At 41.0% G+C, this 115,343-nt stretch carries 106 protein-coding genes, 2 pseudogenes and 1 riboswitch (1 of these 109 running past the window's edge); of the genes and pseudogenes, 49 read left to right on the top strand and 59 right to left on the bottom strand.

Annotated features, from left to right (window positions below; translation table 11 throughout):
* A protein-coding gene (locus tag J500_RS09745) for a mechanosensitive ion channel family protein (RefSeq protein ID WP_004985815.1) crosses the window boundary here: on the top strand, positions 1-629 show its 3' portion. Its footprint begins 364 nt before the window's first position; 629 of the gene's 993 nt are visible here — the last part of the coding sequence; the start codon falls outside the window, past its left edge; the stop codon is at positions 627-629.
* Here the strand turns inward: J500_RS09745 and J500_RS09740 are convergent.
* The 5 genes from J500_RS09740 to prfB all read right to left on the bottom strand — a co-directional run bounded on the left by J500_RS09740 (position 606) and on the right by prfB (position 5,337).
* Positions 606-1,313: a 16S rRNA (uracil(1498)-N(3))-methyltransferase gene (locus J500_RS09740; RefSeq protein WP_034699361.1), complete on the bottom strand. Its 708-nt coding sequence runs from the start codon at positions 1,311-1,313 to the stop codon at positions 606-608. The two genes, J500_RS09745 and J500_RS09740, sit on opposite strands and share 24 nt — an antisense overlap.
* A complete protein-coding gene (locus J500_RS09735; protein ID WP_034699358.1) occupies positions 1,310-2,611 on the bottom strand; it encodes a 3-deoxy-D-manno-octulosonic acid transferase in 1,302 nt (433 codons plus the stop codon). Before J500_RS09735 ends, J500_RS09740 begins: the two co-directional genes overlap by 4 nt.
* A gap of 91 nt (positions 2,612-2,702) precedes the next feature.
* Positions 2,703-3,773, bottom strand: coding sequence for an alkene reductase (locus J500_RS09730; RefSeq protein ID WP_034699356.1), 1,071 nt, complete (start codon positions 3,771-3,773; stop codon positions 2,703-2,705).
* 30 nt (positions 3,774-3,803) lie between these two features.
* A complete protein-coding gene (locus tag J500_RS09725; RefSeq protein ID WP_004985826.1) occupies positions 3,804-4,103 on the bottom strand; it encodes an ArsR/SmtB family transcription factor in 300 nt (99 codons plus the stop codon).
* A gap of 138 nt (positions 4,104-4,241) precedes the next feature.
* Positions 4,242-5,337, bottom strand: a protein-coding gene (prfB, locus tag J500_RS09720; RefSeq protein ID WP_104795336.1) for a peptide chain release factor 2 whose coding sequence is annotated in 2 segments (ribosomal slippage) — positions 4,242-5,264 and positions 5,266-5,337 — 1,095 coding nt in all. Because the reading frame shifts where the segments join, the coding sequence is not laid out codon by codon here.
* A 456-nt stretch (positions 5,338-5,793) separates the two neighbouring features.
* Here prfB and J500_RS09715 point away from each other — a divergent pair.
* The 3 genes from J500_RS09715 (at position 5,794) to J500_RS09705 (ending at position 7,377) form a co-directional block, all read left to right on the top strand.
* Complete coding sequence (locus J500_RS09715; RefSeq protein WP_004985831.1) at positions 5,794-6,567, top strand: putative porin; 774 nt, start codon at positions 5,794-5,796, stop codon at positions 6,565-6,567.
* A 217-nt stretch (positions 6,568-6,784) separates the two neighbouring features.
* Entirely contained in the window at positions 6,785-7,162 is a 378-nt protein-coding gene (locus J500_RS09710) for a hypothetical protein (RefSeq protein WP_034699352.1), read from the top strand.
* Positions 7,159-7,377 carry a helix-turn-helix transcriptional regulator gene (locus tag J500_RS09705; RefSeq protein WP_004985834.1) on the top strand — a complete coding sequence of 73 codons (219 nt, stop codon included), beginning with the start codon at positions 7,159-7,161 and terminating at the stop codon, positions 7,375-7,377. The genes J500_RS09710 and J500_RS09705 overlap by 4 nt, the downstream gene beginning before the upstream one ends.
* 87 nt (positions 7,378-7,464) lie before the next feature.
* Here J500_RS09705 and recJ read toward each other — a convergent pair whose 3' ends face one another.
* The 11 genes from recJ to J500_RS09650 form a co-directional block, all read right to left on the bottom strand.
* On the bottom strand, positions 7,465-9,168 hold the full coding sequence (recJ, locus tag J500_RS09700; protein ID WP_034699349.1) for a single-stranded-DNA-specific exonuclease RecJ: 1,704 nt from the start codon (positions 9,166-9,168) through the stop codon (positions 7,465-7,467).
* On the bottom strand, positions 9,169-9,825 hold the full coding sequence (gene pdxH / locus J500_RS09695) for a pyridoxamine 5'-phosphate oxidase (RefSeq protein WP_004995552.1): 657 nt from the start codon (positions 9,823-9,825) through the stop codon (positions 9,169-9,171).
* A gap of 13 nt (positions 9,826-9,838) precedes the next feature.
* Positions 9,839-11,176, bottom strand: a complete 1,338-nt coding sequence (gene glmM, locus J500_RS09690; protein WP_004995553.1) for a phosphoglucosamine mutase — start codon at positions 11,174-11,176, stop codon at positions 9,839-9,841.
* Positions 11,177-11,296: 120 nt separating this feature from the next.
* Positions 11,297-12,763: an IMP dehydrogenase gene (gene guaB / locus J500_RS09685; RefSeq protein WP_004995554.1), complete on the bottom strand. Its 1,467-nt coding sequence runs from the start codon at positions 12,761-12,763 to the stop codon at positions 11,297-11,299.
* Positions 12,764-12,882: 119 nt separating this feature from the next.
* A complete protein-coding gene (locus J500_RS09680; RefSeq protein WP_004995557.1) occupies positions 12,883-13,899 on the bottom strand; it encodes an AI-2E family transporter in 1,017 nt (338 codons plus the stop codon).
* A 102-nt stretch (positions 13,900-14,001) separates the two neighbouring features.
* Positions 14,002-14,802: an MBL fold metallo-hydrolase gene (locus tag J500_RS09675; protein ID WP_004995559.1), complete on the bottom strand. Its 801-nt coding sequence runs from the start codon at positions 14,800-14,802 to the stop codon at positions 14,002-14,004.
* 149 nt (positions 14,803-14,951) lie between these two features.
* Positions 14,952-15,527 carry a TMEM165/GDT1 family protein gene (locus J500_RS09670; protein WP_004985854.1) on the bottom strand — a complete coding sequence of 192 codons (576 nt, stop codon included), beginning with the start codon at positions 15,525-15,527 and terminating at the stop codon, positions 14,952-14,954.
* A gap of 76 nt (positions 15,528-15,603) precedes the next feature.
* A riboswitch (yybP-ykoY riboswitch) is annotated at positions 15,604-15,727 on the bottom strand.
* Positions 15,728-15,831: 104 nt separating this feature from the next.
* On the bottom strand, positions 15,832-16,209 hold the full coding sequence (locus tag J500_RS09665) for a hypothetical protein (RefSeq protein WP_004985857.1): 378 nt from the start codon (positions 16,207-16,209) through the stop codon (positions 15,832-15,834).
* A gap of 236 nt (positions 16,210-16,445) precedes the next feature.
* Complete coding sequence (locus J500_RS09660) at positions 16,446-18,440, bottom strand: 2-oxo acid dehydrogenase subunit E2 (RefSeq protein WP_004995561.1); 1,995 nt, start codon at positions 18,438-18,440, stop codon at positions 16,446-16,448.
* 3 nt (positions 18,441-18,443) lie between these two features.
* The gene (gene aceE / locus J500_RS09655) at positions 18,444-21,158 is read right to left on the bottom strand and encodes a pyruvate dehydrogenase (acetyl-transferring), homodimeric type (protein WP_034699345.1); all 2,715 of its coding nucleotides are present in this window, start codon (positions 21,156-21,158) and stop codon (positions 18,444-18,446) included.
* A 245-nt stretch (positions 21,159-21,403) separates the two neighbouring features.
* Positions 21,404-22,099: a M23 family metallopeptidase gene (locus J500_RS09650; RefSeq protein ID WP_004985866.1), complete on the bottom strand. Its 696-nt coding sequence runs from the start codon at positions 22,097-22,099 to the stop codon at positions 21,404-21,406.
* Between the two features lie 110 nt (positions 22,100-22,209).
* On the opposite strand from J500_RS09650, the gene J500_RS09645 reads away from it, so the two are divergent.
* Complete coding sequence (locus tag J500_RS09645; protein WP_004985868.1) at positions 22,210-22,653, top strand: hypothetical protein; 444 nt, start codon at positions 22,210-22,212, stop codon at positions 22,651-22,653.
* Positions 22,654-22,750: 97 nt separating this feature from the next.
* On the opposite strand, the gene lpxC is transcribed toward J500_RS09645, so the two are convergent.
* From lpxC to gshB, 8 genes are all read right to left on the bottom strand, one after another.
* On the bottom strand, positions 22,751-23,653 hold the full coding sequence (lpxC, locus tag J500_RS09640; RefSeq protein ID WP_004995566.1) for a UDP-3-O-acyl-N-acetylglucosamine deacetylase: 903 nt from the start codon (positions 23,651-23,653) through the stop codon (positions 22,751-22,753).
* A gap of 109 nt (positions 23,654-23,762) precedes the next feature.
* Complete coding sequence (gene ftsZ, locus J500_RS09635) at positions 23,763-24,944, bottom strand: cell division protein FtsZ (protein WP_034699341.1); 1,182 nt, start codon at positions 24,942-24,944, stop codon at positions 23,763-23,765.
* 168 nt (positions 24,945-25,112) lie between these two features.
* Positions 25,113-26,375 (bottom strand): cell division protein FtsA, encoded by a 1,263-nt coding sequence (gene ftsA, locus J500_RS09630; protein ID WP_004985871.1) that lies wholly within the window; start codon positions 26,373-26,375, stop codon positions 25,113-25,115.
* Positions 26,376-26,439: 64 nt separating this feature from the next.
* A complete protein-coding gene (locus J500_RS09625) occupies positions 26,440-27,294 on the bottom strand; it encodes a cell division protein FtsQ/DivIB (RefSeq protein WP_034699338.1) in 855 nt (284 codons plus the stop codon).
* A gap of 3 nt (positions 27,295-27,297) precedes the next feature.
* Positions 27,298-28,227, bottom strand: a complete 930-nt coding sequence (locus J500_RS09620) for a D-alanine--D-alanine ligase (protein WP_004985873.1) — start codon at positions 28,225-28,227, stop codon at positions 27,298-27,300.
* A gap of 50 nt (positions 28,228-28,277) precedes the next feature.
* The gene (murC, locus tag J500_RS09615) at positions 28,278-29,726 is read right to left on the bottom strand and encodes a UDP-N-acetylmuramate--L-alanine ligase (protein ID WP_004985875.1); all 1,449 of its coding nucleotides are present in this window, start codon (positions 29,724-29,726) and stop codon (positions 28,278-28,280) included.
* Between the two features lie 13 nt (positions 29,727-29,739).
* Positions 29,740-30,837, bottom strand: coding sequence for an undecaprenyldiphospho-muramoylpentapeptide beta-N-acetylglucosaminyltransferase (gene murG, locus J500_RS09610; RefSeq protein ID WP_004985882.1), 1,098 nt, complete (start codon positions 30,835-30,837; stop codon positions 29,740-29,742).
* A gap of 247 nt (positions 30,838-31,084) precedes the next feature.
* Positions 31,085-32,023, bottom strand: coding sequence for a glutathione synthase (gene gshB, locus J500_RS09600; RefSeq protein WP_004985886.1), 939 nt, complete (start codon positions 32,021-32,023; stop codon positions 31,085-31,087).
* Between the two features lie 797 nt (positions 32,024-32,820).
* On the opposite strand from gshB, the gene J500_RS09595 reads away from it, so the two are divergent.
* Together J500_RS09595 and J500_RS09590 are read left to right on the top strand one after the other, a co-directional pair.
* Positions 32,821-33,036 carry a cold-shock protein gene (locus J500_RS09595; RefSeq protein WP_004985890.1) on the top strand — a complete coding sequence of 72 codons (216 nt, stop codon included), beginning with the start codon at positions 32,821-32,823 and terminating at the stop codon, positions 33,034-33,036.
* A 104-nt stretch (positions 33,037-33,140) separates the two neighbouring features.
* On the top strand, positions 33,141-33,374 hold the full coding sequence (locus J500_RS09590) for a hypothetical protein (protein WP_004985891.1): 234 nt from the start codon (positions 33,141-33,143) through the stop codon (positions 33,372-33,374).
* Between the two features lie 131 nt (positions 33,375-33,505).
* Here J500_RS09590 and pyrE read toward each other — a convergent pair whose 3' ends face one another.
* Positions 33,506-34,156, bottom strand: a complete 651-nt coding sequence (gene pyrE, locus J500_RS09585; RefSeq protein ID WP_004985893.1) for an orotate phosphoribosyltransferase — start codon at positions 34,154-34,156, stop codon at positions 33,506-33,508.
* 38 nt (positions 34,157-34,194) lie between these two features.
* Between pyrE and J500_RS09580 the strand changes: the two genes are divergently transcribed.
* Together J500_RS09580 and J500_RS09575 are read left to right on the top strand one after the other, a co-directional pair.
* Positions 34,195-35,016, top strand: a complete 822-nt coding sequence (locus J500_RS09580; RefSeq protein ID WP_004985895.1) for an exodeoxyribonuclease III — start codon at positions 34,195-34,197, stop codon at positions 35,014-35,016.
* Between the two features lie 465 nt (positions 35,017-35,481).
* Positions 35,482-35,835: an arsenate reductase gene (locus J500_RS09575; RefSeq protein WP_010588674.1), complete on the top strand. Its 354-nt coding sequence runs from the start codon at positions 35,482-35,484 to the stop codon at positions 35,833-35,835.
* A gap of 63 nt (positions 35,836-35,898) precedes the next feature.
* On the opposite strand, the gene J500_RS09570 is transcribed toward J500_RS09575, so the two are convergent.
* The gene (locus J500_RS09570) at positions 35,899-36,336 is read right to left on the bottom strand and encodes a DUF2147 domain-containing protein (protein WP_004985898.1); all 438 of its coding nucleotides are present in this window, start codon (positions 36,334-36,336) and stop codon (positions 35,899-35,901) included.
* Positions 36,337-36,492: 156 nt separating this feature from the next.
* Here J500_RS09570 and J500_RS09565 point away from each other — a divergent pair, with 156 nt between their 5' ends.
* Together J500_RS09565 and J500_RS09560 are read left to right on the top strand one after the other, a co-directional pair.
* Complete coding sequence (locus J500_RS09565; protein WP_026039892.1) at positions 36,493-37,404, top strand: alpha/beta hydrolase; 912 nt, start codon at positions 36,493-36,495, stop codon at positions 37,402-37,404.
* 303 nt (positions 37,405-37,707) lie between these two features.
* On the top strand, positions 37,708-38,880 hold the full coding sequence (locus J500_RS09560; protein ID WP_004985904.1) for a GGDEF domain-containing protein: 1,173 nt from the start codon (positions 37,708-37,710) through the stop codon (positions 38,878-38,880).
* Positions 38,881-38,883: 3 nt separating this feature from the next.
* Here the strand turns inward: J500_RS09560 and J500_RS09555 are convergent, their stop codons facing one another.
* The 5 genes from J500_RS09555 to J500_RS09535 all read right to left on the bottom strand — a co-directional run bounded on the left by J500_RS09555 (position 38,884) and on the right by J500_RS09535 (position 43,350).
* Positions 38,884-39,576, bottom strand: coding sequence for a glutathione S-transferase family protein (locus J500_RS09555; protein ID WP_004985907.1), 693 nt, complete (start codon positions 39,574-39,576; stop codon positions 38,884-38,886).
* Positions 39,576-41,459, bottom strand: coding sequence for a protein-disulfide reductase DsbD (dsbD, locus tag J500_RS09550; protein ID WP_004985910.1), 1,884 nt, complete (start codon positions 41,457-41,459; stop codon positions 39,576-39,578). Before dsbD ends, J500_RS09555 begins: the two co-directional genes overlap by 1 nt.
* 29 nt (positions 41,460-41,488) lie before the next feature.
* Complete coding sequence (locus J500_RS09545; protein ID WP_004985912.1) at positions 41,489-42,256, bottom strand: transporter; 768 nt, start codon at positions 42,254-42,256, stop codon at positions 41,489-41,491.
* A gap of 58 nt (positions 42,257-42,314) precedes the next feature.
* A complete protein-coding gene (locus tag J500_RS09540; protein WP_004985915.1) occupies positions 42,315-42,851 on the bottom strand; it encodes an ankyrin repeat domain-containing protein in 537 nt (178 codons plus the stop codon).
* 148 nt (positions 42,852-42,999) lie between these two features.
* Complete coding sequence (locus J500_RS09535; RefSeq protein WP_004985919.1) at positions 43,000-43,350, bottom strand: HPF/RaiA family ribosome-associated protein; 351 nt, start codon at positions 43,348-43,350, stop codon at positions 43,000-43,002.
* Between the two features lie 253 nt (positions 43,351-43,603).
* Here J500_RS09535 and puuE point away from each other — a divergent pair, with 253 nt between their 5' ends.
* From puuE to J500_RS09510, 5 genes are all read left to right on the top strand, one after another.
* Entirely contained in the window at positions 43,604-44,572 is a 969-nt protein-coding gene (gene puuE / locus J500_RS09530; RefSeq protein WP_004985921.1) for an allantoinase PuuE, read from the top strand.
* A 138-nt stretch (positions 44,573-44,710) separates the two neighbouring features.
* A complete protein-coding gene (uraD, locus tag J500_RS09525; RefSeq protein WP_171063245.1) occupies positions 44,711-45,214 on the top strand; it encodes a 2-oxo-4-hydroxy-4-carboxy-5-ureidoimidazoline decarboxylase in 504 nt (167 codons plus the stop codon).
* Entirely contained in the window at positions 45,211-45,534 is a 324-nt protein-coding gene (gene uraH, locus J500_RS09520; RefSeq protein WP_004985925.1) for a hydroxyisourate hydrolase, read from the top strand. The genes uraD and uraH overlap by 4 nt, the downstream gene beginning before the upstream one ends.
* Positions 45,535-45,863: 329 nt before the next feature.
* Positions 45,864-46,589, top strand: coding sequence for an outer membrane protein OmpK (locus J500_RS09515; RefSeq protein WP_004985927.1), 726 nt, complete (start codon positions 45,864-45,866; stop codon positions 46,587-46,589).
* Between the two features lie 126 nt (positions 46,590-46,715).
* Positions 46,716-47,225 (top strand): GNAT family N-acetyltransferase, encoded by a 510-nt coding sequence (locus J500_RS09510; protein WP_004985929.1) that lies wholly within the window; start codon positions 46,716-46,718, stop codon positions 47,223-47,225.
* Here J500_RS09510 and J500_RS09505 read toward each other — a convergent pair.
* Both J500_RS09505 and hpxO read right to left on the bottom strand, forming a co-directional pair.
* A complete protein-coding gene (locus tag J500_RS09505) occupies positions 47,207-47,731 on the bottom strand; it encodes a DUF1877 family protein (RefSeq protein ID WP_004985931.1) in 525 nt (174 codons plus the stop codon). The genes J500_RS09510 and J500_RS09505 overlap by 19 nt on opposite strands.
* 238 nt (positions 47,732-47,969) lie before the next feature.
* On the bottom strand, positions 47,970-49,127 hold the full coding sequence (gene hpxO / locus J500_RS09500) for an FAD-dependent urate hydroxylase HpxO (RefSeq protein WP_034699330.1): 1,158 nt from the start codon (positions 49,125-49,127) through the stop codon (positions 47,970-47,972).
* Positions 49,128-49,337: 210 nt separating this feature from the next.
* Here hpxO and alc point away from each other — a divergent pair, with 210 nt between their 5' ends.
* The 4 genes from alc to J500_RS09480 all read left to right on the top strand — a co-directional run bounded on the left by alc (position 49,338) and on the right by J500_RS09480 (position 52,460).
* On the top strand, positions 49,338-50,342 hold the full coding sequence (gene alc / locus J500_RS09495; RefSeq protein WP_004985937.1) for an allantoicase: 1,005 nt from the start codon (positions 49,338-49,340) through the stop codon (positions 50,340-50,342).
* A gap of 12 nt (positions 50,343-50,354) precedes the next feature.
* On the top strand, positions 50,355-50,858 hold the full coding sequence (locus tag J500_RS09490) for an ureidoglycolate lyase (protein WP_034699327.1): 504 nt from the start codon (positions 50,355-50,357) through the stop codon (positions 50,856-50,858).
* Positions 50,859-50,968: 110 nt separating this feature from the next.
* A complete protein-coding gene (locus J500_RS09485) occupies positions 50,969-51,706 on the top strand; it encodes a hypothetical protein (protein ID WP_004985939.1) in 738 nt (245 codons plus the stop codon).
* A 220-nt stretch (positions 51,707-51,926) separates the two neighbouring features.
* A complete protein-coding gene (locus tag J500_RS09480) occupies positions 51,927-52,460 on the top strand; it encodes a hypothetical protein (protein WP_004985942.1) in 534 nt (177 codons plus the stop codon).
* Between the two features lie 213 nt (positions 52,461-52,673).
* On the opposite strand, the gene J500_RS09475 is transcribed toward J500_RS09480, so the two are convergent.
* The 7 genes from J500_RS09475 to J500_RS09445 all read right to left on the bottom strand — a co-directional run bounded on the left by J500_RS09475 (position 52,674) and on the right by J500_RS09445 (position 64,202).
* Positions 52,674-53,138 (bottom strand): 3'-5' exoribonuclease, encoded by a 465-nt coding sequence (locus tag J500_RS09475; RefSeq protein WP_034699324.1) that lies wholly within the window; start codon positions 53,136-53,138, stop codon positions 52,674-52,676.
* A 211-nt stretch (positions 53,139-53,349) separates the two neighbouring features.
* A complete protein-coding gene (locus tag J500_RS09470; RefSeq protein ID WP_034699321.1) occupies positions 53,350-56,385 on the bottom strand; it encodes a type III restriction-modification system endonuclease in 3,036 nt (1,011 codons plus the stop codon).
* Positions 56,382-56,981 (bottom strand): DUF4276 family protein, encoded by a 600-nt coding sequence (locus J500_RS09465; protein WP_034699319.1) that lies wholly within the window; start codon positions 56,979-56,981, stop codon positions 56,382-56,384. The genes J500_RS09470 and J500_RS09465 overlap by 4 nt, the downstream gene beginning before the upstream one ends.
* The gene (locus J500_RS09460) at positions 56,975-58,081 is read right to left on the bottom strand and encodes an AAA family ATPase (protein WP_034699316.1); all 1,107 of its coding nucleotides are present in this window, start codon (positions 58,079-58,081) and stop codon (positions 56,975-56,977) included. Before J500_RS09460 ends, J500_RS09465 begins: the two co-directional genes overlap by 7 nt.
* 8 nt (positions 58,082-58,089) lie before the next feature.
* Entirely contained in the window at positions 58,090-60,156 is a 2,067-nt protein-coding gene (locus tag J500_RS09455) for a site-specific DNA-methyltransferase (RefSeq protein WP_125624870.1), read from the bottom strand.
* A gap of 15 nt (positions 60,157-60,171) precedes the next feature.
* Positions 60,172-60,966 carry a DUF4391 domain-containing protein gene (locus tag J500_RS09450; protein ID WP_034699310.1) on the bottom strand — a complete coding sequence of 265 codons (795 nt, stop codon included), beginning with the start codon at positions 60,964-60,966 and terminating at the stop codon, positions 60,172-60,174.
* Positions 60,963-64,202, bottom strand: coding sequence for a helicase-related protein (locus J500_RS09445; protein ID WP_034699307.1), 3,240 nt, complete (start codon positions 64,200-64,202; stop codon positions 60,963-60,965). The genes J500_RS09450 and J500_RS09445 overlap by 4 nt, the downstream gene beginning before the upstream one ends.
* A 495-nt stretch (positions 64,203-64,697) precedes the next feature.
* On the opposite strand from J500_RS09445, the gene J500_RS09440 reads away from it, so the two are divergent.
* The 4 genes from J500_RS09440 to J500_RS16930 all read left to right on the top strand — a co-directional run bounded on the left by J500_RS09440 (position 64,698) and on the right by J500_RS16930 (position 68,611).
* Entirely contained in the window at positions 64,698-65,771 is a 1,074-nt protein-coding gene (locus J500_RS09440) for an XRE family transcriptional regulator (protein ID WP_034699304.1), read from the top strand.
* A 200-nt stretch (positions 65,772-65,971) separates the two neighbouring features.
* Positions 65,972-66,754: a multiubiquitin domain-containing protein gene (locus tag J500_RS17115; protein WP_052024136.1), complete on the top strand. Its 783-nt coding sequence runs from the start codon at positions 65,972-65,974 to the stop codon at positions 66,752-66,754.
* An 11-nt stretch (positions 66,755-66,765) separates the two neighbouring features.
* Positions 66,766-68,166: a ThiF family adenylyltransferase gene (locus J500_RS09430; protein ID WP_034699303.1), complete on the top strand. Its 1,401-nt coding sequence runs from the start codon at positions 66,766-66,768 to the stop codon at positions 68,164-68,166.
* The gene (locus tag J500_RS16930; RefSeq protein WP_052024135.1) at positions 68,159-68,611 is read left to right on the top strand and encodes a DUF6527 family protein; all 453 of its coding nucleotides are present in this window, start codon (positions 68,159-68,161) and stop codon (positions 68,609-68,611) included. Before J500_RS09430 ends, J500_RS16930 begins: the two co-directional genes overlap by 8 nt.
* Positions 68,612-68,830: 219 nt before the next feature.
* On the opposite strand, the gene J500_RS09420 is transcribed toward J500_RS16930, so the two are convergent.
* The 7 genes from J500_RS09420 to J500_RS09390 all read right to left on the bottom strand — a co-directional run bounded on the left by J500_RS09420 (position 68,831) and on the right by J500_RS09390 (position 77,040).
* Positions 68,831-70,294 (bottom strand): TniQ family protein, encoded by a 1,464-nt coding sequence (locus tag J500_RS09420; protein WP_034699302.1) that lies wholly within the window; start codon positions 70,292-70,294, stop codon positions 68,831-68,833.
* A gap of 60 nt (positions 70,295-70,354) precedes the next feature.
* A complete protein-coding gene (locus J500_RS09415; protein ID WP_034699301.1) occupies positions 70,355-70,873 on the bottom strand; it encodes a hypothetical protein in 519 nt (172 codons plus the stop codon).
* A gap of 34 nt (positions 70,874-70,907) precedes the next feature.
* The gene (locus tag J500_RS09410; RefSeq protein WP_034699300.1) at positions 70,908-71,903 is read right to left on the bottom strand and encodes a TniB family NTP-binding protein; all 996 of its coding nucleotides are present in this window, start codon (positions 71,901-71,903) and stop codon (positions 70,908-70,910) included.
* The gene (locus J500_RS09405; RefSeq protein ID WP_034699299.1) at positions 71,903-73,819 is read right to left on the bottom strand and encodes a Mu transposase C-terminal domain-containing protein; all 1,917 of its coding nucleotides are present in this window, start codon (positions 73,817-73,819) and stop codon (positions 71,903-71,905) included. Before J500_RS09405 ends, J500_RS09410 begins: the two co-directional genes overlap by 1 nt.
* A complete protein-coding gene (locus tag J500_RS16925; RefSeq protein WP_052024134.1) occupies positions 73,809-74,444 on the bottom strand; it encodes a TnsA endonuclease N-terminal domain-containing protein in 636 nt (211 codons plus the stop codon). Before J500_RS16925 ends, J500_RS09405 begins: the two co-directional genes overlap by 11 nt.
* A 113-nt stretch (positions 74,445-74,557) precedes the next feature.
* On the bottom strand, positions 74,558-76,438 hold the full coding sequence (gene parE / locus J500_RS09395) for a DNA topoisomerase IV subunit B (RefSeq protein ID WP_004985945.1): 1,881 nt from the start codon (positions 76,436-76,438) through the stop codon (positions 74,558-74,560).
* 14 nt (positions 76,439-76,452) lie between these two features.
* Positions 76,453-77,040 (bottom strand): YqiA/YcfP family alpha/beta fold hydrolase, encoded by a 588-nt coding sequence (locus J500_RS09390; protein WP_004985955.1) that lies wholly within the window; start codon positions 77,038-77,040, stop codon positions 76,453-76,455.
* A 220-nt stretch (positions 77,041-77,260) separates the two neighbouring features.
* On the opposite strand from J500_RS09390, the gene J500_RS09385 reads away from it, so the two are divergent.
* Complete coding sequence (locus J500_RS09385; protein ID WP_004985957.1) at positions 77,261-78,610, top strand: alpha/beta fold hydrolase; 1,350 nt, start codon at positions 77,261-77,263, stop codon at positions 78,608-78,610.
* Between the two features lie 91 nt (positions 78,611-78,701).
* Here the strand turns inward: J500_RS09385 and J500_RS09380 are convergent, their stop codons facing one another.
* Both J500_RS09380 and gshA read right to left on the bottom strand, forming a co-directional pair.
* Complete coding sequence (locus J500_RS09380) at positions 78,702-79,223, bottom strand: disulfide bond formation protein B (protein ID WP_004985960.1); 522 nt, start codon at positions 79,221-79,223, stop codon at positions 78,702-78,704.
* 17 nt (positions 79,224-79,240) lie between these two features.
* Positions 79,241-80,818: a glutamate--cysteine ligase gene (gene gshA, locus J500_RS09375; RefSeq protein WP_034699298.1), complete on the bottom strand. Its 1,578-nt coding sequence runs from the start codon at positions 80,816-80,818 to the stop codon at positions 79,241-79,243.
* Positions 80,819-81,019: 201 nt separating this feature from the next.
* On the opposite strand from gshA, the gene J500_RS09370 reads away from it, so the two are divergent.
* From J500_RS09370 to J500_RS09350, 5 genes are all read left to right on the top strand, one after another.
* On the top strand, positions 81,020-81,559 hold the full coding sequence (locus J500_RS09370) for a DUF924 family protein (protein ID WP_004985964.1): 540 nt from the start codon (positions 81,020-81,022) through the stop codon (positions 81,557-81,559).
* A gap of 46 nt (positions 81,560-81,605) precedes the next feature.
* Entirely contained in the window at positions 81,606-82,187 is a 582-nt protein-coding gene (locus J500_RS09365) for a CC0125/CC1285 family lipoprotein (RefSeq protein WP_004985966.1), read from the top strand.
* A gap of 14 nt (positions 82,188-82,201) precedes the next feature.
* Positions 82,202-83,509, top strand: a complete 1,308-nt coding sequence (locus tag J500_RS09360; RefSeq protein ID WP_004985969.1) for a DUF445 domain-containing protein — start codon at positions 82,202-82,204, stop codon at positions 83,507-83,509.
* A 32-nt stretch (positions 83,510-83,541) separates the two neighbouring features.
* Positions 83,542-84,693, top strand: a complete 1,152-nt coding sequence (locus tag J500_RS09355; protein WP_004985971.1) for a methionine aminotransferase — start codon at positions 83,542-83,544, stop codon at positions 84,691-84,693.
* A 107-nt stretch (positions 84,694-84,800) separates the two neighbouring features.
* Entirely contained in the window at positions 84,801-86,168 is a 1,368-nt protein-coding gene (locus tag J500_RS09350; protein ID WP_004995622.1) for an MATE family efflux transporter, read from the top strand.
* Between the two features lie 50 nt (positions 86,169-86,218).
* Here the strand turns inward: J500_RS09350 and J500_RS09345 are convergent, their stop codons facing one another.
* A complete protein-coding gene (locus tag J500_RS09345) occupies positions 86,219-87,055 on the bottom strand; it encodes an SDR family NAD(P)-dependent oxidoreductase (protein ID WP_004985978.1) in 837 nt (278 codons plus the stop codon).
* A 195-nt stretch (positions 87,056-87,250) separates the two neighbouring features.
* Here J500_RS09345 and J500_RS09340 point away from each other — a divergent pair, with 195 nt between their 5' ends.
* The 5 genes from J500_RS09340 (at position 87,251) to J500_RS09320 (ending at position 91,672) form a co-directional block, all read left to right on the top strand.
* Positions 87,251-87,937: a TetR/AcrR family transcriptional regulator gene (locus J500_RS09340; protein WP_034699295.1), complete on the top strand. Its 687-nt coding sequence runs from the start codon at positions 87,251-87,253 to the stop codon at positions 87,935-87,937.
* 201 nt (positions 87,938-88,138) lie between these two features.
* A complete protein-coding gene (gene phoB, locus J500_RS09335) occupies positions 88,139-88,849 on the top strand; it encodes a phosphate regulon transcriptional regulator PhoB (RefSeq protein WP_004985981.1) in 711 nt (236 codons plus the stop codon).
* Positions 88,850-88,859: 10 nt separating this feature from the next.
* On the top strand, positions 88,860-90,218 hold the full coding sequence (gene phoR / locus J500_RS09330; protein ID WP_004985986.1) for a phosphate regulon sensor histidine kinase PhoR: 1,359 nt from the start codon (positions 88,860-88,862) through the stop codon (positions 90,216-90,218).
* A 153-nt stretch (positions 90,219-90,371) separates the two neighbouring features.
* Positions 90,372-90,806, top strand: a complete 435-nt coding sequence (locus J500_RS09325) for a GlcG/HbpS family heme-binding protein (RefSeq protein WP_034699293.1) — start codon at positions 90,372-90,374, stop codon at positions 90,804-90,806.
* 14 nt (positions 90,807-90,820) lie between these two features.
* Positions 90,821-91,672, top strand: coding sequence for an SDR family oxidoreductase (locus J500_RS09320; protein WP_034699291.1), 852 nt, complete (start codon positions 90,821-90,823; stop codon positions 91,670-91,672).
* A gap of 80 nt (positions 91,673-91,752) precedes the next feature.
* Here J500_RS09320 and J500_RS09315 read toward each other — a convergent pair whose 3' ends face one another.
* The 4 genes from J500_RS09315 to pncB form a co-directional block, all read right to left on the bottom strand.
* Positions 91,753-92,262, bottom strand: coding sequence for a GNAT family N-acetyltransferase (locus J500_RS09315; protein ID WP_034699288.1), 510 nt, complete (start codon positions 92,260-92,262; stop codon positions 91,753-91,755).
* A gap of 182 nt (positions 92,263-92,444) precedes the next feature.
* Positions 92,445-93,296: an archaetidylserine decarboxylase gene (gene asd, locus J500_RS09310; protein WP_034699285.1), complete on the bottom strand. Its 852-nt coding sequence runs from the start codon at positions 93,294-93,296 to the stop codon at positions 92,445-92,447.
* On the bottom strand, positions 93,293-94,141 hold the full coding sequence (locus J500_RS09305) for a sulfurtransferase (RefSeq protein ID WP_034699282.1): 849 nt from the start codon (positions 94,139-94,141) through the stop codon (positions 93,293-93,295). Before J500_RS09305 ends, asd begins: the two co-directional genes overlap by 4 nt.
* Before the next feature lie 105 nt (positions 94,142-94,246).
* On the bottom strand, positions 94,247-95,455 hold the full coding sequence (gene pncB, locus J500_RS09300) for a nicotinate phosphoribosyltransferase (protein WP_004985997.1): 1,209 nt from the start codon (positions 95,453-95,455) through the stop codon (positions 94,247-94,249).
* Positions 95,456-95,619: 164 nt separating this feature from the next.
* On the opposite strand from pncB, the gene dtd reads away from it, so the two are divergent.
* On the top strand, positions 95,620-96,060 hold the full coding sequence (gene dtd, locus J500_RS09295; protein ID WP_010588672.1) for a D-aminoacyl-tRNA deacylase: 441 nt from the start codon (positions 95,620-95,622) through the stop codon (positions 96,058-96,060).
* Positions 96,061-96,104: 44 nt separating this feature from the next.
* Here dtd and J500_RS09290 read toward each other — a convergent pair whose 3' ends face one another.
* The 3 genes from J500_RS09290 to serB form a co-directional block, all read right to left on the bottom strand.
* Positions 96,105-96,584 (bottom strand): hypothetical protein, encoded by a 480-nt coding sequence (locus J500_RS09290; protein ID WP_004986003.1) that lies wholly within the window; start codon positions 96,582-96,584, stop codon positions 96,105-96,107.
* 154 nt (positions 96,585-96,738) lie between these two features.
* Positions 96,739-97,074, bottom strand: coding sequence for a ciprofloxacin tolerance protein AciT (gene aciT, locus J500_RS09285; protein ID WP_004986004.1), 336 nt, complete (start codon positions 97,072-97,074; stop codon positions 96,739-96,741).
* Positions 97,075-97,499: 425 nt separating this feature from the next.
* Entirely contained in the window at positions 97,500-98,720 is a 1,221-nt protein-coding gene (serB, locus tag J500_RS09280; protein WP_004986013.1) for a phosphoserine phosphatase SerB, read from the bottom strand.
* A gap of 59 nt (positions 98,721-98,779) precedes the next feature.
* On the opposite strand from serB, the gene J500_RS09275 reads away from it, so the two are divergent.
* From J500_RS09275 to J500_RS09225, 11 genes are all read left to right on the top strand, one after another.
* Positions 98,780-100,090 carry a hypothetical protein gene (locus J500_RS09275; RefSeq protein ID WP_104794652.1) on the top strand — a complete coding sequence of 437 codons (1,311 nt, stop codon included), beginning with the start codon at positions 98,780-98,782 and terminating at the stop codon, positions 100,088-100,090.
* Between the two features lie 289 nt (positions 100,091-100,379).
* The gene (gene ribBA / locus J500_RS09270) at positions 100,380-101,501 is read left to right on the top strand and encodes a bifunctional 3,4-dihydroxy-2-butanone-4-phosphate synthase/GTP cyclohydrolase II (protein WP_004986032.1); all 1,122 of its coding nucleotides are present in this window, start codon (positions 100,380-100,382) and stop codon (positions 101,499-101,501) included.
* Between the two features lie 11 nt (positions 101,502-101,512).
* Positions 101,513-101,983, top strand: coding sequence for a 6,7-dimethyl-8-ribityllumazine synthase (gene ribE, locus J500_RS09265; RefSeq protein WP_004986034.1), 471 nt, complete (start codon positions 101,513-101,515; stop codon positions 101,981-101,983).
* Positions 101,984-101,986: 3 nt separating this feature from the next.
* Complete coding sequence (nusB, locus tag J500_RS09260) at positions 101,987-102,436, top strand: transcription antitermination factor NusB (RefSeq protein WP_004986036.1); 450 nt, start codon at positions 101,987-101,989, stop codon at positions 102,434-102,436.
* Positions 102,437-102,450: 14 nt separating this feature from the next.
* Positions 102,451-103,368 (top strand): thiamine-phosphate kinase, encoded by a 918-nt coding sequence (thiL, locus tag J500_RS09255; RefSeq protein ID WP_004986037.1) that lies wholly within the window; start codon positions 102,451-102,453, stop codon positions 103,366-103,368.
* Positions 103,346-103,870, top strand: a complete 525-nt coding sequence (locus J500_RS09250; protein WP_004986040.1) for a phosphatidylglycerophosphatase A — start codon at positions 103,346-103,348, stop codon at positions 103,868-103,870. The genes thiL and J500_RS09250 overlap by 23 nt, the downstream gene beginning before the upstream one ends.
* An 11-nt stretch (positions 103,871-103,881) precedes the next feature.
* The gene (glmU, locus tag J500_RS09245; protein ID WP_004986049.1) at positions 103,882-105,246 is read left to right on the top strand and encodes a bifunctional UDP-N-acetylglucosamine diphosphorylase/glucosamine-1-phosphate N-acetyltransferase GlmU; all 1,365 of its coding nucleotides are present in this window, start codon (positions 103,882-103,884) and stop codon (positions 105,244-105,246) included.
* A gap of 12 nt (positions 105,247-105,258) precedes the next feature.
* Complete coding sequence (gene glmS / locus J500_RS09240) at positions 105,259-107,097, top strand: glutamine--fructose-6-phosphate transaminase (isomerizing) (protein ID WP_004986052.1); 1,839 nt, start codon at positions 105,259-105,261, stop codon at positions 107,095-107,097.
* A gap of 157 nt (positions 107,098-107,254) precedes the next feature.
* On the top strand, positions 107,255-108,073 hold the full coding sequence (locus tag J500_RS09235; RefSeq protein ID WP_034699276.1) for a heteromeric transposase endonuclease subunit TnsA: 819 nt from the start codon (positions 107,255-107,257) through the stop codon (positions 108,071-108,073).
* A complete protein-coding gene (locus J500_RS09230) occupies positions 108,060-110,132 on the top strand; it encodes a DDE-type integrase/transposase/recombinase (RefSeq protein WP_034699273.1) in 2,073 nt (690 codons plus the stop codon). The genes J500_RS09235 and J500_RS09230 overlap by 14 nt, the downstream gene beginning before the upstream one ends.
* Positions 110,133-110,137: 5 nt before the next feature.
* A complete protein-coding gene (locus J500_RS09225; protein ID WP_034699270.1) occupies positions 110,138-111,796 on the top strand; it encodes an AAA family ATPase in 1,659 nt (552 codons plus the stop codon).
* A 553-nt stretch (positions 111,797-112,349) separates the two neighbouring features.
* Here J500_RS09225 and J500_RS09220 read toward each other — a convergent pair.
* Both J500_RS09220 and J500_RS09215 read right to left on the bottom strand, forming a co-directional pair.
* A complete protein-coding gene (locus tag J500_RS09220) occupies positions 112,350-114,305 on the bottom strand; it encodes an alkyl/aryl-sulfatase (RefSeq protein WP_000693745.1) in 1,956 nt (651 codons plus the stop codon).
* An 81-nt stretch (positions 114,306-114,386) separates the two neighbouring features.
* A pseudogene (locus tag J500_RS09215) lies at positions 114,387-114,647 on the bottom strand (integrase core domain-containing protein); the annotation flags it as partial.
* A 3-nt stretch (positions 114,648-114,650) separates the two neighbouring features.
* Between J500_RS09215 and J500_RS09210 the strand changes: the two are divergent.
* Positions 114,651-115,016: pseudogene (locus J500_RS09210) on the top strand (IS1-like element ISPa14 family transposase); the annotation flags it as partial.
* Between the two features lie 40 nt (positions 115,017-115,056).
* Positions 115,057-115,343, top strand: a 287-nt coding sequence (locus J500_RS09205; protein WP_034699267.1) for an IS5/IS1182 family transposase, incomplete at its 3' end; no start/stop codon positions are given.

Here is a 115,343-nt window from a genome sequence, read left to right as displayed (position 1 = left end):
CAAGTCAACTGGTCAGTGCGCTAGGGATTGGTTCGGTGGCGATTGGTTTCGCCTTTAAGGATATTTTCCAGAACTTATTATCGGGCGTTCTGATTTTATTGGGTGAACCATTTCGTATTGGCGACGATATTATTGTCAATGGTATGGAAGGAACCGTCGAAGATATTCAAATCCGTGCGACTTTTTTACGTTCGCCTGATGGCCGCCGTTTAGTCATTCCAAATGCAACGGTTTATACCAGCGCTATTACGGTGAATACTGCTTATCAACGTCGACGCTGCCAATTTGTGGTGGGTATTGGCTATGAAGATGATGAACAAAAAGCAAAATCGATTATTCTGGATATTCTGAATAATAACCGTAATGTCCTGAGTCAGCCTGCATTTAGTGTCAATGTCACCGCATTGGCCGATTTTTCAGTCAATCTTACCGTTCAATGGTGGGTAGACACGACAGAAACCGGGATTTCAGCTTCTATTAGCGAGATTCAGGCTGAAGTCAAACAGGCATTTAGTGCAAATGCTATCAATATTCCTTACCCGATTCAGGAACTTAAAGTCCATCAAAGTGCACCAGAATTACTCAATACAGCAACAACCGCAGAATCAAGCAAACAATCTTCCCAATAAATAGGAAATAGCGGTTTCTGTTCTTAAAATACGGTTGCCTAAGTGATACGCTTGGCAGCCGTTTTGGGTTAGTAAATCTACCTCATAAGGGATAAATCCCCCTTCTGGCCCAATGATGATGCTACAGGGATGATCAATTGCATAGGGCATGGCGGTTTCTGCATAAGGATGTGCCAAATAAGCAGGTCGATCTTTATCAATCATTTGCGGCAAAATATCTTCAACAAATGGCTTAAAACGTGGGTATAACTCAATTTCAGGAACAACTACATCTCCTGCCTGCTCCAAGCCTAAAGTCACATAATGATCCAGTTGTTTTAAAAAAGGCGTTTGCCAATAACTTTTATCCACACGATAACTGTGGATAAGTATCAACTTGTCCACACCCAATGTCACGCTGTCCATCACAATACGACGTAACACTTTGGGTCTGGGCAATGCCACAATTAAAGTCACGGGCAATTTGGCAGGCACTTTTTCTTGTTGAATCGGTTCAATCCAGATTTTATCGAAATCAATTTTTTTTATTTCAACGAGATAGCGTGTCTCATTGCGAATCCCAACTTTGAGCCGATCACCGACATTCAATTTTAAATGCTGAATAATATGCTGATATTGTCTGGACTGGTGAATGACCCACAATGTCTCTTTAACATCCTCGGGTTCCAATAACACAATATTCATGCATTCATCGCCTGCTGATCCAGATAGTGGTCGATTACAGCGATATGATGTCGTAATGACCCCTGATTCCGCGCTAACACTCGTTGTGCCTGAGCTGCCATATGTGTTGCAGCCTCTTGATCATATAAATAATGTCGAAACGCTGCCACTGCCGCCTGTGCATCGGGTGCAATGTCAATCGCCTGTTCAGCAACACATTCATCCACGATATTTTGAAAATTAAAATAATGCGGGCCAATCACGGTCGGCACATAAAGCGCCATCGGTTCCAAAATATTATGTCCGCCCCCCGGTTGATTGAGCGAGCCTCCGACAAAACAGACCTGACTTAAGGCATACCATAACCATAATTCACCCATACTATCTGCCAGATAAACTTGAGTGTCGGGTTGAACGTTCTGACCCGAACTACGCCGTTGAGTGTTTAGATTGAGTTTCTGGCATAACTGAAAGACTTCATCAAAACGCTCAGGATGACGCGGTACCACGATACATAACAAGGCAGGATTATTTTGTAAATCCTCTCGCAGTGCCTCAAGTAATAATTGTTCTTCTGGTGCATGGGTACTCGCCAAAGTCACAATCTGACGCTCAGCTAATTGCCATTGTTGTTGTATTTGTTCGGCTTGCTCAAGAAAATGGGGGGGTGCTGAAATATCGAATTTGATATTACCCACTATTAGCGCTTTTTGTGCGGCTAAACCCAATTCAATATAGCGCTGTTGGGTGGGTTGATCCTGTGCCAATAAAATATCTATTTTACTCAGCATCGCTCGGGTTAAACCCGCTACTCGGGCATAACCTTTAGCCGATTTTTCAGAAAGCCGAGCATTGAGTACCATCACTGCAATCTGATGTTGTCTGGCTTGATCGATTAGATTTGGCCATAATTCTGTTTCGACCAAGGCCAAAAAACGTGGCTGGTATTTTGCAAAAAACTGTTGCAGCAGATCAATTTGATCCACAGGCAAATATACCGCCTGAAATAGCTCCAGATAGGGTTCTTTTAAAAATAAAGATTTGGCGCGCGTCTGACCTGTTTTGGTGGTATTGGTCACCAGAACGGGATAACCTAATTTTAAATAATGTTCAATCAATGGCTGCGCGGCATTGGTTTCACCCACTGAAACTGCATGAAACCATAAGGCATGACGATTTTTAACACGCTGAAATGGCCCAAAACGCTCCAGACATTCCTGTTGATAGAGTGCATTTGTTTCAGCGCGCTGTTTGATCTTCCAGCGATAAAAAGGCTTGATACACGCCAATAAAAAGTTATACCAAAATGGAGTCGCCAAACAGTTTGATCTCAATTGATTTTACAGGGCTTGAATATAACAGAGCGACACACTTTTGTTAAAGTGCGTCGCTCTAAAGAAAATGGACTGTTTAAGCTTCGAGGGTATGCTCAGCTAAAGCAGGATAATCGGTATATCCCAATGCACCTTTGGCATAAATGGTTTCTGGATTTAACTCATTGAATGGCAGATTCTTTTCCAAACGAGTCAACAGGTCAGGATTAGCAATATAGGCTTTACCAAAAGAAACCGCATCTGCTTCGCCTGATGCCAAAAGCTGTTTGGCTGATTCAGGCGTTAGATTTTCATTGGCGATCCACGCCCCTGTAAATTGCTGACGCAATTGTGGACTGATACTGTCTTCGGCTTGATATTCTCTTGAGAAAACAAAGGCAATCTGGCGCTGACTCAGTTGTTGCATCACATAACCAAAGGTTTCTAGTGGATTGGCATCCCCCATGTCATGCGAATCTGCTCGCGGTGCAATATGCACGCCAACACGTCCTGCACCCCAAACCTCAATAAATGCATCGACCACTTGTAACAATAAGCGCGCGCGATTTTCAAGGCTACCGCCATATTCATCATCACGATGGTTTGTGGTACTTTGCAAGAATTGGTCAATCAAATAACCATTTGCCGCATGCAACTCCACTCCATCAAAACCAGCAACTTTGGCTAACTCCGCGGCATGTTTATATTGCGCGACAATCTCCTGAATCTCTTCAATCGATAATGCACGCGGTGTCACATATGGACGTTTTGGTCGTAATAAACTGACGTGTCCAGCTGGTTGAATGGCACTTGGTGCAACAGGTGTATCGCCATCCAAAAGATCTGGATGAGAAATACGTCCCACATGCCAAAGCTGTACCACCATTTTTGAGCCTTGTGCATGCACTGCCTCTATAATTGGCTGCCATGCCTTTGCCTGTTGCTCTGACCACAGCCCCGGTGTTTCTGCATAACCGACTGCTTTAGGGGCAATCACTGTCGCCTCAGTCAAGATCAGACCTGCATTGGCGCGCTGGGCATAGTATTCCTGCATCAATTGATTCGGAACACGAGTTTCACCACTTCGTGCGCGGGTTAAAGGAGCCATGACCAGACGATTTTTAATTTCAAAATCGCCAATTTTCAAGGGAGAGTTCAATTCAGCCATAATCGCCTCGGCTCACACTGTTTGCTTGAGTTACAGTGCTTGTTTTAAATGATCGAGATATTGCTGAATCAATGCTTCATTACGTGAAAAATAAGACCATTGACCATATTTTTCGACCTTAATCAATCCTGCCTGTTGCAATACAGACAAATGATTGGACATGGTAGATTGGGAGACATTGCCCAAACGTTCAATGTGACCCGCACAGACACCACGTTCAAAATTGCCACACTCTTCTACCGACAAATAATGGGCTGGCTGCTTTAACCATTGCAAAATTTGCCGGCGAGTCGGATTGGCTAAGGCTTTAAAAATCGCATCTACATCCATAAACCTTGCTCATGGGTTAAATGACAAAGCATTGTTCAACACCTGATCTCATTATATCGAATAATTTAGATATTAATATCTATTTTTATAGATATATTGTCATCGCATGTAAATTTGCTTTGCCAATTGACTTGTAACTTAGAGACCTTGTTTTAAACTGGCTTCAATAAATTTGTCCAGATCACCATCCAGTACAGCGCCAGTATTGGAGTTCTCAACCCCAGTTCTTAAGTCTTTAATACGTGAATCATCTAGTACATAAGAGCGGATTTGACTGCCCCAACCGATGTCAGATTTTGAGTCTTCCAGTGCCTGAGCGGCTTCATTACGCTTACTCATTTCCAGCTCATACAATTTGGCACGTAACTGTTTCCATGCATGATCACGGTTCGCATGTTGCGAGCGCTGATTTTGACATGCCACCACAATCCCTGTTGGCGCATGGGTTAAACGCACCGCAGAATCGGTTTTGTTAATGTGCTGACCACCCGCACCTGAAGCGCGGTAAGTATCGGTGCGCACATCGGATGGATTGATTTCGATCTCGATATTGTCATCAATTTCAGGTGATACAAACACTGCACTAAACGAAGTATGACGACGATTACCACTATCAAATGGTGATTTACGTACTAAGCGATGTACACCCGATTCGGTGCGTAACCAACCATAGGCATACTCACCCTCTACACGGATAGTCGCAGATTTAATGCCTGCCACATCACCATCTGACTCTTCCATCAATTCAGCTTTAAAGCCATGACGTTCAATCCAGCGCATATACATCCGTAACAGCATCGATGCCCAGTCTTGCGCTTCTGTGCCGCCAGACCCCGCCTGAATCTCGACATAACATGGATTTGGATCCATGGGGTTGCTAAACATCCGACGGAATTCTAGCTTGGCCAGTTCTTCTTCAGCGGTGGCAAGTTCAGCTTCTACATCCACCAGTAAGCTTTCATCATCGGCTTCAACCGCCAAATCCAGCATGGCTTTGGCATCTTCAAGTTGTTCAGCCAAACCATCCAGCACATTAATTATATTTTCAAGCTCGCCTTTTTCTTTGGCCATCGCTTGAGCGCGACTCTGGTCATTCCAGATCGCAGGATCTTCTAATTCACGCAGGACTTCTTCTAAACGTTCTTTTTTCAGATCGTAGTCAAAGATACCCCCGTAGTGTTTGACTACGATCAGTTAAATCTTTTAATTGGTTTAGATAAGGATTAATTTCCACGCGATTATGCTCACATCAAAAATAAATAGCGCATTATTTTAGCATAAAGTGTTTTTTAAGACATGATATGAAACATGATCACTGCGATGAAGACCTCAGACCGCACACTGAAAAAACTTAAAATAAGCTGAATAGCTTTCTGTATTCGGCTTCATTATTGCTATTTATTAAAGCATTTTACTCTCCATCATGATGTGCATCTGAAGATATTCACTCACAAAAATGCCTCTTTATTGAGCAAAATATTACAATACTCACAAAACTACGTATCTTTTAATAAAACAAAACATTCAATTATTTTATTTAATTACAATAACTTATATTTAAAAATTTACATTGCAATTACATTATTACACTACAGTTACTAAGCCAAGATTGACGCACCATAATTTTCCAATACACTCTAAGTTGTAACAAAAGATTTACTTTTTTAAAAACTTTGGAGGGGAGATTTCCATGAAAAAATTAGCAATTGCATCTGCTTTATTATCCACATTGGCCTTTGTAGGCACTGGTACTGCACATGCCTATCAGGCTGAAGTCGGCGGTTCTTATACCTATAATGACTGGGATGACTATGATGCAACTCATCAGTTTGGTTTAGATGGAACTTACTATTTCAACCCTGTACAAACCCGTAATTCACCACTTGCAGAAGCCGCGTTTCTTGACCGTGCTAGTAACGTGAGTGCCAACGTTAAATATGCAGACAACGATGGCGTAAAAGATACTAACTACGGTATTGGCGCTGAATACTATGTCCCAAATAGTGACTTCTATGTGAGTGGTCGTATTGGTCGTGAAGAATTTGAAGTCGATAACAGCCCAATTGATAGTAAAACAACTCTTTACGGCGCTGAAATAGGTTACCTACCAACACCAGGTTTATTACTTGCTTTAGGTGTAACAGGTTATGACCAGAAAGATGGCGATGATGGTGCTGACCCAACTATTCGTGCCAAATATGTCACTCAAGTCGGTCAACATGATGTAAACCTTGAGGCATACGGTGCATTTGGTGATCTTGATGAATATCGTGTTCGTGGTGATTACTATATCGATAAAACATTTAGCGTAGGTGCAGATTACTACAATAACGACTTAACAGATCGTGATGAGTGGGGTATTAACGCGAAGAAATTCCTCAATCAACAAGTCAGCGTTGAAGGTCGTATCGGTTTTGGTGACAACTACAACACTTATGGTGTTCGTGCTGCTTACCGTTTCTAATTGGAAACTTAAACATCAAAAAATCGCTCATTTTGAGCGATTTTTTTATTTTAAAATTTAATGAATATAACTTATTTATTTCAGTCAGCATTGTCCCCCATCTTTTATTTAATTTTTATTTTAGTAAACGTTTACACCTCCAAAATGTAAATAAAACTTTACATTTTTATAAATTACGAATACTCTTAATGTAAAGTAAACTTTACATAGGTATCCAATGAATAAATCTCGTGCTGTTCTGGAATTAGTTTTAGCCATTACATTTTATGTGGTGATCTTAATTATTTCATTAAAAGCACTTACTCATATTGAAAATCAATCGTTAAAAGTCTTGGTTTCTTTACTTCCCGTGCTTCCCGTTATACTGGTGATCTGGGTTATTATTCGTCAATTTATTCGTTTTGATGAATTACAGCGTAAAATTCAATTACAAGCACTCGCCATTAGTTTCCTCGGCACCGCATTCCTTACTTTTAGCTACGGCTTTTTGGAAAATATTGGATTTCCCAAACTGACCATGTTTATTGTCTGGCCTATGATGGGAACCTTTTGGTCAATAAGTACAATTATAGGTTCTTGGTATTACAATCGATGAGAAATAAGCTTCCTACACTACGCAAAAATCAAGGATTATCGCAAAATGATTTGGCTGTTTTGCTGGGTGTGTCTCGCCAAACGATTAATGCCATTGAAAAAGGCCGTTATGACCCGAGTCTGTCTCTGGCATTCAAATTATCAAGACAGTTTAAATTAACAATTGAGGAAATATTTCCTCAAGATGAAAACAGCTCAGATCACGCTATTGAATAAATAAGAACGCTTTCATTTCACATAAAAAGGGCAAAATAAAAGCAAGTTCGTTATTTAGCCTACTTTTATGTTGTTTTCTAAATTCAATTATTGTTCTAAATAAATAATCCGTAGCTGTAAGCTGACCGAACCATTAAATTGATTGCGCTCCAGTTCATACACCAGCCGCACACTTTCTTTCATTGGATTGAATTCAAATTTATCTTTTGCATTAAAGGCAATAGCATCCACTGTTGCACCATGATCCAAAGCCAGTTTAAGCTTCAAATGACTCTCTTTGAGCCAGCGATAATCAAGTACTCCAAACTCCCCTTCAAACTGAGGTAAGGGAAATTTATGTCCCCACGGTCCGAGCTGTTCGATCTGACTCAGTGTTTCCAGATCAAAAGCGTGATGCGGCAAATGACCATCTGTCCATAATGTGGCCTGAAATAATTCCTGATCCATATCCGCGAGCAAATCGGTGAAATGTTGTTTAAATGCCTCAAAATGATCTTTATGCAAAGTTAAACCCGCTGCCGCAGCATGACCACCAAAATGACTAATTAACTCTGGATGGCGCTCCGCCACACGTTCAATTGCATCACGGATATGAATACCATCAATAGAACGTGCCGACCCCTTAATATGCTGCCCATCTTCATCTGGCGCAAAGACAATACTCGGGCGGTGAAATTGTTCTTTTAAACGCCCCGCCACAATCCCGATCACCCCTTGATGCCAACTTTGTTCGAATAAGACTAAGGCAGAAGGAATGCTCTCTGTCTCCAGTTGGAGTTGCTCCAGAGAATCGATTGCCTGTTGCTTCATAGTGGTTTCAACTTGGCGGCGTTCAACATTGAGCTGATTCAGTTGTACTGCAATCTGATAAGCCTTGGCATAATCATCTGCCAATAAACATTCAATGCCGATATTCATGCTGTCCATGCGTCCAGCGGCATTGATGCGTGGGCCAAGCACAAAACCCAAATCCTGCGCTTTTAAACTGGCTGCATCGCGTTTCGCGATTTCTAGCAAAGCCAATATACCTAGACGACATTGCTGTTGCTGAATCCGCTTTAGACCTGCATCGACTAGAATTCGGTTGTTATAATCCAGACTCGCCACATCTGCATAGGTTCCGAGTGCCACCAAATCCAGATATTGGCTTATTTTAGAACTGCTTTTATTCAGCTTGCTGCGGTAAGTCGCCAAATTTGCCAGTAAATAAAAAGCCACACCGACCCCCGCCAATGCCTTACTTGGAAATTCACAGCCTAGTTGGTTGGGGTTGACCACGGCTTCAGCCTGTGGCGTAGCTTTGGTGGTTAGATGGTGGTCGGTGATAATGACCTGCATGCCTAATTCATGACAACGCTCAACACCTGCATGACTGGAAATCCCATTGTCTACCGTAATCAATAAATCTGGCTGAAAAGTGTGATCTGCCAACTCTGCAATGGCAGGCGTTAAGCCATAGCCATATTTAAAGCGGTCAGGCACGAGATATTCAACTTTTGCGCCCATATCACGCAGTACCAAGATCATTAATGCCGTACTGGTGGCACCATCTGCATCATAATCCCCGACAATCACGATCTTTTGTTGCTGATCAATCGCCTGATCAATCAATTGAATCGCTTTGTCCAGATCTTTCAACTGCGGCGCAAGCAAATGTTTGAGTTTTAAATCAAGTTCATCACTTGAATTGACCCCACGACGTGCCAAAATTTCAGCAATAAAAGTCGGCACACCCTGAAACTGTTCAGGACGTGTCAATAAAGGGCGTTGTTTAATTTGAAATCGGATCATTTAAGGCATTAAACGCTGTAACTTCCATGTACCATCCACTTTCGCATAACTGAGTCGGTCATGTAAACGGTTGGGTCGACCTTGCCAAAATTCATAATAATCAGGCTGTAGGCGATATCCCCCCCAAAACTCAGGTTTAGGTAACTCAGCTTTGTCACCCACCTGATCATGGAGCTGATTAAAACGCTGCACCAACACATCACGACTTTCAATGACACCACTTTGTGGCGTACTAATGTGTGCCGCAATCTGGCTATCACGTGGACGCTTATGATAGTAATCAATCGCTTCAAGTTCAGGGATTTTATTAACTCGACCACCAATCCGAATCTGTCGCTCCAGATCATGCCAATAAAACATCAGCTCGACATAAGGATTTTCAGCTAAATCCTGTCCTTTTTGGCTGTCATAGTTGGTATAAAAATCATAACCAGCTTCTGTTGCACCACGCAGCAACAGCGTCCGCACATGTGGGCGACCTTGAACATTACAAGTTGCCACCGACATAGCATACGGTTCATGAACTTTTGCTTCTAGTGCGTAATTAAACCACTGTAAAAATTGCTCATGAGGATTTGGACTGACTTGATTTTCATACAGCTCACCTTTTTCATAGCTGAGACGTAATTCACTCAGGTCTTTAATCAGGTCACTCATATGATTTCCCCTTTCATGCAGCAGTGGCGTGAAAACGCACAGCTTCAGCCAAATGATTGGCAAGCGCTGTCACTTCTTCTTGTTGATCACCTTCGACCATCACTCGAATGACAGGTTCTGTGCCTGACTTACGAATCAATAAGCGACCACGTCCTTTCAGTTGCGCTTCGGCTTTTTCAAACTCTGCCACCAAAGCAGGTACCGCATACGGATCGATCATTTGATCAAGACGAACATTGACCAAGACTTGTGGAAAGAGTTTAAAGTCAGCGACCAATTCATGTAGGGCTTTTTCCTGCTCAACCATCACGGTCAGCACTTGCAATGCCGCAATAATTGCATCGCCCGTAGTACTTTTATCTAAAGTTAAAATATGACCAGATGGTTCCCCACCAATCACCCAATTATTTTCCTCAAGCGCTTGCAGCACATAGCGATCACCCACTTTGGCACGAACGAATGGCACTTGCGCTGCTTCCAGCGCCAATTCCAGCGCCATATTGCTCATGACTGTTCCCACAATACCCGCAGGCTTGTTGTTGGCCTGAGTCGCCAAAATATACAAAATATGATCGCCATCGACCTGATGACCAAATTGATCCACCATAATCACGCGATCCGCATCGCCATCAAAAGCAATGCCAAGATCGGCTTGATGCTCTAGCACTGCTTTTTGTAACTGTTCTGGATGGGTCGAACCACAATGTTCATTGATATTTAGACCATTTGGTTCATTGTATAAGGCCACGACTTTGGCGCCCAATTCACGAAACACCGCTGGCCCGACGCTATAAGCCGCACCATTGGCACAATCCACCACAATTTTTAAATTACGCAAGTCAAAATGATAGGGAAAAGTCGATTTACAAAATTCGATATAACGTCCATTGGCATCTTTAACCCGAACGCTCTTACCCAGATTGGCGGTATTTTCGATCTGGATGTCATATTCTAATTCTTGATTGATTTGTTCCTGTAAATGATCAGGTAATTTTTTGCCTTCACTGGAAAAAAACTTAATACCATTATCATAGTAAGGATTATGCGATGCGGAAATCACAATCCCCGCGTGTGCGTGTAAAGCACGCGTTAAGTGAGCAATGGCAGGCGTTGGCAATGGCCCTAATAAGTGCACATACACCCCAGCCGCGTTCAGACCTGCCTGTAAAGCTGCTTCCAGAATATATCCTGACAGTCGTGTATCTTTGCCTAATACCACCAATGGTTTGGCTTTAGGATTGGTGCGTACCAGAACCTTACCTGCGGCAAATCCTAGTTTGAGTGCAAACTCAGGGGTAATCGGCATTTCTCCAAATTTTCCACGAATGCCATCTGTTCCAAAATAACTCATGTTCTACTCACTTATTATGGACTGCTCGATCACAGCCTTTGTTTCATCTGTTTACTTTACACCAAAACAAAAATGCCGTCAGTGAACTGACGGCATTTTCATGTGTAGCGATGGTGAAAATTAACCCACCCGATAATTCGGGGCTTCTTTGGTAATGGTCACATCATGTACATGTGACTCTTGCATCCCCGCAGAGGTAATTTTCACAAACTTGGTATTCTGACGCATCTCTTCAATATTGGCAGAACCTGTGTAGCCCATCGATGAACGTAAACCACCCATCATTTGATGCACAATCGCACTCATTGGGCCTTTATAAGGAACACGACCTTCGATGCCTTCTGGTACCAATTTTTCAACACCCGCTTTGGCATCCTGAAAATAACGGTCAGATGAACCTGTCGCGCCAGACATTGCACCTAATGAACCCATACCACGATACGCTTTATAGTAACGCCCTTGGAAAAATTCAACTTCGCCCGGTGCTTCTTCGGTCCCTGCCATGAGTGAACCAACCATAATCGTGCTGGCACCCGCCGCAATCGCTTTGGCCAAGTCACCTGAATAGCGAATACCGCCATCAGCAATCAATGGAATTTGTTCTTTCAGTGCTGAAGCGACATTATCAATCGCTGAAATCTGCGGAACACCGATACCCGCAACAATACGTGTGGTACAGATCGAACCTGGTCCAATCCCGACTTTTACTGCATCCGCACCTGCATCGAGCAACGCCAAAGCCGCATCACCTGTTGCGATATTGCCACCAATGACCTGAACTTGTGGGTAGTTTTGTTTCACCCAACGCACACGCTCAATCACGCCCGCAGAATGACCATGCGCAGTATCCACCACGATCACATCGGCACCTGCTTCAACTAGCGCTTCTACACGTGCTGGAGTTTCAGCACCTGTACCTACCGCAGCACCCACGCGTAAACGACCTAATTCATCTTTACATGCATTTGGATACAGTTCAGCTTTACGGAAGTCAGTCACCGTGATCAAGCCTTTCAAGGCATGGCTGTCATCCACCACCAATACTTTTTCAATACGATGCTTTTGTAGTAGCGCCTGAATATTTTCTTTAGATTCGCCCTCTTTCACCGTCACTAAACGGTCTTGGGGAGTCATGATATTGCTAACTGGCTGATTTAAGTTCGTTTCAAAACGTGTGTCACGCCCTGTCACAATCCCAACCACTTTGCCATCTTTGACCACAGGTACGCCACTAATATTATGGGCCTGTGTAATGGCAATCAGTTCACCTACTGTCGTTTCAGGGGTCACCGTAATCGGGTCTTTCACCATGCCTGCTTCAAACTTTTTGACACGACGTACTTCTGCTGCTTGCGCGGCAATATCCATATTTTTATGCAAAATACCAATACCACCGTTTTGAGCCATAGCAATCGCCATACGTGACTCAGTCACAGTATCCATTGCAGCCGAAACAAGAGGAATATTAAGTTGAATACCGCGGGTCAAACGTGTCTTTAAGGAGACATCTTTTGGAAGAACTGTAGAGTAGGCAGGGAGTAATAAGACATCATCGAAGGTCAACGCTTCTTGAACGATGGTCAGCATAACAATCTCACTGGTAGTTTCCGTGCGCTATTATAAACAAATTTGCCATTAAATTTCATTTTTTATTATGGGAAATTTTATGACATCTTTGTTTTGAGTTTAAATTGAATAAACTCGTGCTAAATGAGTCCCGCCTGTTTCATTTCATTTTTAAAATAAGAATAATAAATAGGAGCAACGATCAAACCAGCCAGACCAAAGACCGCCTGAAAAAATAACATTGCAATCAAGAGTTCCCATGCATTGGCATTGATGCGTTGGCCTATAATTTTGGCATTTAAAAAGTATTCAAGCTTATGGATCGATACCAAATAGATAAAGGCAATCGCGGCAGCCGTAAACGAAATACTAATGGCAGAGAGTATGACCAATGTATTTGAAATCAAATTTCCCACAACAGGAATCAGTCCAAAAATAAAGGTTAAAATCACCAATGTTTTGGCAAAAGGTAAATGCATGCCGAGTAATGGTAAAACCGCTAAAATAAATATACCTGCCAAAACAGTATTCACAATTGAAATTTTAATTTGAGCAAACACTACATTTTTAAAAGCAGTATAGAGTACGTTTAAACGTTGTAGACATTGGTGCTTAAAGCTAGGTACGTTTTCAGTGTCTTCAATGGGACTTAAAGAAACCAAAGCCCCTAAAATCATCCCAATAATCATGGTTACAAAAGCATGTAAGGCATCTGTGCCTGCATGTTGTAAGGTCTCCACATGATTTTTCAGCCACTCAAAGGCGTACTGCTTCATATCATCCAGACTTTCAGGAATATAACCTGAGAAATATTGACCAAACTCCTGTTGAAAGCGTTCAAGTAGAGTGTCCAGATTTCGGCTCATGGTGACCAGTCCACCGTCTTTCAGATCATGCACTACATACGCAATAGAACCAAAAACCAGAAATACCAAAATACTGATCACCACGATATTAAAAATGGCTACTGCAATAATTCGCCCATATTTGCCACTGGAAAACTTTTCAGCATACGGACTTAGTTTGGTGAGAAGCGCATAAACCAAGAAACCTGATAAAAAAGCCACCAATAGATGTAATGGAATCAGAATGAGTAATGCAACAGTCATAATGATATAGCTGGCGATCTGGCTTTGTCGCTCATTCAATAGTGTCATTCTGTTTTCCTTTATTATTGTAAAAAGTAAAATAACAATAAGATCGCTTAACCTTACTGCTATTTTAAAACAGAGTCACTATCAAAATCTGTTATGAATTGATCATTTAACAGGATATGCAAAATTGGTCTGATCCATAAGATCAATCCCACAGGGTAAGTCCTCTATCCAGTCCAAAAACGCATGAACCTGTGCCTTTCCAACAAATGCTGTTCCGTGTTGAGGCACGATCATTTCGACATCCATCTGACGAACCATATTGACCCATAAGCGAATGACGCGATTAGAACACATATAACGCTGATGAAAGCCTTTCATGTTTGGAATATGTTCAGCAAAATTTTCGATCGGTTTTGCAGCATCCTCCACCATCGAAGCCCCCATATCACCTGAAAATAGAATTTTCGAGATAGGATCATAAAACTGGAAGTTACCCACAGAATGTAAAAAATGTCCTGGCACCACCACAATATGACTATTTCCCAAAGGCAACACTTGCCCCTCATCAGGCAATTCAATCAGCCGATCTAGCCAGTGCCCTTTCATCCGTTCACTCATAAACGTTGAACTTAAATGCGGTAAAAATCGTGCCCAAAGTTTTGAAGCCACCACTTTGGCATTCGTATAGACCAGCCAACGAGGCATAGAGGTAATAATATCTGGATCCTGATGCGAGGCCATGACATAGTCCAGATTTTCCAGACGGGTATATTTATTCAGTTCCATGGTTAATGGCATATAGGTCAAATCGCCACCAGGATCCAAGACAGCGGCGCGTTGTTGATCAATAATCAAAAATTGATTTGCCTGTACCCCTTCACCTTTGACTAAGCTACTAAAGCGAATACACCGATGCCCATCACGATCAAATAACACTTGTGAAGTTGTATGTTCAAATGTCATACCCCAATTCCCCAATTAAGATAAATTTTAGTTTAATTCCATAATAAAACAATGGGATTCTAATTGCGATAAAATTATGACTTGTTTAGGACTGGGAATTAGGCATAAAAAAGCACCTGCGAACAGATGCTTGATCATTTATATTTGTTTTAAAAGAAATAATGCTGAACCAAGGTTGAAATACCGACGATCAGAAAAATCGCAGCACCAATTTTATGAATCAGCGAGATTGGCAAACGATCTGCCATTTTGTTGCCTATAAATACCGCTGGCGCATTGGCAATCATCATGCCAACGGTCGTACCCAGCATTACCCAAAATACGCTATCGAAACGGGCGGCTAAAGCGACTGTCGCAATTTGTGTTTTATCTCCAATTTCAGCTAGAAAAAATAAGATAAAGGTGGCGCCAAACACACCAAAACGTTGCCATTTATTAATACTATCGGTTTCATCATCCAGTTTATCTGGAATTAACATCCAGAGTGCCATTCCAATAAAACCAATCGCCAACACCCATACCATCACCGTTGGGTTTAAGACTGTAGTGAGCCATTGACCCAACACCGCAGATAAACCGTGGTTGATGGTCGTTGCCAACAATATTGCAATCAGAATAGGAACAGGTTTGCGGAACCGGGCAGCGAGTAAAAGCGCGAGAAGCTGGGTTTTGTCGCCCATTTCAGCAAGGGCAACAACAGAAGTCGAAATCAGGAATTCTTGCATATCTGTTCTCTGGCTAGCATATATACCTATGACCTATCGCCCCTGCTAGCCAAAAGTGCAGAACGATAAATCAAAGGTCTTGCCAACTAAAGAACGCGCAAACGTTCAAGCTATGATGACCATGTTCGGTGGAACAATTATGTTGATCATCACCCAATTACTTTGCGTAACTGGAGGCTACTCCCCAATGAAGTAGCCTTATCATATCAAATTAAGAAAATAATTCATATTATTTTGAATAGATTTTTAATACAGAACGAATCATCTCTTGAATACAAAATCAAATTTTTTGATCTGATTCGATCTATTTCTCCTCATCTCGCGATATAAATGGAGCAGGATTTGGACTAGGATGCTCTGGATGACGATCTTTTAAATTTTCCTCTAACTGCTCTGCATCAATTTTTTCCACAGCTTCACGTATCGCTTGATTGCCCTGACTGTCATCCTGACCAGTATCTGTTTGTTCACTTGATTGATTAGAATCTTGGTTTGATTTCATTTTTTTCTCCTGCTTAAACTCTTCATCTAATTCAGCACTATCGGTTAAACCTTCGAGTTGCTGTGATGAAAATTCATCATTTTCCAAAATATTGACATCCAGATCGTTGGCTTTAATCTTGTTGCTTTGCAAACGATCAGAATCTACTTCTAAATTTTTTTGATCATTCTGGTTTGTCATTACTTTACTCCTAGACTGTTTTAAAAGTATTTCTTTTAATTGCGTCACTTCTCATCATTTATGTTAGTGCATCCCTGTGTAATGTTTAGATCAATCCTGTATTAAACATACTAAAAAAATGTTTATTTACTGATCTCATGTAAACAAAAATCGAAAACCATATCGATCGTTCAAATAAGACCTAAACAAAAAAAACCTCGCCAAAGCGAGGTTTTTTTCAATCTTCAATACAGATTTTAAATCAACAGTGTGCGAATATCTTTGAGCAACTTGGTCAGCTTATGGGTAAAGCGCGCTGCATCAGCACCATTGATCACACGGTGATCATAAGACAACGATAATGGTAACATTAAGCGCGGATCGAAGTCCTTGCCATTCCATACAGGCTGCATGGTTGCAGGTGAAATACCCAAAATCGCGACTTGTGGCCAGTTCACCAATGGCGTAAATGCCGTTCCACCAATTGAACCTAAACTGGTAATGGTGAAGTTAGCGCCTTGTAAGTCTTTCGGCGATAATTTCTTATCGCGTGCTTTTTGACTAAGTTCACCTAATTCAACAGCTATTTGCTTAATCGATTTCTGATCTGGGTTACGCAGCACAGGTACCGTTAAACCATCAGGTGTCGCGACTGCAATCCCCATATGAATTTCATTGCGGAGCAAAACTGATTTTTGATCATCAGCCAAGTGTCCAGCAAAGTAAGGCTCTTCTTTCAGCAAATGCGCAACTGCTTTCGCAATAAAGGCTAAAATCGTCAGACTCACGCCTTGCTTTTTAAAGCCATCTTTTAACTCACCACGCCATGCTTCAAGCTCGGTAATATCTGCCAAGTCAAACTGAGTCACTTGCGGAATAAAATTATTGAGTGACAATTGCGGCACAGATACTTGTTGTAAACGCGTCATGGTTTTGATTTCACCGCCGCCAAAAGCAGTAAAATCTGGCAATGCTGGTAATCCAGAAGCAACAGGTGCCGCAGAAGTCGTTGCCGTTGGCACAGGAGCCGTCATACGTTGTTTCACATGGGCATAGATGTCTTCTTTCATCAAACGCCCATGCTCACCAGATGCTTTGACCTGTGCCAAAATTACACCCAGCTCACGTGCAAGCTTACGCACCGCAGGTCCTGCATAGACTTTAGCATTTTCAGCTTCTTGTGCCTGACTCAGCTTGCTTGCCGAATCAACTGCAGTAAGCTTTGGTTGTTCGGCAGGTTTTGTAACACTTTGGGTTTTGACTGAACTCGTTTGGGCAGCAGGTGCAGCAGCTTGCGCTTTGGCTTTAGGCGCTGATTTTGCTTCACCTTCAATCGTTGCCAGCGCAATGCCCTGTTTAACCTCTTGTCCAACACTGACATGAATCGCTTTGACCACACCCGCGATACTACTAGGCACTTCAACTGAAGCTTTATCAGATTCAACCACACACAAACTTTGTTGTGCGTCTACATGATCACCCACTTGTACTAAAATTTCAGATACCGTGGCTTTATCAACACCCAAATCAGGTACGCTAATTTCCTGTTCACCTGAGCTAACCATTTCATCTTCAACAGTTGTTGAAGTGGTCTCGGCAGGTTGTGCTACGGTATTTTCATTTGCCGTAGCTGTTTGTTCAGTTGTCTCTTCACTTGCAGCTTGTGTTTTCACTTTAAGTAAAAGCACACCTTCTTTAACACTGTCACCCTCTTTCACTGCAACACTTTCAACGGTTCCAGAAACAGGGCTTGGCACCTCAACCGATGCTTTGTCGGATTCAAGCAAAATCAGACTGTCATTTTCTGAAATTTCATCGCCCACTTTGACTAAGAGTTCCGCAACTGTGGCCTTTTCTACGCCAATATCTGGCACTTGCACCTCAACCACGGTGGTTGTTCCAGATGAAGTGGAAGCCATCGGTTGCGTTGCTACTTGCTCTGGGGTTTCAGATGTGGTCGATTTAGGAGCCGCCTCTGCTTGAACAGGTGCCTGTTCTTTAGATGCAGCTTCATTACTTTGACTGGTACCGCTTTCTAATTCAATGAGAGCAGTGCCTTCTGTTACCTCGTCACCCTGATTGACCAAAATACTTTTGACCACACCAGAAGCTGTGCTTGGAACTTCAACAGATGCCTTATCTGATTCAAGTAAAATCAGACTGTCATTTTCAGAAATCTGGTCGCCAACCTTGACTAAAATCTCGGCAACCGTTGCTTTTTCTACGCCAATATCAGGTGTTTTCACTTGCATGTCTTAGTTCCCCTCACCTGATTGTTCTTGGTAAGCTGCAACAGGCTGAACTTCAGGATGTGCCTGAGGTGCCCATGCGACAGGACGATCCGTTTCCAATTCAAAGCTTGAAATGGCATCTTTCACCAAACGGTTTTCAACTTCACCTTCATCTGCCAGTTTTTTCAATGTGGCAACCACGATGTGTGCTGCATCAACGCCAAAGTAACTACGCAAATTCCCCCGTGTATCTGAACGACCATAACCATCTGTACCCAAAGTCACATAAGGACGGTTATCTGGCAGATAAGCGCGAATTTGTTCGCTATAGGCGCGCATGTGATCAGTTGCTGATACCACAATACCATCTGTGCCACGCAACTGCTGAGACACCCAAGATTCTTTGGTGACTTCAGTCAGTGGATGCAAGCGGTTGTATTCATCACACGCCATACCATCACGAGCTAACTCGTTAAAGCTGGTGACGCTCCAGATATTGGAATGAATCTGATACTCTTCACGCAAGATCTTCGCTGCTTTAATCACTTCACGCAGAATCACACCCGAACCAAGGAGCTGCACGGTGGCCTTGTCATCTTTTTCAAACAAGTACATCCCACGCTTGATGCCTTCTTCAGCACCTACTGGCATTTCTGGATGTTCGTAGTTTTCATTCATGACTGTTAAGTAATAGAACACACGTTCCTGATTGACGTACATACGCTGTAAACCATCATGCACCACCACAGCCAACTCATAACCAAAGCAAGGATCATATGCTACGCAGTTGGGAATGGTACTGGCCAGAATGTGAGAATGACCATCCTGATGCTGTAAACCTTCGCCGTTCAAAGTTGTACGACCTGCTGTTGCACCGAGCAAGAAACCTTGTGCCTGTGCATCGCCTGCTGCCCAAGCAATATCACCAATACGCTGGAAACCAAACATCGAGTAGTACATATACATTGGGATCATTGGCAAGTTATTGGTTGAATAACTCGTACCCAACGCAGCCCATGCACTCATGGCACCCGCTTCATTGATCCCTTCTTGTAGCATATGGCCATCTTTTGCTTCACGATAGTTCATGAGCTGTTCATTGTCTTCAGGCGTATATTTCTGACCATGCGCAGCATAAATACCCAATTGACGGAACATGCCTTCCAGACCAAAAGTACGTGCTTCATCAGGTACAATTGGAACGACACGGTCTTTAATGGCCTTTTCTTTCAGCAACGCCGCAATTAAACGCACCATCACCATGGTGGTCGATTGTTCTTTACCGTTACTACCGCTGAGGACGCTATCGAAAATCGAAATATCAGGAATGGCTAACGCTTCACTCTCTTTACGACGTGCCGGCAGATAACCCCCTAATGCTTCACGACGCGCCTTCATATATTTAAGCTCTGGCGAGTTTTCTGCTGGACGGTATAGCGGTAATTCTTCAAGTTGCTCATTGGTAAATGGCAGATTGAAGCGATCACGTACATATTTGAGTGAATCAACGTGCATCTTTTTAATCTGATGGGTTTTATTCCCCGCTTCGATCTCATCCGACAAGCCATAACCTTTTACGGTTTTCGCCAAGATCACGGTTGGTTGACCTGTACTCTTCATGGCTTCAGCATAGGCTGCATAGACTTTATACGGGTCATGACCACCACGATTCAGATTATCAATATCTTCATCGCTTAAGTTTTTCACCAACTCTTCAGCTTCAGGATATTTACCAAAGAAGTGTGCCCGTGTATACGCTCCACCCTTGACCTGATAACGCTGATAATCACCATCAACCGCTTCTTCCATCACGGCTTTTAATGCACCTGATTTGTCATTGGCTAATAGCGGATCCCAATGACGACCCCAGACCACTTTAATCACACGCCAGCCCGCGCCACGGAATAAGGACTCTAATTCCTGAATGATTTTACCATTACCACGCACAGGACCATCTAGACGCTGTAAATTACAGTTCACCACCCAGATCAAGTTATCTAACTTTTCACGACCTGCCAGTGAAATGGCACCTGTACTTTCAGGCTCATCCATTTCACCATCACCGAGATACGCCCAGACTTTACGGTTTTCTTCTTTAATTAAGCCACGGTTCATCAGATATTTTTGAATATGGGCCTGATAAATCGACATGATCGGTCCCAGACCCATCGATACGGTTGGGAACTGCCAATAGTTAGGCATCAAATAGGGATGCGGATAGCTAGATAAACCATTGCCATTCACTTCACGGCGGAAGTTACTCAATTGTTCTTCAGTCAAACGACCTTCAAGAAAGGAACGGGCATAAATACCAGGTGCACAGTGACCTTGGTAATAAATCATGTCGCCGCCAAAACTATCACTATTGGCACGGAAAAAATGGTTAAAACCTACATCATACAAGGTGGCTGAAGATGCAAAACTGGCCAAATGGCCACCCAAATCGTCACCAGTTTTATTGGCGCGTAATACCATTGCCAATGCATTCCAGCGAATAAGCGCACGAATACGACGCTCCATATCCTGATCACCCGGCATCGCTGGTTGTTCTTCTACTGAAATGGTATTTAAGTAAGGAGTATTTAGGCGCTGAATAGGCACATGCTTCGCAATTGCGCGTTGATAGAGCTTTTCGAGTAAAAAAGCAGCACGTTCTGTACCCATATGCTGCAAAACGGAATCGAAAGCATCTTGCCATTCTTGGGTTTCTTGTGCGTCGGAATCACCATAAAACGCCATAACTCACCTTTTCCTTAGTCTACGGTTAGTCCATATTTTTATCATATTTGGGGTGGCGCAAGTTAGCCATGCCAGTGAATACAGATTGACAGCATTATTTAGATAATAAATAGTTATTGACTTTTCATTACTCAAAATAACAAAAAATCGCCAATATAGGCGATTTTTTATACACAATATTTTAAATCTGATGCTAACTTAAATAATAGAAATATTGCACGGAGTGAGCATGACCAATAAAGCAATTATGGAAGCAAGGCGAGGTAACTAGATGGATTTTTACGTTCTCCATCACGTACCACTTCAAAATGTAGATGAGGGCCTGTACAACGTCCAGTACAACCGACATTGGCAATATGCTCACCTGCTTGAACTTGATCACCTGCACGCACCATGATGCGTGATGCATGAGCGTAACGAGTCAAATAACCGTTCCCATGATTGACTTCAACGTATTGACCATAACCTGTGCCCCAACCTGCTTTGGTCACGATACCGGGACCTGTTGCATAAATAGGCGTACCACTTGGCGCAGCTAAATCAATACCAGAGTGTCCACGTGTAGTGCCCATCAACGTACGCATACCGTATTCAGATGAAATACGAGTCATCTCAGGTAATGGATGTTTGATTAGCCATGAAGAATAGGGATTGTTACTTGAAGCTGAGAATCTAGCTGAGTTACCAGTTTTCCCATATTTCTTTTCAAGAGATTCGTTATTTAATTCAACTGTTTTCTCGCGTAGCGTCACCGATACTTTGGCTGATGCTGGTAGATCAAGATCATCAGGATGAGTGTAAGAGCCTTGCGAAAGTGTACGAGACAATGCTTCTAAGCGGTCTGGTGCATCTTGGCTATTCAGTGTTTGATAATCTGCGAAAGCAACTGATGCAGCAGAAGCTGCCAGTGAAAAAGCAAGTAGTATACGTCTCGAATGCATAAAAACCTCTTGAACTGTTCTTAAAAAGTTTCTTGCGTGATCTCGTCCTTGATATCTATTGAAATGAACGTTTAAGATGACCGTAATCTGATGAGGAAAACTCAATCCCGATGACTGATCCTAAAAACGTGTTTCAACAAACAAGAAAACACATAAAAACAGGAAACCTAACGTTTCTTACAACGCAAGTCGCACAATGGCAAAGACTTACGAAACTTATTCAGCCCCTACTGCCGCAACCAGAAAAATGGCAGGTGGTCTGTTATCAGTATGGTGTTTTGACGATTACAGGCGAAAATCAGGCCATGATCAGTCAGCTCGGATATCTTCAAACACAATACATTTCTAAGCTCACTCAAATCGAAGGACTACAGGATTTACAGAAACTTCAGCTTCGTTTAAGAAATACATCTCAAAATCAGCATCAAAGTCATGTAACTGAAGTCACTTCTTTATCACCAGACACCCAAGAAATGTTACGAAGTGCTGCTGGATTAGTGAACGACCCTAAGCTTAGCCAAGCTTTGTTACGTTTGGCAAGCAATAAAAAGTAACAACCATTTCAAAATATAAAACTGTGCTTGATTAATATTGTGACACACTTAACACAATTCAAAGTTACAATATAACATACCCCACCAAGACAATGACTTAGCTCACACTTACATAAGAAATCGGGCAGTCTATTTCGTTATCAAATGTTACAATTTCGTAATTATCTGGATCACTTTGAACATTGCGTAATAATTGATTGTTGAGTGCATGACCTGATTTATAACCATCGAATTTGGCAACAATTTGATGTCCCATTAAATATAAATCACCAACTGCATCCAAAATTTTATGACGGACAAATTCATCTGAAAAACGCAAACCCTCTTCGTTCACGACACCCGTATCATCCACCCCAATCGCGTTATCCAGACTTGCACCTAACGCTAAATTATTGGCTTTTAGATAATCCAGATCTTTCATAAATCCGAAAGTACGCGCCTCACTAACTTCATAGACAAAGGTTTCAGTGGAAAAGTCGATGGTGGCAGATTGATATTCTTTGGCAAAGGCAGGATGATCAAAATCAATGGTAAAATTCAGTTGGAAGCCTTCGTGCGGACTAAATTTGGCACGTTTATCATCAATTAATGCTTCAACAGGCTTTAAAATTTTAATAAATTTTTTCGGTGCATTTTGCTCAACGAGTTCGCCTTGCATCAGCAGATAAATAAATGGGCCTGCGCTACCATCCATAATCGGAACTTCAGAAGCTGATACTTCAATGATTAGATTATCGATCCCCAAACCTGCGATTGCACTCATTACATGTTCAATGGTGCCCACCTTGATGTCATCCTGAACCAGATTAGAGCACATAAAAGCTTCCTGAATCAGCAAAGCATTGGCCTGAATATCCACAGGTGGATTTAAATCAATCCGACGAAACACGATTCCCCCATCAATAACATGCGGCAGAAAATTGATCATCACTTTTTGACCACTATGGAGACCAATTCCACTGGCTTTCACCACACGTTTGAGGGTACGTTGTTTCAACATGCTACTCTAACTTCAATTTAAAACCGCTATACGTTAGCACATTTAGCTATTGATAAAAAACAAAAAAGGCAGTGTAAATACACTGCCTCCTTTTAAATGTTTGATTTTATTACTTGCGCTGTTGATTTTTTAGATAGTCCTGAATGCTCATCGGAGATGAGCGTGGCGCTGCGCCCGCAGTAGTTGCTGCTGGCGCTTCAGTATTTTGACGTTTATTGATCGCAGGAACATCGTCTTCATCGGTTGGATGCGAACTTGGTACTTGGACGTGTCCAACACCTGAACGTTTTCTTGGCTGTTGTTCTGCATCAGATGCATTACGGGTTAAACCTGTTGCAATCACAGTGACACGAAGTTCATCACGTGCATCAGGATCAAATACTGTACCGTAGAAAATTTCACCTTCGTCCAGATCCACAATTTGATTGACGACATCGGTAATAATTTCAGTTTCACGTAAGGTAATATCATCACCACCTGTGATATTAATCAACACGCCTTTGGCATTAATAATATTGACATTATCCAGCAATGGACTACGGATTGCCTGTTCTGCTGCCTGACGGGCACGATCTTCACCACGACCCAAACCAGCACCCATCATGGCATAACCACGAGTACTCATGGCAGTTTTCAAATCCGCGAAGTCGAGGTTGATGTGACCACGATTCACAACCAAGTCGAAGATACTACGAACCGCATTTAATAACACATCATCTGCTTTTTTGTAGGCATCTTTCATTGAGATGTCGCCATACACACTCAGCAAACGCTGGTTTGGAATAATGATGAGTGAGTCAACATGAGACTCTAGTGCATCAATGCCTTTTTCAGCAGAACGTTGACGACGACGACCTTCAAAATTAAAAGGTGTAGTCACGACACCTACGGTTAGGATGCCCATCTCTTTAGCCACTTCAGCAACCACTGGCGCAGCACCTGTACCTGTACCACCGCCCATTCCCGCAGTCACAAACACCATGTCGGTGCCTTCAAGATGTTGGCGAATCACTTCACGGCTTTCTTCAGCCGCAATTTGACCCACTTCAGGATTGGCACCTGCACCCAAGCCACGGGTGCTTTGTTCACCTAACTGAATTTTAAACGGTGCATTCATGCTATCCAACGCTTGCTTATCTGTATTGGCACAGACAAACTTTACGCCCTTAATATCGGATTGCACCATGTGCTGTACGGCATTACCACCACCACCACCAACACCAAATACAGTGAAACGGGCTTGTCCGTTACTATCGCTTAGTTCATCTTCTATAAATTCAAATGATGCCATGACCTTTAAGGTTCCTAATTTCAATAAGTGGCAGTCACTTCAGCCCGTATACTGCCTTAATACTTCAAAAAACAATAGATTTTAGAATGCTGTGCAATACTTCCCTTGTCAAGTATGACAATTTTCTCTTACAACTTCCAAACAATATTCCCAATAAATATATACATCTTAAAAAATAGCTTTTAACTTGCTATTCAAAGTATTCCAGCCATTGACTACACGATCCACAAATGTGCGGTCATTGACTTCATCTGCTTCTTCAACTGCATCTTGCAATTCGCTTTGGCTAAAAAGCAAAAGTCCCGCTGCTGTTGCATACATTGAGCGGCGTAATGCGGCTTGATGTTGATCATCAGCATACACCTGTAAAGGTGGATTACCCAAATGTGCAGAAACACCAAGCATACGTCGTGCCAGACTCACCATGCCTTCGATTTGGCAGGCATCACCGGTCAGTACAACACCATGATATAAACCACTTAGCGCGCCTGTACGTTCAAGCTCTTCACGTATCTGGGTAAAAATCTCTTCATACCGTGCAATAATGATTTCAGCAAGCTCAATGCGACTAATGGTTTGCGGTCCATCAATGGCCTGTACCTGAATCATATGATCAGGTTTGACCACACTCAAATCGACGCAGCCATGTAAAATCTTGATTCGCTCGGCTTCTTCAGTCGTCGTTTGTAACACGGCAGCGATATCACGTGTGACATTTTCTCCACCGCGCTGTAATGTTCGCGCCAAAGCCAAACGACCATCCAGATAGACCGCAATATTGGTGGTTCCTGCTCCAATATCCAGCAAGCAGACGCCATATTCTTTTTCGTCTTTGAGTAAACTGGCTTCCGCAGTTGCCAAACTAGATACCACCATTTTTTCGACACCAATATTGGCGCCTTTCATGGCACGATCCAGATTTTGCATGGTACTAATCGGCATCATCATCAGTTGATAATGTCCCGTCATACTATGCGCTGACATATTAATCGGGTTTTGTACCCATTCAGGTTCATCATCCAGTTCAAAACCCAACGGCACGGCACTGGCCAGATAATAATCTGGCGTCACATGACTGGCTTTAGCCAATTCTAATGCGCGCACCACTTCATTGGTACTGATCGTATGGTCAGCTTTGGCAATGGGAGTGCGACCTGAGGCATAAAAACTCTGTAATTCTGTACTTGGAATCGATACCCATGCAGTATGTACACGACATTCCGCCATATTTTCTGCTTCGGCAACGGCATTTTTAATTGCAGCAATCACCTTATCCAAGCTAACAATTTTTCCTTTATTCATACCTCGGTTCGGCGCGTTTGCCATCCCGATGACCTGAATATTATCCGGTGCGTGAACTCTACCAATTAAAACTGAAACTTTATGTGTCCCAATATCAATCGCAACAATCGAGGGAACAGCTTCACTCATTACTCACTACCACTTGTTCGTTGTTTAGTATGGGCAAAAATGCCTGTTATTTTAAAACCACATATTATGGCTTCGTGGTTATTCCACCTGCAACATTTGTGTCATCATTGGTTACAACAAACTGACCATTGACAATTTTGGGTGGTATAGCGTTCTTCCATTGTAGTGATAATCCATTTCGGTATCGCAAATCAATGGCAGAGATTTTAGGCCATACGGGTTTTAGGTCAGTTTGCGCAAGATGACTCAGGCGCTGCAACTTACTCATGGTTTGATCCTGATCCACAATGACCCTTAAACCTGAATCAAACTGCATAAACCAAGTCATTCGTTCAGTTAAATATAACTCTTTTAACCTTAGATTGACCGGATGAAATAACTGGTTAATTTCGTTATAACGACGCATCATGGCTTTGGATTGACTGAGCGGACCATGCAACATCGGCAAATTTGGATGATTTTGTGGATCTGCTTCGCTAAACACATCCCCGCCATCACTCAACAATCGTCCAGTGCCCCAACGCGCAATCGCATGACGTGGCAATACACGGACTCGAATACTATTGGGCCAAGCACGTGATACAACCACACGATCTACCCATGAAATCTCAAGCGCTTTATCTCGGACTTGCTCAAGATCCGAAGTAAAGTAATTATCTTTAACAATAGGCTGAATGTGTTGAATGAGTTGTTGTTGTTCTGTTGTCGAGTGAGTACCGACGATACTTAATTCAGCAATTCGCGCATCGGTAATAACTTTATACAAGCCAAAGATACCTAAACCAAGCACCACAAATGCGACCAGCAACAATAACCACCCACCCGCATTGACTAACTTTTGCTTAGGCGAAGGCGGTTTTTCGTGGATGGAAGTAATGGCCGCACGACGACGGCTCATGGATGCTGGAAGTTGAGCCATAAGTTAGTGAGCCGTACCTTGAAGCGTTTGTTCTAAAATCGCAACACATAACTCATCAAACCCAACCCCCACCGCTTTGGCGGCTTTAGGCACCAATGAGTGACTGGTCATTCCCGGCACAGTATTAATTTCTAATAACCAGAAATTCCCTTGTTCATCCTGCATAGCATCGACACGTCCCCAACCACTTGCACCTACCGCCTGAAAGGCACGTAAGGTGAGTTGTTGCAGTTGCTTTTCGTCTGATTCGCTAAGGCCTGATGGAATACCATATTGCACATCATTGCGTTGGTATTTGGCATCGTAATCGTAAAATGCCACATCTTTTGGAGGTTCCAGACGAATCACAGGTAACGCCTCACCATTTAACACCACAATGGTGTATTCACACCCCGTAATCCACTTTTCTGCCATCACAATCGCATCATGTTCAGTGGCTTTGGCAATCGCCTGCGCAAAGTCTTCTTTCTTCTCGACCTTGCTCATACCAATACTTGACCCTTCATGGACTGGCTTGATAATTACCGGTAATCCCAAGCTATCTACAATCTCATCAATATTGGAGTCTTTGCTGATAATGCGATACGGGGCTGTCGGTAAATCAGTCCCTTGCCAGATTTGCTTGGTTTTGATTTTATCCATGCCAATGGCTGAACCCTGAACGCCTGTGCCAGTATAGGGCACATCTAACCATTCCAGTGTTCCCTGAATTTGACCATCTTCACCGCCACGACCATGCAACACGATGAAAGCGCGATCATAATTCACTAACTCAGTGACACTACGATGTTTAGGGTCAAATGCTTCTGCTTGTACACCTGAACGTAACAAGGCTTCAAGTACCGCGTTGCCACTATCTAAAGAGACCTCACGTTCAGCCGATTTCCCACCGAACAACACGGCAACTTTGCCGAATTTTGAAGCATTTGACACGTTTATATCCTTAAACTTTTAAAGCACAATATTGAAAAGGGTGAACTGCATTATTTTAAATACAAATGATGCTGAGCCAGTTCGACTGAAATTGCTCCCACGTTACCTGCACCCTGTGTTAATAACAAGTCATTCGGTTGTAACACTTTTTGTATCACGTTTTGCAGGTTGCCTTCTACGGGATCAACCAAAATCGGTTCAACTTCACCGCGTAAACGAATACTCCGTGCCAGTGAGCGGCTATCTGCACCAACAATTGGTTTTTCGCCCGCAGGATAAACTTCGAGCAATAACAGTTGATCCACTTGCGATAACACATCAACAAAATCATCAAAACAGTCACGGGTACGACTAAAACGATGCGGCTGGAACATCATCACCAAACGGCGATCTGGATGACTTTGACGCGCGGCTTTAATGGTCGCTTCCACTTCTTTAGGATGATGTCCATAATCATCCACCAATTTGACATTACCTTCGCCCAACTCAAATTCACCCTGAACCTGAAAACGACGTCCCACGCCACTAAAGCCTTCTAGCGCACGACTAATGGCAGCATCCGATACACCTTCATCGGTTGCTACACCAATCGCCGCAAGCGCATTTAAGACATTGTGTAAACCCGGCTGATTAATCGTTAAACGTAATGGCTCACGGTCTTTACGAAGCACGGTAAAATGTGAGCGCATACCATCCTGCTCGACCTCAACCGCACGAATATCATTATCTTCACCAAAACCATAGGTCAAGACTGGACGACCAATACGCGGCAAAATTTCCTGAATATTAGCATCATCACCACAGACCACAGCCAAACCATAAAACGGCAATTTATGCAAAAACTGCACAAAAGTATCTTTTAGCGTGTCGAAACTGCCACCATAAGTGTCCATATGGTCGGCATCGATATTGGTGACAATTGCTGCCATTGGCTCTAGATATAAAAATGAAGCATCTGACTCATCAGCTTCAGCCACAATAAAACGACTTGCACCTAAAGCTGCATTCACCCCTGTACGATTCAGCAAACCGCCAATGACATAAGTCGGATCAAGATTTTCTTCAGCCAACATCGTCGTCAGTAAACTGGTGGTTGTGGTTTTACCGTGTGTACCTGCAACCGCAATACCATGACGATAACGCATCAATTCACCAAGCATTTCAGCGCGACGTACTACAGGAGTTCGGCTTTCTATGGCCGCTTTCACTTCTGGATTTTCAGGATCAATTGCGGTCGACACCACTAAGACATTGGCATTTTGAATATTATCCGCCGTATGTCCGATATAAACCTTAATACCCTTCTCTTCTAACTGGGCTGTGGTATTTGAGGCTTTAATATCCGAACCCGAAACTTTATAGCCCTGATTTTTGAGTACTTCGGCGATGCCACACATGCCCGCACCCCCAATGCCCACAAAATGAATGTGTTTGATGCGGCGCATTTCAGGGACTTTAATCAGTTTTTTAGCTTGATCAGCTGGTGTTGATGGTGACATAGCGAACTCGAAATTATAAAGCTTGAATAAGATCAGCGACGGTTTGAGTCGCTTGAGGTTGAGCGTGTTGACGCGCCTTGACTGCCATTTCAGACAATAACTGACGATTCATCAATCCACTCAAAAGAGTATGTAAATATTCTGGGGTCATGGCAGATTGTTGGCAAATCTTTGCCGCGCCAATATCTGCCAGAAATTTAGCATTGGCAGTCTGGTGATCATCTACAGCTATCGGCAGCGGTACAAAAACAGCCGCCACACCTGCGGTCGCGACCTCAGTCACGGTCAAAGCCCCTGCACGGCAAATGATTAAATCTGCTTCACTATAGGCTTTTGCCATATCTTCAATAAACGGCATGACCTTCGCAGTTAAATGTGCGGGTGCATTCGCATAACGTGCTGTGGTTTCATCGAGCTGTTTTTGACCACATTGATGAAACACATTCAGCGGCATATCTAATTTTTTTAAGGCTTCTGGCAACCGTTCATTTAAGGCTTGCGCACCCAATGACCCACCCACAATGAGAATATTTAAGGGCTGATTGTCTTGCGCTCGGATGTCATAACGCCATTTTGGGCTGAGGATTTCTGCAATTTCTTTACGTACTGGATTGCCCGTGGTGACCACTTTTTCACTGGCAGTAAAAGTGTTTGCAAAGGCCTCACAGACTTTGCTGGCAATACGCGATAGTTGTGAATTGGTAAAACCAGCCACGGCATTTTGCTCATGGATCAAGATAGGAATCCCCAAAATACGCGCTGCCAAACCACCTGGCCCGGCCACATAACCGCCAAAGCCTGCGACTGCATCGATTTTGAGTTGTTTCATATAGCGCATCGCGCTCAAGGTAGCTTTTAAAATTTTAAACGGAGCCAATAATTTGCGTACAGCACCATTACCGCGTACACCTTGGATATCAATTTGATAAAGCGGAATATTTTGATCTTTGAGTAATCGGTTTTCCATGCCTGCTGGTGTGGCGAGCCAAGAAACCTGACAACCTTGTTGTTGTAGTTCTTTGGCCACGGCCAATGCAGGAAATACATGACCGCCCGTACCGGCCGCCATCATCATGACATGTTTAGGTGTGTGCTGTGGTGAATCGGTCACGGTGTAATTCTTCAACTCAAAAGAAAATAGGGAAATCACATCTATTATTTTAGCGATCCATTTTAATCCTAAAGCAAGCAGAACGGAAAGCAAATTTCACGTGTTTGCAACATAAAGCGCTGCTTTTTTGCCTTATTTTCATTTTGAGGATGTGGCAAATGAGAATAAATATAAATTGATGAATTTTTTAGGACAGCATGGATGATATTCGAAAGCTGATGTCGAATATCATCTTGATTTTGGGGGATTAACAACCTGTTTCTAGCACATCAAATAAGGTATCTGCAATCGATGTGCCATATTGCGCATCAATCTCACGGATACAGGTTGGACTGGTGACATTAATTTCAGTGACATAATTGCCAATCACATCTAACCCGACAAATACCAAGCCCTTTTCACGTAGGAATGGTCCGACTTTGGCAGCAATCATTTTGTCATTTTCAGTGAGTGGGCGTGCTTCACCCAAACCGCCTGCTGCCAAGTTCCCGCGCACTTCACCATTTTGAGGAATACGTGCCAAGCAATATGAAATCGGTTCGCCATTGACCATCAAGATGCGTTTATCGCCATCGACGATTTCTGGAATATAACGCTGCGCCACGATGGGACGTGTGCCCATTTCGGTCAACATTTCCAGTGTCGAACCAATATTCACACCATCTTGGTACAAACGAAAAATGCCCATACCGCCCATGCCATCCAGCGGTTTTACAATCACATCACCATGTGTTTTGATAAATTCACGAATCAGGCTTTGTTGAGACGTGACCAAAGTGGGTACTTGTAACTCTGGAAACTGCGTAGCAAATAGCTTTTCGTTACAGTCGCGCAAGGATTGCGGTTTATTAATAATCCATGCGCCTTCACGTTCTGCTTGTTCTAAAATATAAGTGGTATACACAAAGTTCATGTCGAATGGTGGGTCTTTACGCATTAAGACCACATCGTAATCAGCCAATGATTCTTTGAGCTTCTCACCTAATTCGTAATAATGGTTGTAATCTTCAAATACTTGAAGTGGTGAGATTAGACCAAAGGCTTTGCCTTGATCGATATATAAATCGTGCTGTAATGCATAGCCCAATTCATGTCCGCGACGGCTGGCTGCCCATAACATGGCCATCGTAGAATCTTTCTTGAGATTCACTGTTTCAATTGGGTCCATCACGACAAGTACACGCATCACCAGCTCACTCTTTATTTTCAATTGGACTGATTATAAACGAGCTTTGCGCGTGACGTTTAGTATTTGAGTGAATAAGTAGAGCATGCTTTAGTGCATACTGGAAATAAGACGAGCACTTTATCCAACATAGGCATCAACAGATCACACTATGGGTAGCAGCAACTGCAAAATGCATCTTCTAAAACTGGGCATTTTATTTTGGAGAAATCTGATATGTCTATTTGGGACTTATATGCGGAGTTCGTCACCGATGGACTATAATATAAATAGAAGCGTTGCCTTAAATTCAATATTGCTAAATTAGACATTACCAAACAATGACTTGACGAAAGCAAAATCAAAACAACTGCGATTTAATAAACATACCCTTGCATTAGACTTCTTTTATTATTGTTTAAACCCTATTTATTTTCTCCTATAAAGAGAAATAAAAGGCACTGATGAAAGATGGACTGATTCACTGAATTAAAAAAATCATTTGAGCAGTTTAAATGGGTTGAGTAGAAATCACCCTTTAAAATAAAAACATAGTATTGAATTAAATTATTTTTTATAAAAAATTGATTATTTATAAAAAAAATAAATATATATATTTAAAAACTTGATTATTTCTATTTTTAGTGTATAGTCAGCTTAACTAGAAAAAAAGTCTTGTTTCGGTAGATCTTCCTTAAGTATCGCAGTTTTAGTCATAATCCTTCGTTGTTTAGATTTTAAGTCTCATTCTTTATTATTTCGAAGTTATAATCGGTCAATAAAACGACTCAATTTTTTTTAAATTAGTAGGATATATTATGTCAAACTCAGCTATTGTTAAAGGTACTGTGAAGTGGTTTAACGAAACTAAAGGTTTTGGTTTTATTCAACAAGAATCAGGTCCAGACGTTTTTGCCCATTTCAGCGAAATCGCCAGTTCAGGTTTTAAAACCTTAGTTGAAGGTCAGCAAGTTGAATTCAGTATAGCTCAAGGTCAAAAAGGACCGACTGCTGTAAATATTGTGGCTATCTAAAATATTTATAGCTTCATAGTAAAGTAATAAAAAGTACTTATACGTATTTTTTATTACTTTAACTTCTATTTTCAAAATTAAAAATCTCTAAAAAAGGATATCAATTGTTAAAAATAAATAATTTAATTGCAAAATCTAAAAATGGCACTGAAATTATTGTTTCATTAATTCCCCTCAATAAAATGCAAAATACACGTCAAGGTTTTAAACAAATTGAAGTCGGTAAAAGAGTTTTGCTAGAATCTGGTATCGAAGTTGATTTAAATTTGGATGGTCGTACCTTTTACACCTCTCCAAATCAATTATTTAAATTAGACCAGAAAGTTTCTTACAGATAAAATTAATAAACATCAATCAATAAGTTTTTACCATTTTGATTTCATCATTTTTCAATCATTGTTAACCAAAATTCATGAACTAAACTCAATAAAAAAGGAAGCCCTCGCTTCCTCCCACCAGCATCCAAAAATTAGATGCCATACTTCACACGATAATCTTCCATATTTGCCAAAGCCTCTTTTTCGCCTTTGGCATCCAAAAAGTCCATCAAATCTCTCATGGTAATCAAAGCATGTACAGGGATTTCTAATTCTTTTTGTACTTCTTGAATCGCAGACAAATCACCTTGCCCTCGTTCCTGACGGTCTAAAGCGACCAAAACCCCTGCAATGGTTGCGCCCGCATTTTTTAAAATAGTCACCACTTCACGAATTGCAGTCCCTGCCGTGATCACATCATCAATGATCCAGACTTTTTGACCCGCCACCGCAGCACCGACCAACACACCACCTTCACCATGGTCTTTGGCTTCTTTACGGTTAAAACCCCATGGTACGCTTTTAGCATGCACTTGAGACAATGCCACAGCCGTTGCCGCCACAAATGGAATCCCTTTGTACGCAGGGCCAAAAATCACATCGACATTTTGACATTGTACAAGTTTATCGGCATAGCCTTGAGCCAATAGCGACAATGCTTCACCATCGTTTAACAAACCTGCGTTAAAAAAATACGGACTGACACGTCCTGATTTTAGGGTAAACTCACCAAATTTAAGCACACCGCGTGATAACGCGAGTTCAATAAAGGCTTGCGGGTTAAAAGACGATGGCGTTGTCATAGGTGCTCCAGATTCATCAATTGAGGTCAAACTTGCGCATGATACCAAAGGATCGCTATCCAAGTGATGTAAAAATTCTACGTGTGGTTTCAATTAACGTAAATGGCTTACGTTCATCTGTGACCAAAGGGCTACTTGAATGGCTCGAACAGTCTGAGGCAGACGTGGTGTGTATGCAAGAGAGTCGCATTACCCACGCACAGTGGACTGACAAATTTAAACCAGAGGGTTGGTACACCCACCTGTTTCCTGCCGAACGTGCAGGCTATGCAGGCACCGCAATTTATAGCCGTATTCCATTTAAATCTGTGCAGGATGGATTAGGGTTTGAACTGGCTGACTCACAAGGGCGTTTTATTGCTGCTGAATTTGATTTAGGACTCGATCAATCAGCCTATATCTGCTCACTCTATTTGCCATCGGGTTCTTCTGGTGATGAAGCTCAGGCACGTAAAGATGTGTTTTTAGAGCAATATGCCCATATTTTAAAACAATGGCGTACTGAGAATAAATCGATCATTGTCTGTGGTGACTATAACATCGTGCATAAACGCATCGATATTAAAAACTGGTCAGGCAATCAAAAATCCTCTGGCTGTTTACCCCATGAACGTGCATGGCTCGATCATATCTATGATGATTTAGGTTATGTCGATACATTCCGTGAAGTCCGTCAAGAAGCAGAACTGTACTCTTGGTGGTCAAATCGCGGGCAAGCCCGTGCTAAAAACGTCGGGTGGCGTATTGATTATCATGCCTGCTCACCTGACTGGAAAGAACGCACAGTCAATGCTTGGGTATATAAAGAACAATGGTTTAGCGACCATGCACCTGTGATTATTGACTATAAAATCGGCTAAAAATAAGTACACTTGTACACTCAATTAATGGTTATTACCTACAATTGTTGTGGAAATTGTATATTTTTCTTACAGCCGTTTAAGCGCATTATAGCTGCACGGCACAGGGACATGTCAGGATGACAAAAGGATAGGACGCCGTAGGAAGGAAAATATAACCTAGTTTGGTTATTCAGGGATGTGACAATGGACGTTGGACTGAGACCCGCATGATCAGGATGATTAAATGCGGGTTTTCTCTTTTTTGCATCCAATGCATTATTTATATTTTTTCTTAATTCTTTGATCACCATCATAGCCAAAACATATGTCAATATGATGACATTGGTTCTATTTTACAAGTCTTTGGGTTTTCACATTTTCTGATATTGTTATCTTCAATATTGACCAGCTTCAACACAGACTAGAGCTTTGTGTGTTTTTTGGGTAGGCTATGACGCATTGTCATTGATATAGTTCAAGTATATGTTCAAAATTTATGGAATCAAAAATTGCAACTCCATGAAAAAAGCCTTTGATGCACTGAATGAAAAAGGCTTAAGTTATGAATTTCATGATTATAAAAAGCAAGGTATTGACGCCGAAACACTTAAGGTCTGGCTGGAAAAAATTGGTGCAGACACCCTCTTGAATAAAAAAGGTACGACATGGCGCAAGTTATCTGCCGATGAACAACAAGTTGCGCTTAGCAGTGAAGCGAATTTGATTGAGACATTAATTGCCCATCCAAGCTTGATTAAACGTCCTGTTTTGCAAACCTCTACAGGTTATCTGGTCGGTTTTGATGAAAGCGCTTATCAACAACTTGCCACGTCTTAAAAACTGAAAAAAAAATAGCCGAATCTTAATTCGGCTATTTTAAATCATGTAGCGAAGATTGGATCAGTTAGCACGGATCCAAGTCTGATTACGACCAAGCGCTGAAATGCCGATATAACCACGAATATTCAGTTTTTTACCACCTTCAGCCAACTCACCTTTGAGCTTATAGGTTTTACCGGTTTTAGGATCAAGAATTGATCCACCATCATAGCTTGTACCGCCTGTATTTTTCAGGTTATGTACAATGGTGACGCCTTTAAGTGATTTGTTCTTGTATGGACCTTCACACTTGGTACAAGAATTTTCTTCACCTGGGGTTAATACATTTTGAATCGTCGCAGACAACGTGCCATTTTTTTGCTCAGTGAATTTCACAATCGCTTTTGGCTGTTTCGTTTGATCATCAATCGTCTTCCAAACCGTACCATTCAATGGATCAGCAGCATTTGCCAAAACTGTCGCACCAAGTAATCCAATTGCCAATGCAAATTTTTTCATTTTTGTTTAGTATCCCTAAGTCTTTATTGACCTCTTTAGTATTCAAAACTCACAACAATATTGCAATTTTTGTCTGTGACTAATTAGTGTAGCCTTGTAACTTGTTTAGTTAATTTCGCACGATTTTTAGAATTAGACCTCAACTATGAAAAAATGATGAAGATAAATACCATGTGGAAACAATATATTACCGAAGCTTTTTTAAAAACAGTCATTCGCACCCCAAGCCAGTTCAGTTTACCGCCCAGTACGACCAGAACAGCATTAGACCAACTCTGTCGAATTTTTCCAGTCAATAAAGAAGTACATATCCGTCCGATTCGTTTGGCAGGAATCAAAGCAGAGGAAATCAAACCGCAATCGTCTTCTACTCAACTTATTTTTCATATTCATGGTGGCGCGTTTTTTTTAGGTAGTTTAAACACACATCGCGCTTTTATGACGGATATCGCCGCTCGTACTCAAATGCAGGTGATCCATGTGGATTATCCTCTTGCACCTGAAAGTGGCTTTCCCGATGCTTTAGACGCACTGTATGATATTTATCAGTTGTTATTGGATCAAGGTATCCAAGCCAAAGATATTATTCTGTCCGGCGACTCCTGTGGCGCCAATCTGGCTTTGGCACTTTGTTTACGCCTGAAAGAAAATCAGGATGAACAGCCTAGTGGTTTGATTTTAATGTCGCCATTTTTGGATTTGACCCTGAGCAGCGAGTCATTACGTTTTAATCGAAAACATGATGCTCTACTCTCGATTGAAGCATTAGAAGCAGGTATTGATTATTATCTCGGTAATCGTATTGCGACCGACAATCCCCAAGTTTCTCCATTATTTGATGATTTATCAGGATTACCACCGACATTGGTACAAGTAGGTTCTAAGGAAATTTTACTGGATGATGCCAAGCGTTTTCGCGATCAGGCAAAACAAGCAGGGGTAGATGTAGAATTTAAGCTCTACACAGGGATGTGGCATAATTTTCAAATGTTTAGTGCTTGGTTTGATCAAGCCAAGCACGCTCTAACGGATATTTCTGAATTCGCCCATCAATTAGACAAAGATTAATGTGTAAAACATTTCATTGAATAAGGTCGTTTTATTCAATGAAATGTACTTTTTAAGATCTTATTATTTCAACCAAATGATCAAAATTAACATAATATAAGTCGCCATAAAATACATGAACAATAAAATATCAATATGAATTTTATCAATTTTTTTAGATAAAGATCAATTTTCATACAGATCTAAGTATGTTATCTTAAAATACAAAATCGAAGATACACCCAAAACATCACAATAATTAAAATTTTAACGACTTTAACACGGCACTTCATTTTTCGATGATATTGCCAAAGGTATATGCAAATGAAACAACGACTGATCAAAGCTGTTTTTGAAGATAATGTCGTCATGAACTGGTCGACTGTGCAAAAATGTAGCCTGATTTTAATCTTGGCATGTGGCATGCACCTCACCTGGATTATCTGGAAAATTTATATTCTTTTGCAGCCCCAATACTGGTTCATGATCAACATGTCATTGTTCAACATCAGCTTTTGGGTTGATGTGATTGGATTGGCTCTGTTTGTACTTCTGCTTTTTCCCACCCTTTATTACCGTGATCGGAATTGGGTGCAACGGTTCATCCCATGGTTAAGTATTGGTCTGTTTACCTTAAGCTTGTGCCATGCGAGTTATTTAGTCGGAACACTCAGTCCTGCAACCATGATTGGTTATGTGAGTATTGTTGGGGTAGGTTTGGTTCTTTTTCAGCGCCGTCTAATTTATGTGGCAATGATTCCTGCAAGTATTATGTTGTTCGGCTGTACCTATTTATCGAGTCAGGGTTTGATCCCCTATGCACCACTTTTCCATGTCGTGTCTTCTGGGGAGTCTATATTTATCCAGCCTTTCTGGGTCAATACCATGTTATTTTTTAGTGCTCCAGTGTTTCTGACATGTTTGTTGTTATTTGAAATTTTACTCACCCAATGGCGTAATCGTGAAGAGTATATTGAACGTCTCAGCCAAATTGATCCGTTAACCTGTGTACTCAATCGGCGCAGTATCAATCTTTGCCTGCAAACATTGCATCAGAACTTACTCGACTCGAAATCCTGCTATGCTGTTATTCTGCTCGATCTTGATCATTTTAAACAGGTGAATGACCGTCACGGTCATCACATCGGCGACGAGGTATTGGTCAAAGTTGCCAATTGTCTATCGAGTCATTTACGGCATCAGGATTATATTGGACGCTTCGGCGGAGAGGAATTCATTTTATTGCTGCCCAATACGCCTTTAGCACAAGTACAAAGTGTTGCAGAACGTTGCCGAGTCGCGATTCAAAAATTATCGATTCGCCTGAAAGACCAAAGCGAAATTCGTATCAGTGCAAGCTTCGGCATCGCCATGTCTCAGTTCAACGCCGACCCAAAAGAGATTTTAAAACAAGCAGATCAGGCGTTATATGCAGTCAAAGCGACAGGGCGTAATCAGGTACAATGCTTTTTTGATTTACCCCAACAGATCAGCTAAACATTAACCCCTGATAAATTGTTCGCCATGTTGGCGATATGGTTCCTGATTTTGTACAAATTGACGTTCTGCCTGAGCCTGCATAACCCATGCATTGACCGCAGAATTTGCCAATATATTCTGCATATATTGCTGGCTTTGCTCTGAAACAGGCAAACCATAACTGAGTAAACGCATGACCACAGGCGCATAAAAGGCATCTGCAATGCTAAACTCGCCACATAAAAAACCATTTATTTCAGGTCGCTCTGCCCATATTTCCTCTATACGCGCAACCTCAGCACGTAATGTAGGTAGATCGTTCCAGAGTTTAGTGCCAATAAAGCGTAGATCAGCTTCAATATTCATGCTGCAATATTGTCTTAACGTGGTAAAACTACTGTGCATCTCTGCACTGATGCTACGTGCGCGGGCACGTTGGGTTTTATCAATCGGCCACAAATGTTTTTCAGCAAAACTCTCTGCCAGATATTCACAAATCGCCAAAGAATCCCATACCACCATTTCCTGATCGATCAAGGTTGGCACTTTAGCGGTCGGACTCATGACGGACATGGTTTTTTTAAACTGCCCATCTGCGGCAAAATCATCAAATGCTACCAAATGTTCATCCATAGGCAAATCAAAATGTTTCATGACCAGCCAAGGACGCATCGACCAAGATGAATAGTTTTTATTGCCAATATAAAGTTCCATCAAGGTTGACTCCTTAAATTTTTTAAAGCCTGTAGATGATCGAGCAATTCCGTTTTACTAAAGGCACCCGTCAGACGTAAACGGCGTAATTCCTGTCGTTGCGGATTTAAAAACAGATAAGTTGGTGGCCCTAAAATCTGCCATTGATTCAGCAAAGCTTGATGAGAATGATCATACTGGCTTAAATCCAGTTTAATCAGATAATACGGTTGTAAAGCAGTTTGAACTTCCACATCTTTTAATATGCGATGTTCAATCGGTTGGCAAGCCACACACCAGTCTGCATATACATCAATGATCACGACACGATCATGCGGTGCATGATCCAATAATTGCTGAAACTCAGTTGCCGTATGTGCAACATGCCAAGTATTTTCGCCTTGTTGCTGATCAAGCTGATACCGTTGAAAATGCTGGTACTGATCGAATAGCACCGCAGGAATGGCAAGTATTAATAACACAAGATACAGCCAACGTAACCGATCATGATGTTTGATCAGACGATAGCCTGCATAACCAATAAAACTCAGCCCTAAAAGCAAACTTAAAATTTGTACCACGATAGCTGGCAATAAAGGCCGTATAAAATACAAACTCAGGCCAAGCATGATAAAGGCAAAAATCACCTTGATCTGATGCATCCATTGCCCTGCTTTGGGTAGCACTTTTGCACCTAAAATCGTCGCCAACAGCAAAGGAATACCCATCCCAAAGCCGAGACAGAATAACAATAATGCCCCTTGCCACTGATCTTGCGTTTGTGAAATAAACAGCAAAGTGCCTGCTAGCGGCGCGGTCATACACGGTCCAACCAATAGCGCAGAAACCATCCCCATGACCGCAGCACCGAGCAGCGTTCCACCACGCTGAACCGATTGAATTCGATCCAGATGATTCATGATACGTTGAGGAAGTTTGATCTCAAATAAACCAAATAGATTTAAAGCGAACAGCACAAAGAGCAAACTAAAGGCAATTAAAGTCGCGGGCTGCTGTAACCAGCGCTGAAAATTCAGCCCTGCCGATGATGCAATTAAACCCAAGATTGCATATACCATTGCCATACTACAGACAAAAGTCAGTGCCACCATCCACGCGCGTAGACCTTTACTGTCCCTGACGATGAGTGAGGTTAAAATAGGTAACATGGGCAATGAACACGGCGTAAAAGCCAACAACATACCTAAACCTAAAAATAGCAAAATACCATAGCCTAATGAATGTTGTTCAAGCTTCGAGCTCCAGAATTGATCCTGAGCAACTTGAGTATCTCGATTTGGTTGAGCAAGATTGTTAGGAGCCGTATTGAGTTGTGAGGTTTGAGCAGGTTCAGGAACAGAATCAAGCTGTGAATTTGAGTTTTCTGATGGATTGATGTCCTTTGCTTGATCAAAACTGGATGCTTTGGCGACATCCAAAAAGGTTTTTTTGCTCTGCCCTGTATTTTGGATATTGATCAGACCATCCAAATCCGTCTGAAATTCAATGCTTTGTGGAGGATAACAAATTCGGTCTTTGGCACAGCCTTGCCACGTCACCTGATAAGTTTGCGAGGGCTGAGTTTTAATCTGAAATTGAACCTGTTGATAATAAACCTGACTCTGACCAAAGTTATCATCAAATTGCTCTACAGCCTTCGGCAAATCTAAGGGCAAACGATGGATGCCCTGTTTGACCTCAAATTTATGCTGATATAAATAATAATGTGGCTGAATCGACCAGTGTAAAACTGCTGTTTTTTGATCAAGTGATTCAACAGAAAAAGAAAACGCATCTTCAGGACTCAACAATGCCTCATTTTTGGCATAAAGCTGTGTCGCAACAAAACAAAGTGACAGGATTAAAAAGTAAAAAAAGCCACTGCGACTTTGAAAATGCGTCATTACTTCCTCAACAACTTAGACTCAATCACTTAGAATAGGTAAGAGAAACCAAAACCACCCTTGTAGTTTTTATCATCTCCATTTAAACCGACACCGACACTGGCATCTAGCTGTGCACGATCATTGATAGCATAAATCACCCCTGTTCCCAGACCATACTCATAGTCCTGACTTTCTGCTTTGCGATAGACAAATTCAGAATAGCCTGACCATTTTCCAGTAATCTTATAACCAATCGTTGGAATTGCAGTCACTGCCCAGTCGCTATTTTGCACTTCGTATTTCATGGTAATCGAGGTTTGTAGCAAATCGCTGTATTGATAAGCCACAGCAGAACTTAAACTATAAATATCATCATGTTCTGTAAACTCATCATTGCCTGTTGCAATCAGCGCTTGTGCCAAAATTGCCATTGAAAGACGATCATCATCCAGATCGATGGCTTTTTTCAAACCTATACTGATATCCCCCAAGCCATTGTCATGGACTTTTTTACCATCGCGCTTGGTCTGATACCATGCTGGTCCTTGCCAACCTAACTGTAATTCTAAATCTTTGGTTAGACCTGTGCGTAATAACATATCTTCATTCAAAGTGACGGTTTTTTCTTTGACACCATCCACCGTCGTTTCGTTATAAGTCGCCGTCGGTAAACCTTGTTCCCACGCTAAGTGACCCACAGGGGTAATCCCTGTACCAAAACCTGAACCAGGACGATCAAAGGAAAAATCAGCAGCAAATGTAGGTACAGTTGCCCCCGCAGCCAAAATAAAAGTTAGTGTTTTAAACATGTTCATGGGTACACTCAAAATTCAGTTCATTTTTTAATTCATCTGATTTTTTACAAGATCAGATTTATTCTTTAGACATTTTTGCACCGCGACTGCGCAGTAGCTCAAGTGTCTGTTTCTCTTCTGGCAATGCTTCTGCCCAATTTATTTGATCAAACTCACAATCAAAAAATAAATCACTCACCGAAGATAAAATGGTAAGCCCTTCATCATCGCGAGTATTTGGATCAACTTTCGCATCGAGTAAGCGCTGCACCACAGGCACGCAGGCAGAGCTTGCGGCATCCCAAAGTGGGCCATACAGTTCTTCCGAATCCCATAGGTGTAAATTGGCTTTGGCTTTAATTAACTCATCCAAAATATCCAAGTGCACTTTTAAGGCTTGTTGTTTTTCTTCTTCGCTTAATGGTTGATTAGCTTCATAGGCTTCACAGACCATTTCCCACCATTTGAATAGACCATCACTAAACACTGAAATCGGTGGGCCTTTCTCAGGGTCAATAAAATTTGGATCAAGACCTGATGCTAACAGGCGCTGTACCTGTTCAAGGTCTAACTCTTCAATGGCCTGAACGAAGGCTTGTTGTTGGGCTGTTAGCATGGAGGATCTCACCACTTGAAAGGGATTTGGCTACTATTATGCCGAAAATCGAGCGCAAATTGATGTTATTTTGAGGTAAATTCATCTCATTTTTCAGATGAGTAGATCACTACTCATAAAAAAAGCCCCGAAGGGCTTGTTTTAGTACTTATTCTTCATCGGCAAATTCGACACGACTACCACGCGATGGTTCTTGTTTTTCAAAGGTGTGTTCCAAACTACGTTTCAGTTTTTCAATCGCACCATGAATGGCCAAATCGATATTGCCCGCTTTATGGCTGACTGCAATGGGTTTTAATCCTGCTGGACGTACTTCGATCATGCACCGAATATCATCTTCGCCATTCTTTTTTTCCCCGTTTTCATCACTCAAATGAACCGAGAAGTGAGTGATGCGTTCAGCATGGCGCTGAAAGGCATTTGCAAGTTCTGCACGAACATATTCAATTAAACGTTCACTATTATGGATGTTTTTATCTGTGCGGATTTCAATATTCATGATTCCATCCTCTTTGTATCAGTATTTCTATATAACAATCTATGCAAAACTTAATTGGCATACTTTGAGCATGCTGTAATTCAGTGTTGTTGTACATCTCAGTTATGTAATTGGTTGTTATCTCCTTTTACGCTTTATAAGTATTTTGAGTGAATGAAGATCTTCTCTATCTTCAATATCTGTCTATACTCAGAAATATGCAAGCTGATTTTTTAACTTTTCATGACATTTTGATCAAAAAGGATGCATCATTGTGAGTTCTTCATATTTACGCGGCCAAGATCTGATCGATCAGATCCAGAGTGCACCATATTCACGCGATTTGATTGGTTATCACGGTCAGCCGCCGCAGGTCGAGTGGCCCAATCAAGCACGTGTTGCTGTGCAGTTTGTATTAAATTATGAAGAAGGCGGCGAAAATCACATCGAACATGGTGACTTGGGTTCAGAGCAATTTTTGTCGGATATTATTGGCGCAGCCAGTTTTCCCGCCAAACATATGTCAATGGATTCGATGTATGAGTATGGCTCACGTGCAGGCTTTTGGCGTATTCATAATGAGTTTCAACGTCGTGGCTTACCCATGACGATTTTTGGGGTAGGAATGGCATTAGCTCGTAATCCCTATATTGTGGAGGCCATTAAATCTGCCAATTATGATGTAGTGTCTCATGGTCAGCGCTGGATCCATTATCAGGATATGGATATTGAAACAGAGCGCATGTATATGGATCAGGCGATTTCAGTACTTGAAGCCTTGTTTGGAGAAACTCCAATCGGTTGGTACACCGGACGCGATAGCCCGAATACTCGTCAACTTTTAGCCGAGTTTCCACAAATTAAATACGACTGCGACTACTATGGCGATGATTTACCCTTTTGGACAACGCTCACCAATATCGATGGTGAAACACGTCCTCATTTGATTATTCCTTACACCCTTGAATCCAATGATATGAAATTTTGCTCTCCGGGCGGTTTTAATAGCGGGGAACAATTTTATCAATACTTAAAAGACGCATTTGATGTACTTTATGCCGAAGGTGAAAGTGCACCAAAAATGATCTCCATCGGTATGCATTGCCGTCTTTTAGGGCGCCCAGGTCGTTTTAAGGCTTTGCAACGCTTTTTAGATTACATACAATCACACGATAAAGTCTGGATTTGTCGTCGTAATGATGTTGCCCAACACTGGTATCAACATCACCCATATGCAGGCTAGTTTTTTAAATTTTCACTTGTTGAAAGTTAAAATAAATGAATAGATATCTACATTATTTGATTTTGTAGATATCTATTTCTCTGGCATTGTAATTGCTCGATTTGTTTTATCTTTTGCTTTAAATACTGGATGAATATGGTGCATTTTTCCGAATTTAACCATGCCGCAGCCCATCAAGTAACGCCCTTATTGAGTGCATGTGTACATATTCCTTCTTGGATCGACACTTTGAGCCAGCAACGGCCATATGCCTCTGCGCAAAACCTTATGGATCTTGCTGCGCAACAAAGTCAAAACTGGACATGGACTGAAATTGAAACCGCATTGGCAACCCATCCACGTATTGGTGAAAAAAAAGCCAAAGTTGAATTGACGGAACAGGAAGCAAATTTTTCGGATCGTGAACAGTCTGGGGTCAAACAAGATGAATACACCCAACGCGCACTTTTCGAAGGCAATGTTGCTTACGAACAAAAATTTGGCTTTATCTTTTTGATTAAAGCGGCAGGACTGAGCAGTGAGCAAATTCTCTGTGCATTACAGCAACGTTTACAGCATGATCTGGAAACTGAGAAAAAAATTGTTCATGAACAACTGGCTGCCATCGCATTATTACGCTTGAGTCAAGGAATACAAGCATGATTAGTACCCATATTTTAGATACACATTTAGGCAAACCCGCCCCTCAGGTCGAAGTCCGTCTGTATGATGCCAAAACCCGTAATTTATTAGGCAATGGATATACCAATGATGATGGTCGCCTAAAAGATTTCGGCTTGGAAGAGTTACAAAGTGGCGCCTATTTACTCGAATACGATATTGCACCTTATTTTGCCAAACACGATTTAAAAACCTTTTTCCCACAGGTCACTATTCAATTTTTTATTGAAAATGCAGATGAGCACTATCATGTGCCTTTGTTGATTAGTCCATTTGCCTATTCAACCTATCGTGGCAGTTAACGCTATTTTGAGTTGAGAGAGTCTTTTTAAAATTCTTTCAACTCAAGCTTGATCGGATTGATCAGATCGATGGTTATCTGCATAAAATGAAATCAATCCAATTTAAATCTTTCACACAGCGCTACTACTCTTAGACTTCGAGACTTCTTTGATCAATTCCTTTTCTCCCTATGGAAAAAAAGAGGGTTTAAACCATGATGAAAGAAGTCTATTTTCCCCCAATTTATAACAAATAATTAAGTAATTTTTAACCTTTGATCAAATTTGACTTTATTTTTAGCAAAGAGCCTGTATGCTTTACTCGCTTTTTATCTGGGGAGATATTTGCGATGAAATTTCAATTTGGGGTACTTGCAGCCACACTCTTATCCGTTACCAGCATGGTTCAAGCGAAACCAGTCTGGCAAGATTTTAGTATCACGGGTTTATATGGTGAAAATTACGAAGTTGTGGATAAAGAAGAAACAACGGTTACTTTAGAATACGCCGCTAAAGTTAAATACGCGGATGTTTTCTTTTTCATGGATCGCATGCGCGGCGGTGATGATCATAAAGTCACGTATTTCGAGCTTTCACCACGTTTTAGTTTGAGTGAAATCTCAGGACAATCACTGTCTTATGGTCCGATTAAGGATGTCTTGATTTCAACCACTTGGGAAAGCAATAACGACGACTTTAGTAGTTTCGATAACTTCCTTTACGGTTTTGCAGTCGATTTAAATGTCCCGTATTTTCAGTATTTCAATTTGAACTTTTATCGTGCAAATAACGAAAATACGGATGATGACTACCAAATGACCGCAGCCTATGCATTGCCATTTAAAGTTTCATCAGAAGAATTTTTAGTCGATGGTTTTCTGGACTGGTCAACCGCAGAAGGTGATCACGCTAGCGAACTGAACTGGACGACACAATATAAATGGAATCTGGGTAAACATATTTCACCAGATACCCGCTTATATCTTGGTGTTGAGCATTCGGTCTGGAACAACAAATTTGGTATGAAAGGTCGTGATGAACACAATGTCAGCGCCCTGATTAAATATCATTTTTAAAAACTGGCTGATCGATATTCAGCGTTTATAAAGCAAGTCTTCGGACTTGCTTTTTTCATATCTGAAGTAAGCATTATCGCTGGTTTTCGACGTATAATTTTTATGATTTTATACTAGGTTATCAATATGGATTTTCAGTTGCGCCCCGCCACCCAAGATGATTTAGAACAGATTCTTGCGATTTATAATCACGAAATTATGACAGGTGTTGCCAATTGGAACGATCAAGCCAAATCGCTTGAAACCTATATGCACTGGTTTGAACAATTACAGCAGGACCAGTACCCAATGTGGATTGCCTATGATCCTGTGCAACAGCGTGTCGCAGGGTATGCTTATTATGCAGCGTTTCGCACGATCAGCGGCTATAAACACACCATTGAACACTCGGTCTTTATTTCACCTGACTACAAACGCCGCGGACTTGGGAAAACCTTAATGCACAAGCTGATTGAACTTGCAACAGCACAGGGTTTTCACATCATGATCGGGGCGATTGATAGTGAAAATACGGCATCTCTGGTGCTGCATCAACATTTAGGTTTTGTCCAAACGGGCTATCTGCCGCAGGTTGGACAAAAATTTGGACAATGGCGTGATCTGGTGTTGATGCAACGTCAGTTAGATGAAGCCTGAGTCATATAATATACATCTGACATAATTTGCTTACTTTGCAAGCTGATCACCGCATGATTATGTTGCTTTGCCAGCTCATAAAAATTTTTAAGCTGGCCAAATAACATCAGTAGTTCACGCTGCTCTTTATCGACATCTTTGCCCCATTGAAACGGGAAAAGCTTGTGTTGGTTTAACCACGCTGGATCATAACGATGTTTAAAATCATCCATCGAAATCTGCTCTAATGCTTTGGCAATCTCATCAACTTCAATCACAGGATTGTATCGTACATGAGCCACACTCAAAGAAGGATGAGAAAAAGCATATTCGGCTTCTATCGCAAATTGAAGCGCATGTTGTTGGTCTAGATCTTTGGTTAAGAGCGCATGGAGTGCCTGCCATGTTTCGCCCAGATTCAATTTTGAACGAATCGAGGTCGCATGATAAATCTCATCTAAGCTTTCAGCTTCAATCATTAAAATTTCGAGATCATTGGGTTCTATTGCAAGCAAGATCGCATTCATTATTATGTACTCATATCATCGTTATTTGTCTTTAGCTTAACGTGACTGAAATACGAAGTGCTTAACGATTTGTCATACGATAATTACCAAATGTAAAAAAGACAGCCGAGGCTGTCTTTAAAATTTATTTTAAAATGAATCTTCAAGAGACTTCTTTCATCAGCCCCTTTTATTTCTCCGTATCGAAGAGAAATCAACAGGATTTAAACACGGATGAAAGAAGTCGAATCACAGCGCATTAATCCAGCGGATTACCTACAATATTATTAATAATACCGCGCATGATATGTGGACCTTGTTCCTGACGCAGTTCTTCATACCAAGACAATGTCACCTGTTCATCTTTCATATGGGTTACATCACAACGCTTACGTGCACGCAAAACTAGCTCATTGGCACGTTCATTACGTTTGTCCTGATAACGGCGTAATGCATCGGTTACTCCCAATGTATTGATCTGGAGCGAACGCGCCAGATAAATCGCATCCTCCATCGCCTGACACCCCCCCTGACCAATATCAGGCGTGGTGCTATGCGCGGCATCACCAACAATGACCACACGCCCTTTATGGTACTGGGTAAACGGTTCGATATCACAAATCTCAACGCGATTGGTTTTTTGCGGATCCAAACGTTCAATCAACTGTTGAACAGGTGCGCACCAGCCTGTGAAATAGCCCTTTAAAGTTTCTTGATATTGGGCTTTATTATTTTCAAGCCCCGCATCTAATGGCACATCTAAAAAGAAATAAAAACGATTATTTGCTACAGGCATTAAAGAGGCCCGTTTGCCTTCCCCTACAAAGGTGGTCCATTGATCAGCAGGGGCCAATTCTTCCGAAATTTCAACCAAGCCATTCCAATTGACATAACCTGCATAACGGCGTTCTACCTGATCACCCAGCACATGGGCACGGGTGATTGAATGCGTTCCATCAGCACCCACTAACAAGTCCGCGCTGATATTTGAACCATCGGCAAACTGGATCACGACCTGTTCGCCCTGATCCTCCAGTGCGACCATACGTTTGCCCAAATGAATGTCTTCACGACCAAATTCATCCATCAGCATATTTTGTAATTCGGCACGAGAAACGGGATAAGGACGCTGTCCGACTTCATCAATCAAAGGCTGCAAGCTAAACTGGGTCATCACTTCGCCAGTCAAACCATCGACATAAGCCAGTTGATCCATGACCCCACCAAGCTTGGCCACTTGCTCACCCAGCCCTAAATAGTTCAGGCATTTTACGCCATTTGACCACAATGAAATTGCAGCACCGACAGGAAGAATTTGCTCGGCTTGTTCATAAATCGTGACCTGATGCCCAAATTTTTTCAATGCGATTCCAGTCGTCAAACCGCCCATACCTGCACCGATAATAACAATATTCATTGTGTAATCCCCCTTATGTATCCTGCAACATTATCCGTGTTATAGCTAAAACCATGCCATGTGTAGGGAAATACAGCCTATTATTGGAATTGGCATATACCCTGCATAGCAAAGTGCAATGATGATGCACTTTTTCTCATTCTGAGGTAAAAATGCACCCGTATTCAATTAAACTTTTATCATCTCATTGCAAATAATGGTATATCACTTATGGCTACGCTTCTCGCTCCAGCATTTGAACTTCCAAATCAACTGCATTCCCTAACCAATCTGGCAGATAGCCGTATTGGCGCACAAATTGTTGAATGTTCAGATGAATTTTTTGCAGAAGCAAAACGTATGTTGCAATTTGAAGCACCTATTTTTGTCGAAGATAAATTCGATGATCATGGCAAATGGATGGATGGATGGGAAACCCGCCGTAAACGTCATTCTGGTTATGACTGGTGTATCGTAAAACTGGGCGTTGCAGGTAAAATCAAGGCAGTAGATGTCGATACCACGTTTTTTACAGGAAACTATCCTGCTTCTGCTTCATTAGAGGGCTGCTATGCACCAAATGATGACACTCAAAATGCACTATGGCAGCCCATTTTAGCCAACAGTATTTTGGGGCCGAGTCAGCATCATATTTTTGATATTGAAAACCAAACCGTGTTTACCCATATCCGTATTAATATTTTTCCAGATGGCGGTGTAGCACGTTTACGCATCTATGGTGAAGTACAAATTCAAAGCACGAATAGCACAGAAACGCTTGATTTGTTAGCTTTGCAAAATGGCGGACGAGTGATTGCCTACAGTGACGCACACTTTGGTCATCCCCGTAACCTGATCAATCCCGGACGTGGCATCAATATGGGTGATGGCTGGGAAACCAAACGTCGTCGTGCGCCAGGCTTTGACTGGTGTATTTTGGCGTTGGGACAAGCAGGAAAAATTGAGAAAATTGAAATTGATACCGCCCACTTTAAGGGCAACTATCCTGCGCAAGTATCGATTCAAGCAGTTTATATTGAAGATGCAACCGACCCGCAACTGATTCCACAAAGTATGTTCTGGCCATTCCTGCTCAATGCTCAGGATATGCAAATGGATCATATTCATGACTATATCAATGACATTTTAGCGCATGAAAAAATCTCTCATATCCGTGTCAATATGATTCCAGATGGCGGAATTAGTCGTATTCGTCTTTGGGGAAAACGGGCTTAAGCCGAGAACAATATGTCAAAAACTGTGATTAAAATTTTGTCGCTGACCAATGAAAACTTTGCCCCTTTCGGCGAAGTGATTGGCTGTACAGGGCATGAATTTTTCCATATCAATGATGCCCATACAGAACGTTATCATGGTCTGGTCGAAACTGAAATTCAGGGTGAAGCCAAGGCTGGGATTAGTATTTTCCGCAATATTAAAACCACCACGCTACCATTGACTATTCAGATGTTAGAGCGCCATCCCCACGGATCTCAAGCTTTTATTCCCATGCAGGGACAAGCATTTCTGATTGTTGTTGCGCCCAGTTTAAATGCACAGCAGCCCGATATTGATCAGATTCATGCTTTTATCAGCGATGGTTCTCAAGGTGTCAATTATCGTGCGGGAACTTGGCATCATCCATTGCTAACCATTGAATCTCCGAGCGATTTTGCAGTGATTGATCGGATTGGCTCAGGACCCAATTGTGATGTTTATACTTTCCCTTATGCTGTGAAGATTGAGGCTTAATCTTCTCGCATGAAATCCTTATCCACTGCCTTGTACTGGTTTACAGAGCAGTGGTTTTCTTTATAAGCAAAGAATTTTAGAATAAATATTTAAACGACACTTGCTCAACAATGAAAATAAAATATTCTCTTTTTGCATGCTTAACCTGTGGCATTTTGGTTTCACCGCTTAGTTTTGCCGAACTCAGTTTTGAACAGGAATTACAGCAAGGCTGCGCCAAAGTCAAAAGTGATGCGCTTTTAGGTAAAAAATACTACGACCAAAAGCAATACGCCAAGGCTATTGAATATTTTGAATATCAGGCCGCATGGACACAATTTTGCCAGTTAAATGCTGAAGATGACAAAATCACATTTTCCGACCGTGATGTTGAACTCGCCAATAATAATGTTGGTCTGAGCTATGCCAAACTTGGTAAACCTTTATGGGCTAGAGCATGGTTTCTACGGACACCAGACTCCAAAGTCAGTCAATACAATTTAAAACAGCTCACCTTGCCAAAAGTCAGCAATACAATTGAAGGCGAATATGTTACATCGGCTGGCTTTGGACAATGGAGTAGCATCACTGTTTCAAAAACCGCCAAGACTTATCGCATTGCATTTGATGGTTATTATTTTGGTTTACGTGGTTTGATTTACGGCCCTAATATGGGTTCTTTTGAAACCCGTATGCCTTTGTCTGCTCATCAGGCTCAGTATCGTTATGAAGATTGTAAGATTGACCTCAAATTCGGTCAGGATCAATATGGTCGAAAAATAATTGTTGAGCAAAATGACAATAATTCTGGCTGCGGTTTTGGACACAATGTCTATGCAGGTGGCACTTATTATCAAGTTGAAAAATAAAAGCCATTTAAATTGTGACCTCGTTTTTAATCACTGAAATACGAGCTTGGCTCTTTAAAAAAAATAAATGAGCCAGTAAAAATGCGATGCTAGCAACAATATTCGTCTGAAACTGAGCGACAGTGAAGCGTATTTGTTGCATACTTTTTTCAAGTAGCTGACACAATCAAAATATGAAGCTGCGGTATTTATAACAATGACTCAAAATGAGAATAACGAGATGGATATACGCTTTATTCCAGTGCTAGATTTGGATGATCGTCAGCAAAGTTTGCAAGCTGATGGATTGAAGAATTCGTCTCAGCCTTTAGCAACTGATTGTTTGTTCTATGCCATTCAAGATATTTCTGATGCTTATCTGAGTAAAATTCTAAAAGAGACCGTTTTTAAAAATACCTCTTTGAACGGTGGCTATGTATTGCTTGATGCCGAACAGCGACCGATACTTTTACCGCGCTGTTGCTCAGATTTAAATGATATTCATGCTTGGGAGCAACTGGCTCAAGGTAATCTGAAACAGTTCTGGATTGGACATCCTCAAGTGTTATGTGAATATCAGGGAGATATGATCAAATTTAAACCAGATGCCAGTCAGGATCATACTGGCTTTGAAGTGCCTGTTACATCATTAAAACAGGCAGTACAGGCTTTAAAAGATGAACTTCAGCAGATTCATCATCGTTTTCAACGACTCGCACATCTGGAAAAACTGAAAGTTGAAAAAGTGTTAAAACTGATACCTCAGCTGCTTTAACCAGCTTTAGAACCCCTATATGCATGCACATATAGGGGTTCTAAGAAGTGGTGTTTAAACTCAATCTTAGTGTCAGTTGTAGGATAAGTTTATAAAAAAATGGCCCAGCCCCCGCTCAACTAAGCCTTTTGAAGCATAAGTCTATAAATTAAATTGTAGGATAAGATTATAAAAAGCCGCCTTTAGTCAGGCAGAGCTAAATTCAAAGCTCACTCACTTTGTGATCTTATTAGCGTACTTTAATGCATAATCTTTGCTCAAAGCTCTAGCATCAGCTAATGCATTGTGGGGAATCGCAGAATTCTTTGTCGTGAGCGACAAATCGAGTAGAAATCCTAATACAGGCACATTGATACATTGCCCTTGCCCTAAGAGCAAAATACGGTTAAATAACTCTATATCTGAAGGATAGTCAGCTACAATAGTAATGCTCTCCTCTCCTTGAGAGTTCACTTCCCATAAGAAACTGCACAGCTTGTTCACTAACTCCCACATAGGGATAGCGGATTGCCCTAAAATTGGCAGAACATGTTGTACAACAAAAGGACTAGGATTCTGACAGTTTACCACTTCATAAAACTCATATTTGCCGTCGGCAGACACTAAGCCTAATGAAATCAACTCACCTGTACCTTGATCATGCCAGCCATTAAATTCGCAATCCAAGAATAAATGCATTTTTTATCTCACGATATATAGACATAATTTTAGAACGATCTCCGATTCTCTATGAATTATCCACTGACATTTACTGTTTTGTACCAACATATCGTAAATCCAAATGTAAACTAACTATTCGCCATTGAATCTGTTATCAATTGCATCATCTAAAGCCACCCATTCAATCACATCAGTGGGCATTAATGCCCACAATAAAAATTCAAGACAATTAACTATCCACGTACCCCATAATTCCATCTACGTTTGTAGATTTTATATATTTTGCTGGGTTAGTGGCCTTGTTACCTAACTCGTTAAAGTGCTTTTCACCACATTTGATTTTAGCCCCCTCAAGATGGCGTAAATCATCCCACCAAGTACTACTTTTAGTCTCAACGACAAAGTAGAGTTTTTCCTGTCCTTGATCGTCAATTACAACAGCCCAGTCAGGATTATAGCTTCCTAAAGGAGTTGGAATTTTGAACCATGCAGGCAGTTTTGCATAAACCTTAACTTTCTCGTTCTTCTCCAGATCCTCGGCAAATGACTTCTCAATTCCAGCAGAGTCATAGACCACATGAGTGTAAACAGACTTTTGCGTTTCCAATGTATTCTTGAGATAGCCTTTCAGCTCTTCTTGTTGGAATAGCTCTTGAGCATAAAAGTGATCGTCGCCGATCTTGGTGTACCGAATACCATCAACTAATGCTAAACGTTTAGTTCTAATAATGGCTTCTGAACAGTAGTCGATAAATTGTTGGGGATTTCGTTTAAAGTCCTCTAATCGCATACTATCTCGTAAGATTTGAACAATGCTTTTCCGAGTAAGCTGCGTTTTATCTTGAAGATCTGTGATGATATCCGGTAGCTCAATATCATGTTCATGAATGGTCGTAAAACCAGAAGTGGAAGTTTCTTCGGCTATTACACCACCCTTACCAATGGCAATATCAGCTTTCCGGAATTGAGCCCTAGTTTTGGTAATTGGTGGGCAATGACGTATAGCTTCAGCACAATCATGGATGAGTTTTTGGTTGTCGAATTCAACACGATAAGTGGTTTTATATTTAATTCGCTCCCAGAGGGCTTTAAACTCTTCAGATTGAAGAACAGCCTCTCTGGTACGAATAATCTGACGGTCATCTGCATTCTTGATGTCAAGTTTGCCTGCAAGTTTACGTAATAGGCTACTGACATTTGTCTCGATGAGTTTCGCTTGCTCCTCTCCATGCAAATCAAGCAGAGTTTGCTTTATGGCTGGAGGTAATTCGAAGCTACTATCTTTTAATGCTTGTCTCAGTGAGTCTTGTACTTTGCCTTTTGAGTCAATGTATTCAGCTGATTTTAGAAAATTCCATATTTGCTCAGATTGCTTAACACCAAGCGGGGAAACATTACCGTTATCATCGGCAATTTGAAGCGTCGCGAACTGGTGTGATTCAACGATGCCGAAGCGAATCCCTGTTTCTTGCTCGATTTCCTTTTGTAAGTTATCAGCAAATTGTTCATAGCTTTCAGTTGCAATAACTGTCAGGGTGTTGATGTCATGACCACGTAGGCGGTTACCACTCTGATCTACACATAAACGTAAGCCACGGCCAATAGTCTGGCGGCGTTCACGTTCTGTTCCCATATCTCGCAACGTGCAAATTTGAAAGACGTTAGGATTATCCCAGCCTTCTTTAAGAGCAGAGTGGGAAAAGATGAATTTCAGTTTGGTATCAAAGCTGAGAAGTTTTTCCTTTTCTTTCATGATGAGGTTATATGCACGTTCTGCATCATCACGACCAGACTGGTTCTTCTCGGCTGTTTCAACGGATCGCCCTTTTTTGTCTATAGAGAAATAACCGTTATGAACCTCGGCTGCATTCGCTTGTAGATCAATCTCTCCAAAGAGGCTTTGGTAATCTGAAGACTTAGCTAATTTGCGATATTCCTCTTCAAAAATCTGGGCATATTTTCCTTTTGTTGGGTTGCCTTCAGCATCATATTGTCGATAGTGCTCAACACTATCGATAAAGAAAAGGCTTAGCACTTTAATGGGGTTATTATTGGCAGCAAAGAGGAGCTCTTTATCCAGATGCTCTTTGATGGTACGACGAATCATTAGTCGCTTGATTTCATCTGGATCAATACCGCCAATGCTTTCCCCTGGAAGCAAAGTTTTATCGAATCCATCACCTCTTATCTCAATTGACTCATTATTCTTTCCGCAAGTTATAGTCCCAACTTGCATGTTTTCATATATTGAACGCCCAGTGATTTGTTCTAATGGGGCACCATCTTCAACAGTCACTATTTGCCGTTTAACCGATTTCCCACTTTGAATATCTAGTTCTACTTTGGCTGTAATAGAGCCTTTCTGGTTATGAGTCGATTCTAGGCGAATATACGGTTTATTATGACCACTCTCTATCTCTAGTGACGCCACTTCAATTTGTTTGACTAGGCCTCGTTCATAGGCATCTACAGCATCTAAACGAAAGGTCATGTGATGCTTATCAACATGGGTTGCCGAGTAACGGAGGGTACAAAGTGGATTCATAGCATCTAGTGCCTTTTTTCCAGCACCGCTTAAGCCTCCATCCACACTTTGAGGTTCATCAACAATAACAATTGGGTTAGTTGCACGAATCAAATCGATAGGCTTCTCACCACCAGTATTTTCATTTTCTTTATAAATATTGTTTTTGTCGGCTTTATTGATGGAGCCAACAGTTGTAACCATAATCTGAATATTGGAACTGGTCGCAAAGTTGCGCACTTGACCTAATTTTGATGAGTCATACAGGAAGTATTCGTAACCTTTGGCTTTTGGATAAAGTCCTTCAAAATGTTCCTGGGTGATTTGTAACGTCTTATATGTACCTTCTTTAATGGCAACTGACGGGACAACAATAACGAACTTGGTAAAACCATAGTTTTTATTAAGCTCGAAAATGGTTCGAAGATAAACGTAGGTTTTACCTGTACCAGTTTCCATTTCTACAGTGAAGTCACCGCTAGTGAGCTTTTCGGTAGGTTTTAGACCATTTCTAAGTTGGATATGGCGTAGGTTTTCTTCAATTTCATCATCAACCAGCAGTAATCGGTTGCCAACGCCTAATTGGTTCTCATCCATTCCCAATGATAGGTTAGGTCCGGTATTAGGGCGGAAGGTAACCGTAAACTCTGAACGAGATACTTCCTGTCCCTTGAATAGACTTACTACAGAATCAATAGCAGCCTGTTGATAATCCAGGTTATCCTCAAAATGCAGTTTCATGCAGCAAGTTCCTCCATTTGATTCAACCATTCATCGAATCCATTACACATTTCTCGAAGTTTCTCTATGCCTATTTCCTTGGCAATATTAGGCCCGTGTGTTGTTTTTCTATATTTTGTTCGTTGCCCTAGTCGCTTGGATGGGGCTGTTTCTTTAGAGTTATTAATTCTTTCTGGATTTTTCTCAAACTCATGAAGAACTTGTGTAGACCACTCAATTACCGAAGGGTCTTGTAAGTGAGTTGCTAAAGCCTCTGGTGAGCTAAATAACAACCCCTCAAATTCGTACATTTGAATATAAGGGATAATTCGGTTCCTAATATTTTCATGAACATGATCTTTCATTTTACGTTCGAGGGAGCCTTTGGACTCATCATCCGCTCTCCCTTTGAAACCATAAAAGTCGTAGAAGGTAGAAACATAATCGAAGCCATATGCTATCTTTTTTAGCTCAGCTCTAACTCGATCTAGTTTGACGTCTCCACCCATGGATATTGCTGTAACAAAGATTTGTTTATCTGCTAAATAGGGAGCCAACACCATTTTTACAAAGCGTTCCTCGGTGACTCCCTCTACTGAAATACCAATCCTTACCATTCTGGGCGACCTCCAATGAGATTTTTCGTCCATATATCGCCCATCTGATAGCTTTCAAACCAAATCTCTAGGTTTTTGCGATCCAGTCTAGAAAAATGAGAGGCGCCTTTTTCTTGATCTACCACGATAAAGTCTTCAGGCTCAAAGTAGTTTGCAAATGTTACTGACTGGGTTGAGCAAATTACCTGTGATTGTTTTGATACGGATTTGATAATGTCAGCCAATACCTCAAGAGCAGCAGGGTGTAGTCCTAGTTCTGGCTCATCCAGAATAATGGTATGAGGTCTTAGCCATTCGGGCTGAAGAAACAAGGCAGCCATACAAATAAATCGAGCTGTACCATCGGAAAGTTGATTGGCAGAGAAGGGAGCGTCATGGTCACGATGAATCCATCTTAATAGTAGTGATTCATCGCCAGTTGTCCCTTGAGGTACAAGAAAGAAATCATGAAAGAAAGGTGCAACGGTTTGTATTGTTGCAACAATATCTTGATAACTGTCATGCCAATTTTCTTTTAGGAATCGAAGAAAGGGTGCCAAATTTGCAGCATCCGGCTGTAAATAAACGCTTGAGCTAAGTTTTTGAGCTTGTTTAAAGGCCGCAGTAGAGCTGGTGTCGTGAAAGTGATATACACGGCAGTTTTCCATGTATTGGCGAGTATATTTTTTCACATAATCACTATCAGCTTCTCCTCCTGGTATGAGTCCACTTTCCCCTAGTTTTCCTTTCACGCGAAAGAGTCTGCTTGATCCAGTAAAGGTGCAATACTCTTGTTCAAATACGAGGGCATCATTTGACTCACCATGAACAAATTCCGCATGATAGCCGTTACTACCAACATCAATCTCTAATGTAATTTTCTTTGTTGTCTTTGATCCAAAATGGAAAAATGTATTAGCAAATCCATTCTTCTCGACATAGGTTTGTAGCTTGCCTTCAGATAAATTTCTTAAAAACGTGAACAGAGAAATAAAGTTAGATTTCCCAGATCCATTTGCCCCAATTAAAATATTAATAGGGTTCATTTGCAGGTCTAAGCTTTTGATAGACTTAAATCCACTTAACTTAACTCTGTGGAGATGCGGCTGGGCATCGGTCATTTCATCACCTATAGACTACGGACATGGCTAATACCATTCTGTTCCAGAATGGCGACCATATTGGTTTTTGAAACATCATCGTTAAAAGCACTATCCCTGAAGAATATATGAGTTTCACTGGCAGGTGCTAGTTCTTTGTACCAATTGATAAGTGCTTGAGCGATATCTTCAACTTGATGGCGGGAAATAGATTCATCTAAGCAAGCGAATAGTGCCCCGTAACCAATGCTATAAAGATTCTTGCCTAAAACCTCACGCTTTTCGATAGGTGCTGTCAGATCAACACCTCGTTTGAGAAGTAGCTCGTAGAGGATATCTTGTTCAGTTCTTTTTCCGATGAGATGTTCTTCATGCGATAACAATGTACTTTCGAGATCTGTTTGATCAGGATTCCATAATCGGATATTGGAGCTTGATAATTTAAATTTTTTGAATCCGAAGGCTGCATTCAAATTTGAGTTGTTTAAACTTTTTAAATCTTGCGAAGCCGCAGTCAATCTATATCGTGTAAGCTCGGATACTAAAGGCTTTAAATTATTTGACTTACAGAAAGTAAAACTTTCTTCCTGTTCAGTATTATTGGGATCAAGGGGCTCAGGAAGTTGCACTAAAATAAAATTAAGATTTATGGCTCTTTTAATAGCATTTCTCATAACAGCCTCGCCAGATGTTCCTGATCCAGCAAAGAAATCCATTACGTAGTCGCCATCTGAAACACATGCAGAAATGACTCGATCTAGGAGCCGTAAAGGTTTTTTACCATTTTTGAAGCTTACATAGCCCTCGCCATCTAGTCCTGTCGTTTTAATATCAGTCCAGATATCTCCAGGGTGAATTGCAAGGTTATCTTCAGCAAATATTAATTGCAGTCTTGGTTTAGAGCTTTCGTTAGAGTAGGTTGCTTTTACAAAGTATGCGATTTCCCTTTTTACACTTGGAACAAAAAACAAAGGGGCGTCACATGATTTCCTTTTCTCATTAGCAATCTTTAGTACTGAAGCGGAAGTTGTTGCTTGGCAAATTCTATAAGCATTCTCTTTTAACCAAGTCTCTTTTTCATCATTGCTAACTCCAACTTCTTTAATCTTTTCTGCAACAGATTTGGCTTCCCAATTAGATGATAATTCATCTAATTGGTTTATCATCTCATCAGTTATGTGCTCTGCTCTTTGAATTTGATCAATAAACTCTTTATGAGTTTTATTCATTCCTTCAATAAATATATTGTATTCAGTATCCCATGTTGCTTTGGGAATAGGTTCCAGAAAAATATCTCTCACACCATTTTTCTTAATTAAAACTAGATATTCTTTTAACTTAGGGATAGTTCCATTTTTCTTAACAGCTCCCATTTTTAGGCCACTAGCTTCACTCATTTTTACCGCGATGACTTTCCGGTTTACCTCACCGAAAATCTCATCACAGATGGCACACAGTTGAGGTAGCTCATTGTCATCGATTGAAATAGCAAGGACACCATCCCAACGAAGTAAATTTTTAGCTAACTTTAATCGCGGATAGATCATATCTAACCAATTGGTGTGTTTTCTTCCAGCAACCTCTGTTTTGCTAGAAAATTTCATGCCATTGGCATCTATTTGACCGCTGTATTTTAGGTAGGTATCAATGCTCTCTTGATAGTTATCCGGATAAATAAACTCTTCACCTGTATTGTACGGGGGGTCGATATAAATCAGCTTAATCTTGTTGGCATAACTCTTTTGAAGTAATTTGAGTACCTCAAGATTGTCACCTTCAATCAGCAAATTTTTAGTGGTATCCCAATCTACACTCTCTTCAAGGCATGGTAGCAATGTTCCTGTTGAGGGAGTTAAAGCAATTTGACGTGCCTTTTTCTTTCCATGCCAATTCAAACCATATTTCTCTTCACCCTCATCCAATACTTGAGCATCGCCTAGCAATTGGCGCAGGGTTTCAAAATTAACGCCATTCTCAGTAAATGCATCGGGTAGAAATTCTCTCAAACGCTCGAGATTTTCAGCAATGATATTTGCACTTTGACCTTCTTCTGGGGTGACGTGCTTCATGGTGTTCTCACTTTGTGAATTACTCATATCTTCAATACCTTTTTAGAGATTAGCCTTAAGACGGGTTATCTCATCATTAATCTTTTTAAACTGAATATTTAGCTCGACTTGCTTGCCCATTTGCTTTTCCTTTTTTAATTTGTTAGCAAGCTCTGCTCTTTTAAGCTCAAGCTTTTCTAGCATGCGAAGTATTTCCAATCTGTTTGTAGATGTATCCTGAGGTCCTTCAATACGAAAAATACCACTATGCTCAACACAGCTCAGGGCTACAATGCGCTCGATAAGCGAATTATAAAAATCATAGAAAGACTTAAATGACAAACTACTAACACTTAGACTCTGAATAAAGTCCTGTTCAGCTTGGGTTGGGGCGCTTAATGTAATCCATGGTGTAAGGAAGCTATCTTCGATAACCCATTTAGTTTTGTCTGCCTGATTGATTCGCTTACCTGAAACACTCAGAGCAAGATTGAGACTTGTTGCGTCATTATGAGTAAATAGCAGAACAAGTGGGTATGGGATAGCTCGGTTTACGAATTGAGCAATACGCTTGATTCTGCTCGGATTTGATAACTCAAAATGCAGAATCGCTATCTCAGAATATTCCCGTTCGTCATTGATATAGGCTGGAATATTGATCGTGTTCGGTTTAAGCGTATATAGCCAACGAATCTTCTCAATATCATCCTTGAGACAGAGTTTATCTGTAGTATCTAGGATACTTTTTTGGCCATCTGTTGCATCTGAAAAAAGCTTTTTAAAAATGGGCTTACCAACATTGCAGCTAGAGGGAATCCCTAGACCATTCAGAAAACCTTCAAATATTTGGTCACTCATGATTCACTACCTAGATTGTCAGTAAGAATCAAATAGGAAACAACAGTAAAGTCCTCTATACCTTGACTACTAGTTGCACTTAAAACGGTGCCACCTCTAATAAATAGACTTTCAATTCCTTTTTCCTCACTCTTACCTGCAATGTTATCCACCGCGACGGCTAGTAAGTGCTGATAATGTTCCATATCTTGTCCATGACGGGTACGGCTCTCCATGAGCGCAACTGCTTGTGATGCCACAGTTGTATGCGTAAATGCTTGCCGCTTGAGTAGATCTATAATCTTTTTGCTTTGAGTGAAGTTTAACTCAACTACTGTATTATCAGATACATATACAAGGAAATATGGTGCAAGTGGGTAGTTTGAATCTACTTGTATGGCTTCAGCTCCTGCACGAATGTTTTTTAGGCAAAAAATAACACCTGGTTTAATGCCTTCTTCAGCAAGCACTTTGTCGATTGGTGTCACTGAGTAAAAACCAAAAGGGGCTTTTTCTAGTTTAGCTAAATTTTCCTTATTATTTTGATTCATGTATCCAGACAGATCCATACGGAAATCATTGAGGGTTAGGTCCGTAATTGATACACCACCTGTCATATCTTCTAGGTCTACCACAGCATCTTTAAGCTGTTGTAATTGTTTCCTGCGATACTCCAGGTCATTCATTTCTTTTGCATTTTCATCAATGACGTTTTCTTCACCTGTAGCAGAAATATCAAGCAGCATCATGCGACCAGAAACTTTAGCCTCAAGATTAATATATTCATCAAGCTCCATGTTTGGCCAAAAGTTAACGAGTTGAATCCGCGTGTTTTTTGAGCCAAGGCGGTCAACACGACCAAAGCGTTGAATGATTCTGACAGGGTTCCAGTGAATATCGTAATTAATGAGGGTGTCACAATCCTGAAGGTTTTGTCCCTCACTGATACAGTCAGTAGCAATTAACAGATCGAGCTGCGTTGTTGCATCAGGATCAAGCTTAGACCGCTCTTTAGAAACAGGTGAGAAGGTGGTCAGAATGCTATTAAGGTCAGTACCTAGCCCTGATAGCGTGGTTTTGTTAGCTCCACCACCGGTGATTAAAGCGCTATGGATACCTAGCTCTAATGATGCCCATTGAGCAATGTGGCTATACAGGTACTGTGCCGTAACAGCAAAGGCTGTAAATACAATTACTTTCTTATTGTCTGGGTTAAGTGGATTGCGAACTTTTACAGCAATGGTTTGTTTAAGTAACTCAAGTTTTGCATCACGTTGAGCAGTAACACCTTTTGCTGCTTCAACGATGCTCGATAGGAAAATTTTGTCAGCTTCGAGCTCTTGTTTGAAACGAATTAAATCCATGTCCTGTAATAAAACTTTGGTTTTATTGCCAATCATGAATTGCTCAAGCTCTGTAGACTCTAATTCAATATCTTGAAGCTCTTCGATATTTAGTGCATCGATAAGGTCTGAATCATGAGCATCAATTTTGCTAAGAAGACTCTCGACTTGGTTTAAAAGTTTACTAACGGTTAATGTAAAAGAGTGAATTGAGCTTTCCATTCGTTTAAGCAGGTTAACACGCATTAAATGGATTAAGCTTTCCTCACGGTCAACTTGTCGGAAAACGCCTTTGCCGCCACCAACAGCTTTGTCATAGCGTCGAGCATATTCTTCTTTTTTATCTATTCTGACGAACTTAAGTGGGGAGTACCCTGCTAATGACAGTTTACGAATGGTTTTGTTGACCTCTTTTAATGGAGGAAATTCATTAGATAGATCGATGTCTGAATAAATATTTTTTGGTGGCAATCTTGTTGGAAAGCGACCAATGTCGGCAGTGCCGTAGTACTTCTCGATGTGTTTGCGAGAGCGAGCAATGGTGACAATATCTAGCAACTTGAAGTAATCAAAACTCATGCTATCAAGCAATGTTGCGGTAGTTCGGTTTTCTACAGGTTCACTGACCCATTGATTGAATTGCTTTTGGGCTAATTTTAGTGTGGACTCAATGCTTTTGATGCCAACCTCGTTAAACGCTGTATCTTGGCCTTCTGTAATAAACGCGACCTGATTCTTAAGATCATTCATTCGGTTATTTACAGGTGTAGCAGAGAGCATCAGAACTTTTGTCTTTACCCCAGAACGGATAACGTCGTTTAGCAGACGTTCGTAGCGCGTTTTACCTTCAGCTTTATTTGGATTATTTCTAAAATTGTGTGATTCATCAATTACGATTAGGTCGTAATTATTCCAGTTTAGAGTTTCTAGATTGATCTCGCCAGAGTAGCCTTTACTTCTACTTAGATCGGTATGATTTAGCACATCGTAATTGAATCGATCACTGGCAAGAAGATTGCGCTTGTCATTGATAGTGTACATGGTCCAGTTGTCCCTTAATTTTTTCGGACAGAGAACTAATACACGATCATTACGGAGTTCATAGTACTTAATAACAGCAAGTGCCTCAAAGGTTTTACCTAAGCCAACACTATCTGCAATGATACAGCCATTGTGCTTCTCGAGTTTGTCGATCGCTCCAAGAACGCCATCCTTCTGGAACTTATAGAGCTTATTCCAGACTATCGTATCCTTGAATCCAGTTTTACTTCGGATAATGTTCTCTTCATCTATATCCTCAAGGAAATCTTTGAAGAGATTAAAGAGTGTCAGGAAATAAACAAAATTTGCTGGCTGATCTGCAGCAATATAATCCAGTTTCTCAATTAGCTCTTTTTTTATGCTTTTAGAGTTAATCTCATCTGCCCAGATGCTGTCGAACCAGGTTAGTAACTGCTGAGAGCTTTCTGTATCAGTAAGCCCCATATTCATTTGCAAACTATTTGAACCAATATCACCTAAACCAATAGGAGAAATGGTTGCACTACCATGGATCGCAAAGCTCACCTGTTTTGATTGGAGGTGGATAAGGTTTTGTGTTACTTGCTTAGTCAAGCTGGCTTTAACTTCAATCTTTCCACGGATCCATTTAGCGCATTCCGCAGCTACTCGCTTCTGGTCAAGTTGGTTCAGTAATCGTACTTCATGTGTTGTGCCGATTAGTGATTGTAGGCTCTGTTCTTGCCAATCTGTTAGATATAGGCGAGTTTGATCAACTTTAGATAATTCTTTTTTAAGGGATGAGAAGCCGTATAAAGTGAATAGGCTAGAAAGAACAGCAAGTTTTGAGCCCTCAAAAGAATGCTTTTTCAACTCAGCGCCTACATAACCCCTGTTTTTATTGTCTAAAAGCATTCCCCAAATATTCCTAAATTTTACCAATTAGTCTTAGCAAGAATATAAAATTTCTTGAGAAGTTTATCATCTAGTAAGTACATAACTAGAAGTTTTATTAAATTTAAGCGACAAATAGTGTCGCAAATCAAGTTTTAGGATCCAATCAAAAGTTATTATATGGATACAATGTTGAAAACAATTAGGGGTTAATGAAATCTATTTTTGTCAAACTATAGCTAGAGCCCCCTACATCAGAACTGTTTTTTTATTGATACGGGAGCTGTTTTTGGAGGTTTCTTAACTATCAAGGAACTTTAGAAACATAAAATATTCCAAAAAAAAATCTATATATAGTATTTTTGAGTAAAAATCATAATAAAACCCACCATATATAGAAACAAAATTAGATTTAGTTATATTTTTAAGAAAAATTGACAGGCATGTTTGACATGGATGATTTTTTCTTCTATTCTTGATATTGAGTCAGAGTGTTTTTTGATTCGAGGAGGATATATGAGTACATTTAACCCAGACATGTTAAAGATTGCTCGTGACCTAAGAGGCATGAGTCAAACAGAGCTTGTCCAAAATTTGGAAAATAGTATTACTCAAGCAGCATTATCTAAAATTGAAGCAGGTGATTTAAAACCTTCAGAAGAAACGAAACAACAACTTGCTAAGGTTCTAAATTTTCCTGAAAATTTTTTTACTCAGCTTGACCATTTCAAAGTTTCACCGATTAGTCTACATGCCTACAGAAAGAAAGCGACCACAACTGCAAAAATTCTGAGTCAAATTAATGCAGAAATGACAATAAAATCATCAAATCTAAGCGCTTTAAATCTGTTTTCTCATTTAGAAGAAACATTAGAATTACCCCATTATCAAATTCATATTAATGTGAGTACTGCTAGTGAAGCAGCTCGAAAATTACGTAAAGCATGGGGTTTAGGATTAGATCCTATTGAAAATCTAACAAAAATTATTGAAAAATCTGGAGTTTATATATTTTACTGTGACTTTGGTGAGGACCATATTGATGGCGTATCACTACAGACTCAGGATAGCCCTCCCTGTATTTTTCTAAATAGAAATCAGCCAAATGATAGAATTCGATTTACTTTAGCTCATGAATTAGGTCACTTAGTTCTTCATAAATTTGCTCCCTCAATTGATATGGAAGAAGAGGCAAATGAATTCGCAGCTGAGTTTTTAGTACCAACTGAATCTATTAAAGGCCAGTTACAAACAACCAACTTAAAAACTTATGCTGCAAATAAACTAGCTTGGAAAGTTTCCATGGCAGCTTTAATAGTAAAGGCAAAAAATATAGGTGATATTAGCGAACGTCAATCAGCAACTCTCTGGCGTCAAATGAGTATGTATGGCTATAGAAAGGTGGAACCATATCCTCTAGAAAGAGAGTACCCTGAACGTTTTGCAAAATTGATGTTAGAGTTTTGCCAAAAAGATAAAACCAAAATAATTAATGACTTACCATCATTTTTTAACTTATACCCAGAAGATTTCTGCCTGCTTTATCAAGCAGATCTTGAAGTTTTGGAGAAAAGAATGATGGTATCATGAATTAAAAAGCCGACTTTATAAAAGTCGGCTTGGTAGATTTTCACGCAGGAAAGGCATATGGCTCTAAGCCCTACGCACCTCACGTTAGATCTGGATGTAGGAAACCCAATTCTAACGGATAGTTGGACAAGTCGCAAGATTCTTGGCCCTCTGTTGGTGTGCACCTGTTTAACTGAGCCACCAGTAAAGGATCATGACAAATGACCAATAGTAACAGTAACAATGAAAACAATATTCACGGACATGCTATTGATGCCGAGAATATTGAAGTTGACCTTCTCGATCTAGAGAACCACTCCAAAACAGGTAAACCCGTACCTAAAGCTCGTAAATATCGTTTACGTATTGATGATGCATTTTACGAAACAGAAAAAGATGTGCTTACAGGTGCTGAGATTTTAGGTTTAGCTAGTAAATCACCTTCAGACTCTACACTTCGCCAACGTCTTCACGGGGGTAAAGTTGAAACTGTAGCACCAGAACAAATTGTAAGACTAGATACTCCAGGACTTGAACGATTTATTGTTATCCCCAAAGAAAATACCGAGGGTGAAAATAATATCGTAGATGTGAATATGGCAATCCAATCGACATCCGCTCTTCGACGTGATTTCAGTTTACCAGAAACCGATACAACTTTTCTTGATAAAAATCATCCTAATTGGGAGGCAATTACAGATAATGGTATTCCATATATCATCTTAAATAACTTCCCTGTCCCACCTGGCTATAATCATTCCACGGTTAAAGCTGCAATTATTATTACTTCTGGATATCCATTAGCAGCTTTGGATATGGTGTATTTCTTTCCAGACTTAGCACGTGCAGATGGGCGAATGATTAATGCTTTAGCTCCACATACCATTTGTGGACAGCAATGGCAACGATGGTCACGACATTATGGCTGGCGACATGGGGTTGACGATCTAACTATTCATGTAGAACGCATCAAGTCTTGGCTTGATGACGAGTTATGTAAATAAAAGGGTGTCATATGAAATACAAACTTCGTATGACGGGGCAGCAATATGCTGCCCTCCAAGAACACCTATTTCCAGGAGATGGTAAAGAAGCTGTAGCATTAGCTTTATGCGGTCGTTACCATGGGGAAAATTCTCATATTTTGATGATTAACCAAATCATCGCACTTCCATACGAAGACTGCATTCGTACAGAAGATCAGGTTACATGGAAAACTGACATCCTTGACTCAATACTTCCTGAAGCTGAAAAGAAAGGAATGGCTGTATTAAAGATACATAGTCATCCCAATGGTTTTGATAGATTCAGTAAGACTGATGATATTTCGGATCGAAGACTCTTTTCATCTGTATATGCATGGCTAGATGATGGGTTTCCTCATATGAGTGCCATTATGCTGCCAGATGGCAGGATTCTTGCCAGAGTTGTGGACCGACAAGGTGGATGGCATACCGTAAATACTATTTCTGTCGCTGGAGATGATTTACTTTTTTGGCATAATGATACTGAAAATCAAAAAACTGCGCCTCAAGCTTTTGAAGAAAAGAATGGTCAATTTTTTGGTGAAGAAACCTATGCACGATTGCGTAAACTATCAGTAGCGGTAGTCGGATGCTCTGGTACAGGAAGCCCATTAATTGAACAGCTAGCAAGATTAGGTATAGGAAATCTTAAGCTTATTGATCCAGATGTAGTTAAAGAAAAGAATCTTAATCGAATCCTCAATACCACCTATCAAGACACAGTTGATGAACGTTTCAAAGTCGATGTCCTAGCAGAAGCTATTGAATCTATGGGTTTAGGAACTGTTGTTGAACCCATTTCTAAAAACCTAATAAATCTTGAGGTTATGCGTCAAATTACAGAATGTGATGTGCTATTTGGTTGTATGGATAGTGTCGAAGGACGTTATTACTTAAATCGCTTAGCAGTTTTTTATTCCATTCCATATTTTGACTTAGGCATACGTCTTGATGCTGATGGTCTTGGTGGCGTTTCATGTTCTTGTGGGAGTGTCCATTACCTACAACCAGATAAATCAAGTTTGATTGGTCGAGGAATGGTATCACTTCAGCTTGTCGGAGATGAGGGTATGGCTAGAAGGAATCCTGCCGTATATGAAGGGCAAAGACATGAGGGTTACATGCGTAATGTCCATGTTGAACGTCCTGCTGTAATCACATTCAATATGATGATTGCTTCGATGGCTGCCAATGAATTAATTGCAAGGTTATATCCAGGCTTTAGACGAGTTAGTAATGCTGATAGTGCAAGGCGCACTTTTGATTTTCGAGAGAATGACCATATGTGTGAATCCGATGGAGAATTTTGCCCTTACCTAGCAAAATATGCAGGTCGAGGTGATACACCTCTATTCCTTGAAGATTCAGCTCCGGAATTCCAACATGCCTAAATCGTTAAGCCTGATTTTACTAATATTCTTAATAGGAATATTAGTAATACTGTGTATTTACCATCGACAAATATGGCATTTTTTCTTTAATAATAGACAGCTCAAGGATATTTCAACAGAAACATCTGATATTGATGAATCTCATTCGTCAGTACCACGTTATAAAGCATTAATCTTAAATGATGATGCAGAAATTCCCTCTCCACTACATTCTCATACCGTTTACATCATCGGTATTAAAGGGAATGAGTGGCTAGCAGTCTTTGAATGTCCATGTAGCTGCGGAGCAAAAATCCAATTAAACCTTTTGCCCGAAGAAAGACCTCGTTGGAAATGGAAAGTACACCATAATAGTACCATTACACTAACCCCATCCATCTGGCGCAAAGTGGGATGTAGAAGCCATTTTGTAATGAGAGATGGCCTTATTATTTGGTGCAAATAATAGAGAAGGATTTACGATGTGATTTATTACAAGAAGGTCTAAGAGCTTCTTGTAAAATTATGAGAGATATAGATTGTAAATCTATATCTCTCAAACACCTTTTATCAGATTAGATCAAGTCAATAAATTTTTTGGATCATTAAGACCCAAATTTCTAGAGTAAAGAAAATAAGAGGGTTGATAAGAAATCAATAATGGCCTCTTTCTTTGGCTAATAAATTAATAGTTATTTAAAGTAAAATCTGTAAATTGCTTGCAACTTAAAGGATGATCAACATCGTGGGAATACCCAAATTCAATCTGCCCAGCTTGCATAGCTAGAACTAATCGAACTATTGAGTAACCTCTACGCTGCATACTTCTCATTGATAGCGATCCAGATGGTGGATTAGACTTCCGTGCTTTCTGGCAAAAACTCGCTATCAGCTCTTGGCATTGTACTTTATCAACGATCCAATCTCGGTTGAACGTATCTGGGCGCTGAAGCGTATGTAATATACCAGCATCTAACAACTGCTTTAGCTGATATCTTGTGAGCTGTAACGCCTCACAAGCCTCATCCATCGTCCAATTTGAGGATATCTGTATTGCAAGACCCTCAACCTGTTCACGGGAATAGTGCTTTTTCCCTTCAAAAACACGAGGTGTAAGCTTTTGTTGTTGTACTAATTTATCTACTCTATCTGGATGACAATTAAGAATTTTGGCAGCTTCCTTTTTTGAAAGAATATTTCTTTCTAGAGTAGTTAACTGGATGCGTGTTATACGCTTCGATTCTAAGACACTAGGCCAATATTTCTCTATGTAATGGTCAAATTCAACTTTTATCCGAGCAATCCCTTTGTTTTCACTCTGACGATGTAGAGACTCATATAAATCCCTAAAATGTTTATGTAGACCACCAACTCCTTTCTTGCTCATCGGATGCTCAAGATATTGGTTGAGAAACTTGTAGTAAGCATCTGGCCAATTCTCAAGCATTGTCCATACGTACTGATAATGTTGAACAAGCTCACCATTCGTTATTGAAAGAGGTTGAAACGAATCACCCAATAACCTTGATCTATAATGAGCAATAAAATGAATTAAGCTAAGAGATTCTCGGAGCTCCAAACCTTGCAGAATTTTAGGGCAAGGAATTCCATTTCCTCCTTGTAACAGTGCTTCAATATATTGACTGAGTTTGATTGCCTCAGACGGAGCAACATCACTTAATGAATTGATAACATCCGTATCATCAAACTTATTTAAATACCTACGATACCAATTCAGTCGTTTGCCAGTACCAGAGTGCGTATCTATCAATAACTTTCCATGTCGAACACATGCAAGATATGGCAATAAGCTCCATTCAAATCTACAAAACCCTAATTCTTCGATACAATCTGGACAGACCTTTGGATACTTCACAAGTAGATAAGGGGTATCAATAACGTGTTGAAAAGAATGAAATACTGGCTCAATTTTAGAGGAACAACTTGTTAACCCAAGCTGTAACAAATACACAGTAAGATCAAACTCACCAGTTAAAATCTGATGAACTGGTACACGATTATTTTTCCAAGCCAAACCAGCTTGACGCAGCAAATGACCTATGTGCTTAAAGCCATTTTTCTCTGATATTCGAATCAAATAGCTGACTAAGCATTCATTTGGTTCGATGCTAGGTCTGGCGAGAAGCATCTCAATGATCTCACAATTGACAGTATAATATCCAAAATTCACCAAAATCTTAAAACTATTCTATAGATACGTCTTGATCAATCCATATTTCTTTAAAGATAAAGTTCCTTCTGGGATTAGATCAGCGAAATAAATCCTATCTGACAGAGGTGAATTATGTAGTCCAAGCTTACTCATAGAACACTGTATCAAACCACAATATTCTTCTTTATTTTTAGTTTTAAATAATTGCTGTAATGGCTCAAATTTTTTACTAGTAAAGGTCGGCCCTACACATGGATATTCAGCTATCTTATTCCATGACCAGTTTTCTGAGTATCGATCGAGGCACCTGAAACATTGTGACCGCATAACATCCGACTCTTCTACTTGATCAATACCAAGTTCAATATAAAGCCCAGAAATAATTCTAAATATGTTGATGCTGTCAAAAGAATAGATGCAATACCATTTTTTAGAGGAATTTATTAGAAATTTTTTAAAGGTTTGGATATCAGAAAAACCATTTTTCTTTCCCAAATCATTCAAGTAATCACTAAATTTTTGCTGAGCATTAGGTCGTGATCGATCAAGCAACATAACGTCTTACCTTGAAACAAACTATCATTATTATTTATCCTGCCAGACAAAACACTTTATTGCCTTTTGATACTCCAAACTCAACATATTCAGCATCGATGATCGCGTTTTTATTTGCCCTATACCCAAAATGCCAGTCTGAATGAACGATGAGTTCTCTCAACACTAACCTGTCAATCGGCAGTAAAAAAGCATTATTTCGCTCATCAATACCATAGCTGCTAAGAACCTCAGCAAACAAATCCGTATCTACTTTCATGTCTTCCATTTCAGACATCATCCTAGCATCACGAACAAGATTAGCCGTAGCTGCTAGATTTCCACTCGTTGCACTAAAACACCTTAGCGACATTGTCATTTCTTCCAATTTAATCTTTTTAGAAAGTCCATATGCCTCTGATAAGCACATCAAGAGCCTTCTATAATCATCACGATCCTCGTTACTGCTGATCCTAAAAGGTGGAATGGTATATCGGTATGATATCCGACGTGCTAATTGCTGATTTGATTCAACGAGATATCTACTCCAAGGCATTCCCATAAAAATAATAGGTATCTCTGTATCATTGATTAGGTCTTTAAATAAGTCTGCAATTCCTGTGACAACCTTTGCACTACGACGTTCAATGATCACCTGAATTTCATCAAGGATCAGCAACTCTATGCCAACCACCTTAAGCAACGTAATCAATCGCTCATAAAGTTCACCTTTATTTTTCGCACCTCGTCCGCACTGTGGATCGCCAATAGTGACCAACAACGATCTTAGGAATTCTTCTGGTGTAGAAACTGATCTTAATTCGTAGTGTAAAACAGGGATATGTGTCCGCTCTACTTGCTCTATTTTCGGATTATTCTTTGCATAATATTTTGCTAACTCAGATTTCCCACTTCCAGATTCTCCAGTTACCAACATGCAAGAAGCAACTCCATATTTTTTCTTTTTATTGCGCAAAGAATCAAATAGATTCACCATTTTTGTAAGAAATGGACTTTTAATGAATGGACGCTCCTCGAAAGTAGTTTTCATTAGCCCATACTCCATCCATTTAAGCTGAGATTACCCCCATCATCTTCAAAATCAACTTTCATCGTACGATGTGAATTGTCCACCACAAGGCTTATATTAGGGACACCTGTTTTATCAGATCTTGCGGCTTTAGATGTTGTTACTTGCTTACTTCTTCGAACATTTCTTGCGTGATATTCTTCACGCTCTTTAGCAAGTTGAATTTTAGCCTTTTGGAGATTCAGGTTATCAAATTTTGATTGTCGAGCAGCTCTTGCAGCAGCCCGAATCTTATTATGTTCAAACTCAGAAAGATTGGAAGCATAAGAATATTTCAGGCAATCTACTTTTAAATAGACCTTGTTAATCTTATCTAGCACCAAGATATAACCAATATCAAAAGGATTGTATTTTACAGTTACTTCCCCAGGCCCATCTCTTCTATATAAATCTTTAAGAAGACTTGAGTCATAGTTCATCGAAAAAATTTCGATACCACTTTTATTCAGCGTACGTGTGGCTGTAGCCAGTAAAATAGTAGTCAACTCCATTTTATCTTCTACTGGTACTGGAAAGCACTCCTCCGAGCTAGCCCAAATTTCATAAGGTGTTAAATCTGAGTCTTCTAGAGGTGTATGGTGATACTCTTCTGTCACCCACTTCACAAAATAGCGTTTAAACTCTGAAAATGTGAGCGCAGCTTCTTGCCTTGCGTCATAGCCATCACCAGATTTACCAATTTTTCTAACCACACCAGGCAGATCATCAAGTACCAGTGCATTGACTATACCGAAAAAACGTTCAATACGACTTTTATAGTTACCTTTACGAATCGGACAATACTGAAAAACTGTCCCTATTTCATCCGCAACTGCAATAAATTTCTTACCCCAAAACTCATTAGCATTGTCTGTTACAAGCGTCGAAGGAATTCCATGAGCAGGCCAAGAACCGTCCAATTTCAACTCGTTCATAAAGTCATTTTTCGGTAAGAATGCATTCAAACAAGCCAAACAAACTGAGGCATATGAAGGTGCCTCAAAAGAAATTTGGAATCCAAGTAACATTCCAGAATAATGATCTATCAAAGCAGTGATATTAGGTCGACCAAGTAAAGTCTTATAGTCATCATGTAGAACATGAATATCCAACTCTGTATGATCAAGCTCAACACGCTCTAAGACTCTAGTAGTAGTTATCCCACTTAATGCTTTAGCTAGCTCCGCCTGCAAAACTCGAGCACCATATCTCCCTTTTTTCTTAGTTTGGTAAAGCCCACTTAACACACGATTCTGAACAGTATGATATGTTGGCTTCTGAAGTGGTTCATCAGGATGATCTAAATTGTGTGACATAATTTTAGCTTCAACATTACGAACCACTGAAGCCATTGACGACTGGCTGAGCGTGTAATATCGCTTTGCACAATATTCAATAATTTCAACAACTTTAGCATCAATCTTAGGATTTCTATGCCCTTTAAATCGATGCTTAGGATAAAGACCTTGTATCTTTAGACCTGCCTCGACAAAACTAGCATGCCAACTTCTTACTGATTGCCAATGTGGTGCTTTCTCACCTAATTCTAAAGCGACTTCCTCTATCGTATTTCTGGCACTTTTCTCAGTGATTTTACTAATACCATTTTCTTTAAGCTTTTTGATATATTTATATTTTCTATTGGTTTCACGCTGTTCAGCTTCTGAAAGATCAATAAACTTAAGATCCCCAAAATCTCGCGATTCCGCAAGAAATTTAATACCTCCTGAAGCGTAAACTGTACCTAGTTCTTCTCGACTCAATCTAGATACGGCTCCATTCTCAATATCTACTAAAACGACTTCTGCTTTTCCTACAGACCGAACCATAGCACGATGACAAGGAATACCCTTGTTAAACTCAATGATTACACCTTGTTCCCATAACTCAGCAGACATCGAATTTCACCTCTGTTGTCATACTCAGTGGCTCAGAGCGCATATCAAATCGCAAATACCCTAGCGCAATCCATGAATATATTTCTCTCAAGTGTGCTCGGTCACCAAGTCTATGCACTAACTGTGCTAATGGCATCGAATCATTAATATCTTCGGCGCACTGCTGAAGATTCTTCATTTTTAATAAAGGGCGCTTTTTATATTGGTAAAGTTTTTCATAGTTCGATAGTAATGGCTGCTGATAGATTTCAATTTCGCTCACGATCAAAAAATCAGTATTTGTATTATTTAAGAAATTATTAAAGCGAGAAAAAAGAGATTGATAGTGTTCCGTTTGAGCATATTCAGAGGGTTTGATCTCCACATATTTCCTAATACCAGAAGTATAAATAACTTCAAAATCAGGTGTATAGATACTACACCCACCATCATTATCAGGAACTTCAAATTTTCGAGGTTGTGAAAAATATGTCTCTACCTCAGTGTCAAATTCTAAATGAAGACAATATTTCGACTCTAAGATGGATTCAACAAGAATTGTCTTTCCATCATTCGCTTTTATTGAAGGAAAACGAACAATATTCTTAACAGCAGATTTCTGAATTTTGCGCGCAGGGCCATTCATTTTCTAGCTCAACCTGAACTTCCTTGTTCAAATTATAAGCTTTTTTATAAGTTTATCCTACATAATTTATAGAATATTCCTACAATTTTATAAACTTATCCTACAATCTACACTTAGATAGGAATATCCGCCAAATTACCTTTTTGCTCTAACCAATGTTTTCGGTCGCCAGAACGTTTTTTGGCAAGAAGTTTATCCAGTAAACCTGCGGTCAAATGGGTATCGTCCAGATCAAGCTGTACCAAGCGGCGCGTATTCGGGTCCATCGTGGTTTCACGTAATTGACCTGCATTCATCTCACCCAATCCTTTAAATCGGGTAATTTGCGGATTTTTGCTTTTAACTTTAGACAGAATCGCCTCTAACTCAGCTTCATCCAGTGCGTAAAATACATCTTTGCCTGCATCAATACGAAACAGTGGTGGCATCGCCACAAACAAATGTCCTTCTTCGACCAATGCAGGAAAATGCTTGACGAATAAAGCACATAGCAACGTCGCAATATGTAAACCATCCGAATCGGCATCGGCCAGAATACAGATTTTGCCATAACGAAGTTCTGACAAATCATCACTGCCCGGATCAACGCCAATCGCAATCGCAATGTCATGTACCTCTTGTGAAGCCAAAACCTCATCGGAGGACACTTCCCAGGTATTCAAAATTTTACCGCGAATCGGCATGATGGCCTGAAAGTTCTTGTCGCGTGCCTGTTTGGCACTCCCCCCCGCAGAATCACCCTCGACAATAAATAGCTCAGATTCTTCACGAGTTTGTCCAACACAATCAGCCAGTTTTCCAGGCAAAGCTGGCCCCGACACAATCTTTTTACGCTCAACTTTTTTGGCGGCTTTTAAACGTCGTCCCGCTTTAGAAATCGCCATTTCTGCCAGTTGCATGGCAATTTCAGAGTTTTGATTGAGCCACAAAGCAAACGCATCTTTGGCAATATTAAGCACGATCCCTGAGGCTTCACGGCTGGAAAGTCGTTCTTTGGTTTGACCTGAAAATTGCGGTTCCTGAAATTTAAGCGACAGAATGAAATTGACACCATCCCAGACATCTTCGGCAGACAGCTTTAAATTACGCGGCAATAAATTGCGAAGTTCACAAAACTCACGCAGTGCTTCGGTGACACCAGAACGCAAGCCATTAACATGGGTTCCGCCTTGCGCAGTTGGAATCAGGTTGACATAACTTTCCTGAATTTGCTCACCACCTTCGACATTCCAGCAGATTGCAAACTCACAACTGGCGCGTTCGGCTTGACCCTGACTGACAAAAGCAGGCATCGGGACAATCTCACGGTCTTCCAATTCATCCATCAAATAGTCGACCAAACCATTTTCAAATTGCCATTCGATTTTTTCATCATTGATTTGATCGATGTAGCTAATTTTAAGTCCAGCCGCCAAAACTGCTTTGGCTTTTAGATTATGCTTAAGTGCTTTTAAGGCAAATTTTGGACTGTCAAAATATTTGGTTTCTGGCCAAAAATGTACGGTAGTGCCTGTTGCTCGTTTTGCGACTTTTCCTTCAAGCACCTCAAGCGGTGCGACAGGTTCACCCTGCTCAAAAGCCATCTTATAAAGATTGCCCTGACGCTGAACTTCAACCTCAACCCGACTGGACAAGGCATTCACCACCGAAATCCCGACCCCATGTAAGCCGCCCGAAAACTGATAGTTATCGGTGCTGAATTTACCACCTGCATGTAATTTGGTTAGGATAATCTCAATGCCGCTTTGACCATATTCAGGATGAATATCCACTGGCATCCCGCGACCATTGTCTTCAACTGACAATGAGCCGTCTTTATAAACCGTCACACAGATTTTATTGGCATGTCCCGCCAGCGCCTCATCCACGGCATTATCAATCACTTCCTGTGCAAGATGGTTTGGACGTGTCGTATCGGTGTACATGCCTGGACGACGACGTACAGGATCTAAACCCGATAAAACTTCAAGTGATTGAGCCGTATATTGTGACACCTTGTACGATTTCCTTATTTAAGCGAATAGGTTAAAAATTCAAGAATCAACGGTATTTTTTGTTCAAAATCATCCATTGCATGGTTACCATGCGCATCCGATAAAATCAAGGCGCGATGTGATGGCTGACTATAATAACGCTGTGCCTCACGATAATCCAAAGTTTCATCGCCCTGCTGAAGCAACACGAGTATTTTCTCGGCAGGATCAGCATAGGGTACAGCCATCTGCTCAAGCTGATCCAAATGCTGTTCGGTGAGTGTCCAACGATCACCCACCCAGTAAGGAATCTGATTGATACCAAATAAATCGCGAAACAGTTGCCATGGTCGCACAGCAGGATTGATCAATACAGCAGGCAAAGCATATTTGGCGACAAACTGAGTCGCATAAAACCCACCAAAGCTACTACCTACTAACACCACCTGATCCAACTCCTCTATCAACTGCTGAATCACGTCTACCACGACCAACGGCGGTAAATTTAAATCAGGTAAATGTACCTGAATTTCAGGATGGTGAATTTGACAATAGTGTTTAAGCTGTTGCCCTTTGATCGAGAAAGGGCTACTTTGAAAGCCATGTAAATAGACCAGATTCATGCGCAGAAGCACCATTAATAATGTGATATTCATCACAACTATGTTTTAATTTGTACCTATGCCTAAATTGTTAGACAAAAAAATAAAAATAACTGGTCATTCATCAGTATTTTTAAATAGTTGTGAATGCAACACCTAATAAGATGAATATAATCGTTTTATCGCCTGAAGCAAATGAAAAATAAAGTAACAGGTGCGTGCATGAATCAAGGATTTGGATATGCCAAGTTTAACGCCTTTACACGAGACCTATTGTAAATGGGATCGTACGCCACCGAGTCAGGCCGATGTGCTTGAGGGTTTGGCACAACTGGTGAGTACCAGTTTATTGGGGGTTCACGATGTTGTTCAGATTATCCATCGTGAAGTATTACAAACGACCTTTGGGATGAGTGACCAGCAATCCCGTCGTTTTTTAAAAATTCCACGAATTGAACGTTTGCAGCAATGGTCATATAACACCTTACAAAAATATGGTCGTTATTTTCTTGCCCCGAGTTTACGTCGTATTATTGAACAATTTCCAACCCTACACGACAAACCCTTAACTCCTACCCTGCACTTTTTGGTCGGTGCATTAAATGGGGTGTTAGGCGATTATCTGCTCAAACATCAAAATCCAATGGCATTACCTATGGTGTTATATGACCATTATGGTGCATTGCAACAAGGCGACATTGCAGGTCGTGTGGTGATTTTTGTACATGGATTATGTATGAATCATACGGACTGGACCAATCGTAATTTTGGTGGCATTGGAGAACGTTTACTGGCGCAGCGTGATCACAATATTATGCTGTATCTCAACTACAATACTGGACGTCGAATTTCAGCCAATGGCCGCAGCTTGGCCAATACACTTGAAGATTTGATCACCCGTAATCCTCGCATTACTAGTATCGATTTGATTGGGCATAGCATGGGCGGATTGGTATCACGTAGTTCGTTGTTTTATGGCAAACAAAATATGCACCAGTGGACACATATGGTGGGCAATCTGGTCTGTATCGGTTCGCCACATCATGGAGCAGTGTTGGAGCGTTTTGGATTCGCGCTACAAGATCGACTAGGCAGTTTTCCTTTCGTGAAATTGATTGGCCATTTGGTCAATATCCGCAGCAACGGTATTTTGGACTTACGTCATGGCAGTGTGCGTGATGATGACTGGGAACATTTGGAAGCCCGAATTGGACTAATGGATGATAACCGTAAACCTGCTCCACTACCTTCACATATCAGTACGTTCTTTGTTGCTGGTACGGTTGAACATGAAAATCAGAAAAAAAGTCTCAAAGCCTTGTCGATTATTGGCGATTATCTGGTCAGTGTAAAAAGTGCCTTAGGAGAGCATCCAAATCCACGTTTTCAACTCAAACTCCCAGATTCGCATAAAGCCGTTTTTCATGGGTTAAATCATTTTGAAATTCAGTATCATTCCAGCGTTTCTGAACAAATTACCCGCTGGTTTTATCCTGAACATGATGACTATGCATGTTTGGGTGTGCAAACTCATATGATTAACATGCAAAATTATGATCCTACTGATCTTACTGGGATTGTGGAGACTTGATTTATTTTGTCCGCGGTCAAGTCATCATGCTCTTGTCTAGTTCTGAAATAAATAAAGCCAGCAATTGCTGGCTTTATTTTTGGTTCTTACATTATTTCTTGTAAGCTTTTTTCGCAACGGGATATGTTCTGAAAAGTTGCCATAGACAGATCAGCAATAACACACTAAAGAAAACCAACGACCAGACAGGTAGCGATTGCCCCAAGAAAGTCCAGTCAATTGCGGCACATTCACCAGAACCAGTCAGCACTTCGTTCAATACTGTTTTGAGAGGCAGCGCATCAATTAAATAATTCAGTCCAGGACCACAACTTGGCACTTGATCAGGTGGCAAAGTCTGTAACCAGACATGACGTGCCGCTACACCGACAGACCAACCAATCGACAAGGTTGCCAGTAAAGCATACATACGCTTCATAAGATTTGAAGCAGGATTATGCAAAAAAGCAATCAAGGCGAAAATCCCCATCGCCATCAGCCCAACACGCTGAAACACACATAATGGACAAGGGTCCAGACCTTTTACATGTTCCAGATAAAGTGCAAATGACATGCCGACAATACTGGCCAGTACCAATAATCCATTGATAAAGCGATAATTACGCCATTGCATGGATATACCTCTTGTTTTTATCGAAATTGGGCAAGATAGCCATCAAAACTCATCACGCTTTCTTGTTCCAGTTGATGTTGTTGTTGCAAGGATTGTTGAGCCAACTGCTCAAAATAAGCGGTTTTTTCAACACTTAATTCATATTGATCGTACATCTTGGCATAGTCATGTGCCAATACACTGCCAAAACTCCAGGTACCCCCATGTGCCAACGTATCCGCGACTACTTGAGCTGAAAGTGTCTGCTCAATCTGTTGCGCACGTTGTTGCATCACCTTCAAAGCATCACTGTACAAATTGCTCTGATAAAGTTCATCCAGTAGCTCTGCACATTTTTGTATCTGCTCAAGATGCTGTATGACCCAGCTTTGCACCGACTGCTCACCTGTTAGGCTCATGATTTTGGCGACGGTGGAACGCCCTTCATTCACAACCGTATTTTGATTGCGTTCTATGAGATCCTGTTCATCATCATGAATTTCAGGGCTTTCTGATAATAAGCAATATAAAGCCAACGCTTCTAAAAAACCTGCTGTCGTTTCATCAATACCAATCGGACTATAAGGATTGACATCTACTGCGCGTAATTCCACATAGCCGACCCCACGATTTTGCAAAGCCTGTGAAGGCGTTTCGTCATTTTGGGGAACTTGTTTGGGGCGAACCAGACTGTAGTATTCATTTTCAATTTGTAGGACATGGTCATTAATCTGAATCGGTTCACCCTGTTCATCATTTAAACCAAGCTGGGTAAAGGGTGGATACGGCGTTTTCACTGCCTTTTGCAAACCTTCGAGATAGGCCTGAATATCGTTATAATGAATACCCAGTTGTTTCTGTGCCGAGTTCTGATACCCCAAACGTCCCATGCGTAATGCGGTGGCATCAGGTAAATACATGGTGCCTTTAACTAAAGGCTGTAGATGATGCTCACGCCCTGTTAGAAAACAACGACATACCGATGGACTGGCACCGACCAGAAAAATCACCAAAGGCGTTAAACGAATAAAATTACGTATTAGACCAAAATAGCGATGGCTACGATAATCCTGCGCATTGAGTTGTTGTAATGCAGGATCGGTTTCGTGTTGCTGTAGTGCGGCAAACAGCGTCTCAGGAAACGATAAATTATAATGAACCCCTGAAATGGTTTGCATCCGACGACCATAACGGACTCCCAGACCACGGCGATACAGCGTCTTAAAACGCCCAATATTGGATGTACCATAATAGGCTAAAGGAATATTTTCTTCCTGATCATCCAGCATACAGGGCATCGACAGCGGCCACAGTTTTTCACCGGGATTTAAATGACGATGCACCACTGCATGAATATCTTTTAAATCTTCTAAAACCGCAGGAATGCTGTCTTTCGGCGGGGGGATAAACTCCATCAAAGCTTCAGAATAATCTGTCGTAATCCGCGGATGAGTTAAAGCAGAACCTAATGCTTGAGGATGCGGATTTTGCGATAAAAAGCCATTGCTCTGCATACGCAGACTTTCGCGTTCAATTCCCCGCAACATCCCTTGTAAGAGTGAAGAATCTACCCACGTCGGCACGACAGTTGGAGAAGCTGATTTGGGTTGACTCATGTACACCTGCTCGCTGATTTAAAGAACGATGAAAAAAATCATGACTTTAGTATAACGCGAAATCTGCCAGACCGCGCAGGACTTGATAGGATTTGCACAAACTGGCCGTTTCACTTTGACAATTTTTTATCACAAACTTGGTCTATAAGACATGTTTGATTTGTGATTTTATTGAAGAATAAATTAAAAGAGTGAAAATAAATGAATCCACAAGATGTCCTGAATTTTTGGTTTGCTCCTGAACAAGAACCGTTATGGTTTAAAAAAAGTGATGATTTTGACGCAAAAATTCATCGCCAATTTGCCGAAGTTCACCATCAAGCCACACAGGCAGAGCTATGGTCATGGCGTCAGGATGCCGAAGGCCGTCTTGCGGAAATTATTGTATTGGATCAATTTTCCAGAAATCTATATCGGGATCAAGCACAGGCTTTTGCCCATGACGCAATGGCGTTGGCACTGGCGCAGGAAGCCATTAGTCTGCAACTGGATGCAGAACTGAGCCCACCACAGCGTTCTTTTCTCTACATGCCGTTTATGCATAGCGAATCCAAACTGATTCATGAGTTTGCGCTTAAACTCTTCCAACGCTTAGGCAATCCAGTCAATCTGGATTTTGAGAAAAAACATAAAGCGATTATTGATCGTTTTGGACGCTATCCACATCGTAATGACGTGCTAGGTCGTGAATCAACAGCTGAAGAACGTGAATTTTTAACTCAACCCAACAGCAGTTTTTAAGTAATCTTTGTTTTACTCCGTGTATGTCTGATAAAAGGAGTTCGCGATGAAATATCTCTCACTCGGTGCCGCGCTTGCAAGTGTCTTGATCCTTGCGGGATGTGCCACAACACCACAAAAACCCAAAACCTTTGATCAATTAGGGCAATTTGCCACTTATCCGTTAAATAATCAGATTTACCGCATCAGCTTTAAAGCTGATCCCAATATGAGTTATGGTACAGCTGAAGAAATCACACTGGTTAAAGCCGCACAGACCACGATTCAGAACGGTTTTCGCTATTTTAAAGTGATGGATGATCCAAGTAATCAAACCCAAAAGCCGCCTCGTCAAGCGGTGGTGTATTCATCACCGAATTATTATCCGTATGGTTATTATCGACGTTATCCTGGTTTTTGGCCGGATCCCTTCTATGATTCACCACGTGTGGTCAATATCGATCCTGTCGAAGTATCGTATAGTATAGAATGTTATAAAGATCAAAAAACTGCATCCAAAGATGCCTTTGATGCAAGCTTGATCTTACAGTCATTAGGGAAAAAATATGGCTTAAGTCCGTCTGGTGCAGTGTTATTGCCTCAACCAGTCAACGCTCAACCCGCGGGCAGCAGCAACAACAAAAATTAAGACAGGATGCTTGCATGCAGGTTGAAGATACATCTCATTCTCCAAGTTTAAGTCGCAGTAAACGCTATGCCACGATTGCGCTACTCAGCGCAGTGGTGGCATGGATTATCCTCATGGTTCTGGCAAAATTCTGGCCTGAATATGCATGGATCATTCACATTTTGATGCTTTCTGCCGAAGCTGGCGTGGTGGGGGGACTGGCGGATTGGTACGCCATTACCGTGTTATTTCGTAATCCTTTTGGCAAGATCCCCATTCCCAAATTTTTACTGGATCACACTGAAATTATTCCGCGTAATAAGACCCGTATTGCCGAATCCATGGGGCGTTTTGTACAGGAAAATTTCCTGTCACCACAGGTGGTCGAGCGCAGTTTAAACAATACTGATCTCAGTCTGGCGATTGGACAATGGCTGGCCAATCCTAAAAATAGCAATCAGATTGTACAATTGATTCAGCAAACCGTTCCCAAACTATTTGAGTTTGTCAGTCAGGAACAAATTGCACGTTTTATACAGACCAATAGTGTGCAATGGGTCAAAAACACCCAAATCAATTCTCTTGCCAGTGAAATGTTACGCGCTGTACTGGAAAATGATTTTCATCAGGATGTATTGCAACGTGGACTGGATCTGGCGCATGAATGGATTGTGACTCATCCTGATCAGGCACGAGAATTAACCCGTACCTTGTTTAAGGAACTTGGTGTGTGGAAACTGGCCAAAGGTGCAAGCTGGATCGGGATTGATGTGCAACAACGCACCATTGATTCACTGATTGAGAAAGTCGAGTCGATGCTCGCCGACCCAGAACATCCGTGGCGACAAGGCATCGAGCAAGGTGCACAAAGCATGATGTTACAACTGGCAGATTCAAACAGTGAAGCCAGTCGTCGTTTAAATGAAGGTAAAAATGCCCTACTCGATAGTCCGCAAGTGCTAAACTTTATCAGTGGCGCAGTGGTGATCTTTTGTAATGCGATTAAGCAGGATTTACTTAAAGAAGATTCAGGCATTGCCCAAAATTTACGTATTGCGATTGAACAAATCGGCCAGAGTCTGATACAAAATCGTGCAGTGCGTGAAGTGCTCAACGAAAAAATGACGGGACTCGCGATTAGCTTTAGCGATCAATATAGCGATAAAATTATTCGTTATATCAGTGAGCGAATTCATGAATGGGATTCACGTGAAATGATTGCCAAAATTGAAAATGAAGTTGGCGGCGACTTGCACATGATCCGCGTCAATGGCGTGGTGGTAGGTGCGTTTATTGGTCTGGTATTAGGCATCATCCGCGCATTGGTCGATTATATGCTATAAGATTATTTTTCCAGATGAGAACCGATTGAGCCATGCAACTGTTATCCAAATTGCCTGATCAGGGCGTGACTATTTTCAGTACCATGTCTGCGTTGGCTCAACGTCTCAATGCGCTCAATCTCTCACAGGGTTTTCCAGATTTTGCGGCACCGCCAGATTTGATTGAAGCATTATGTGAAGCCACTCGAAATGGACATAATCAATATGCCGCAGGCGATGGCTATTTACCGTTACGCCAACAAGTCGCGCTACAATTTCAACAACGTGATCAGATTACACTTGATCCATTCACTGAGATCACCATTACCCCTGGCGCAACCATTGCCTTATTTGCCGCGATTCAAGCCACCATTCATCCGGGCGATGAAGTCATTATTTTTGACCCAAGTTACGACAGTTATGATCCTGCGGTACGGGTTGCAGGCGGTGTTCCTGTGCATATTGCGTTAGATGCCCCTGAGTTTAAGGTCGATTGGGACAAGGTTGCAGCGCAGATTAGCTCACGCACCCGTATGATTATCGTCAATACCCCACATAATCCAACAGGGACGATCTGGTCATATCAGGACTGGCAACAGTTAATTGCGCTGGTGGAAAAATATGATTTGCTGGTTTTGTCAGATGAGGTCTATGAACACCTGATTTTTGAGGGTGCTCGACATTGGAGTGCATTACATTTTCCTGAGTTACGTGAACGTAGCTTCGTGGTGGGTTCTTTTGGTAAAACCTTTCATGTGACCGGCTGGAAAACAGGCTATTGCGCTGCCAGTCCAACACTGATGCAATTATTTCGGCAGATTTATCAATATGCCAACTTTTGTGGCAATACCCCTGCACAAATCGCATTAACCCAATACATGCAGCAGCATCCCGAACACATTGCTGAACTGGCCGATTTTTATCAACACAAACGAGATACGTTTAATCTGGGTCTACAACAATCCCTGTTTGGCTTTACTCCTTGTCAGGGAACCTATTTCCAGACCGTCGACTACACTGAGATTCGCCCTGACCTGAATGATGTCGAGATGTGTTACTTTTTAGCCGAGGAAAAAGGGATTGTGGCCATTCCACTGTCTGTGTTTTATCAACATCCGCCTAAGGATTTGCGTTTAATCCGTTTCTGTTTTGCTAAAACAGAACAAACTCTACAACGTGCTGTACAGTTACTGAATGCTTGTTAACTCAGGTCAAGTCTTCGCGTAAAATAACAATCTTTTTTAAAGCAGCATGTTATTTTGTTAGTCAAGGATATCCATCACAATAACACTGACAAATTCATGGAGAATGAATGCCCCCTCACCGTCCACTGATTCAGCAACAAAAGCTCTGGAAGACCTTTCTGGTGTTTTTACTGCCGTTGATTGCCACCAATATCCTGCAAAATCTTTCAGGTACGATTAATACCGTTTTTGTCGGACAAATGATGGGGGTCAATGCGATTGCTGCGGTTGCTGTATTTTTTCCCATTCTATTTTGTTTGATGGCATTTGTGATTGGATTATCGGCAGGTTCTACTGTTTTGGTTGGACAGGCATGGGGCGCGCAAAATTTTGAAAAAGTGCGCAGTGTAGTCGGTTCAACCCTATTTATGACCCTGATTGGCGGCAGTATTATTGCCGCCTTGGGTGTATTTTTTGCGCCTCATATTTTATTGGCTTTAGGTACAGATCCAAGTGTTTTACACCTTTCTTTGCCCTATGCCCGCTGCATGCTCGCAGGTAGCCCTTTATTATTTGTGTATATTATTTACACCTCTATTTTACGTGGTGTCGGCGATAGTATTACACCGTTGGTGGCATTGTCTTTAACCAGTTTAATTGGTTTGGTGATTACACCTGTGCTGATTGCAGGCTATTTTGGTTTTCCCAAACTGGGCATCATTGCTCCTGCGATTGCGACGATTACAGGCAATGCATTGGTGATTTTGTTTTTAATCATTTATTTGAATAAAAAAAATCACCCACTCAAACCCGACTTGGCTTTGCTCAAACATATCCGTTATGACGCGGAACTCACTCGACTCATTTTACGTTTGGGGATTCCAACAGGTATTCAAATGGTCACCACCTCAGTAGCTGGACTGGTCGTGGTGGGACTAGTCAATCGTTTCGGCGCACATGCAACGGCGGCCTATGGTGCAGTTAATCAGGTTTTGAACTATATTCAATTTCCCGCTTTATCTATTGCGATTGCGGCATCAATTTTTGGTGCTCAAGCGATTGGAATGGGTAAATCAGATTTATTGGCGCGAGTCACTCGTACAGCTTTGTGGATGAATATCATCATTACTGGAACATTGGTGATATTGGCGTATTTATTTTCAAAATATCTAATGGCGTTATTTATTACCGATGACAGTGTGGTTCAACTGGGACAGCAGCTCTTATTTATTGTGTTGTGGTCCATTTTATTTTTTGGTGCCAGTGCTATCTTCGCCTCGATTATGCGCTCAAGCGGTACCGTGACCATGCCTATGCTGATTAATATTGCCGCAATTTTATGTATTGAAGTGCCTTGCGCCTATTGGTTTAGTAGTCTCTGGGGATTAAAAGGCATCTGGTATGCTTATGCTCTGGCTTTTGTCAGTCTGTGCATTTTACAAGCTGGCTATTATCAATTTTTCTGGAAGAAAAAAGCCATTAAAGCGCTCATTTAGTGGCATAAAAAAAGCCCACTTTTTTTGGTGGGCTTTTGAACATTTTTGTATTACATTTTATTGGTCAATTTGGTACCAAATTCGCTAACACGCTGATAACCTGTCGGTAGGAAACGCTGCATCAAATCCAGTACTTTTGCATCATTACCAATTAATAAACGGCGTTTATCTTTACGCACTGCCGCTAAAATTTGACGTGCCGCTTCTTCTGGCGGACAACGCAATAATTTATTAAACGCCTTAATTGATTTTTCAGGATGCATACCCAGCGTTTTTAGGCTTTCATTCATTTTTGCTGAATTGGCAATGTTGGTACGAATACCGCCTGGGTGTACGCAAAGTGCACTCACCCCACAGTTTTGCATATCCAGTTCTTGACGCAAAGATTCAGTAAAACCGCGTACCGCAAATTTGGTGGCGTTGTATGCCGACTGAGTAGGCTGCGCAATGAGACCAAACAGACTGGAAATATTCACAATATGTCCATCTTTGCTTTGTTTGATAAAAGGTAAAAATTCTTTGGTGCCATACACCACACCCCAGAAATTAATATTCACAATCCATTCCAGTTCTTCATAGCTCGCACCCTCTACAGTCGAGCCCAATGCCACACCAGCATTGTTAAAAATCATATTGACTGAACCATGATTTTGAACGGTTTGTTCAGCCCATGCTTTTACAGCATGACGATCCGATACATCCAGTTTTTGTGTAGTGACACGAATATTATAAGGTTTAAGCAGTTCTACTGTAGCTGCAAGTCCTTGTTCATTGATATCACTCAGTGACAAATGGCAACCTTCTTTTGCCAATAAAACAGCAAGTTGCTGACCTATACCTGAACCTGCTCCCGTAACCGCAGCGACTTTATTTTTAAAATTTTTCATTGCCTGACCTTTTCCCTTAAATAGGTGTACACAAACCCATGCTGATGTACCTGATTCAATCACTATATTTTTGACAATACGTATTGTCAATACAATCTATCCGATCTAGAGTAAATACTCAAACAAATGACTGACGCGGTTATTTTGTTTAAAACTTGCTAAACTCTGCATAACCAACGAGGACGCCTGTAATCAATGACCACCCCCGAAACTGATTCAAATACCAGACCAAAGCCGACAAAGGTCAATAAAGAACGTCAATTTAAAGGACTGTCTTTAACCGAACGTAAGCATGCGCGTCGTGAAAAACTCATTGAAGCAGGCATTGAAACTTATGGCACACAGGGGTTTTTTTCGGTCACAGTCAAAGACGTCTGTAATGAAGCCAAGCTAACAGAACGTTATTTTTATGAATCCTTCAAAAAAAGTGAGGATTTATTTCAAACTATTTTCTTAAAACTGATTGAAACCTTACAACAGAATGTCATGCAAAGTGTCATGCAAGCGGCTCCCGATCCAGCCAAAATGATCGATGCAGGTCTGGGCGCATTGTTACGTACCTTGAAAGATGATCCTCGTTTGGCCCGCATTATTTATATTGATGCCATGCTGGTACAAGAGCTGCATAATCAGGCCACGATTCAGGAAACCATGCTGCGTTTTGACCGTATGATTCAAGCTTTTGTCATGCTGATGATGCCGAATTTACAACGTTCAGAACAGGAAGTTTCGTTAATTGCAACGGGATTAAACGGTTATGTTACCCAGATTGCAATTCGCTGGGTGATGGGTGGTTTTAAACAGTCTCAGGAAGATGTTCTATTTGCTTGCCGCACGGTATTTTTATCCCTTGTACAAACATTTTCCCAGAAACAAAAATAAATTTACTGTTCATTAAAGCCATTAAAAATTGAGTCTTTGTCATGAATTGGTCATCAGCCACGCAATTTTTTGTCACAATTCATGTTAAAAAAACCCGTTCTGATGAATTTTGCAATGATACTGTCATAATTAATCTTTGTAATAAGCCTGTCATAAATAAAACGGTCCGCCGTTCAATAAACTAAATAGGGTAATTGCGTTGTGAAAGATGACTATATTTTAATCGTCGATGACGAACTTCCCATCCGTGAAATGATTCATACTTCACTGGATATGGCGGGCTTTCAATGTTTACAGGCTGAAGATGCCAAACAAGCACACCAAATGATTGTTGATCAGCGCCCTGCCCTGATTTTACTGGACTGGATGTTACCGGGTGGCGTAAGTGGTGTTGATTTGTGCCGCCGTTTAAAACGCGATGAAACCTTGTCTGAAATTCCTGTGATTATGCTCACTGCACGCGGTGAAGAAGACCATAAAGTACAAGGTCTGGATGCCGGCGCAGATGACTATATGACCAAACCTTTTTCGACACGTGAATTGGTCTCCCGAATCAAAGCTGTATTACGCCGTGCCAATGCATTAAATGGTGAAAAAGCTATTGACGCCAATGGATTGATTTTAGATCCTGTCAGTCAGCGTGTCAGCTTTGGAACTCATATTTTAGAGATGGGGCCAACCGAATACCGCTTACTGGCTTTCTTCATGACCCATCCTGAACGTGCCTATACTCGTGCGCAATTGCTGGATCAGGTCTGGGGCGGTAATGTTTATATTGAAGATCGTACCATTGATGTACATATTCGTCGTTTACGGAAAGTCTTAGAACCTTTTGGCGCAGATCGATTTGTACAAACCGTGCGTGGTACAGGTTATCGTTTTTCAACACGTGCAGATTTAGCACTAGGTTAAAATACCCTTTATGTACGAACCCTATCCCGTCCCCGATCTTGCCCGTGAACATAAACGTTTTCGCTACAGTAGTTTATGGACATTTGCCAAACAGGATTTAAGACTGCTGGCTTTTTTGCTGATCATTGCAGCGTTTGTGGGATTTGGTCTCGACCTTTTAGGTATTTGTATTCTGATCGCCTTTTTGATCTTTTTTGTGCTGCAACTACGTTCACTGTACATCGTCAACGAATGGATTTCCAATCGTCCTTACGACACGCCACCTAACCTGAATGGGATTTGGGGTGCCTTATTATTTAACGTATATCGTGCCCAACGGCAGGAACGCGTAGTTCAAGCAGAAATGGTGGGACTCATCGATCGCGCTCAGTCTTCATTGGTTGCTTTAAATGAAGCTGTGGTTTTGATTGATGATTTACAACAAATCGAATGGTGTAACCCTGCGGCGCAGCATTTGCTGGGCATCAGTCTGTTGGATCGCGGCACCAATGTGTTAGGGATTTTAAGACAGCCCAGTTTCATTGAATACTTTAATCATATTGATCAGGCACCTGATGGTATCAAGCTTAAATCCTCGATACTGGACGATCATTATGTACAAATTAAATTGACGCCTTTTGGGGGCGATAGTGTATTGCTGGTCGCTTACGATATTACGCGTATGCATAATCTGGAGCAAATGCGTAAAGACTTTGTCGATAATATTTCACATGAGCTACGCACGCCATTGACGGTCTTGAGTGGCTACATTGAAACTTTTACCGATCAGGAAGATTTAAATCCGCGCTGGAAACGTGCCTTTGATCAGATGCAATCCCAGACCAAACGGATGAATGCTTTGGTCAATGATTTGCTCTTGCTTTCAAATCTGGAAAATAACAAAAAAATTGCTAAAAACCAGATTATTGAGATGCCAAGTCTGATGAATCAACTGTTTGACGATGCACAGGCGTATAATGCCGATTATGGACATACGCTCAATCTGGATATCGATAGTCACTGTGATTTGATTGGTTCAGATATGGAAATTGCCAGTGCCTTTAGTAATCTGATTACCAATGCGATTAAATATACCCCCAAAGGCGGCATCATTACCATTGGTTGGCATGATGATGGCGAACATGGTTATTTTACCGTTCAGGACAATGGTATCGGTATCGACCCCAAACATTTACCACGTTTAACTGAACGGTTTTATCGGGTGGATAGTGCACGAAGCCGTGCCACAGGCGGAACGGGACTCGGACTTGCGATTGTTAAACATGTTTTGATGCAACATGGTGCTTATCTGGATGTAGTATCCAAAGAAAATAATGGTTCTTTATTTAAAGCTGTTTTCCCTAAAGAACGCTTGTATCAAATGGTCTAAATTTGACCCAAAAACAAGATTACAATGAACTTAACGCATCGACACCAAAGGCATTCAAACAAATAAGAATGTACCTGAAACCGACTACATAATAACTGTCCATTATTTTTTATATTAAAACTCCAATCTAATAAAACAAATCGCAAAGTCCTTATGAATACGATTAAAACGGTGAATCTGGATATTGCTCAGCAATTACTGGATATCGGCATCTCAAAAGCAAAAGAGCTGCAATCTCCATCTAATATCGCAATTGCGGATGCTTATGGCTATCTTCTCGCACATGTCCGTATGGATCAGGCTCAACTCCCGAGCATCGAGCATAGTATTAATAAAGCTTATACCAGTGCTTTATTTCAAAAGCCAACCCAAGAATTAAAAGAACCGAGCGAACCCAACGGTGAACTTTATGGCTTAAATAATACGCTGAATCAAAGAGTGATTGTTTTTGCAGGGGGTGTTCCACTCTTTTTGGATGAACACGTAGTGGGTGCTGTCGGTGTCAGTGGCGGTACAGCCGAGCAAGATCAAAGCATTGCTCAGGCGATTGCAGATCATTTTAATCAAACCCAAGAAAGATCCATTTAAAAGGTGATAAACACATGAGTAAAAAGATATTAATTACAGGCGCAGGTTCAGGTTTTGGCAAATCAGTTGCTTTTAAATTAGCAAAACTTGGTTATGAGGTGATCGCAACAGTTGAAGCCGTTGCACAGATTCAGACCTTAAAAGACGAAGCACATCAACAAGGGTTAAATATCCAGTTTGAAAAACTGGATATCACCAATGATATTGATCGTGAGTTTATTTCTAATTTTGAAATTGACATTTTACTCAATAATGCAGGAATTTCAGAAGGTGGTGCTGTGGTTGATATTCCTGAATACCGATTGCGTGAGCAGTTCGAGGTGAATGTATTTGGGACAATTTTACTGACCCAAAAATTTGCCAAACAATTTGTTGAACGTAAATCAGGAAAAATTATTTTTATTTCCTCAGTCGCTGGCTTGACCACTGATCCATTTACAGGTGCATATTCTGCGTCTAAACATGCCATTGAGGCTTTTGCAGAAGCGCTAAATAAAGAATTGCATGAATACAATGTCAAAATTGCCACAGTAAATCCTGGCCCTATCTTAACTGGATTCAATGACCGTATGTTCGAGACATGGAAGCATTGGTACCCAGAAGATCAAGCCAATACTGTATTTGACTATAGCCAACTTGCCTTTCCGCATAAACAATACGATCCAGAGCAAGTCTCTGACATTATTGTCAGGGTAGTAACAGAAGAGCAAAAAAACTATCGTAATTTGGCACCCAAAGAGATTGAAGCAGATGCAAAAAAACAAATGGCTGAAAAATGGGATCGACTGATCCACACAGATGCAAAACGTGATCCTTTGGTTGAAGACGCCTATACGCTAGAGCCAGAAACACCCAATGGAAAGTAGTCTGATCTGAGATCATCATCAAAAAGCCGATGAAAGTATCATCGGCTTTTGAGCTAAAACAACCATGCTATTATTGAGTTTTATGATGAAGTTGCATTAAATGCCTCGTGATAACTCACGCTTCCTTTCGGAATAGTATTCACAAAACTGATCGCTTGAAAATACTTCGGGGGCACATCTGGTAAAACAAGCTCAGGATACGCTTTAAAGCCAAAACGGTAATAATACTCAGGATCACCTAACAACACACATCCTTTGGCACCCAATTGTTTGAGTTGTTCAAGCACAGCACCCATTAGTTGTGAACCAATACCTTGTCCTTGCTGTTCAGGCCAGACCGAGATCGGACCTAAACCATACCAATCGGTTTCACCCGATGAAATACGCACAGGTGAAACCGCAACATGACCAACAATCGTTCCATACTCAAGAGCGACCAAAGAAATGGTGAGTTGACCATCTTTACGTAACTGATTCACAATAAATTGTTCAGTATGGCTCGAATGTTGTTCATTTAAAAACGCAGCCTCAGTTAACGCTTCAATCGTCTGGATGTCTTGCTGTTGTTCATGTCGAATTTCAATACTCATTCAAACTTTCCTGATTTTATTGCTCTGCTGCAAATGCCAGTAAATTCTTTTAATTTAATTTTTGTAGCTTCATTTAGTTGATAGTCGTGATTTATAAAAATATAACAATTTCAATCATTAAAAAATGAACCTCTCAATGCATTAAAAGCCCTAAATCTAGAGCTTTTAATGTTCATTCTAACTTAGAGCGAATGCCCCAGTTTTTCACCCATCACCACGACGGAATTGGCTTTAAACTGATTTTCCCATGCCATTTTATCTTTTTCAAATAATACAACGGCGGTGGAACCTAAATAAAAACGTCCCAATTCAGCGCCTTTTTCAAGTTTCATTTGATGTTGTTGTAATTCTAAGCGCCCAGTTGGTTTGACTTTCCCGGTTGCCACTGTTTCAATTCCCGCCACAATCATGGCACCGACTAAAACCACTGCCATGCGACCGAGTTCAGTATCAAATAAACACACCATGCGTTCATTACGGGCAAATAATCCTGGTATATTTTCAGCCGTGACTTGATTGACAGAAAATAATTCACCTGGCACATACAATGTTTCGGTTAATGTCCCCGAAAATGGCATATGCACACGATGGTAATCTCGTGGCGATAAATACACCGTGGCAAATTGACCATTTTTAAATGGCTCTGCCAATTGCGGATCACCGATCAATTTTTCAACAGAGAAACTTTGACCTTTGGCTTGAAAAATATCGCCATCATTAATTGTTCCAAGCTGAGAAATTGCTCCATCTGCTGGTGATACGATACTCGTCGCGGAATCATCAACCACACGTACTCCATCTTTTAAGGCACGCGTAAAAAACTCGTTAAAAGATTTGTATTTTAAGGCATCACCCTGCTGAGCAATCGAAAGATCAATGCCATATTTCGCTTTAAAGGCCTGAATCACTGCGGTTCTAACGACCACATTTTCACTAGCGGCCACTTTACCTACCACTCGGCTGAGCTGATGCTGAGGAACAAGCGATTGAGCTTTAATAAATAAGTCTTTTTTTAATCGTGATGTAAAACTCAAAGCGGATTCTCTCCAGTAATAATTGGACTATCGAGGCGATTGCCCCATTCACTCCACGCCCCATCATAAGCACGAATTGGCCACTGTAGTAAACGACCAATAATATAAGCCAAACCCGAACGATGATGCGATTGACAATACACCACCACAGGTTGATCAAACTGAAAACCAAGTTGTTGCAATCGGGCTTGGGTACGTTCAAGTGGGTGCAATTTTAGATGATTTTGCCGATCAAGTGCAGTGCTCCATTCAAAATGAAGTGCGGCAGGAATGTGACCACCGCGTCGCGCCGCCAAACGTAAACCTGTATATTCATCTGTGGTTCGACAGTCCCATAATTGGATATTATTGGAATCCACCTGCTGTTTTAGCTCATCATATTCAATTTTATATTGAGCCACTTTGGACAAATCAACCTGCACCAGATTTTCAACAGGCGCTATCGGTTCGATCTCTGAAGTGGTTGGAAACCCAGCACCCAACCATGCATGAATCCCGCCGTTTAATAAACTGGTTCGGGTGAAACCGAGACAATGTAAATTCCAGATCAGACGTCCTGCCCATGCCCCCCCTTCATCGTCATAGACCACGACATGGTGGTCAGGCGAGAGATTAAGATACTCGACCAATTGCTGAAGCTGCTCGATCGATGGCAAAACACCTGTGGCTTCTTCATGCTGTGCCACCAATTGCTTAGGCTTCAGTTGAATCGCGTGGGGAATATGCAATTGTTCATAGACTGAGCTACGACTCAAATCTACAATGCGTAGATGTTCATTTCCCAGATAAGGAACTAAATCTTCCGCCTCAATCAATAGGCCAAAGTTAAATTCAGGTGCCGTCATTGCAAATCATCGCGTTGCATTAATAGGTAGCTCGATCTTAACATAAGCATTTTCATGGTTTTGCTGATTTTTTACCAATGTTTAGCAGAAAATTAGCTAAAAAAATCATTCAACTTCTTCAGGAATTTCAAAAACCTGACGTAAATAAGCCAAAAATGTATCATTATCAGTCATGGTTTTACCTGGGCTATCTGAGATTTTGGCCACAGATTGACCGTTACATTCGACCAGTTTCAGCACAATATTCAGTGGTGTTTGTCCCATATCATTGGTGAGATTAGTGCCGATCCCGAAACTGACTTTAAAACGATCCTTAAAGTATTGATGCAATTGCCATGCCTTTTCCAGATTCAATCCATCACTAAAAGTTAGCATTTTGGTCTGGGTGTCAATTTTGAGATGACGATAATGCGCATAGGCTTTATCGCCCCATTCATAAGGATCACCACTATCATGACGCAAGCCATCAAACAGCTTGGCAAAATACAAATCGAAATCACGCAGAAACGCATCCATTCCAACCACATCCGTGAGTGCAATCCCCAAGTCACCACGATATTCCTGTACCCACATTTCCAGTGCTGCTTTTTGAAAATCACGCAACCGCACATCTAAAGCCTGGAAAGCCTGTAAAAACTCATGTGCCATGGTGCCAATTGGGGTAATTCCCAACTCTTTGGCGAGCAAAACATTACTGGTTCCACGGAAAATATCAGGTGTGGCTTGATGGAACTCTTCAACCACATGTTTTTGCCATTCAAAACTATAACGGCGACGAGTACCAAAGTCTGAGACCAGAAATGGTGGATCATTTGGATGTTGCTGCGACGAATATTGTTTTAAAAGCGCAAGTTTGGCTTGTAAACGGCGCTCACCCTCAGCCAAAACAGCATCAGTACGGATACGGCGAAAATACAATTCGTTGACGATTGCCAAGACAAAAATTTCAAACATCATCGCTTGAACCATCGGACCTTCGACCCAAATGTCCAGACGACCTTCTTCATCGATGCCTGTTTTGATAAAGCGGCGTTTTAACTGAAACAGTTCCAGATAGTCCACAAAGTCACTTTTGATGAAACGAAAACTGCGCAAATATTTCAGTTCATCGTCCTTAAATTTCAAAGTGCATAAATGGTCTAATTGTTCGTCCATTTCAGACAAAATATCCGTTAATGGATACACCGTATCTTCTAAATTTCGACAGCGAAAATGATAAACACTATGGGTTTGCGGAAACTTATGTAATACCACCTGTAACATGGTGAATTTATATAAATCTGTATCTAGTAATGAGTGAATAATTGGTGACATAAAGGTGTCAGTAATTTGGATAAACTTATTGCATTAAAGCATATTTTGGTCGTTAAAATCGCAAGGATTTGTATAAAGCATTGCCACTTTAGTGGAACATGAATTTTATTAAGCAAAAAGTATTTCTGTTAAAATCACCGCGGTTTAAATCAATGATGATGTTTATGCGTGCATTAATACAACGAGTTTTACAGGCTAAGGTGGTCGTCGATGGGCAAACCACGGGTGAAATTCAACAAGGTCTATTGGTTTTTTTAGGACTAGGCCGCGAAGATACCTTGCAAAAGGGCCAAAAACTGATTGATAAAATTTTAAAATATCGCATTTTCGATGATGAAAATGGCAAGATGGGCTGGAATTTATCTCAAGCTCAAGGGGGACTGTTGCTGGTTTCCCAGTTTACCCTGATGGCGCAAACCCAAAAAGGCTTACGACCCGATTTTGGTCCTGCCATGCCGCCGAGCGAAGCAAAAGAGCTGTATGAGCAACTCGTTATCTACGCGCAAAGTCAGTTTGCAAATGTGCAAACAGGTATTTTTGCCGCAGATATGAAAGTGCATTTAGTTAATGATGGGCCCGTGACCTTCCAGTTGGAAGTCGAATAAAAAAATCCTCACCCTAAGGGATGAGGATTTTCTACAAGCGCGATTTACTTGCCTGTTTTTTGCTTAATAAACAAACGTGCTTGCTTTAACTTTTCTTTAACTGGTTTTGGAAGCTTGGGTGGAATCAGTTTTGCCGCCTGATTAAACCAAACCAATAGACCAAAATCACCTTCCATTTTGATACTACCGTTTTGCATACCAGTCATAAATGCCGTCGGATCGCCTTTCATCAAGGTTTTTACTGCTTGTTCGCTATCTGCAAATTGCAAAATAAAATCAGCCTGCTCTGGGTGGCCTGCCACTGTTTCAATTTGACCACGATTGACAATAATCTGACGCGCAAAGCCTAAGTCCGTTCCAATCTGGATCCGAAATGCACGATCATGTGTCATTTCAATAAACTTGGGACTAGTCCGTGCCAATTGCTTCATCCGCAAAGCCAAACCTACAACGAGCAAATCCAATGGATCTGTGCTGACATCAACCAATGGTAACTTTACAACAGGTAGAGCAGAAAGTTTCATGACAATTCAAGCCTATTCGTATTCTTATGGAACTAAACGCGATCATCCTAGCATAAATGTAAGCCCTAAAATAAAAGCTTTGTATTACAAAACATAATAAAACGTAAAAAGCGCAGGTTAACCCACGCTTCTTCATTTCACCTATCAGCCGATGTTAGCGACTAGAGCATTGTTGCTGATCATCCTCATACACTGGTGTATGTTCAATGTATTGACGATTTGCCAATGCTTTTTGCGCCAAACGGTCTTCTCTTAACAACACCAAGGTAACAGCAACCATCGCTAGACTTAAGGCAGTTAAATAACTATAGGTGACAGGCATCTCAAAAAGTGTTTGTACGCCATAACGGACGACTTCCAAAAGTCCCCAAAAAAACATGCCTGCCAACATAAAACCAAGCCAGCGACGGTAAGGTGAGAAGAAAACAATAGCTAGTGCAAGTGCAATCAAACCAAACCCTGAGAGTGTGGCGAAATTCGCTGTTACCATACTAAACCTCCGTCTAAGATCATTCTCTGGGTCATAAGACCTTGAGTTCATCCCCGAAACCGTAATCAAATCAACACAGATCTGTGTTGACGAAAATATCTGTTTAATCGTGTTAGATGCATTATGGAGAGTTTTTGCAAGAAAAAAAGTCCTGATTTTTTCTTATACGACACATATTGTCGCAACATTATTTTGTCATTACATTCTGCATGTTTCAAAAACCTACGAAGTGCCTGATCCTTTCATCGCTCGCGTGTCATTACAAAAAACTATCGCTAAAATTTGATGCTTTTTAAAAATTTTTATACAGAGTTATTTCAAAATTTAACAGCCGACAAACGGTGCAAAAGCACTTGATTCCAGTTAATTTATTGATTAAAAAACGCGGCATTTAAATGCCGCATTTTTTTGAACATCTAAGCAGATTAAGCACGATTTAAATCTTTATCATGCATACCAAGCAAATACAGTACGCCATCCAAACCTACACTGGAAATGGCTTGATTAGCATTTTGACGTACCAACGGTTTAGCACGGAAAGCCACGCCTAATCCCGCAATCGACAGCATGGGTAAGTCATTGGCGCCATCGCCCACAGCCATGGCTTGTTCGAGTGAAATGCCCATTTTATCCGCCAGTTGGGTCAACAATTCTGCTTTACGTGCTCCATCGACGATCGCGCCTTTGACTTCACCAGTTACAAAGCCATCTTGTACATCCAGAATATTGGCATGTACTTCATCAATACCCAGTTTTTGCTGTAAATATTCAGCAAAATATTGAAAACCACCCGATAAAATCACGGTTTTATAGCCAAGTGCTTTGAGCGTTGAAATCAAACGCTCTGCACCTTCGGTAATGGTCAGCCGTTCCGCAATTTTTGGTAAAACCAAGGCATCCAGACCTTTCAGCAAAGCCACACGCGCACGAAAACTTTGCTGGAAATCAAGTTCACCTTGCATGGCACGTTCGGTAATCTCAGCGACTTGCTCACCTACACCTGCCTCAAGTGCCAACTCATCAATGACTTCTTGTTCAATCAGGGTCGAGTCCATATCAAAACAAACCAGACGGCGGTTACGACGATAGGCATTGTCTTCTTGAACTGCAACATCGATATTGAGTTCACCCGACAAGCTTAAACAGGCGGCGCGCATCGCTTGCGCATCCAGCATTTGTCCACTTAAACCAAACTGCACACAGGCGCGGCGTGGCGCGTTATCTTCCAGATCTCGCGCTAAACGCCCTGACAGGCGCGTCACGGTTTCAATATTAAAACCTTGATTAGAGACAATTTTGGTAACCGCCTGTAGATGTGAAGCGGTTAATTCTGGTGCCAGCGCTGTCACGATGTAACGGGTTCGTCCACCTTCACTCACCCATTGATCGTATTCTGCACTTGAAATCGGTTTAAAGCGCACAGTCAAACCAATATCATGTGCTAAAATCAGGATTTCCTTCATGGCAAGTGCGGTTGCGGTTTCATCATCCGATGCCACCACGATGCCGAGGGTCAATTGGTTATGAATCACCGCTTGCCCTACATCCAGTATTTGCAATGAATGTACAGATAAAACCTGCATTAATCGGGTAAACTGATTCGGTTGATCAGGTCCTAAAAAAGAGATAAGAATGATTTCTCGCATGAATTGACTCGGGTCTGAGCTGCAACTATTGTTAGAATGATAATCGAATTTGAATCTATTTGCCTTGGAAGTTTACGTTGAACGCACCTAGACAGGGGCTATTTGCTAGCCTATTAATCGTAAGTTTTGCTTTGCATACCTTTTTACTGGTGATTGCAACGACGCATCAGCTCAATGAAAACCGTGCCAGTCAGGGTCAACTCATAACCAGTCAACTGGTTACTGACAGTTTGACCGAACTGGAACCAGCCAACACGGTTTCTCTGGCACTTCTGGCAAATCGCTATGCAACCAATCCAAGTGTTGCCTCGATTCGAATTTTAGATGCAAACAAACAGGTATTGGCCACGAGCGGTATGTCACAAACCCGTCAGGGCGAAGTATTTGTGCGTGATGCCCTGCAAAATGAAAAGAAAGTCGGAAGTATTGAAATCACCCTGATTCAACCGAGTATTGGTGAAATTCTAAGAACCCAATGGTTAGCAATCTTGGTGTCATTTCTGATTCATGGCTTATTGTGGCTGGCTTACCGTGCCATTGCCCGCCCAAGCCGCAGTGAATATCTGGCACGTATCAATAACGAATCACGCCTGAAACATGAGATTCAACAACTCACCCAAGCCCTTGAGCTTGAAAAACAAAATACTGTGACCTTGGTTGCACAAGCTAAACAACAAGCCAAACCAAAAGTCACCGCTGTAAGTGAAACATTGGAGCAAGATGCTCAAGTCGATCATACTCTGGCACTAAATATTCAGTTTTATGACCCTAAACAATTATTGAACAGTGTCAACCAATCGGTTTCTGTGCCTTATTTTAAACTGTGCCAGATTTTCCTGAATAAAAGCATTGAACTGTGCGCTAAACATTATCAACTCAGTCCATCGAGTATCAATGTCATCCATGAGTTTAATGCCAATGGTGCAGATTTAAGTATTTCAGATCAGGACGCACATGCGGTTGAATGTTTACTGATGATTGGCTCAGTATTCCAGCTATTGTCAGATGTTCTATATAAGCGTTATCGTGAAGACAAGCGTTTTGCCTTGCAAACCCGTTCCGCGACTTCAACCGCAGTGGCTGCCATGCAACTCGATGCTGTACAGGCAGCGCAACGTCTCACCAGCCATTTACATGCCAAAGAGTCAGCTTTACATTTAAATAATGAACAGCTTAAGGCGATTAGTGAATGCTATCAGTTAGTCGCAATGCCAAATCCATCCAGTGTTTTGACCCGTCACGCCTTCATGCAAAATGGCATGAATACTGAATGCGCAGAAGTTGCCCAACAGATTCGTACAGAAATTTTGATGGGTAAAAAAGCCAAAGCATCGATTGAAAATCAGACAGACCCACAATCGGAAGCCTAAGAACAATTTTTTTGCAAGACTCCCCAATTTGGGGAGTTTTTTATTTTTAAACGCTAAGTCTTTGAAATTATATTTTTATCTGAATATCTGAAAAGTCTTTGATTAAACAATCAGCAAAACCAGCCTATTTCATAATTAGAATACTTTTCAAATGAATTCACTTATGTGTATAAAGAGAACCCTAGAACTAAATGATAGAAGCATAGGCAATTCTGACCAAAACACGGTAGACTATGCAACACATTGTGAACGTAACTGTCTTTTGGACAGCATCAAAAGGTGAAGGCTCATGCCGTTGAGTAATGTTGAGGAACTGGTCGCGGATATCCGTGCGGGTAAAATGGTCATCTTGATGGATGATGAAGATCGCGAGAATGAAGGTGATTTGGTCATTGCCGCGACCCACGTGCGCCCAGAAGATATCAACTTTATGATTACCCATGCGCGCGGTCTGGTGTGTTTAACCTTAAGTCGTGAGCGTTGCCAACAACTGAATTTACCGCTGATGGTCGATCATAACGGTGCACAACACGCAACCAATTTTACCTTGTCAATTGAAGCCGCTGAAGGCATTACCACGGGGATTTCTGCGGCTGAACGTGCGCATACCATTCATGCCGCAGTTGCTGCGCATGCCAAACCTGCGGATATTGTTCAACCCGGTCATATTTTTCCGCTTATGGCTCAACCAGGTGGAGTTCTTCACCGCGCAGGTCATACGGAAGCGGGCTGCGACTTGACTCGTCTTGCGGGGTTGGAACCTGCGTCTGTGATTTGTGAAATTATTAATGAAGATGGCACGATGGCACGTCGTCCAGATTTAGAGGTGTTTGCTGAAAAACATGGTTTAAAGATTGGAACCATTGCCGACCTCATTCACTACCGCATGACCAATGAACAAACGGTTGAACGTTTGGGTCAACAAACCATTGAAACCGAATATGGTTCATTTGAACTGTATCGTTACCGTGAAATTGGCAATCCCGATATTCATTTGGCCTTGGTCAAAGGTGAACCTAAAGATGGCGTGACCACGGTTCGTGTCCATGGTTTTAATCCCGTCCGTGATTTACTTAAACTGAATAAGCAAGATGGCGAACCTGCATGGAATTTAGATCGTGCACTCAGCACCATCGCTGCGGCTGAACGTGGAGTTTTGGTCTGGATTGGACAGGATCATTTACAGGATTTAGGCCCAGCGCTTGAGAGCATGAATAAGCCAAAACCCGTAAAATCCAATGCAGCACTATCCCACCAATATCAAACTATTGGCGTTGGCGCGCAGATTTTACGTGATTTGGGAGTAGAGAAAATGAAGCTCCTTAGCTCACCTTTACGCTTTAATGCACTGTCAGGCTTTAATTTAGAAGTGGTAGAATATATTTCTGCTGATCAAACGATAGAAAATTAATCGAGGTTATTATGGCAATTCGCCGAATTGAAGGTTTATTACATCTCGCGAGCGAAGGTCGTTACGCGATTTTAGTGGGTCGTTTTAACAGCTTTGTGGTTGAGCATTTGCTTGAAGGTGCAATTGACACCTTAAAACGTCATGGTGTGAGTGAAGACAATATTACTGTGGCTTATGCACCAGGTGCATGGGAACTTCCGATTGTTGCAAAAAAACTGGCAGCATCTGACAAATTTGATGCCATCATTGCACTAGGCGCAGTGATTCGTGGCAGCACACCACATTTTGACTTTGTCGCTGGTGAATGTGCCAAAGGCTTGGGCGTGGTTGCACTTGAAAGCACACTTCCTGTCATCAATGGCGTACTAACCACTGATAGCATTGAACAGGCGATTGAACGCTCTGGTACAAAAGCAGGCAATAAAGGCTCAGAAGCTGCATTGACTGCAATTGAAATGGTTAATTTGTTAAAGGCAATCTAAGGCATGTCTCAAACACTTCAAGCCGTATATGCGGCAAAACGTAAAGCACGTCGTTTTGCGGTACAAGGTATTTATGAATGGCAAATGAGCCACAATCCTGTACATGAAATTGAAGCGCGTACTCGTGCCGAAAATGCCATGCATAAGGTTGATCTTGGTTATTACCATGAGCTGTTGACTCAAGTCATTGCAGATCGTGACAATCTGGATACTTTGCTGATTCCTGTACTGGATCGCGAGCTTAAAGCACTGGATGGTGTCGAGTTGGCAACTTTGCGTTTAGGTGCATATGAACTGCGCGATCATCTGGAAATTCCTTACCGCGTGGTGCTGGATGAAGCCATCGAACTTGCCAAACATTTTGGTGGTGCAGACAGCCATAAGTACATCAATGGTGTATTGGATCGTTTAGCTTCCACACTGCGTGAAGCTGAAAAACAGCAAGCTCAATAAGCTACTATTAAGTCATGGCTGAGTTTTCGATTATCGAGCAATACTTTACTCGTCCCTTTACGCAACAGGACGATATTGGCATCGGTGATGACTCAGCTATTTTGACCCCTCCTACCAATCAACAATTGGTGATTTGTACCGACACACTGGTTGCAGGTCGACATTTTCCACTTGAAACCTCTGCCCATGCCGTTGGCTGGAAAAGTGTGGCGGTGAATTTGTCTGACATAGCGGCTATGGGGGCAAAACCTCATAGTATTTTATTAGCATTGAGTCTACCCAACATCGACCATGACTGGCTACAAGGCTTTAGTCAGGGACTTTTCGATTGTTGCGATCGATTTGGTGTCGCACTGATTGGTGGTGATACCACGCAAAGTGCACACCTCACCATTACCGTCACAGCACTCGGTTATATTGAATCAGGTCAGGCGATTTGTCGCTCAGGCGCTCGGGCAGGCGATTATATTGTGGTGAGTGGGCAGGTGGGCGATGCAGCCTACGGTTTGCAACATTTAGGTGGAGCGTTACAATCCAGATTAGACTATCCAACCCCACGTTGTGAACTCGGTCAAACCCTTAAGGGATTAGCCTCTAGCATGATCGATGTTTCAGATGGCTTGGCACAGGATTTAGATCACATTCTCAAAGCGTCCAATGTCGGCGCTAAAATCTTTTTGGATCAATTGCCACTTGACCCGGCCGTTCAAGCACTGCCAAATCAACAAAAATGGCAATATGCACTGGCGGGTGGTGATGACTATGAACTTTGTTTTACAATAAGTCCGCAAAACTACGAAAAACTTTTGCAACAACAATTAAATGTCAAGATTACAATGATTGGCCTGATTACACAGACCACAGACTTAATATTTGAACACGATGGTCAAAATCATCCTGTTCAATTTCATGGATATCAACACTTTGCCTAAACCCTCCATTCCTTTTCAAACGATGCGTTGGTCAGATCGACTGATTACCTTTTGTGGTGTTGGCTTTGGTTCAGGGCTTCTGCCTAAAGCGCCAGGAACCTTTGGTTCTGCGTTTGCTTTGTTATTTATTCCGATTTGGATATGGCTCGGGTTTTATCCGTCTGTTTTTGTGATCATTCTCATGAGTCTGGTTGGGATTTATATTTGTGGAAAAACCGCAGATTTGATGGGGGTACATGATGATGGGCGCATCGTTTGGGACGAATTTTCAGGTCAATCCATTACTGTTCTGCCTTTAATCTTTTTTAATCTAATGAATATACAATGGGCACTCATCAGCTTCTTGTTGTTTCGCCTGTTTGATGTCTGGAAACCGTGGCCGATTCGCGTGATTGATCGACGCGTAGAGGGTGGTTTTGGTATCATGTTGGACGATATTATCGCAGGGCTTTGGGCTGCGCTCTGTATCGTCATTTATTTATTGTTTGGTCTAAGCCGTTAAGTAGGTTATTCATGTCAACGACCGTTATTATTCTTGCAGCAGGTAAAGGAACGCGGATGCGCTCCCAACTTCCAAAAGTATTACAACCCCTTGCTGGACAACCTTTATTGGGTCATGTCATCAATACTGCAAAAAAACTCAATGCCAGTAATATTATTACAATTTATGGTCACGGCGGTGATCAAGTTCAACAACAATTTGCCCAAGAACAGATTCAATGGGTGGAACAAGCCGAACAATTGGGTACAGGTCATGCCGTACAAATGACCTTATCTGTTTTGCCAAAAGACGGTATATCCCTGATTTTATATGGTGATGTGCCTTTAGTCCGTGAGCAAACATTGCAACAATTGCTTGAAGTGTCTATACCTTCCGACATTGGCATGATCACTTTAAATGTCGATAATCCAACAGGTTATGGCCGTATTGTACGCAAAAACAATCTGATTCAGGCGATTGTAGAACATAAAGATGCCAGCGAAGAACAGCGCCAGATTCAGGAAATTAATACAGGCATTTACTGTGTCAGCAATCAAAAACTACATGACTGGTTACCAAAGCTATCCAATCAGAATGCGCAAGGCGAATATTATCTAACCGATATTGTGGCAATGGCGGTGGCAGATGGTCTTGAAATTGCATCCATTCAACCCCAATTTGCCTATGAAGTTGAGGGCGTAAACGATCGCCTGCAACTCGCAGCACTGGAACGTGAGTTTCAACAGCAACAAGCGACTGAGCTGATGCAACAGGGAGTCACTTTTGCTGACCCTGCGCGCTTTGATTTACGTGGCTCAGTCAAAGTCGGTCAAGATGTTCGTATTGATATCAATGTGATCATCGAAGGTCAATGTGAACTCGGTAACGGTGTTGAAATTGGTGCAGGATGTATTCTCAAAAACACCACAATCGCCGCAGGTACCAAAGTTCAGCCGTATAGTGTCTTTGAAAATGCGATTGTGGGTGAAAATACCCAAATTGGTCCTTTCGCGCGTTTACGTCCGGGTGCAGTGTTGGCCAACGAAGTGCATATTGGTAACTTCGTGGAAGTCAAAAATACCCGTATTGGGCTAGGTTCCAAAGCCAATCACTTTACTTATCTGGGTGACGCCGAAGTAGGTGAAGGTTCCAATATTGGTGCAGGCACTATTACCTGTAATTATGATGGCGTGTATAAACATAAAACCGTGATCGGTGATGCTGCCTTTATTGGCTCAAATAGCTCACTGGTCGCCCCTGTGAAAATTGGCAACGGTGCTACGATTGGTGCAGGCTCTGTGATTACCCGTAATGTCGCAGACAATACATTGGCTTTTGAACGTGCCGAACAAATTGAAAAATCAAACTATCAACGTCCCCAAAAGTTGAAGAAATAAGAGGATTAACCTATGTGTGGTATTGTCGGCGGCGTTGCTGAACGTAGTATTACCGATATTTTAATTGAAGGTCTAAAACGCCTTGAATACCGTGGTTATGACTCTGCGGGCGTTGCCTTGGTGAATAACCAGCAGATTTTACGCGAGCGTCGGGTGGGTAAAGTTGCCAATCTCGCTGAAGCGGTGAATGAACATCATTTGACGGGTTCTTTGGGGATTGCCCATACCCGTTGGGCCACACATGGCAAACCGACTGAAAACAATGCTCATCCCCACGTATCGGGTGAGGTTGCTGTCGTTCATAATGGCATTATTGAAAATTATCAGGAATTGAAAGATCAGCTTCAGGCAGAAGGCTATATCTTTAGTTCACAAACTGATACTGAAGTGGTTGCCCATCTAGTTAATGATGCGCTAAAACATAGTGACAGCCTGCTCGATGCAGTACGTCAAGTGGTGCCAAAACTTAAAGGCGCCTATGCGCTTGGAATTGTACATACCCAACATCCTGATGAACTGATTACTGTACGTGAAGGTTCTCCACTGGTGATTGGTGTCGGGATTGGTGAAAATTTTATCAGCTCAGACCAATTGGCACTTTTGCCAGTCACCAATCGTTTTGTCTATCTGGAAGAAGGTGATATTGCTCGTCTGACCCGTGACAGCATTGATATTTATGCACAGGGTGAACGTATTGAGCGTCCGATTAAAGAATTGGATGCCGCGGTGAGTAATGCGTCTAAAGGTGAATATAAACACTATATGCTCAAAGAAATCTATGAGCAGCCAGATGCGATTCAGCAAACCATTTCTCAGGCATTAAATAGTAATGCACTGCGTGAAGACTTCCTGAAAAATGCAGAGCTGGATTTTTCTAAAATCCAAAGTGTGCAGATTATTGCCTGTGGAACCAGTTATCACTCAGGCATGATTGCCAAATACTGGTTTGAACAGTTGATTGGCGTTCCTTGTCAAATCGAGATTGCCAGTGAATTCCGTTATCGCTCGCCTGTGATTGTCGCCAATACTTTATATGTATGTATTTCTCAGTCAGGAGAAACCGCGGATACCTTGGCAGCCCTGCGTGAAACCCAGAAACGTGCCAAAGCCAATGCCTTAGATATTGTGACTTTAAGTATTTGTAATGTTGCAACATCGTCAATGGTACGTGAAACAGATCATCACTTATTGACATTGGCTGGCCCTGAAATTGGTGTGGCTTCAACCAAAGCATTTACCACCCAACTTGCCGCTTTAATGCTCTTGATCTTAAAAGTAGGTCAAGTCAAACAACAAATTTCTAGTGAACAGATTGCTGAAATTGCTGCTCAACTTTGGCATTGTCCAAAGGTCATGCTGAATACCTTGCAACAAGATGCTCAGATTTTACGTCTTTCAGAACTTTTTGTTGAAAAACAGCATTGTTTGTTCTTGGGTCGCGGGACACATTATCCGATTGCACTGGAAGGGGCACTAAAGCTCAAGGAAATTTCTTATATCCATGCCGAAGGTTATGCTGCGGGTGAACTGAAACATGGTCCACTGGCTTTGGTTGATAATGAAATGCCTGTGGTAATTTTAGCGCCAAACGATGACATGCTGGATAAACTCAAATCCAATATGGAAGAAGTTCAAGCTCGTGGCGGTGAACTGTTTGTCTTTGCAGATGAAAACAGTGGCATTGTGGAAAAAGATCGTCAGCACGTGGTCTATGTTCCAAAGGTTAATGCTTGGCTCGCCCCGATCATTTACAGTATTCCGGTGCAGTTGCTTTCTTATCATGTCGCAGTTCTAAGGGGTACGGATGTTGATCAACCTCGAAATTTAGCAAAATCAGTCACTGTTGAATAATATACATAAAAATCAAATATTTATATAGTCAGACAAAATAGTTGTTAACTATACAAAATAGTCGTTAACCATGACATTAAAGTTATTAACTAAACAAAATAGTTGTTAACTATAAAAAGCCCAGATATACTGATTAAAAAGTATACTGGGCTTTTTAATGGCTAAATCTCTGAATGGCTTAACTGATATACAGATCGCTAAACGAATCAAAGAAGGACGTGGACAAGGTTCAGGAGCTGACTATAAGCCTTGGTTACGAATTCATGAAGTTCCATCCCAAGGTCTATCCCATCGTATTTACTCGTTTAAAACCAGACGTACCCATCATCTACTATCTAACCTAGAGCTTGGCGTGTTTCTGACTTTAGACTGGATGGATCATGTTCAAGATATACGAGAACAATATCCCCTGCTACGAGATGAGACCATTGAGATCGCTTCTACTAATGGTATTAAACATCCTAATATTCGTGGCATAAATCAGGTGATGACTTCGGACTTTTTAGTAGATAGTTCATCCCATAAGCAATTTGTTATTCAGGTCAAACCTTTATCAGAACTCAGTGATCCTCGAACTATTGAAAAATTAGAAATTGAAAGACGGTATTGGGTCAGCAAAGACATCCCTTGGTACATTATTACCGAAAAGGAACTCAATCCAACCGTACTTGATAATATTAAATGGCTCTATTCATCTCAGGAAGATACACAAGATTTTAGTCAACTACTGAATGCCTTGAATAATTTTGAGTTTGCCTGCCAACAACATCTACAAATGAAATTATCTGATATCTGTAAGTTTATTGATCGGGAATATCAACAAGATCTTGGCCAATCTCTGGCTGACTTAAAACAGCTTATGGCCCATCGCCTGATTAAATTTGATATTACTCAGAAATTCAAAGAATTGAGAGTAAAAGATATCATATTCTATCAACATCAACTTGTAGAAGGATTCCTCAATGTGGCAAATTAATGAGGTTCTCAAATTTGATGGTCAACTTTACCGTATTCTTTCCATTAACTTCGGAGATATATTCTGGATTCAGATTGATAATAAGAATGCCTTACCTGAAGTAGTGAGAGAAGAATCACTCTATGAATATCTGGATAATGAACGCTTAACACGAGCTAGAGACCCTTTTGCTAATTTGATTTTAGAAGAACCAACCGTAAACTCTATCGCCTTTGCCAAAAGAGATAAGGCTTTCAATGTCATAAGAAAAATTATCTTAGAACCAAGTCATTATGAACCATCATTCCGAGCAGCTTTGATTCACCAAATTGAATCATCTGGCGTTGTGTCTAAGCCCACAATTTATAAATATCTTCGAAAATATTGGCAAAGAGGGCAAATTCCTAACGCATTATTACCAGACTATAAAAACAGTGGTGCTCCTGGTAAAACTCGTACAGAAACTAATACCAAGAAAAATGGACGTAAACGTCAGTTTGGTGATGGGGAAGGCTGTCAAATCACCCTTGATATAGAAAGGTTATTTCGAATTACAATCTCAAAGCATCTCCTCATAAATAATCCACTCAAAACAACTGAAGCTTATCAGAAGTTTCAAAGCCTATATGAACAGTACTATCCAAATGAAGATAGTCGCAATTATCCCACTTTAAGACAGTTCCGCTATTTTTATCATCGGGAATATACAAAACCTCAAATTGTTGAAGCTCAGACAAATTCTACTGATTTCAAAAAAGATAAACGTCCATTATCTGCAACAGCGACCTCAAGCGTACTTGGACCAGGTAGCCGTTATGAAATTGATGCTACGATTGCTGACATCTATTTAGTCGCAGACGATGATCGGACAAAAATTATCGGTAGACCGACCTTTTATAGTATAAGTGATGTTTTCAGCCGTATGATTACAGGCTTTTATGTCGGTGTTGATAACCCTTCATATGCTATCGCTATGCAAACTGTTTCCGTTGCGTGTAGAAGCAAAGTTGCTCTTTGCAAAGAGTTTGAAATCGAAATCTCAGAAGAGGATTGGCCAACGGTTGGCTTACCAAGTGCGATCCTTGCTGATCGGGCAGAAATGTTAAGTGAACAAGCTGAAACTTTAACCAATGGCTATAATGTTCATTTGGAAACAGCCCCACCACGAAGAGGAGATGCCAAAGCAGTTGTTGAAAGCTGCTTTCGTACTATTCAAGCAGAATTTAAACCCTATGCTCCTGGTATTGTAAAAGGTCATCGTATTAAAAAACATGGCGAATCTGATTATAGGCTTGAAGCAGCCCTCACCTTGAAAGAGTTTACTCAAATTATTATTCGGGCCATTTTATTCCGTAACAATCATCATGTTTTAGATAAGTATGATCGAGATGAAGACCTCCCTGAAGATATCCCTTCCATTCCTATATATCTTTGGAATTGGGGAATCGAGAATCGTATGGGTAAACTCCGCACAGTTGATTCAGAACAGTTCCGAATTTCTTTATTGCCACGTACTAAAGTTTCAATCTCACCTCTTGGAATTAATGCGTGGGGATTGTATTACAATAGTGGTGAGGTCTTACGAGAAGGCTGGTTGCACCGCAGCGAGGAAATACAACGCCCTCAAAACCTGAAAGCAGCATATGATCCAAAGGACACAAATAAAATCTATCTTTTCCCAAATTCTGCTAGTCAAACCTATTGGACTTGTTCCTTAGCTATCCGAAGCCGTGCTTATACAAATATGAGTTTTTGGGAAGTTTGGGACAAGCAGTATCTTGAGAAACATGCCCAAGCAAATGCTAAACATGCTGAGACTCCTCACAGTATTGCGTTTAAAAGATCAGTCCAAGCAATCATTGACAATGCCAAAAAGCAAACACCCCAATCGACTCAATCAAATCGTGAAAGAGTTAGCCAAATTCGGGCAAACAAAAAGGAACAGAGACAAAAAGCAAACCTGACACCTTTGCAAGAAAACCCACAAATGGCTGATATTATAAAGTTCAATAAATCAGTAGAAGATGATGACTATAGTCTCCCATTCTCTCCTGGATTATTCAGTGATGATGAGGAGTAAATTTCATGCATCCTTTAAAGGTTCAAGCGGTTTATCAAGATACAGGAGTACCAGCTTATAAAGGCAATCCATTTATTGAAGCCTTACCCCCTTTGCTAGAGGCATTTACCCAAACTCGCAATTTAAAATCTGGGACAGTTCCTTCTTTTCAGGATCTCAATGCTCCACGAGTTGTACGCTCACATTCCATTGCTCGCCTTAGTGATGATTTTTTTCAGCCTCTTAATAATCATATACTTTTAACAGAAAAAATTTCCTTAATGATTCGTGGTGGCTATGTGGGTAGAAATCCCTGCACAGGTGATCTCCAAAAACATCTGCAAAATGGATATGAACGCATACAAAAGGGCGATCTAAATGCGTTTAAATTTGAAAGTGTCAAATCAACAGCTCAAAGTATGGTACTAATAGGTTGTTCAGGATATGGAAAAACGACATCTTTGATCAGAACTCTATCAGCCTATCCTCAAGTTATTTATCACCGTAATTTCAATATTGAACAAGTTGTCTATTTAAAAATTGATTGCTCGCATAATGGCTCTTTAAAAGAGATCTGCCTAAATTTCTTTCGAGCATTAGATCAAGTCCTTGATACTAATTATGAAAAACAATATGGACTTAAACGTTATAATATTCAGGCATTATTAACAAAGATGTCTCAACTTGCTAATGCCCATGCTCTAGGGCTATTAGCTATTGATGAAATTCAGCATTTAAGTCGTTCAAAATCAGGTGGTTCTCAAGAAATGTTAAATTTCTTTGTCACTATGGTAAATACGATTGGAGTCCCAATTATGTTAATTGGAACGCCTAAAGCCCGAGAAATTTTTGAAGCTGATTTCCGCTCAGCTCGTCGTGGAGCTGGTTTTGGGGCTATATTTTGGGAACCATTGCCTGAATATATTGATGATCGACTAAATCCTGAATGGGTGGCATTTACTGATAACCTCTGGAAACAACAGTTATTAAATCAAAGGGATGAATTTTTATCAGACGAAATTAGGCATGTTTGGTATGATTTAAGCCAAGGCATTATTGATATTGTGGTTAAACTATTTGTTCTAGCTCAGTTAAGAGCCATTGCCGCAAATAAAGAACGAATTACCAGTAAACTGCTACATCAAATTTATAAGGAAGAGCTAAAACCTGTTCATCCTATGCTCGAAGCATTGCGATCAGGAAATGTTGAAAAGATTTCACGTTATTCTGACTTAATCATACCTGATATGGATCGTAAGGTTTTTGATTTACAGAAGATGATTCAAACCATGCCTCTTGATACAACCACAGAAGATATATACAAACAATTAGCAACAGAAGATGAACGTCGTATTTATACGATGTTTAAAGAAGAATTTGAACCGCAACACCTCATTGAATGTATTAAAACAGCATATCAAACTTATCCAACAGCATCACGCCAACAGATCATTCCAATTATCTTTAGCTTATTGTCTAATGATAGACCTATATCAAATAGCACTGAAATCAAAAAAGCAGCAGAAAAAGTAGAATACTTAAAGCCAAAACAATGGGATACTTTACAGCAAGAGGATTTACGTTTTATACATTCACAATATTTGACAGAGTATGAGTTACATCAAACTTTAAAAGAGAGAGGGATTATATTGGATATGAATAATTTAGTATTAAAGGCTGGATAAATCTATTATAAATATAGAGTTTATTATCTCTACTTAGATAATGAGTTATTGAATAAGTTGTGCCAAATTTTTAATATTGGTTTTAATTTCATCAAGCGTATGTACTACATAACCCAAAAGTACGGCTGCGTTTTGAGATGAAGTCTAACGATATCTGGATAATGGCTGTACCGATAAACCTACTTTTATACATTGGGCAATAAAACACTGGGTGGTGTTTCAAAAAGTATGCTGAAACAAAGCAGGTTGAATTTTGATAAAATAGAGAAATGCGAATAACTCTAGAAATCAAATGTCCAACCTGCCTCAGTGACCATTAGAGAAATTTGCTCAGCTTGTTGATTATCATAAGACTTTTCAAACTGTCGCACCTCATGTTTGAATTCGCCAAGTATCAATAGAGTTAAAATACATATAGCTTACTTTTAATTTTAAAGAGGAATACAAGAAATAATTTCTTGTATTCCTGTTATAAGATTGGGAGAACCAAGTTGATAATTTCACCCATTTCTTTGGATCTATTAATTTAAGTTTCGACTTTACTTATTTGAGCTTAGCCATTTGGTCGAGTCACAATCGGGAAAATTGAATCTGGACGTTTAAACATTGCAAAGAATTTTCCAATTTTCAGTGGATTACCTTTGACTTTACTGTCTTTAGAAAGCAGGACTTTTACCCCTTCTATTTGACCTGTAATCATTTTTAGATATAAGGGCTTGGTTAAGGTTAATGTAGGGCAATCCAATGCCAAATCTTTACTTTCATCATAACGCTTAAACTGCATGACTGAGTTTTCAACCCATAATGAAAAATGCTCTTTGGTATCCGACAAAACCAGATTGATACACTGGTTTTCATTTTTTAAATTTTCCACATCTAAATTTGTCGCCATAGCTTCAAGAAATCTTTCAGTTGGTGTATGAATCAATAAATCACTCGGATCAGAAGTATTTTGTAGGGGTACATTATTTTGTAGCTCTTGAGCGCCCACCAAAAAGAAATTACGCCAAGTTGAAGCCTCAGCAGCATAGCCCAATTGACGATAAGTATTCGCCAATAAGTCTTTTGCTTGTTGGTTTTGAGGGTTATTCAACACAATATGTTTTAAAATCTCGGCAGCCCATCTATAGTCAGCTTGAGCGTAGGCATCCCGCGCATTTTTCAATGCATTGTTCTCCCCACCTGCTAACTCAATATATTTTTTTGCAACAGCTTTAGGGGGTAATGGATCTAAATTGGAAGGATGGGCATCGAACCATCCCATATAATATTGGTATACTGCTTTTACATTATGTTTTAGGGTTCCATAATAGCCATGAGCATATAGTTTTTGATCAAGTGCCGCTGGAAGCTTAATTTTTTCGGCAATTTCAGCGCCATTAAAACCAGAGTTCATATATCTCACCGTCTGATCATGCGTGAACTTATAAACATCTCGCTGGGTTTTAATAAAATCTTGAATATTGTCATTGCCCCAGACAGGCCAATGATGCTGTGCAATCAATACATCGGATGCTTTGGCATGCTGCATTGCTTGGTCTAGATAGCCCACCCATTTTAAGGCATCACGGACTTTAGCACCCCGAAGGGTATAAAGATTATGCATGGTATGAGATAGAATTTCTGCGCCGTTATAAAGTTTCAATGATGGGATAGAGAACGTTAATTCTGCTGGTGCTTCTGAACCCGGCACGTTATAAAACACAAAATCCAAGCCATCAACCGTCATTTTCTGTTCTGGTTGAGTGATCAGTTGTGTAGGCTCAAGGATGCCCATTTTTCCCACAGCAACAGCCTTACCTAAACCTGTATCCACCAATCCTTCCGCATTTTTAGGTAGAAAAGTTCCATACATATAAGTCGCACGACGTATCATGGCTGAACCTGCCATCACATTTTCACTGGTCGCTTCTTCCATAAAGCCTTTTGGCGCAATAATTGGAGTTTTTCTAGCGTTAATTTCTTCGCTAGAAAGAACGCCTAATGCACCACCAAAATGATCGATATGGCTATGGGTAAAGATAATGGCTGAAATTTTTTGCTCACCTAAATGCTGTCTAGCAAATTTAAGTGCTGCTTCAGCCGTTTCTTTAGAGGTTAATGTATCCACAATAATCCAGCCAGTATCACCCTGAATGATGGTCATATTTGCCAAATCAAAACCACGAATTTGCCAAACTCGATCTGTTACTTTAAATAGCCCAACATTGTTGTTTAATTTTGCTTGTCGCCATAGAGTGGGATTAACGGTATTTGGTGCTTGATCTTGTAAAAAACTAAATGCATCAAAATCCCAGATAACATTGCCTTTCTCACTTTTAATTTGACCTGTTGGCTTGGCAATAAAGCCCTTTTGAGCCTGATTAAACTCAGTCATATCCTCTAAGTTATACTTCGCCTTATATGTATTATTTGATTCAATGACCGCTTTTTCTACTACAGTATTTGCTGCAAAAACAGAAAATGGCAGAATAAGCATCAATGAAACTGTTAAAAACTTAATTTTCATCTTCTTTCCTTTTTTTAAATAGAGGTGGTCCCACATGTTTGAACAACTAAAAGCTTATTTATAAGTGATACTCTGCTCTAGTTAAGCTACCTTATTTTGTTGTGGTAGCTGGTCATAGTAAAACTCATCTGGAGTCATTTTGTCCAGACTCGAATGAGGTCGTTTCAAATTATAAAATTCAAAATATGCGTTTAATTGCTTCTTCGCATCCAAAACATTGCTGTAGGCTTTGAGATACACCTCTTCATATTTAACGCTCCGCCATAATCGTTCAACCATCACATTATCAACCCATCGACCTTTACCATCCATGCTGATTTGGATGTCATTTGATTTCAATACAGTATAAAGAAAAATGGCATCAAAGTAGATGGGAAACAAAACTATCAGTGCAAAGACTGTAAACGTCAGTTTATTGGTGACCATGCTCTGAGCTATCTAGGATGTCATTCAGGCATTACTCGAAAAATATTACAGTTGATGGTCAGAGGTAGTGGTATACGAGATATCGCTGAAGTTGAGCGAATCAGTATCGGTAAAGTTTTACGTACTTTAACCGAATCGACCTACCAAATTCAGCCTAAACAAAGTCATTATGAATCTCTCGAAGTAGATGAATTCTGGACTTTTGTTGGAAATAAAAATAATAAACAATGGCTTATTTACGCCTACCATCGAGAAACAGGTGAGATTGTTGCTTATGTTTGGGGGGCTTTGTTGCATAAATAAATTTCATCCCCATACATGTTAGATGAATACAGAATCAAAAAGCCGATACAAAACAACGAACTGGTCTGAGTACAATCAGGCTTTACGTCAACGGGGTGCTTTCACCATTTGGTTTGATCCCCAAATGCAATGGTCTGCAACACCTACTGGAAAAAAAGGACGTCAACCTACCTACACTGATATAGCAATTCAATTTGCCCTGACGATACGAAACCTGTTCCAACTGGCTTTACGCCAAACACAAGGTTTCATTCAAAGCCTTTTTCAAATGGCTCACCTCGACTGGAATGTTCCAGACTTCTCAACATT

Source organism: Acinetobacter sp. 479375, from assembly GCF_000581715.1.
Classification (GTDB): Bacteria; Pseudomonadota; Gammaproteobacteria; order Pseudomonadales; family Moraxellaceae; genus Acinetobacter; species Acinetobacter ursingii.
The sequence above is the reverse complement of the archived record's forward strand: the minus strand, read 5'-3'. Positions and strand labels throughout refer to the sequence as shown.

Coding starts and splice junctions, on each gene's coding strand:
- J500_RS09380 (WP_004985960.1), bottom strand. CDS start 79,223: ATGCAATGGCGTAATTATCGCTTTATCAATGGATTATTGGTACTGGCC.
- glmU (WP_004986049.1), top strand. CDS start 103,882: ATGTCAACGACCGTTATTATTCTTGCAGCAGGTAAAGGAACGCGGATG.
- J500_RS09370 (WP_004985964.1), top strand. CDS start 81,020: ATGAATCCACAAGATGTCCTGAATTTTTGGTTTGCTCCTGAACAAGAA.
- uraH (WP_004985925.1), top strand. CDS start 45,211: ATGATTAGTACCCATATTTTAGATACACATTTAGGCAAACCCGCCCCT.
- J500_RS09385 (WP_004985957.1), top strand. CDS start 77,261: ATGCCAAGTTTAACGCCTTTACACGAGACCTATTGTAAATGGGATCGT.
- ribBA (WP_004986032.1), top strand. CDS start 100,380: ATGCCGTTGAGTAATGTTGAGGAACTGGTCGCGGATATCCGTGCGGGT.
- J500_RS09510 (WP_004985929.1), top strand. CDS start 46,716: ATGGATTTTCAGTTGCGCCCCGCCACCCAAGATGATTTAGAACAGATT.
- J500_RS09715 (WP_004985831.1), top strand. CDS start 5,794: ATGAAAAAATTAGCAATTGCATCTGCTTTATTATCCACATTGGCCTTT.
- J500_RS09450 (WP_034699310.1), bottom strand. CDS start 60,966: ATGAGTGACCAAATATTTGAAGGTTTTCTGAATGGTCTAGGGATTCCC.
- J500_RS09445 (WP_034699307.1), bottom strand. CDS start 64,202: ATGCTTTTAGACAATAAAAACAGGGGTTATGTAGGCGCTGAGTTGAAA.
- recJ (WP_034699349.1), bottom strand. CDS start 9,168: ATGATCCGATTTCAAATTAAACAACGCCCTTTATTGACACGTCCTGAA.
- J500_RS09410 (WP_034699300.1), bottom strand. CDS start 71,903: ATGAAAACTACTTTCGAGGAGCGTCCATTCATTAAAAGTCCATTTCTT.
- thiL (WP_004986037.1), top strand. CDS start 102,451: ATGGCTGAGTTTTCGATTATCGAGCAATACTTTACTCGTCCCTTTACG.
- J500_RS09440 (WP_034699304.1), top strand. CDS start 64,698: ATGAGTACATTTAACCCAGACATGTTAAAGATTGCTCGTGACCTAAGA.
- J500_RS09625 (WP_034699338.1), bottom strand. CDS start 27,294: ATGGCTCAACTTCCAGCATCCATGAGCCGTCGTCGTGCGGCCATTACT.
- J500_RS09225 (WP_034699270.1), top strand. CDS start 110,138: ATGCATCCTTTAAAGGTTCAAGCGGTTTATCAAGATACAGGAGTACCA.
- J500_RS17115 (WP_052024136.1), top strand. CDS start 65,972: ATGACCAATAGTAACAGTAACAATGAAAACAATATTCACGGACATGCT.
- guaB (WP_004995554.1), bottom strand. CDS start 12,763: ATGCTGACCATCGTTCAAGAAGCGTTGACCTTCGATGATGTCTTATTA.
- glmM (WP_004995553.1), bottom strand. CDS start 11,176: ATGAGTTATTTTGGAACAGATGGCATTCGTGGAAAATTTGGAGAAATG.
- J500_RS09465 (WP_034699319.1), bottom strand. CDS start 56,981: ATGGTAAGGATTGGTATTTCAGTAGAGGGAGTCACCGAGGAACGCTTT.
- J500_RS09535 (WP_004985919.1), bottom strand. CDS start 43,350: ATGAATATTGAAATCCGCACAGATAAAAACATCCATAATAGTGAACGT.
- J500_RS09345 (WP_004985978.1), bottom strand. CDS start 87,055: ATGAAAAATTTTAAAAATAAAGTCGCTGCGGTTACGGGAGCAGGTTCA.
- gshA (WP_034699298.1), bottom strand. CDS start 80,818: ATGAGTCAACCCAAATCAGCTTCTCCAACTGTCGTGCCGACGTGGGTA.
- J500_RS16925 (WP_052024134.1), bottom strand. CDS start 74,444: ATGAATGGCCCTGCGCGCAAAATTCAGAAATCTGCTGTTAAGAATATT.
- J500_RS09340 (WP_034699295.1), top strand. CDS start 87,251: ATGACCACCCCCGAAACTGATTCAAATACCAGACCAAAGCCGACAAAG.
- pdxH (WP_004995552.1), bottom strand. CDS start 9,825: ATGAGTGACCTGATTAAAGACCTGAGTGAATTACGTCTCAGCTATGAA.
- J500_RS09455 (WP_125624870.1), bottom strand. CDS start 60,156: ATGAGTAATTCACAAAGTGAGAACACCATGAAGCACGTCACCCCAGAA.
- J500_RS09705 (WP_004985834.1), top strand. CDS start 7,159: ATGAGAAATAAGCTTCCTACACTACGCAAAAATCAAGGATTATCGCAA.
- J500_RS09365 (WP_004985966.1), top strand. CDS start 81,606: ATGAAATATCTCTCACTCGGTGCCGCGCTTGCAAGTGTCTTGATCCTT.
- aceE (WP_034699345.1), bottom strand. CDS start 21,158: ATGGCGTTTTATGGTGATTCCGACGCACAAGAAACCCAAGAATGGCAA.
- J500_RS09405 (WP_034699299.1), bottom strand. CDS start 73,819: ATGTCTGCTGAGTTATGGGAACAAGGTGTAATCATTGAGTTTAACAAG.
- pncB (WP_004985997.1), bottom strand. CDS start 95,455: ATGTCACCAATTATTCACTCATTACTAGATACAGATTTATATAAATTC.
- serB (WP_004986013.1), bottom strand. CDS start 98,720: ATGCGAGAAATCATTCTTATCTCTTTTTTAGGACCTGATCAACCGAAT.
- J500_RS09540 (WP_004985915.1), bottom strand. CDS start 42,851: ATGCTAACAGCCCAACAACAAGCCTTCGTTCAGGCCATTGAAGAGTTA.
- dsbD (WP_004985910.1), bottom strand. CDS start 41,459: ATGACGCATTTTCAAAGTCGCAGTGGCTTTTTTTACTTTTTAATCCTG.
- J500_RS09680 (WP_004995557.1), bottom strand. CDS start 13,899: ATGACACTATTGAATGAGCGACAAAGCCAGATCGCCAGCTATATCATT.
- lpxC (WP_004995566.1), bottom strand. CDS start 23,653: ATGTTGAAACAACGTACCCTCAAACGTGTGGTGAAAGCCAGTGGAATT.
- ftsA (WP_004985871.1), bottom strand. CDS start 26,375: ATGAGTGAAGCTGTTCCCTCGATTGTTGCGATTGATATTGGGACACAT.
- ribE (WP_004986034.1), top strand. CDS start 101,513: ATGGCAATTCGCCGAATTGAAGGTTTATTACATCTCGCGAGCGAAGGT.
- J500_RS09480 (WP_004985942.1), top strand. CDS start 51,927: ATGGATATACGCTTTATTCCAGTGCTAGATTTGGATGATCGTCAGCAA.
- J500_RS09725 (WP_004985826.1), bottom strand. CDS start 4,103: ATGGATGTAGATGCGATTTTTAAAGCCTTAGCCAATCCGACTCGCCGG.
- J500_RS09665 (WP_004985857.1), bottom strand. CDS start 16,209: ATGACAAACCAGAATGATCAAAAAAATTTAGAAGTAGATTCTGATCGT.
- J500_RS09320 (WP_034699291.1), top strand. CDS start 90,821: ATGAGTAAAAAGATATTAATTACAGGCGCAGGTTCAGGTTTTGGCAAA.
- J500_RS09490 (WP_034699327.1), top strand. CDS start 50,355: ATGTCAAAAACTGTGATTAAAATTTTGTCGCTGACCAATGAAAACTTT.
- J500_RS09730 (WP_034699356.1), bottom strand. CDS start 3,773: ATGGCTGAATTGAACTCTCCCTTGAAAATTGGCGATTTTGAAATTAAA.
- J500_RS09560 (WP_004985904.1), top strand. CDS start 37,708: ATGAAACAACGACTGATCAAAGCTGTTTTTGAAGATAATGTCGTCATG.
- J500_RS09360 (WP_004985969.1), top strand. CDS start 82,202: ATGCAGGTTGAAGATACATCTCATTCTCCAAGTTTAAGTCGCAGTAAA.
- nusB (WP_004986036.1), top strand. CDS start 101,987: ATGTCTCAAACACTTCAAGCCGTATATGCGGCAAAACGTAAAGCACGT.
- J500_RS09575 (WP_010588674.1), top strand. CDS start 35,482: ATGTTCAAAATTTATGGAATCAAAAATTGCAACTCCATGAAAAAAGCC.
- pyrE (WP_004985893.1), bottom strand. CDS start 34,156: ATGACAACGCCATCGTCTTTTAACCCGCAAGCCTTTATTGAACTCGCG.
- J500_RS09545 (WP_004985912.1), bottom strand. CDS start 42,256: ATGAACATGTTTAAAACACTAACTTTTATTTTGGCTGCGGGGGCAACT.
- J500_RS09485 (WP_004985939.1), top strand. CDS start 50,969: ATGAAAATAAAATATTCTCTTTTTGCATGCTTAACCTGTGGCATTTTG.
- J500_RS09740 (WP_034699361.1), bottom strand. CDS start 1,313: ATGAATATTGTGTTATTGGAACCCGAGGATGTTAAAGAGACATTGTGG.
- J500_RS09390 (WP_004985955.1), bottom strand. CDS start 77,040: ATGAATCTGGTCTATTTACATGGCTTTCAAAGTAGCCCTTTCTCGATC.
- J500_RS16930 (WP_052024135.1), top strand. CDS start 68,159: ATGCCTAAATCGTTAAGCCTGATTTTACTAATATTCTTAATAGGAATA.
- J500_RS09420 (WP_034699302.1), bottom strand. CDS start 70,294: ATGCTTCTCGCCAGACCTAGCATCGAACCAAATGAATGCTTAGTCAGC.
- J500_RS09580 (WP_004985895.1), top strand. CDS start 34,195: ATGATACCAAAGGATCGCTATCCAAGTGATGTAAAAATTCTACGTGTG.
- J500_RS09650 (WP_004985866.1), bottom strand. CDS start 22,099: ATGCATTCGAGACGTATACTACTTGCTTTTTCACTGGCAGCTTCTGCT.
- J500_RS09505 (WP_004985931.1), bottom strand. CDS start 47,731: ATGAATGCGATCTTGCTTGCAATAGAACCCAATGATCTCGAAATTTTA.
- J500_RS09235 (WP_034699276.1), top strand. CDS start 107,255: ATGGCTAAATCTCTGAATGGCTTAACTGATATACAGATCGCTAAACGA.
- hpxO (WP_034699330.1), bottom strand. CDS start 49,127: ATGAATATTGTTATTATCGGTGCAGGTATGGGCGGTTTGACGACTGGA.
- J500_RS09220 (WP_000693745.1), bottom strand. CDS start 114,305: ATGAAAATTAAGTTTTTAACAGTTTCATTGATGCTTATTCTGCCATTT.
- gshB (WP_004985886.1), bottom strand. CDS start 32,023: ATGCGTGTACTTGTCGTGATGGACCCAATTGAAACAGTGAATCTCAAG.
- J500_RS09470 (WP_034699321.1), bottom strand. CDS start 56,385: ATGAAACTGCATTTTGAGGATAACCTGGATTATCAACAGGCTGCTATT.
- J500_RS09355 (WP_004985971.1), top strand. CDS start 83,542: ATGCAACTGTTATCCAAATTGCCTGATCAGGGCGTGACTATTTTCAGT.
- J500_RS09350 (WP_004995622.1), top strand. CDS start 84,801: ATGCCCCCTCACCGTCCACTGATTCAGCAACAAAAGCTCTGGAAGACC.
- J500_RS09305 (WP_034699282.1), bottom strand. CDS start 94,141: ATGACGGCACCTGAATTTAACTTTGGCCTATTGATTGAGGCGGAAGAT.
- J500_RS09675 (WP_004995559.1), bottom strand. CDS start 14,802: ATGACATTTGAACATACAACTTCACAAGTGTTATTTGATCGTGATGGG.
- alc (WP_004985937.1), top strand. CDS start 49,338: ATGGCTACGCTTCTCGCTCCAGCATTTGAACTTCCAAATCAACTGCAT.
- glmS (WP_004986052.1), top strand. CDS start 105,259: ATGTGTGGTATTGTCGGCGGCGTTGCTGAACGTAGTATTACCGATATT.
- J500_RS09230 (WP_034699273.1), top strand. CDS start 108,060: ATGTGGCAAATTAATGAGGTTCTCAAATTTGATGGTCAACTTTACCGT.
- J500_RS09460 (WP_034699316.1), bottom strand. CDS start 58,081: ATGACCGATGCCCAGCCGCATCTCCACAGAGTTAAGTTAAGTGGATTT.
- J500_RS09415 (WP_034699301.1), bottom strand. CDS start 70,873: ATGTTGCTTGATCGATCACGACCTAATGCTCAGCAAAAATTTAGTGAT.
- J500_RS09475 (WP_034699324.1), bottom strand. CDS start 53,138: ATGCATTTATTCTTGGATTGCGAATTTAATGGCTGGCATGATCAAGGT.
- J500_RS09565 (WP_026039892.1), top strand. CDS start 36,493: ATGAAGATAAATACCATGTGGAAACAATATATTACCGAAGCTTTTTTA.
- J500_RS09570 (WP_004985898.1), bottom strand. CDS start 36,336: ATGAAAAAATTTGCATTGGCAATTGGATTACTTGGTGCGACAGTTTTG.
- murC (WP_004985875.1), bottom strand. CDS start 29,726: ATGTCACCATCAACACCAGCTGATCAAGCTAAAAAACTGATTAAAGTC.
- J500_RS09710 (WP_034699352.1), top strand. CDS start 6,785: ATGAATAAATCTCGTGCTGTTCTGGAATTAGTTTTAGCCATTACATTT.
- J500_RS09555 (WP_004985907.1), bottom strand. CDS start 39,576: ATGGAACTTTATATTGGCAATAAAAACTATTCATCTTGGTCGATGCGT.
- J500_RS09315 (WP_034699288.1), bottom strand. CDS start 92,262: ATGAGTATTGAAATTCGACATGAACAACAGCAAGACATCCAGACGATT.
- J500_RS09645 (WP_004985868.1), top strand. CDS start 22,210: ATGACTGATCCTAAAAACGTGTTTCAACAAACAAGAAAACACATAAAA.
- dtd (WP_010588672.1), top strand. CDS start 95,620: ATGCGTGCATTAATACAACGAGTTTTACAGGCTAAGGTGGTCGTCGAT.
- J500_RS09250 (WP_004986040.1), top strand. CDS start 103,346: ATGGATATCAACACTTTGCCTAAACCCTCCATTCCTTTTCAAACGATG.
- J500_RS09660 (WP_004995561.1), bottom strand. CDS start 18,440: ATGCAAGTGAAAACACCTGATATTGGCGTAGAAAAAGCAACGGTTGCC.
- J500_RS09515 (WP_004985927.1), top strand. CDS start 45,864: ATGAAATTTCAATTTGGGGTACTTGCAGCCACACTCTTATCCGTTACC.
- J500_RS09595 (WP_004985890.1), top strand. CDS start 32,821: ATGTCAAACTCAGCTATTGTTAAAGGTACTGTGAAGTGGTTTAACGAA.
- aciT (WP_004986004.1), bottom strand. CDS start 97,074: ATGGTAACAGCGAATTTCGCCACACTCTCAGGGTTTGGTTTGATTGCA.
- J500_RS09325 (WP_034699293.1), top strand. CDS start 90,372: ATGAATACGATTAAAACGGTGAATCTGGATATTGCTCAGCAATTACTG.
- J500_RS09670 (WP_004985854.1), bottom strand. CDS start 15,527: ATGCAAGAATTCCTGATTTCGACTTCTGTTGTTGCCCTTGCTGAAATG.
- ftsZ (WP_034699341.1), bottom strand. CDS start 24,944: ATGGCATCATTTGAATTTATAGAAGATGAACTAAGCGATAGTAACGGA.
- phoR (WP_004985986.1), top strand. CDS start 88,860: ATGTACGAACCCTATCCCGTCCCCGATCTTGCCCGTGAACATAAACGT.
- J500_RS09290 (WP_004986003.1), bottom strand. CDS start 96,584: ATGAAACTTTCTGCTCTACCTGTTGTAAAGTTACCATTGGTTGATGTC.
- J500_RS09430 (WP_034699303.1), top strand. CDS start 66,766: ATGAAATACAAACTTCGTATGACGGGGCAGCAATATGCTGCCCTCCAA.